This is a genomic window from Stenotrophomonas sp. Iso1 (assembly GCF_027497995.1).
In the GTDB taxonomy this organism is placed as follows: Bacteria; Pseudomonadota; Gammaproteobacteria; order Xanthomonadales; family Xanthomonadaceae; genus Stenotrophomonas.
In genome coordinates this window covers 343,498-458,840 of record NZ_JAODBT010000003.1, presented here as the reverse complement: position 1 = coordinate 458,840, position 115,343 = coordinate 343,498, and the positions used below count along the sequence as shown (strand labels likewise).

The following is a 115,343-nucleotide window of genomic DNA, read 5'->3' as shown; positions in this document are numbered from 1 at the left end:
GAATGTTGGAAGGAAGAATCAAGGCGCATCCTCCACGTTCCACAGTGTCAGTCCGTCCAGCGCTTCAACATGACCGGGTGTGGCCAGCAATGGATTGACTTCCAGAGACTGCAATTGCGGACCCAGTGCCAAAGCGGCGTTGCCGATGCGGGTGATGACTTCGGCCACCTCGTTGCGGTCCACCCGGATGCCGCCGCGATAGCCGTCCAGCAAACGCGATGCGCGCAGTTCACTCAGCATCGTTAGCACGTCATCAGGTGTTACCGGCAGCAAACGCAGGCTGGTGTCTTTGAGCAGTTCCACCCAGATGCCACCCAGGCCGACCGCAAGTACCAACCCCCATTGCGGGTCGCGGACGATGCCGACCAGCAGCTCGATGCCCTTGTCGCGCATGGGCGAGATGATCACGCCGTCAATGTGCGCGTCGGGGCGCGATGCGGCTACCGCGGCGCGGATCTGCTGATAGGCGTCGGCCGCGTTGGCGGGCGATACATTCAGCTGAACACCGCCGACATCGCTTTTGTGGGCGATGTCAGGCGAGGCGATCTTCAACACCACCGGGCCACCGAGGTCATGGGCGATGGCGTGCGCTTGCGCGGCATCGGTGGCGACGCGTGCGGTAATCACCGGTACGCCGTGGCTGGCGAGATAGTCCAGTGTCTGCCGTTCGGTGGAGGGCCGTGCATCGTTCAGCGCAGCACCGTTGGCGACATGTGGCGCTTGGTGCTCCTTGCGCTTACGCGCCCACCATTGCGCACTGGCAATGGCCGACAGGCCTCGGTCCACGCCCGCAGCGACATAGGCAATGCCGTGGTGCTCGGCAAGCAGGCGACTGTAGTCGACCACCGGACGCGGCGTCACGCTGAGCAGAACGCTTTGTTTGCCGATGGCGGAGAAGCCGACACCCACTTCAGTGATGACCTGTTCGGAATAGCCTTGCAGGGGCCCGGTTGGCATGTCGAACAGGCAAGCCACCAGGTCCACGCCGGGATCGCTGGCCAGGGCGCGGATGCCGGTCGCAAACAGCGAAGGCTCAAGGATCGCTGCGCCGGTTAGATCCAGCGGATTGTGCGGGGTGCCGAAGTCGGGCATCACTTGTTTCAATGCGTCGCAGGTGGGCGGCGACAGTTCAGCCAGCTGCAGGCCAATGACTTCCGCACGATCGGCGGCCACCTCGCAGATGCCACCGGAAATGGCCAGTACTCCAACGCCGCCGCTACGTGGCCGTACTTGCGACAACAGGCCAGCCGTGGCGACAAGATCATCTACCGAATGCACACGGATGATGCCCAGTTGTCTGCACGCTGCATCGAACACGCGGTCGTCGCCAACCAGCGAGCCGGTGTGCGCCTGAGCGGATTTGGCGGTGATCTCACTGGTGCCGATCTTGAGCGCGATGACGGGCTTGCCGGCGCTCAGGGCGCGCTGTGCGGCAGCAGCGAGAGTCTGCGCATCGCGGGAGGTTTCGAGGAACAGGCAGATGACTCGCGTGGCTTCATCGTCAACCATGTAGTCAACGACACGCGCCACATTGAGGTCGGCCTCGTTGCCGGTGGAGACGATGTAACTCAAGCCCACGCCTTGGCGACCAGCGAACTCAGCGATGTAGCTGGCCGTGGCGCCACTCTGTGACACCAAAGCCACATTGCCGGCGAGCCGGGTGGGAAGGTTGATCGTCCAGATCGGCACGCGGTCAATGAAGTTGATGAAGCCCAGGCAATTCGGTCCCAGCAGATGAATGCCTTTCGCGCGAGCAGCGGTGGCCAGTGACGCCTGACGTCCCGCACCATCACCACCCATTTCGGCGAACCCGGAGGTGAGGATCACCGCATTGCCAATGCCGGCTTCGTGCAGATCCTGCAAGACTCCTTCGATCGCGCGCATGGGCACCATGAGCAGGGCGGCATCCACGTGCTCGCCGAGTGCACGGCAGGAGGGAGCCGCGTTGATGCCATGGACGCGGCCACCGTTCGGGTTGACGACGTGGATGCTGCCTTCGTAGCCGAGCCGGCCGAAGTTGGCGAAAGCTCCGTTGGACCATGCCGAGCGCTCGGTCGCGCCAACCAGCGCTATGGAACGCGCGCGCAGTAAGCCATCAAGACCGGCGTGTGCGCCAACCTGCGTCTTCAATTGTGCATTCATCAGGACGTGCTCTCTTGCTGTCGTTTGCCGCTGATGGCCTGCGCGCCTGTTGTGGCGTCGCCGAGGTGGGCAAGCATTTCCTTGGGGGTCATGCGCAAGTACTACAGTGGCCACTGCGGGGTTGTTCCGGTTGCACCCTTGTTTCTCGGTGCGTGGGTTCGGTTACGTCGGGTACTTGCTGCATGTGTATGCCAGCAACCGCCTGGGACGTGCATCCTGCGTCTGCTTGAACCTGTTCACGCCCAAAGGTTTACGCCGCATCCGGCCCGTTGTTCGGAATTCTGCGTAGGGTTGGGGCGTGAACAGGTTCAAGGCGACGCGATCAGTGGAATCCACTATCGGAATCGATGCCTGCGGCGTCCAATACGAAATTGACGGTAATCAATAACAATCACGTCTGGATGACGCGCTGCTTTCAGCGTGCCGTTATCGGATTGTTTGTCGCGCCCGCGCCCAGTGCGATTTGCCAGCACAGCTCGACCGCGGGTTGCTGTGGGCTGCGGCGACGCACCAGGCGCAGCGCAATGTCGTCGGCATCGGCGAACGGACGCATGCACAAGCGCTCACGCAGTTGTGAAGGTGGCTTGCGAATGAAATTCAGGCCGACCACGTCGCCACCAAGAATGCGTTGCAGCCAGAGGTCGCTCATCATTTCGTGATCCACCTGCAGCACCGCGCCGGCTCGCTGCGCGGCGCCGAACAGCTGCTCATGCATCGCCGGATTCAATCCGCGCTCGAAGGACAGGATCGTCCTGCCGTGGAGGTCGGCGCTGTGCACGACCTTGAGCGCAGCCAGGGGATCGTCACTACGGCAACACAGGTGACATGGCGCAAGGCTGATGAGGTGATAGTCGAGTAGGGGGTCGATGACCTCGCCCACGGTGAACGCCATGTCCAAAGTGCCGGTCGCCACACGCTCAACCAATTCCGGGCTCCAGCCGAGCACGATTTCAATCTGGATTTTTGGCTGCAGCTGAGCGAAGCGTTCCAGCAGGGCCACTCTTTTGGCGAACAGATGCGAGTAGGGAGGCAATCCGATGCGCAACAGCGGGCGGTCCTCTCGGATGCGCAGCATGCTGGCGCAGGCGCTGAATTCCTCCAGCGACTGCATCACCGCATGGGCTGGGCCACGCAACGCTTTACCTTGTTCGCTCAATGCCACGCGACGGCTATCGCGGATGAACAGATCGAACCCAAGCTGTGCTTCCAGTTTTCGGATCTGTGAAGACAGCCACGGCTGTGCGACATGCAGTGTCTCAGCCCCTCGAGTGAAGGACAGGGTGTCCGCGACGGCAACGAACATTTGGACAAGACGGGAATCGGTACGCATGACGCACGCTCACACGAAGGGGAGGTTGCAACGCTGGCCAGAATGGCGGGACCAGTATGGCGATACTTTTTCCGCCGATAGCGATGAGCGATGCAATCAATGCGTTCTGTTCAAGTGCATGCCGTTGCGTCTTTCAGGCGGGCATCTGGGACGCAAGCAGGTGCGCGCAAGCGGGGAATGCCCGCCGTTGGTGGCGCGCGACGGGTAGCCTTCGTGAAGGCGAGCGGACGAAGTGTTTCTCAATGAAACACTCGGCGAGCCCGCAGCTTCTGTTGGGGCAGATGTGACAGTCGGCTTGCGTCGCCCGGGCAAGTGAATGCGCCCCGGGGTTCCGCGCGAACGGATGCCAAGACTTTCAATGCGAATGTAGGGCGCAGCCACGCTGCGCGGAGGATACGGGTTGCCGGGTCTGGCTCGGCGCTACCGCGAAACCGTGAATGGGTTAACGCTGTGCCCATTGCACGATGCTGTTGGCCGGCATGACACCGGACTGGCGCGCGATCTCGCGCCCATCCCGAATCAATACCATGGTGGGAATGCTGCGGATGCCGAAGCGCGAAGCCAGGGCGGGTTCGGCCTCGGTGTCCACTTTGCCCAACCGCATCTGTGGTTCCAGTTGCGCGGCAGCCTTGGTGAACTCTGGTGCCATCTGTCGGCAGGGGCCACACCAAGCCGCCCAGAAATCGACCAGCAACGGAATCTGCGAGCGACTGGCATGCGTGTCGAAGTTGGCCGTGGTCAGCGACATCGGCGTCGCGGTGAACAAGGCATTGTGGCAGCGACCGCACGACGGCGATTGGGTCAGGCGTGCGGCGGGTACGCGGTTGATGGCGTTGCAATGCGGGCAGGCGATCTGCAGGGGATCGTTGTTGGCAGTGTTCATGTCTTGGCCATGCGCGGGCAGTCAGCGAGGGCGTGAGTATGGCGCCGACGGAGTGAACCACGGGTGGCGATGGCGGCTGGCGCGAATCAATGTGCCGCGCACAGCCCCAGTGCCCCCAGTTCCGATTTCTGTGTATCGGAGAGCGCCGCCATAACGGTGAGGCGCTGCGGATATCGCTCAGGGTGTCGCCCTGCCCGAGGCGGCACCCTGAGCGAGGCGGATCACTCGATGTTCAAGCTACGCAGCACAACCAGATTGTTGGCGGTGAGCATCGTCAACAACAGATTGTCGCTGGGGGTGATGCCACTCCATTGCTGGTTGTTACTCTTGCGGCAGCTATAGGTGATCGGCCTGCCGCGCCCGTTGGCCAGGAAGCCGCCGGACATATCCATACAGCGTCGCTGCACGACTGATCGCCGGTAACGCGGAGACGTCGAACACCTGCGTATCCAGTGCGCGATCGCATTTGGCCACGCTGACACCGGCCGAGTTGCGGTCGGACGAAGACAGGTGACCCTGATACAGGGCGACGATGGCAGCTGGAAGGGGGACGTACGGTTGTCGGGCCCGGCAACCGTACGTCGTGGCGCCGCTGTCTGTTGCCTGTGAAACTGTCGCATCGCACAAAAAACCGTGTTATCAATGCTCCCCATGAACGCAGCCCGCGCCAGCTTTTACTTTTGGTATTACTTTCCGAAGCCGCTGGCGGAGGAAGGACTGCGCTCACCCTGAAGAAACTTTCAGATGCATTCCCGAAAAGCCGCCAGCACACCTGGCGGCTTTTTTTATGCCGCCACTGCTGGGGCAAAACCTTCACGTTTTGAACTGGAGTCCCTGCAATGCCCCCCCACACCGATGACCTTCGTATCCGCAAACTTGAACCGTTGACCCCACCGGCGCAGCTGCTGTCCCTGCTGCCCTGTGACGATGAAACCTCGCAAACCGTGGCCGACGCCCGTGCGTCCTTGCACCGCATCCTGCACGGTCAGGATGACCGCCTTGCCGTCGTGGTCGGGCCGTGCTCCATCCACGACCCGGTCGCGGCGATGGAATACGCACAGCGCCTGCGCCCGCTGCGTGATGCACTCGGCGGTGAACTGGAAATCGTCATGCGTGTGTACTTCGAGAAGCCGCGCACCACGGTGGGCTGGAAGGGCCTGATCAACGACCCGGACCTGGACGGCAGCTTCAACATCAACAAGGGACTGCGCGTGGCGCGTGGCCTGTTGCGTGACATCAACCGCCTGGGTCTGCCGGCCGGCGTGGAGTTCCTGGACGTGATCTCGCCCCAGTACATCGCCGACCTGGTGGCCTGGGGCGCCATCGGCGCGCGCACCACCGAGAGCCAGGTGCACCGCGAGCTGGCCTCGGGGCTGTCATGCCCGGTGGGCTTCAAGAACGGCACCACCGGCGATGTGAAGATAGCCACCGACGCCGTCGGTGCAGCCTCGCATCCGCATCACTTCCTGTCGGTGACCAAGGAGGGCGGCACCGCCATCGTCGCTACCCAGGGCAACCCGGATTGCCACGTGATCCTGCGCGGCGGCAAGACCCCCAACTTCGACGCCGCCAGCGTGCAGGCCGCCAGTGAAGTACTGGCCAAGTCGCACCTGCCAGCACGGCTGATGATCGACGCCAGCCACGCCAACAGCAGCAAGAATCCGGAAAACCAGCCCAAGGTGATTGATGACATTGCCGCCCAGCTGCGCGGCGGTGAGCGGCGTGTGGTTGGGGTAATGATCGAAAGCCATTTGGTCGCCGGCCGTCAGGAACTGGTGGAAGGCCAGCCGCTGGTATACGGGCAGAGCATCACCGATGGCTGCATCGACTGGGACAGCACCGTGCAGGTGCTGCAGCGTTTGGCCGAGGCCGTGCGCGAGCGACGCCGTACCCAGCTGGAAGTGGCCGCCTGAGCCAATGCGTGACAGTTCCACTGGCGTGGAGCGGCCTGTCCAAGTAATTTACGCGGCGGGGGCAAGCAGCCCCCGCCTGCTGTGGCGACAGGGGAATGCGTCTCACCCGGCAGGAAGCCAATAAAAATCACCGTACCAGGGAGAAGGAAGTGATGCGTACCCGTATTTGCACCATGGCGTTGGCACTGATGCTGGCCCCGTCGATGGCAGTTGCCGCCAAAAAGCCGGTTGTGGATTCGGGCAGCGGCTGCCTGCAGAACCTTTCGGTGGCCGGCGGCTTCACCACCGGCAAGCAGTTCCTGGCCTCCACCGACCACGAAGGCATCAGCTACGCCGATGCATTCGCCAAGACGGTGGCTGCGATCGAGGCAGAAGGGATGGTCGGGGTCTACCCGAACGAGCAGACCGGCTACATCGCCGCAGAAAACCCGGTGCGAGGCGGCGGCGGTTCGACCGTGCCGCTGCGTACCACTGTGCGCCGCCAGGGCGATGGCACCGTCCGTGTCGAAGTGCGTTTCAGCATCAAGGGCGGGCAGTTGACCTCCAACAAGGCCGTGGGCGAGGGCCTGTGCAAGATCGCCGACGCCGCCAGCCTGTAATGGGTCACCCGGAGCCTGCATGACCGCCGCTGGCTGGTTCCTGTATCTGCTCGAATGCAGTGATGGCAGTTACTACGCGGGCATCAGTACCGACGTGGAAGCACGGTTCCGGGTTCACCTCAGTGGCAAGGGTGCGCGCTACACACGGGCGCACCCACCGTTGCGCATTCTGGGCCAGCGGGCCTATGCCGACCGTTCCGCCGCCTCGCGGGCCGAGTGGGAGCTGAAACGGCTCCCGCGCGACCGCAAATTGGCGTGGCTGGGGCGGCAGGAAGATTAAGGTAAAGTCCGACGGGCGGCCGCAGCAGATTGCGGCCTCATCCGTCCGGGTATCCGGGCTCACAGCCTTGCATGCGGTTGTGCTATCAGCGTGACCGCATGCCGGCATCATCCTCAGAAGGGGAATCGTGATGGCGGGTTGGTACGAGTTGGACAAGAGCAGTGACGGTCAGTTTTACTTCGTGCTCAAGGCAGGCAATGCCGAGGTGATTCTCACCAGTGAGCGCTACACCGCACGACCTGCCGCAGAAAACGGCATTGCCTCGGTACAGAAAAACAGCCCGGATGAAGCGCGTTACGAGCGCAAGACCAGCAGCGACGGACGCCATCATTTCAATCTCAAGGCAGCCAATCATCAGGTGATCGGCAGCAGCCAGTTGTACGCCTCACAAGCGGGACGCGAAGCCGGTATCACCAGCGTCAAGGCCAACGGCCCCAGCACCACCATCAAAGATAAAACCGGCGATTGAGCGGGGCTGCATTGCTCCGCTTGAGCCCCTCTCCCGCAAGCGGTAGAGGGGTTGAGGTGAGGGCAGGTCGAAGCCGGGTTGCTGGGAGCAGGCATCAACGTTTCCAAAGCCCGCTGTAAATCACAGCACGCGCTCACACGCCCTCATCCGCCCCTACGGGGCACCTCGCTCCGCGCCCCAGCCACGCACAGCGTGCGTAGCGTTCAGTCATGCACGAGCCAGTGGCTCGTAAGCCGCATGCCTTCACCCCGTAAACGGGAGAAGGGATGGGGTCAGTCATTCTTCCTGCAATTGGTGCGTAGCCCCGTAGCCCGGGTAAGCGCAGCGCATCCTCAGCGGAGGCAGCACGTCGACAGGCGTGGCATTGATCAACAGATCGTGGCTCTGAATGACTGTTCCCGGGTGCGCCGCATACCCGGACTACGAATCTATCGTCGAGTTTGCTGCGGCTCACACGTCAACGTATCGAGCCACCCAAACCCATCAATCACTCGCAGCGCACGGCGGTAATCACATTGGCCGCATCCAGGAACACGCGTAAACGATCCTGGCGGATGTCACGCGAAACGATGGTGCCCGGGCCAATCGGATTCAGCAGCCCAGCGCCGCTTTCACTCTTGAGGCGGCGGATGTTCGCTTCGTTGCCGGGTTGACCCACGGCCCATTGCGATTGCGTGTCATCGCAGCGGCCGTCGCCGGCAACGGTGGGGCCAGGCGTCGTCAGGCAGCCGCTCAGACTCGCGGCGACTACGACAGCAGCGGCAGGAAGACAGAACTTGCGGAGGTTGACGAAAGAGAGATTCATGCGAAGGGACAGGGTCTGCGGCCGGATTTGGCTGGCCCGAGCATAGCAGTCGCCCGATGCTCACCCTGTGTGAAAGTGCTGTCTGAAATCCACTGACTGCAGAACAGGACAGCGCAATGACGCCCAGTCTTCGTATGATTCTGCTGCTTTCACTGTTGATCGGTATGGCGATGAAACTACGTGAAACTGCACCGGCTTACTACCTCGGGGCAACGCAGCACGTTCCCGGATGCGGTCGCATGCGCACTGTGATGGCATGAAGAAGGTCCGCCACCGTGCGGGTCTTTTGCGGCCCACTAACGGTTGCTCTCGGTTGATTGCAGGGCGTGATGTAGTCCATATCTGCTTTTCATTGCTGCATGACAATGCACTGGCTAGTTTCAATCTGTTTGGTAGTTCCGCGCGGGTCAATCCAAAAGGAGCTTTACCCATGAAAGCAGTTCAGCGATCCATCGTGGCCGCATGTGCCACCGTTTTGTTCGGGGCATTGACCTTTCCGCAGAGCGCGGATGCCTGCACGCGTTTCGTTTATCACGGTGCGGGCAATGACGTTTTTACCGGCCGCTCGATGGATTACAAGATCGATACCGGCAGCCATCTGTGGATGTTTCCGCGCGGCCTTCAACGCAATGGCGAAGCCGGTGCGAATTCGCTGACATGGACCTCGCGGTACGGCAGCGTGGTCACCGCTGCCTATGACTTCGCGACCACCGACGGCATGAACGAGGCCGGCCTTGTTGCCAACCTGCTGTGGCTGGCCGAATCGGAGTACCCCGAGCGCAACAGCGACAAGCCGGGCCTGAGCATTTCGGCATGGACGCAATACATGCTCGACAACTTCGCCACCGTTGAAGAAGCGGTGAAAGCCCTCGCCGACGAACCGTTCACCCTGATCACGGATTCAGCGCCGGGTGAGCAGCGCCTGGCCACGTTGCATCTGTCCTTGTCCGATGCCAGCGGTGACAGCGCCATCATCGAATACATCAAGGGCAAGCAGGTCATTCATCACAGCCGCGAGTACACGGTGATGACCAACTCGCCGATCTTCGAAGAGCAACTGGCACTGGAAAGCTACTGGCGCCAGATTGGTGGCACGGTGATGCTGCCGGGCACCAACCGAGCGTCCGATCGCTTTGCGCGCGCTGCGTTTTATGTCGACGCCATTCCCAAGTCCACCGATCCGGTGGAGTCCACGGCCAGCGTGTTCGGTGTGATCCGCAACGTGTCGGTGCCGTATGGCATCACCACGCCGGACGAACCGAACATCTCGTCCACCCGTTGGCGCACGGTGTCCGATCATTCCCGCAAGCGCTATTACTTCGAGTCGGCGCTCAGCACCAATGTATTCTGGGTGGACCTTCAAAAGACCGACTTCAGCGAACGCACCGGCAAAGTGAAGCGGCTGGATCTGGGCCCGCAGCAGCGCACCATCTATTCGGGCGAAGCCAATGCGCAGTTCAAGGACGCCAAGGCGTTCCGCTTCCTGGGCGTTTAAGTACGCAATCCGCGAGCCCGGCAGAGCGGGCACGCGTCATCCGGAGGTCCAATGGATACCCGATTCAGATCAAAGCGCCGGCGCGCGCCGCTGCTGATGGTGTTGCTGGCAATGGGCGGGATTCCGCTCGCTCAGGCGCAGGCTGTCGACAGCAGCGATGCCGACAGGTGGCGCTTCCAGGCCACGCCTTACGTGTGGATGAGCGGCATGGAAGGCCGGGTGCGTCCGTTCCGTCACGCGCCGATGGCTGACGTGCATAAATCCTTCTCCGAGTTGATGGACAGCCTGGATGCTGCGGCCTTCGTCACCGGCACCGCGCGCCGTGGCAACGTCGTGTTGCAGGCCGATGTCACCCATGCCTCCACCTCGGATTCGACCCCCTTGCCCATTGGCATCGCGGCCAACACGAAGGTGCGGCAGAGCTCGGCCACGGTCACCGCTGGGTATGCGTGGATGACGACCGAGCGCACCGGCATCGATCTGATGGCTGGCCTGCGTTATTGGGATATCAGCGCAGCGGTGAACGTGCCGGGGGTGGTGTCGGCACGTTCGGAGTCATCGTTTGTTGATCCGATTGCTGCAGCGCGTTGGCGGCAGGCGATCGCACCACGCTGGAGCAGCGTGGCCTATGTGGATGTGGGCGGCTTTGGTGTGGGCTCAGATGCCACCTGGCAGGTACTGGCATTGGCCAACTATCAGGCCAATGACACTCTTTTCCTGTCGATGGGCTATCGCCATTTGAGCGTGGATTACCGCGATAGCGGCAAGCGCCTGGACGTGTCGCTGTCCGGTCCGATGCTGGGGGTGACCTATCGGTTTGGGCCTGGGCGGAGTGCGGGGCCGCTCTAACGGTTTGCAGAGCTGAAAGCCTGAAAAGCCTCCCTCCCTTTGGCCGCAGGCCAAGGGCAGGGGTGCAGTTGGCTCCTTCCTCACGCAACACGTACCGCGATAAGGAAGAGATAGAGCGCAGGCCCTATCTACAGATCACCTCATTCCACCTCGTCCGGGTGCGCCTTCCAGTAACCCGTGGAGCGGATCCAGTCCTTCGGCACGTGCAGGTGGCCTTCGATGAACTTGCGCATCATCCGCGCACGGCGTGACTCGGTGGCAATCCAGTAGTGCGTGTCGCCATCGGGCTGCTCGAAATCCACCAGCGCATCTTCCAGCAGGGTGCTGCTGGCTGCGTCGAAGCCATTGCGCTCAAACCACGACACCGTCACCTGCGCCGGGCTTTCCAGCGGCTGGCGGTCGCCTTCTTCGGGGATCTCGATGAAAACTTCCGCTGTCGCATGCGCCGGCAGTTCGGCCAGACGACGTGCAATGGCCGGCAGCGCGGTTTCATCGCCGATCAGTACATAGGTGTCGAAATCATTCGCGACCACATGCGAGCCACGCGGGCCTGCCACCACCAGTTCATCGCCGACTTCGGCGTTGGCGGCCCAGGTGGTGGCCGGGCCGTCACCATGCAGCACGAAGTCCAGCACCAGCGTGTTGGCAGCGGCATCGTAGTGACGCGGGGTGTAGTCGCGGGCGGGCGAGGGCTGCAGGCCTTCCGGGTAGCGCGGGCCCTGCTCGGTCAGCTCCGGCAGCACGAACGCACCTTCGTTATTGGGGAAAAACAGCTTGACGTGGTCGTCCGGCGAGCGGCTGTCAAAGCCTTCCAGCGCTGCGCCGCCCACCACGATGCGCTGCATGTTCGGGGTCAGCCGCTCGCTGTGCAGTACCTGCAGTTGGCGGAAGCGGGGCGTGAGGCGGATCAATTGGGTTTCGTGCAGTGACATGGCATTACCTGTGTGGTCAATGACGGCGTGTGCCGGGGTGACCTGGCTGGATCGCTCTGGCTTGGTCGTGGGGGTCAACGTTTGAATTCAATCCTGCGGAACGTCCTGCACCAGCGCGGTGGCCTGTTCCAACAGAGCGGTGATGCGTTCGATGTCGGCGTTCTGCCAACGGCCGTGGCGAGCCATCACTGAATGCGTGAATTCGTGCATGGCATCGCGCAGTGCCGGCGGCATGTTGGCGCGGGTGATGACGCGCGCGCTGTGGCGGGCACGCAGCAATGCGTCCTCTACCTCGGTGGCACGCTGCTTCAACTGCGCCTGGCCCAGGCTGGTGATGTGGTAACGCTTGCGGCCGCCGTCTTCTTCAGCGCGCACCCAGCGTTGGTTCTCAAAATCGGCCAGCAGCGGATACACCGAGCCGGCGCTGGGCGTGTACACGCGCACGAACATCTCGCTGATCTGCTGGATCAACTCATAGCCGTGGTGTGGGCCTTGGCCGATCCGCGACAACAGCAGCAGCCGTAGATCGCCACGGCCCAGGGCGCGGGGGGAATTGCGACGGCGGGGTTCGGTAGCGGTCATGGCATCTTTCGATATATCGAATTGGCAGAAACGATATATCGAAAACTCACCGACAGCAATCGCCGCAAGTTGCTGAACGGCAGACAGAGCGTTCTGCCAGCCATCTGCTGCCTGTTGGCTGATGGATGCTGCAATGCAGCATGACTCCACTGTCACTGCCCTGACCCGACCGGGTGGCAGCGTCAGCGCCTGTATCCAGCAACAAGCGCGATGCAGGGCTGTCCCGGGGTGTCCGAGTTCATAGCGCAAGGCTGTCGCGAGCTGTCTTGCGGACACTGGCTTTTGGACTGCCATACGCATCCGTAGCCAGCTTGGCAAGGGGCCGGGTGCGCTACACTTTGCAGCTCAAAATAACGAACAAGCGCGCGCGTGCGCGCAGTAACTGGGAGCTCTAATGAACTGGTTGAACGAGATGCTTAACAACGACACGAACCCCCTGGAAACCCAGGAGTGGATCGAGTCGTTGAAGGCCGTTATCGATGTCGAGGGCCCCGAGCGCGCGCATCAGTTGTTGGAAGGCATGGTTGAGCTGACCCGTCGTTCGGGTGCGTTCCTGCCGTTCTCTCCCACCACCGAATACGTCAACACCATCGCGCCGAGCCTGGAAGCCAAGAGCCCGGGCAACGCCGAGCTGGAATGGCGCATCCGCTCCATCATCCGCTGGAACGCGATGGCCACCGTGGTGCGTGCCAACCGCAAGCCGGGCGACCTGGGCGGCCACATTGCTTCCTTCGCTTCCGGCGCAACGCTGTATGACGTGGGCTTCAACCACTTCTGGCGTGCCCCGAGCGATACCCACCCGGGCGACCTGCTCTTCATCCAGGGCCACAGCGCACCGGGCATCTACGCCCGCGCGTTCCTGGAAGGCCGCATCAACGAACAGCAGCTGGACAAGTTCCGCATGGAAGTGGATGGCGGCGGTCTGTCGTCGTATCCGCACCCGTGGCTGATGCCGGACTTCTGGCAGACCCCGACCGTGTCGATGGGCCTGGGCCCGCTGGCCGCGATCTACCAGGCACAGTTCATGAAGTACCTGGAAAACCGTGGCCTGATCGAGAAGTCCGACCGCAAGGTGTGGTGCTTCATCGGCGACGGTGAATCCGACGAGCCGGAAACCCTCGGCGCTATCGCCCTGGCCGGCCGCGAAGGCCTGGACAACCTGATCTTCGTGGTCAACTGCAACCTGCAGCGCCTCGACGGCCCGGTGCGTGGCAACGGCAAGATCATCCAGGAACTGGAAGGCGTGTTCCGTGGCGGCGGCTGGAATGTCATCAAGCTGCTGTGGGGCGGTTACTGGGATGCCCTGCTGGCCAAGGACACCAACGGCGTCCTGAAGAAGCTGATGATGGAAACCGTCGACGGCGAATACCAGAACTGCAAGGCCTTTGGCGGCGCGTACACGCGCGAGCATTTCTTCGGCAAGTACCCGGAAACCGCCGCGATGGTCGCCGGCCTGTCCGACGACGACATCTGGCGTTTGAACCGTGGTGGCCACGATCCGCACAAGGTGTACGCCGCCTACAACCAGGCCGTGAACACCAAGGGCATGCCGACCGTCATCCTGGCCAAGACGGTCAAGGGTTACGGCATGGGCAGCGCCGGTGAGTCGCTCAACCCGACCCACCAGACCAAGAAGCTGGATGACGAATCGGTCAAGCATTTCCGCGACCGCTTCAACATTCCGGTCACCGACGAGCAGCTCAAGGACGGCCAGGTGCCGTTCTATCACCCGGGCCCGGATTCGCCGGAAGTGAAGTACCTGCAGGAGCGCCGCGCTTCGCTGGGCGGCTACCTGCCGCAGCGTCGCCAGAAGGCCGACAAGTCCTTCATCGCACCGAAGCTGGAAACCTACGAGCGCCTGCTCAAGGAATCGGGCGAGCGTTCGTATTCCACCACCATGGCGTTCGTGCAGACGCTGAACATCAGCCTGCGTGACAAGGAACTGGGCCCGCGCCTGGTGCCGATCGTCGCCGACGAAGCGCGCACCTTTGGTATGGAAGGCCTGTTCCGCCAGATCGGTATCTACGCGCCGTACGGCCAGAAGTACAAGCCGGTCGATGCCGACCAGCTCATGTACTACCGCGAAGACCAGAGCGGCCAGGTGTTGCAGCAGGGCATCAGCGAGCCGGGCGCGATTGCGTCGTGGATGGCCGCCGGTACCAGCTATTCGGTGAGCAACGTGCCGATGCTGCCGTTCTACATCTACTACTCGATGTTCGGCTTCCAGCGCGTGGGCGACCTTGCCTGGCAGGCAGCGGACATGCGTACCCGTGGCTTCCTGCTTGGCGGCACCGCCGGCCGCACCACGCTCAACGGCGAAGGCCTGCAGCACGAAGATGGCTTCAGCCACATCGTCGCTGGCGGCATCCCGAACGTGCGCAGCTACGACCCGACCTTCGGTTACGAAGTGACGGTGATCCTCCAGCACGGCACCAAGGCCATGATGGAAGACCAGATCGACGAGTACTACTACATCACCTTGATGAACGAAAACTACGCCCACCCGGCCATGCCGGCAGGCGCAGCCGACGGCATCATCAAGGGCATGTACCTGCTCACCGACGCCGGCAAGCCGAAGAAGGGCGAACTGCGCGTGCAGCTGATGGGCAGCGGCACCATCCTGCGCGAAGCCATTGCAGCGGCCGAACTGCTGGACAAGGATTTCGGTGTCACTGCCGACATCTGGAGCTGCCCGAGCTTCAACGAACTGCGTCGTGATGGTTTCGACGCCGAGCGCTGGAACCGCCTGCACCCGGAAGCCGAACCGCGCAAGCCGTACGTCACCGAGCTGCTGGAAGGCCGCCTGGGCCCGGTCATCGCCGCAACGGATTACGTGCGTGCCTATGCCGACCAGGTGCGTGCATTCGTACCGGCGACTTACTCGGTACTGGGCACCGACGGCTTCGGCCGTTCGGACACCCGCGCCAACCTGCGTCGCTTCTTCGAGGTTGACCGTTACTACATCGCGCATGCGGCAATTGCCGCGCTGGCGAAGGACGGGAAGATGACGGCGAAAGATGTTGCACGGGCGATCAAGCAGTATGGGATTGATCCGGAGAAAGCTAATCCTGTTGGGGTTTGATCTAGCAGTTTGTTAGGTAAGGAGAGCGGCCCAAGGGTCGCTCTTTTTTTTTAAGATATTGGCTGGTATATATAATTCCCTATTTTTGCAAGGGAATGATGATGATTGGAGAGACGTTGGTCGTCGCAGTTGCAAAACCTGCAGCTGTTGCGGCGGCAAAGGGGGCAACGAATCTATTGGTGAAGTCTTTTATGGAGAAGGTGGTGATCCCATATTTCTCTGGAAAGAAATCCAAGGCGCAACTTGTAAAATCAGCAAGAACCTACTATCGAAACATGGAGGCGCGGACCAAGTATGTGCCTAGCATAGCGATCCAAGGCGGAAAATTCGTCTTGGAAAGCGTGTATGAGCCCTTGGAGCTCATTTCAGATCAGTCGGAATCGTCCATCCGAATCTCAGGGTATCCATACCAGCTATTTGACGCGGGTCGCTGCATTCTTGTCGTTGATTATGCTGGGATGGGAAAGTCGACGATTACTAAATATATATTCAGGTGCGCACTTAAGGAGCTTCAAAAGATACCCATTTTAATTGAGCTCAGGCGTGTCAAGGATGATGAGTCACTTCTGGACTTGATCTGTTTTGACTTTGTTGGGGATGTGAGGGGGAGTGTAAGGGATGAGTTGATATTGGCCATGGAGGAGGGTAATTTCGTTATCTTTCTCGATGGGTATGATGAGCTTTCACCGTCAGTTCGCCAAAGGGTAAGCGAAGAAATATCTAGGCTTTCGGCTGAGTTTCAGTACTGCAATTTTGTTTTGACTTCTCGGCCAGATCCTGCTTTAACAAGTTTTGCCGGATATCTGCGATATGACATCGCTGATCTGAGCAGGGATGAGGCATTTTCTTTACTTAGGCGGTATGACGATGGTCGTGGTGTCGCTGAAAATTTGATATCGAAAATCTCAAGCATGCCTGCAGTTGATGAATTCCTAAGAATTCCACTGCTGGTCACGCTTCTGTACAAAGCTTTTGATTATAAGGCCGTAGTTCCGATTAAGAAGAATATTTTTTATCGGCAGGTTTTTGATGCTCTGTACCAGGATCACGATCTGAGTAAAGAAGGAGCATTTGAACGCAGAAAGCGTTCAAATCTGGATATTGAAGAGTTCCATAGGTTTATGAGAAGCCTCGGATTCATGTCCTTCAGGAAGGGGGTGATCCAGTATTCGCAAGAAGAGTTTTCACTCTTGGTTGATTTGGCCTTAAAGCAGACGGGGCTCAAGACAGATGCGGCGGGACTTCGCTCTGATCTTGTGTCGGCGGTTCCATTGTTCGTGCGTGAATCAAACGAATATAGATGGTCGCACAAGTCATTTCAGGATTATTTTTCCGCGCAATTCATATATTTTGATTCAGGCTCTGATCGCGACGAGTTAATAAAGAGAATGTTCTTTGGTCAGAATGTTCAAAGATACTCAAGTTTGCTTTCCTTGCTATTTGAGATCGATCACGGACTCGTTTCGGACATGTGCATTCTTCCGTTCGTCGAAAAGTGTTGTGGTGAAGCGGGTGATGGCTTCTTTGAAGATCCGGAGATGGATATGCAATTTGGTTTTATCTCTGGAATGAGTGACGTCTTTGCTGTTCAGTCTGACGGGAAGCATCCAGTCATGGACGAGGGCTATTTTGATCGGATAGATGAGTTGGTCGGTCCGGTTAAGGATGTTTCTGAAAGGAAGTGGCGTCGCTTCTCGCGACTTGGTAATCGAGCCCCCACTTTGATTGCGACATCGGATGATGGAATTCAACGTGCTGAGTTAATAGGCGACATTGTTGGATACAGGAGAAGTAATAAGCGCGTTAAGAATTATGCGGAAAGTATTGATGGTTTGGGTGCATTTGATGGTGTTTTGGACTTGGTGTCTGTAGTGAAAGAAGCACCCAAGTCGGATTTGGCTATCTCTGCTTTTAACTTAATGCAAGTTGCGGTTAACACCTGGATTCCAACTCTTGTTATATTGGATGAGTTGAAGCGGGGGGCGGACGCTCGGCGGAGTATAAAGAGCTCCTTCTCTATATTCGATGGAATCTGCTGATGAAAACAGCGAAAATAGCGAAAACAGGGGTCGGAGTCGAGTTTCTAGGTATCTGACTTCGGAAAACAGGGATCACGGAAAACAGGGGTCAGAGTCGAGTTTCTATGTCTCTGACTTCTGTTTTCTCGGTCGGCCCCTTTTCCTGGTGTGAGCCTGCGACCGGCCTGCGCTTCGATAGCCGCTCGAAATCGCTCATTTCCCATCGGATGTTGATGTCGCAAGTGATCGCTGAAGCGCGCTGCATCTTCGTCGCACGCTTGTGGAACCAGCTCGCGATAAGCCTGCAGTCGCTCCCTTTCCATATTTTCCAACCTGCTGTAACAGACGTGCGAATGAACAAGCGGATCAGCCAGGCCATCGCATTGCGGCCATAGCTCGACCATCGGTAATCGGCCGCATGCGCCACCATCCCTGCGCGGACGGGATTGAGTTCGATATAGCGATAGCAGCGCAGCAGGTGTTCGTCGTTGGCGACCAGATGCGATTTATACCGGCCTTCCCACAACGTGCCGGTTCGTCCGTAGCTGTCATTGATGTAGCGCACATAGCGCCGCCCCAGCGATTGCATCAGCCGGCTGATCGCGCCTGTCTGGGTGGGCGTGATCAACAGATGCACATGATTGGTCATCAATACATACGCATGCACGTTGCAGGTGCCTGCCAGGGAGTGTTTACACAGATCCTGCAGGTACCGAATGCGGTCGATGTCGCGAAGAAGCAGGGTTGCTGGTCATTTCCACGTTGCATGACGTGTTGCGCTACACCGGGTAGATCGTTTCTTGGTTGTCTGGCCAAGTCGGCCTCATTGCGTGTGTGCAGACGAGGCTGAAGTGTTCGGCCAGTAGCGACGATCCGTGGAGCCAGCGGGTTGATGTGGGAACCCGAATCTGACCCGGGTTACTGCTCTTGATCGTAAGAGTTATGGGGCATTCGATAGTTGAAAGCTGCAGTGCCGGTCGGACGGCGTGATTGGGTAGGATACGCGTCTCGTAATATTCCCCGCCGCTCGCCTGGGCGCCTGCCGTACGCCATTGCTTCAACTTGGTCGGCAGTGGCCCGGCTGTCCCTGCATCCGCTCTGTCCCCAACGTCGAACACCCGATGATCGCCACCCTTCTCGTAGGCATGTTGTGTGTCTACCTGCTGAGCTTCACCGTGATGTTCCTGCTCATCAGCCGGCGCCTGCACGGCGAGAAGATGGGCATGGATGCATTTGCGGTGGGTAACCTCACGCTTGGCATGGCGTATGTGCTGCAGCTGCTGGAAGGGCCGGCGGGGTGGAGCTGGATGAGCGTGATCAATCATTCGCTTACGCTCTGCTCGTTGCTGGCGTACTGCGTGGGTGGGGCTCGCTTCTTCGGTCGCTCGACGCCGCTGCTCTGGCCGTTGATCGGCTTGGCAGTGGGGTATGCCGCCGCGCAGGTTCTGGTGGATTGGGCGTGGGGCTCGGTGGCGCGTTATTCCATGCTCGCGGCGATGTGCGCGTTGTGCTTCGTCGGCATGGTGGGGGTGCTGTTATATGGCGCGCGAACGTTTGCGCGAGACTTGCGCGGCGAAGTACTGCTGTTCGCGTTGTTGATCAGCGGCATCTGCGTGTTGAACATCATCAAGCTCAGCAAGCTGCTGAGTGGCGGGCTGGCGGCGCTGAGCATGGATGGCCAGTTCCAGATGGTCTTCTATGTCTACATGTGTTCGCTGGCGACCATTCTTCCGCCGTCCATCGTGTGGCTGGTCCTGCGTCGCTTGACGGACGCGCTTCGCAACATGGCCGCACGTGATCCGCTGACGCAACTGCTCAACCGTCGAGGTTTGACTGAGGCGTTGGATGCTTGCTTCCAGCGGCCGAGCGCCCGGGCGCGTTTGCTGTTGATCGATGTTGATCATTTCAAGCGCATCAATGACAACTACGGTCACCACGTAGGTGATGTTGTGCTGTGCGGTGTTGCCGAAGCCCTGCGAGGCGCCGTTCGCAAAGATGATCTGGTCTGCCGGCTGGGTGGCGAGGAGTTTGCTGCGATCTGCATGGGCGCTGATGACGCTGCCGCGTTGCGTGTAGCGGAGCGCGTGCGCAGCACCATCGAGCAGAAGGTCATGCTGCAAGGCGCGCGTTATGAAGGGCTGCGTTGCACGGTAACCGTGGCTATTTCCGATTGCTTTGGCGACGAGAAGTCGCTGGATCGGGCCATGCAGACTGCGGATGCAGCGCTCTATCGCGGCAAGAAGGCCGGGCGCAACCGGGTGGAGTGGGCACTGCCGGCAACGGATCGCCTTCTTGCGAATGGCCGACCGAAGGCGGATGCGGAAGCTGCGCTTTCCTGAGGCGTGATCGCATCACGCCTTGGTTCGCGTGAAGCCTTGCCAGCCCCGATGCAGCGGTATGGAGACTGACAAGGCACACACATGACCATGGCGCTGGACTTAGGCGGCTGGTGAAACCTGACTCCGGCCCCGGCTTTCTTCGTTCTTCCACGCCCGCAACCCCATCGCCGCCAGCCCCACGAAGACGAGATACAACCCCGCTGTCGCATGCAGCGACTTCACGGCATACATGCCCACGTAAACCACATCGACCACGATCCACAGCCACCACGCGGCGCTATGCCGGCGTGCCTGCCACCACTGTGCGACCAGGCTGAGCGCAGCGAGCATGGCGTCGAGCCAGGGCAGGGCGGCATCGGTGTAGGTGTGCATGGCGGCGCCCAGTGCGATGCCGAAGGCGATGCCGATGCTCAGGTCTCGCGTCCACTGGCGTGATGCCAGTGGCGCGATGATGATCTGTCCTTCGGCCTGCGCTTGCTTGCGCCAGTTGAGCCAGCCGTACAGCAGGAACAAACCGAATGCGCCCTGCAGCAGTGTGTCCGAATACAGCTTGGCTTCGGCGAACACCAGCGCATACAGCCCCACCGAAATCAGCCCGACCGGCCAGGCCAGCATCCGCCGCTGCGCCATCAGCCAGACGCCGAGGATGCTGAAGCCAACGGCGGACCATTCGAGAATCGCGGGGTTCATAGCGCGACGGTCACCGACAGGCGCGCCTGACGCGGGGCGCCGGGGAACAGGTAATAGTCACCGGAGCTGCTGCCGGTATCGCGCCAGTAGAAGCGGTTGAAGACGTTGTCGACCGACAGGTTCCAGTTCACCGCGTGCTCGCGCAGCTGGTGCTGGAAGCGCAGGCCTACATCGGCAACGTTGTAGCTCGGCGCGCGCACGCGTCCATCGGCGGTGGCGACGTTCGACGACGCATAACGCCAGCCGCCGGTGATGCCAAGGCCGGGTGCGAATGGCAGCTGATAATCCGCGTGCAGCGTTGCGCGTGTGGTCGGTACGTTGATCAGCGGGTGACCTTCGTAGGCCGGCGTGCCAGTGTTGCGTGCACGCGCGCGCAACGCGCTGGCACTGGCGGTCAGCTGCAGGCGCTCGGTGATGCGGCCCTGCGCGCTCAGTTCCAGGCCGATGTGGTTCTGTTGGCCTTCCTGCACGAAGGTGTAGCCGTAATCACTGTCGTTGGGCTTGGCGTACTGGAACGGCTGGCTGATGCGGAACAGCGCAGCGCCCAGCGTCAGTGCGTCCGACGGTGTGTACTTGGCACCCATTTCCAGCTGACGTGAGCGCACGGCCGGCAGGAAGGTACCTTCATTGGTGGTCCAGAACGGCGCTTCCTGGCCGAGCGAGATGCCCTGCGCGTAGCTGGCGTAGAGATTGAGTTCGTCGGTCGCGCTCCAGATCAACGCGGTCTGCGGCAGGAAGCGTGACAGCCGGCTCGCGCGCTCGGGATTGCCGCGCTTGTCAAAGGTGCGTTCGTCCAGACGCACGAAGCGGCCACCGGCCAGCCACTGCCAATCATCGGCAAAACGGATGCGGTCCAGCACGAACAGCGACTTCTGCTCGCTGTCCAAGCGGCGCACCGAGGGGCCGGGTTGCAGCGGCGACGGCACGAATTGCGGCACGTCCTTGTCGTGGATGTTGGCGGTGCCGACGTATTCGTTGACGTTGCGGCGCTTGTCCACGGTGCGGTCGAAGTAGTCCGCGCCAAACGTGAGCTGATGTTCGACATTGCCGGTGTTGAAACGGCCGCGCAGTTCGGCGCGCAGCTGTTGGTTGCGACGCGTGTCGTCCGGGCTGCGGTAGTCGTAGATGTCGTAGTCGCCGTTGGGCGCGAAGTAATTGCCCGGCACGCTGCCATCGGCGCATTCGGCGGCGTAGTAGCAGCCATAGGCGAAGGCGACGTTGTCGTCGATGACCGAGCGGCTGTAGCTGGCCGACACGCGCGACTGCCACGTCGGGCTGAAATCGAAGGTGTGCAGCGCGCTGATGTTGGTGCTGTCGATGCCCACCGGCTGCTGCCAGGCCTGGTAGCCGAGCATGTGCTTGCGGTCCACGTTGCGCGGCAGGACGGTGGCACCGAGCAGCTGGTAGCCCGATGCCGAGCGCTGCGCGCTGGTCTGGTAGTTGGCATCCACTTCCAGCTTGCCGCGTTCGCCGATCAACCAATCGGTGGCCAGCGAATAGAAGTTGCGGCGGCCATCGGCGTGATCGATATACGAAGCGCTGTCGTCCCACGCGGCGTTGAAGCGCACGCCGATGCGCGGCGTCACCCAGTGGCCCACGTCCACAGTGGCGTAGCGCGTGCCTTCCGAATCGGTGGCGAAAGTGACGGTGCGGACTTCGGCCGGGCGCTTGCCCACGTAGTTGATGACGCCGCCCGGCGCGATGACGCCCGCCGCGAGGCCGGCTTCGCCCTTGAGGATTTCCACCTGCTGTACGTTCTCCAGCGCCAGGCGCTGCTCACCGGCAATGGTCAGGCCGTTGAAGCGGTAGCCGGTGGCGGTATCCAGCGCGAAGCCGCGGATGGCGATGTTCTGGTAATAGCCGACCGGCGCGTAGCTGTCGCCCAGTGAGGCATCGTTCTGCGCCAGCTCGGACAGCGTGCGGACGTGGCGGCTGTCGAGCAGGCTGCGGTCGAGCACGGTGATCGAGGCCGGGGTGTTTTTCCAGTCACCGGCGCCGAAGCTGTTGGATTGGGAGTCCTTCGTGCCAGGCTGTTTGGCCTGCACGCGCACGGCGGCCAGCTCGGTGGTGGAGCGGTCGGAAGCGTCGGTTTCAGGAGTGCTGGCGTGCAGCGGCAGCGCCGCGCTCAGCGCAGCAGTCAACAACGAGATTCGGTAGCAGCGGTTCATTCGGTTCGTCATCAGCCGGAGGGGGAGACGAAGCGAAGGCGCGCACGCGCAACCAACCCTGAAGGTGGTGTGCCTGCTGCTCAAAGCTCCCTACGCCGGTGCAAACCGGATCAGGTTCCAAGGGACTCTCTCAGCCTGCAACAACCAGGCACCCCCGCTTCAGGGGCGTATTGGACCACAAACGGTACGGGTTTGCCCCTCGCCGGTATTCAGGCGGCCGCGTGCAGCGCGGCAAGCAGTGCCTGGCCGTCGCGGTTTCGGAACCATTGCGCGTGGCCGAGCAGGAAGATGTGATACGCCACGTCAGCGTCGGCGGTTGAACCGGTAGCGCCCTGGAAGTACTCGACTTCCGACAGCGCGAAATCGAAATGCACCACCGGCAGCAGGTCGGCCAGCAGATGCACCTGCGTGGCTGACAAGGGCCGCACCTGTCGGTAGCCGTCGAGCAGAGCGAGTGCGGTATCCACATGCACGGCCTGCGCGCCGCGCTCCAGTTCCAGCCACGCCACGGCGTTGCGTTCGATAGCCGTGGCCAGATCAAACAGCGCGCTGGTGGGTGACGCCAAGCCAAAGTCGAGCACGCTTGCCACGACCGTGGCATCGCCCTCGCGACGCCAGAGCAGGTTGGAGACATGCCAATCGTTGTGCGCCCACAACTGTGGCTCATCCTGCAGTCGCTCGGCCAACCCCGCGTGCCAGGGCAGCACGGTGTGTTCGAGGTCGTGCTGCCAGGCTTTGTGCGACAGGTAGTCGGCCAGCGCCGGGCGTTCGACGAAATCGCGTTCCAGCATCGCGACGGGGTTGGCCGTGCGGAGCAGATCATCGCGCGTCACCAGCACGTGGGTGCTGCGTTGCGGGGCGACGTAGCTTGCCGACGCCTGATGCAGCGCGGCGAGCATTCTGCCGGCCTCCCGCGCCTGATCCAGCTTGGTCAGCGGCGTCCAGGAAGGCGCGTCGCGATACAGATCCACGCCTTCAGCGACGGCATGCACTTCGTAGGTCCAACCGTCGTGTTCAACCGCTGTCGCGCCGTCACGGTCCTTCAGTACATGAACCACCGGCACGCCCGCATCGGCAAGGTGCGCGATGAAGCGATGTTCCTCGGTCAAGCTCGCTGCATCGCGAACGCTGTGGTGATGACGCTTGATGAAAGCTCGCCACGCCGCGCTCTCGACAATCCCAGCCGCTGACATGGGACGAGGGCTATGCCACAGCACCGGGCCAGCACCTTCAAGTTGCGGGAAGCGCTCGCGCAGCCAAGCGACCTCGTGGTCGCTGATCGCCGGCCAGTCGGGTGATACCTCGTCGTTGTTGAGGCCTTGGACGCGGTGGTTGTTGGTGGTCATGGGGGTGATTGCGGCGTGCGGGGTGGTGCTGGAAGGCGAATAGGGTAGCGCGTGCCCTGCGCTGGCTATGCTGAAAGGGGAGTGTTTGTTAAAGAAGATTGGATGCGACGGAATGCCCTTGCCTCTTTATTAGTCGGCCTCCCCCGGTTCTGCATGATGGGACTATCGCCAGCCAGCCAGCCAGCCAGCCAGCCAGCCAGTAAGTAATCCCTTGAAATGCGTATCGATCTCAAAGGCGCCTATTCGGATTTGCTTTCGTCGAACTAGAAAATACTGTCGGTACGGTATCGATAGCTGATGGCCTCCAAGTGCTCTTTCTCTATTTTCCAGGGAATTCTTGCTTCGAGCTTGCCGTCTGTCGCTCGTGGCCCAGCTTCGCTTCTGGATAGTTGGATGCTATGCACGACAATCAATCCATTGTTCGGATGTTGGTGCAGATGATGGTTCACCTCGTTCTTGGTCAGCACAACGTCGCCAATTGCTCCTGTGGTTCCTTTGACCTCAATGTAGAGGACTTCTTCTAGGCGGGTGGCCTTGAAGTCATAGGGATGCTTGGCACTCGTGTCTTCCACTTTGTAGCCGAGTTGGCCCAAATACATAGCGGCAAGTCGCATGGCTTGTTGTTCCACCGCGCGGCGTTCCGGTTGCGTGAGTCCAAAGCCTTGAGTAGCACTACGCTCCCGGCTCTCGGTGGAATCTTCTACCTTGCTCAACGCGGCGATTACATCTAAAGAGGTTTCTCCGGTGCGCCTTTGAAGATCTTCATTTTCGTAAATGGAACTAAGCATCCTTGCCATCTCCCGTAAGTCAGAGCGAATGTGCTCTTCCGGCGGAATGGCATTGCGGGGATAGAAGTATGCCGTGGCCGATGTAAGTTCATAGGCTTTAGCTAGTTTCCCGTTTCCAAGCGAAATAGGGTGCTGAAGCCGAGGGTCGCTATGCATATGGGCTGCCAAGATCGCACGAGCCCATACCATCATGCGTCGCACATCCTGCAACGAGCGATTCTGAAGATTTCCTTCGTTGTTCTCGGTTGACGCGTGTGCGAGTGTCATATAGATCCCGCTGCCGTCCTCGCGGAACAACAGCACGACATACCAGCCTAGGGTGGCACTAGGAGAGCGTTTAGCAGAAGCAAAGCGGACCCAGGGAACCTTCGACTTTCTTCCTATGCCGTCTTTACCTTCGACAAGGAGGTCAGTGCTTTTGATGCTCAATGCTGACGTCAATGCGGTCGACTCGGAGCGCACAAATTCTGCTGCGCTCTCTCTCACTAATCGCCCTCTTCGAGTCATGGCATCCGTAGTTTCGGGGCTGTAGGCGAGCTGCAGCCGCAGGATCTCTTCTAGGGTTTCCCTGATTGTCAAGCAATGCCCCCCGTGTTCAAGCGAGGGCAAAGTTAACGCGAAATCTCAGATTAAGTCGAATTTCAATGGCAATTTGCCAGGGAAGGTCCACTTGGGGCAATTTTGATCTGGGGCGGATGCGGGAAGCCCGAGCAGAGAGTTTTGCGGTCCTTGGCGGCGTATACCTTGATTAGAACTAGCTATAAGCTTCTGTCCCAGGAGCATCTCCGAGCGCAGCGATTGCGTTTCTGGGGCGAGGATTTGAGGCCTTGATCCCCTAAATATCCATTTTCGAAACGGAAGTCGAACAGATGAAAATCCGTTTTTTGGTTGCAGCTTTGACGGGCTTTGCTTGTGCAGGTGCCTGGGCAGTAGCAGACGACAGCCCGCAAGAACCCACCGCCACCATCGAGCGCCCCGCGCGCATCCGCTTGTTCGGCCAGAACGGTGTCGGTTTGACCATGTACACCAATGCGCGCTGTGAGGATGAGTACGACGAGGAGATCGAGGCCTCCGGCGCGCTATCACACAACTTCAAGGCGCTGGTTGGAAAGAAGCGCCCGAATGAATCCATCGGTATTCCCGAGACCGAAAGCACGCGGAATCTGGATTCACGCGACAAGCTGTGGGCCAGCCCGTACTACGCCGAGTACCCGCTGGTGCCGGGGCAGCCTGTGTCGTTGCAGGCGAACATCGCCAGTGGCTCGGGGTGGAGTTGCAACCGAGGTCGCGGAATACATATCGCTTTCATCCCTGAGCCGGGAGTGGATTACGAGGGCGACATGATCCGTGATTTCGGCGGTGGCAGCTGCGGGATAGCAATCCGTCGCGTTGCTGAGGATGGCAGCGTGAGCGCGGTCCGAGCTGAGCCGGTTGCGGCCAAGTGCGCGGTGGATTCTGCCAAGGCGCCGGAGTTGATGGTGATGCTGCTGGAAGCAGACCGTCTGCAGTATCGGCTTGCGGAGGAGGGCGCTGGCGTCGACGAGCTGGATAACGATGACGACAGCATTGAGGATCTGCAGGAAATGTTGGCCGAGGCGCCGATCGCGCCGGGCATGCCGGTATGTATCGTCGCCACTGATGACACCCGCACCAGCGAGTTCGGTAAGAAGCTACCCGGTCTGCTTGAATCGCGCGGCGTGCAGGGACAGGTGATTCATGGCGATGCCAAGGCACTGGCGGCCGAATGGCATCTCACGGACCAACGACCGCTCACTTTTGCCCTCGCCGAGCACTACTGTCGCTCCGTCACCCGGCAGCATTGACCGGGGCTGGCGCCGGGGCGATGGGATGACGCCCCGGCTTGTGTGCATCATTGGCTTATGAACCTCACCCTCGACCACCTGCGCCGCTACGCCGTCGCCCGCTCGCTGTTCAAGCCGACCACCCTGATGCGGGCGATCGGCAAGTTGGGCTTTGTCCAGGCGGACCCCATCCGGGCGCCTGCGCGGGCGCAGGATCTGACCTTGCGTCACCGGGTTACTGGCTACCGTGCAGGCGAGTTGGAACAACGCTATCCGCGATTGGCATTGGAGGAAGACTTCTTCGTCAACTACGGCTTTCTGCCGCGCGAACACCATGCGCTGATGCACCCGCGCGAGGCGCGCGTGGTATGGACCCCGACGCGCTGGAAACAGGCGCATGCGGTACGCGAGTTCGTTGCCGAACGCGGCCCGGTACATCCCCGTGAAGTGGATGCGCACTTCGCCCATGGCAAGACCACCAATTGGTTTGGTGGCTCGTCCAATGCCAGTACGCAGTTGCTCGATGGCATGCATTACCGGGGCATGTTGCGCGTTGCCCGTCGCGATGGAGGAACGCGCGTCTATGCGTTGCGCGAGGCGGATACGACACCAGTGGACGAGGTGGTCGCTCACGAACGTCTGGATGCGTTGCTCGATATCGTCATACGCAAGTACGCACCGCTGCCAGCAGCCAGCTTGGGCCAGTTGTTGGGGTATCTGCGCAGCGGTGTACCGCAGTGGCAGGGTTTGCGAGCGGCAGCACTCAAACGTGCGCGTGAGCGCCTGGGCACTGCTCGCATTGATGGGGTGGAATGGTATTGGCCCGCCGATGAAAATCCGCGCGCGGTGCGCTGGAAACCCGACGATGCGGTACGGCTGCTGACGCCCTTTGATCCGGTGGTGTGGGACCGGCGCCGCTTCGAGCTGTTCTGGGGCTGGGCATATCGCTTTGAGGCTTACACGCCCGCACCCAAGCGCAAACTGGGCTATTACGCATTGCCGCTGCTGTGGCACGACCGGGTGATTGGCTGGGCCAACCTGAGTGTCGCCGGCGGTGAGCTGCAGTCGCAGTTCGGCTTTGTGGATGGCCGAGCGCCGCGTGATGCTGCGTTCCGAAGGGCTTGCGAGGCGGAGCTGGAGCGCATGCGTGCCTTTCTGGGGCTGTTGGAATGAGCCTATCCTGGGCATGGGTCGCGGATTTGGTAGCCCGCTCTTTCACCGATCAGGCAGGCAATCAATGAAGCAAACACAGCAAGCCATCAAAAGCACCGCACTACACATGGCCGTTGCCTTCATCGCCATGGGCGGTTGGGCAACCTTTGCCAATGTGGCTCATCCCATGCCGCAACCGTTGATTGCCGGACTGGTGCAGGGCACCTTGTCGGCGTTGATCACGCTGTTCCTCAAGCGAATGATCGAGGCGTTATCTGCACGGTTGCCGGGAAGTGTCGGTTGGTGGTTGCCACCGCTGGCGGCGTTGGCTGCATCGCTCACACTGCTGACCAGCATCCACTGGCTGGCGGGCACGCCGGAAATCGCCCGGACCATCATCGTGCCGCTGTCGGTCACCGGGGTTTATGGGACCCTCTACAACCTCACGCTGCGGCGAAGTGCGGCGGCCAACAATCAATCCGGCGCCTGATCCGAGCTGAAATCCCATCAAGCGGCGGTCGTCAGGCCCGCTTTGGCAGGAGCAATCGCTCAGAACCTGCCAACGCTACTGACAGAAGCGATGCCGGTTTACTTGATCCTGCGGGTGGGCCTGCGCATGGTGCGTGTCAGTCAGATGAATCGGTTGGTGGTGTGATGGGGGGAATGCGGGCAATAACGTTGCGCTACCGTGCGCGTCTGCTAGGCGTGCTGGCAATGTCGGTCATGGCGCCGGTGGCTGCAGGCGAGTGGCAAGTGGCACAGGCTGCCGAGGGCGCACCCAACATCATTGTGGTGCTGCTTGACGACGTCGGCTTCAGTGACCCGGCCGGTTATGGCGGCGTGGCGCAGATGCCAGCCTTCGACAATGTGGCGCAGGGCGGGTTGCGCTTCACCAACTTCAATACCACCGGCATGTGCTCGCCGACGCGGGCATCGCTGCTGTCCGGCCGCAACCATCATGCCGTCGGTTTTGGGCGCGTGGCGGACTGGGCCACGGGTACGCCCGGCTATGACGCAGTGTGGAAGCCGGATGCGGCGCCAATCGCGCGCGTGCTGGCACGCAGCGGCTACAGCACTGCTGCCATCGGCAAGTGGCACAACACGCCTGAGTGGGAAGTGTCGCCGGCTGGCCCGTTTGACCGTTGGCCGACCGGACTGGGTTTCGACTATTTCTACGGCATCATGAACCACGGTGGTGACAACCACTGGGAGCCGGCCAGCCTCTATCGCAACACCACGCCCGTCGAGCCGGTGCAGCGCCCGGGGCAGGCTTACCACCTCACCTCGGATTTCGTGGATGAGGCGATTGGCTGGGTGCGCACGCAGCGTTCAGTGGCACCGCAGAAGCCGTACTTCCTGTATCTGGCCACGGGTGCGGTGCATGCGCCCCATCATGTGCCGCAGGAATGGATTCAGAAGTACCGCGGCAAGTTCGACCAGGGCTGGGATGTCCTGCGTGAGCAGATCTTTGCCCGGCAAAAAACGCTGGGCATCGTACCGGCAGATGCGGTGCTGACCGACCGTCCGGCAGAGATTCCGGCATGGCAATCGCTTAGTACGGAGCAGCGGCAGGTATTCGCCCGGCAGATGGAAGTGTTCTCTGCGTATCTGGCCCATACCGACCATGAGGTTGGTCGCTTGCTGGAACAGGTCAAGGCCGACGACCCGGCCAGCAATACGCTGGTGTTCTATGTGGCCGGCGACAACGGTGCCAGCGGCATGGAAGGTATTCACGGTTATATGGATGCTGCCGCAGGCCACGCGCCGCAGCTGGCGCATCTGGATGAACTCGGTGGGCCGAAGCATTTCAATGACTATTCCTCCGCCTGGGCGTGGGTAGGTAGTACCCCGTTCCAGTGGATGAAGCAGGTTGCTTCGCATTTTGGTGGCCTGCGTGTGGCGATGGCGGTGTCCTGGCCGGGGAAGATCGGACAGCCCGGTGCGACGGTGCAGCAGTTTGCGCATGCCAATGACGTGGCGGCGACCATCCTGGAGGTTGCAGGTGCGCCCATGCCGAAAGTGCTCGATGGCGTGGTGCAGCGGCCGCTCGACGGCGTGAGCTTTTCGGCCAGCTTCAACGATGCTGCATTCGTTGCCCCGGCCCGCGTGCAGTACTTCGAGATGCTCGGGAACCGCGCACTTTACGAGGATGGCTGGATTGCCAGCGCTCGTCATATGACGCCTTGGGTGAAGCCCTATCGGGAAGGATTCGAGGCGGACCGCTGGGAGTTGTACAACCTCAACCAGGACTTCAGCCAGGCCAAGGATCTGGCCTCGGAATACCCGGAAAGGCTGGCGGCAATGAAGCGCCGTTTCGATGAGCAGGCGCGCGACAACCACGTTTATCCGTTGTCCAACTATGTGGAAGGGCGCGATTACGGCGCGCCCACTGTGGCTGGCTCGCGTCAGTTGTTCGAATTTGTGCCACCGCTGCAGCGCCTGCCCAGCAAGTCATTGCCACGCTTGGCACGTACCAGCTTCAGTGTGCAGACGGAGGTCGAGATTCCGGAGGGTGGCGGGCAGGGCATGTTGATGGCCTATGGCAGTCGCCTCGGTGGTTTTGCCTGGTATCTGCGCGAGGGGCATGTGGTGTTTGCCAACAACGTCAACGGGCGCGACAGGGCGCAGGTGGTGTCGTCCGATGCCGTGTCAACGGGGCCGGCTACGTTGCGTATGTCGTTCGCTCGCGATGCACAAGGCAACGCGGGCACGGTCACGCTGTACGTCAACGGAAAAACGGTGGCCCAACGCCGTGTTGAACGGCTGGGCTCGCCGGTGCTGGGGTCGCTGGGTATCGGACGTGCCTACACGTCGCCGGTAAGTGCGGACTATGCGTTGCCGTTCACCTTCAACGGAACGATCAAACAGCTGCGGGTCACGCTCGATCCGTGATCTGAAAGGCCTTTGGTCATGCTTGTTTAGTGGCGCCACGTGATGGCGCCGCAGATGACCCTGGCGAATTGCCCGGTTACCGAGGCGCTGGCATTTTCTGCGGCCGGTGCTTGCCGTGTTTGAGCAATGCGTTGTTCAACAAGCGCCGGAAAACAGGACATTGCAGGTGATCGGTCTGCTTGCAACGGGCGGCGTGACGCAAGCCATCGCGCAGCGCCTGCAGGCGCTGGATATGCCGATCCAGATCGTTGGCCTTGCGCAGTAATTGCGGGCGGTCCACCGCAAAGCGGCCCTGTTCATCGAACATGCCGGCGATTTCATCGAGCGAAAAACCCGTCGCGCGCCCGAGTGCGATCAATGCCAGCCGTTGCATGACGTCGGCATCGTAGACGCGGCGCAGGCCATTGCGACCCACCGGGCAGATAAGCCCGCGTTCTTCGTAGTAGCGCAGGGTGGAGGCGGGCAGGCCGGATTGGCGGCTGACCTGGCCGATATCGAGTTCCTGCATGCTTGACCTCAAGTGGACTTCAACTTGCAGACTGGATGAGAACAGGATTCCAGCGAGGTGGAAAGGCCAATGGCGATGTGGGAGTGGGTCTTGCACGTGGTGTTTGTCGGCGTCGTCGCCACAGGGGTGATGGATATCTGGTCGATGGTGCTGCGCCGTTTGGGCGTGCCGACGTTGGGCTACGCCCTGGTGGGCCGTTGGCTCGCACACGCGTTGCAAGGGCGCTGGTGGCACCGGCCAATTCAGGGAAGCACGGCGATAGCGCACGAACGGCTGTTCGGCTGGGTGGCGCATTACGCGCTCGGCGTTGTCTTCGCTTTCATGTTGTGTGGCGTTGCAGGCGTGCACTGGCTGCGGCAACCCACACTGGCTCCGGCATTGGTGTTCGGCGTGGCGAGCGTCATCGTGCCGTGGTGTGTGATGCAGCCGGCCATGGGTGCAGGGTTTGCCGCTGCACACACACCTCAGCCGTGGCGGGCGCGGTGGCAAAGCGTTGCAACGCATGCGGTGTTCGGCATGGGCTTGTTCATGGGGGCGTGGATCGCGGCATAAGGTGCATGTGCTGGGTCATGTTTGTGTTGAGCAGCACCACGAAAAAGCCACAAGGCGATAACTGCACTGCGCGCACGCTGTTCCTGCGGCGAATCAGCCGTGAAGTGGAGGCTGTACATGGGCAGTAAGCAGGGGCATCAGAACCCGCATCAGAATATGGACCAGAACCGTCCGGGGCGCCCGGGCGTTGACGATATGCAGAAGGCCAATCCCTCGCGCCAGGCATCGCGCACCGAACCCAGTCATCAGAAAGACGTACAGGATGGGAAGGCGTCGCAGAAGGACCGGATGAACCCCAAGCACTAGGTGTTTGTTCAGCAGCAAGGCCCCGAATGGGGCCTTGCTTGAGTCCGAGCGGTTGGCAGGGTGGCGGATTCAGCATCCGCGTCATCTGTTCCCTGCAACGTTGCTAATCCGACACGATCAACGACCAGACGCCAAAGCGTTCGCGGAACTGATACCGGTAACCGCTTTTATCGGTTTGCTCAGCGATGTTGCCATCGCCATCGACCAAGGTGCGGCGTGTTGCCTCGGCTGCAGCCTGCGAGTGGCTGTCCATCTGCGCGTCCAACGTGGTGACCGCAATGGTTTCGCGGCCCGGACCTTCGAGAAATAAGTGGAGCGTATCCATTGGGGTATGCCTTTTTTGGGGCTGGGTACGCATACCCCTGACACACGAGTGCCAGGGGTATGGGCGGCGAACAACGCCGATCAGTGGCCGTTGCTGCTATGGCCCACCGTAATGCCGGAGCTGTCCACGCGCTTCACGCCTTCAATGCCGCGCGCTACTGCCACTGCACGGTCTGCTTCGGCCTGGGTGCCAACATGGCCGCTCAATGACACAACGCCATTGACAGTTTCTACTTTCAACTCCATCCCAGGGACGTCTTTCGTGGCGAGTAGATCCGCTTTTACCTTGGTGGTGATCCAAGTGTCGCTACCCGGTTGCTCGGATTGATTGTGAGCCGATTTTTCGTAGCCGCTTTCCTGCGCACGTGAATCGCCTGTGCTCGCCAACGCCACTGGCGCGCAGGCCGGCAGCAATGCAGCAACGAAGAACAGATTCCGAATGTGTAGGTGCTTCATGGTTGATCCTCCATCGGCGGATGCTTGGGTTGTTTGCCAACCCGTCGCCACCGTAGGAAACCGGGTGTTAAGGCGACGCAGGCACGACGTTAGAAATTGGAAATGGATAGCCGTCCCATTCAAGTTGCGTAACGCAGCATGAAGCTGTGTCAGGAATGCACGAAGCGCAGCACGTGAATGAAGCAGAGGAGCTAAATTTCCACACGTCTGTTACGCGAGAACGCTTAGTGTTTTGCGTGTTCCCCCGGGAGAGTCGAGATGACACGCGGTGACAAGAGTGCTTATACGGACAAACAGAAACGGCAGGCCGAACACATCGCCCATAGCGAGCGTGACCAAGGGCGTTCCAAGAATGATGCGGCGCGCATCGCTTGGGCAACGGTCAACAAACGCGATGGCGGTGGCAAGAAGTCGGGATCTGGGCGAGCACACGCCAGGCATCATTGATGTGGTTGATGCAGTTGCCCCTTTCCCGCAGGCGGGAGAGGGGTTCAGGAGCCGCTGTGGTGGCATGTTGCAGCGAAGCAGGGGCGTCAAACTACAAACGCTTTCCGTTCACGCTCAACCTGCATGCGATGCGTCCCTGCAATGGCAAGCCCACGGGTTTTGATGTCCTGCATGAATACCCATTCGCCGGTAACACGGTGCGGGGTGATCTCGATCATCGCGTAGCCACGTTGGGCGGTATCGCACCAGCTGATTTCCTGGTTGGTTGCCATGAAGGCAGCGGCGACATTGCGTGGGTCCGTGGCCATGCTGCCTTCGATGCCGCCGGACGTGACGGCGTGGACCGCGAATTCCACACCGGCCGGTTGGCTATCTTCCGATAGCGAGTACGCCCAGGCGTTGTGGCTGTCCCCGGACAACATCACCAGGTTGGCGTCTGCCTGCTGCGCGGCATGCAATAGCCGCGAGCGCGCAGCGGGATAGCCATCCCAGCGGTCCATCCACATCGGTAGGCCCAGGCGTGCGGCACGCACGTTGTCCTTGAAGGCCTGGCGGGAGCGTTCACTTGCTTCCGGGCGCAGCCAGCCCACGGTTTCCTTCGGCATCACGGTACGGCCCAGGATGGTGCCCATGCCTACCAGTTGCCAGTGGCTGCTGCGCGCGTTGGTTTTCAGCGCGTGATACAGCCAATTCTCCTGCTCCAGCCCCAGCATCGTCGCCGAGCTGTCCCGCCACGGCCCATCACGGAAGGCCTCCAACGCCGCATCGGTGCCTGCGGCGAATGCACGCTTGATATCGGCCGTTTGGGTTCTGCCGATCAACCGCGACTCGGTGCGATACAGCGTGGCCAGGCTGCCGAGTGGATAGGCCTTCCACGGTTCGTCAGACACCGGCATCCATTCGCGGTAAGCCTGTACCGCTGCAGCCTTGCGGATGCTCCAGTCACCTTCCTTGTCGGGTTGATGGTTTTGTGCGCCGCCTTCCCAGCTGTCATTGGTGATCTCGTGGTCATCCCATAGCGCCACCATCGGTGCCATCTGGTGCAGTTTCTGCAGGTCGTTGTCTGCGCGGTAACAGGCCAGACGCATGCGGTAGTCGAGCAGCGACACCATCTCATGATCGTGTGCGGGCAAGACGTTGCGTTCGGCGATCCGGTCCTGTGGTTTGTACGAAGCGATGCCGTACTCGTAGATGTAGTCGCCGACGTGCAGCCATAGATCCATGTCCTCACGCTCGGCGGCGTGTGCGTAGGCATTGAACCAACCGATGGGCAGGTTGGCGCAGGAGAACAGGCCGAGTTTGAAGCTGGCCACATCGCCCACCGGCAACGTGCGCGTGCGTCCCACCGGCGAGAGGCTGCCATCAGGGGCGATGAAGCGGTACCAATAGCGAGTGCCCGGTTGCAGGCCGGTGATGGTGAGCTTGGCGGTCCAGTCGCGGTAGGTGCCGGTGCGGACCGTGGCGCCGCCGACGATACGGGTGAACCCGGAATCCAGCGCCATTTCTGCCTGCAAATGCACTTCGTCGGCAATGCCGGGGGGAACGTAGCGCGTCCACAACAGCATGGAATCAGCGCCGGGTTCGCCGCTGGCCACGTTGTGGGTGAAGCCTTTGGCATTGAGTACCTCGGCGGCAAGCAGTTTGCCGACGGGCAGCAGCAGGGCGCCCAGGCCGAGGCTTGCGCCGATGATCAGGCGACGGCGGTCGATGTTGGTGGTCATGGAGGTTTCCTGGCACACGTTAACGAGCGTGGGATGTGTGTGGCGAAGCGCTGCCCTCACCCCAACCCCTCTCCCGCTTGCGGGAGAGGGGCGTCGGATTGCGGAAGGTTTCGGGGATCAGAAGCGACCGCGGATGCCGAAATTCCACATCGAGCCGTACACGGTGTACATCTGCACGCGGCTGGGGATGTTGGAATAGATGACTTCCGGTGCGTTGAAGATGTTGCGGCCGGACAGCATCACGTCGATGTTGTCGGTGAGCTTGTAGCTGGCACTGATGTTCCAAAGCTCGCGCGAGTCGCGGTAGAGAATGCCGTTGTTGGCGGTTGTCGGCGTGTTGCTCAGTGCACTGATGCGGTGGCTGGACTGGTAGTTGCCGTTGACCTGGAAATCAAAGCGCCCGTAGTTGTAACGGATGCCCCAGTTGGCCGCTTCCTTGGGAATGTTCTGACGCGGGCCGTCCGGGTTCACGTGGGTCAATGAGCCGTACAGGCTCAGGCCCTTGAATGCACCGGGCAGGAAGGTGAGCTGCTGGTTGTACTCCAGCACCATGCCTTCGTTGGTGCTGGTACCGGGCAGGTTCTGCGCACTGCGGAAGGTGTAGCCCTCGTAGTCACCGGGATTGAAGCCCACGCTTTCCGGGTCGACGCTGACGCCAGTGACCTGCATGTCCTGCATGTCGAGTTTGTAGTACGACAGGCCCAGCATGCCCGACGGCTCCAGGTAGTACTGCAGGCTGGCGTAGTACTTGGTGGAATGCTCGGGCTTGAGCTGGGCATTGGGCACGGTGACGATCATGGTGTCTTCGTTCACCGACACCACGCCGCCGAGGTTGCCGTAGTCCGGGCGCAGGATGGATTCACTGAAAGACAACTGGCCGACCAGCTTGTCGGTGAAGTCATATTTCATGCCGCCGCTGAGGAAGAAATCGTCGTAGTCGCCACGCCGGGTGACATAGCGTCCGTTGTTGTACTGGAACATCAGGCCTTCGACGGTGTTCGGGTCCAATCCGGCAGCGGTGACTTCACTGAGCGGGCGCACGTCGGCCATACGCGCGGCGGTCTTTGTTTTTTCGTAACGCAGGCCGAGGTCGAAGCGGGCATCGCCGATACGCGTTTCTGCTTCGATATACGCCGCATCCACGTCTTCCTGGATGCGCTTGTTGTTGTCCAACCGGCGCTTGAGGTTGCCCACCACATCGGGCTGGAAGTACTCCGGGTGGTCCTTGAAGAGGTCGTACGTGGCGTAGTTGCTGTCCGCGCGCCAGCCTTGCTCGTTCATGTTGCCCGCGCCAGTGCCGATGATTTCAAAGTCGTAGTTCTCGGTCCACGGAATGGTGGACGACGGATCGGTCTGGCTGCCATTGGGGCCGACGTACTTGTACTGCTGCCAGGAGCCTTCGTTGGTGCGCCAATCGTTGCGGCGCATGCCCAGGCCGCCCATCAGGGTGAGCGGGTTGTCCAGCCACGTCAGGTGTTTTTTCAAATCCAGGTTGACGCCGGATTGGTCGTTGATCGCATCCGACTCGGACGTGCGCACGTTGTAGCCGATGGCTGCGTCACGATTGAAGTTGGTCGGATCGCTCCACGGGCGGCCACTGGTCTGTGCCAGGTTCCATTCGTGAGAGCTTTCCGAGGGCCTATCCAGCGTGAAGCCGATGTCGGTCAGCCAGCTGTCGGTGCGCTGAAAAAAGCCCTTGCTGGTGTCGCGGAAGTTGAACTCGGCACCGGAGTAGCTGCCGCGCAGCACGGCCTCCCAACTCTCGCCCTTGTATTCGAGCTTGGGCGCGATGAGGTACGCCGGCGTGCCCGCATAGCGGTGCGAGTACTGCGTGTGCAGTCGCGTATTGGTGCCGTTGGGGTTGACCACGATGTGGTTGGGCGTGGAGCCCGGTGCCGCCTCGGATTTCGATGTGGTGCCGAAGATCAGGTAGGTGTATTGGTTGAAGTACTCCACGTCGTACATGGAGTAGGTACTGCGCAGCGACGCGACCAGATTGTCGGTGATCTGATAATCCAGACTCAGGTTGGCGGCGGTGCGGCTGGTCATCTTCGGGCCCGGGCGCCACATCACCCGGTAGGGCATCGCGCTGCCGTCGGGCTTGTAGGCGTAGTCGGTCTGGATGCGATCCTGCTGCACATAGTTGGCGTTGTAGCTGGCGTTGAATTCCACGCCGAACCGCCCATCCATGAACACGTCACCAAAGCCAAACTGCCCTGACGGATAGATCGTCGAATGCTTTTTGTCGTCCGGGAAATACTTGCCTGACCACGTGGAGTCCGACGTGCCCACCGCGCCCAGCTGGAACACCAGGTCACGCTTGGTACGCTGGAAGGCGTACTTGCTGCGTAGGTTGATGTTGCCGCCTGGCGCGTCGGCTTCCATTGCAGCGGTGAGCGTGTGGTTCAGCTCGATTGACTCAATGCCGGTGATCGACATCTGCTCGAACGAGTTCTGGCGACCGGAGTTGTTGTTCGACGTCGCCGTGGCCATGCGCGCGCCATCGGTGGTGAAGGTTGAATACTTGGGGTCCAGGCCGCCGATGCGCACGGCGGTGGCATCTACTTCGGTGTAATCCAGCGACAGGCCCGGCATGGATTTCATGAATTCGCCCACGTCGCCCATGGTCAGCGCGCCGTAGTTGTCGGCAGCCACCACGTTCTTGGCGTTCATCGCTGCGCGGCGCTCCATGATCGCGCTGGCCTGGCCGTCACGTGATGCGGTGACCTTGATCATGTCCAGGTCGGTGGCTTCACCGCCTCCGGCCACGAAAGAGGGCGCTTTCAGCGTGACATCCAACGTGCCGGTCTTGCCGGACTCGATGCTCACGGTGGAACGCGATTCCTGCAGGCCGGTGTATTTCACCAGTACCGTCACCTCGCCCGCAGGAATGCCGGTGAGCTGGAAGTGGCCGCCTTCCTGCGTGTAGGTGACGTTGCGGCTGCCTTCGACACGGACCTCTGCATTGCGAACGTAGTCGCCGGTGGCGGTATTGAGCACGCGGCCGCGCAGGTTGCCGCTGCCGATGTTCTGCACGGTGGCGGTGTCCGTTGCCTGGGCGAACACGTCGGGTGAAACGCAGAGCGCAGCAACGATGGCGCTGACCAGCGCCGATTTCTTCAGTTCAAGCATGGAATTGTTCCGGAGGAGTGTGGGTGTACCGCACACAGCTGAGGTTCCGCCGTGCAAGCGGCGCAACGATACGTCCGGACAATTACAGAAACTTTACGTTTTGGTTCTGCATCCAGTGACTTGTGAAGCTGCTTTCGCTTTGGTGTTGTTTTGCGCGTCGCGTTTCGATCGACATACGCATGCGTGTTGTTGCGATGTGGCTCAACGCGATGCTTGATCCTGCGCCGTTGCCGCAACGAACGGCTGCTGCGCATCACCTGTCCAGCGCATGAGCTGCAGTGTCGCGCTCTGCTTTCCCTCTTTCTTGAAATTTTCGACGAGGTAAAACAACCCATCGCCGACTGGCTGCAGGCCCACATCCGCCTTCTGGTTCCAGCCGCGAATGCCGGTGCTCGCATCCTTCAGCCCAGCATCGGCAAGCGGCAGCAGCGAGCCCTGTTCCCACTGACCGGAACCCTGCACGTGGACGCCAACCAGATCGCCGCGCATCGGCGCTGCATGCGCATCCACCGCAAACATCAGATAGTTCGGGAAGCTGGTTTTCTCGCCTTGGTACACGCCCATGAACCAGCGTTGCTGTGCCGCATCGTAAGCCAAGTTCTGCACGCCATAGCTGGTATTGCCGGTGCGCACGAAGTATTTGCCATGCACCGCATCGGGCCCGCTGCGATGCGGTTCGCTTTCGACCAACGGCCGGGCGAGGCGATTCCAATCAGTGGTGTCGTACTGCAGTAGCACCTGATGGTCGTTGTCGCTGCGCGCGGTGTTGCCATAAATGCCGTAGGCAACGGTGAGCAACGGCGGACCATCGGTACTGCCGAACTGCGGGCCAAACGAAACGCCGTCGATGCCCGAGCAGCCGTAGCGATGGTCCGGCGAGGCCGTCACGTTGTTGTGGTACTTGCCATCGTCGCCGTCGAAGACGCCATCACCGTTCACATCGGCGGTGTAGTCGGCCGCCACCTCCGGCAGGTAGACCGTGCGCAGAATGTCCGCATCCTTTGCGCTGATGCCCACGCGATCAATCCGTTCGACATCAATCACCGCGATGTAGAACGCCTCATCCTTCTTGTATTCCAGCGAGCCGTAGACCTTGCCGTCAGCGGCATTGAAATCCAGGTCGCCGAGGTGGCCGGTCCACCCCGTCAACGTGCCGACCAAGGTGCCTTTGAAATCGTATTTGGCGAGCAGATTGGTGAAGGAGTAGTAGATGTAGCCGCCATGTCGATCCACTGCGATGCCCTGCACGTGGCCGGATTCCCAGCTGCCACCGTGCTGCATGAGCGGTAGCGGGCGACGTTCGTTGGCCGATGCCGGGGAGATGGAGGAGGCAAAAACGCCGACGAGGAGAAGCAGAGAAAGGCGGGATTTCATGCGCAGGGCCGTGGCGACAGGTACGACCGCGCAGCGTTGCGGCAGGGAATGACGGGGTGATGACAATCGGCGGGTCGGTGGCGGCTACGCGCGCGCGGGACCTGATCGGAAAGCCGCTTGATGCATGGCGCGCATGCCCTGAAGCGGCGCTGCCGCGCGATCGGAACGCCGCTGGTATACAAGGCAGCCGGCATTGCACCGACTGCCCGGGGACTGCGGAAGGGGCTCAGGCCTCTTCTTCTTCCTCGTCTTCCTCTTCCTCTTCCTCCTCGTCGCCTTCTTCTTCGTCCTCGCCTTCATCCTCTTCTTCCTCGTCCTCTTCCTCGAACGCTTCCAGCGCTTCAATGCGTACGAAGTTGGGCAGGGTGTCGGCGAGGCTGATCACTTTGCCGTTGGCGAGCATCGGGCGCACCGCGCGTTTGCCGGCTTCTTCCACGACGGCGAAGCACACCAGCGTCTGCGCGCTCTCTTCACCGTTCTCTTCAAATACTGCAACCCAGCCGTCGGCGGGGATGATCTGGATGATGTTGTCTTGCATGGCTGGACTGTTGGCGGAAGGAGCGCAGAGCTTGCGTGAAGCCGGTGGCGCTGTGCAATAGCCGCAGGCTGCCTGGAACGGGCCCATCCCCGGCAAGGCAGGCTGTGCCTTTACGCGGTCGCCGGATGGATGGAGGATGCCGGCTGGTTTATTGCTTGAGGTGTGCCCCATGCTGCATTGCCGGACCATTGTCGAAGCAGGATCGGGCGGTAGGTCCGCCTTGTGGGTGGATTTATGCTTGCCAACGCCGGAGGAATTGGCGCAGGCATCGCAGCAGGTCAGGTTTCCGATCCCAGACCGGGCCGGCATCAGCGAGATCGAGTTCAGCAGCCGGGTGCGTCGGGAAGGCGAGGCCTTGGTGCTCAACCTGCCGCGTTTCCAGTACGAAACAGCACATGTGGTGGCACCGCTCGGGTTCGTGGTTGCGCCACATGCGTTGGTGGTGCAGCGCGAGCATCCCGTGGATGCGTTCGCCACACTCGAGGCCGACCTGGACAAGTACCCCTGCGTTGGCCCCGTGGATCTGTTCCTGCGCATGATCGAGCGCATCGTTGATTACCTGGCCGACCTGCTCGAGACGCTGGAAAGCAACATGAGCGAGGTCTCGCGGCAGGCCTTCAACAAACCCAAGGGCAAGCGCGCACCGCGTCGGCTGGAGCGCATGCTGCACGAAGTAGGGATGATGGGGCGTCATATCGGTGCACTGCACAACACCTTGCACGGCCTGCTGCGGATGATGAATTTCCTCGACGAATCGGCGCCGGAGTGGTTCGGTGCGGATGCACACAAGCGCATCAAGCTGGTGCTCAAGGACATCACTTCGCTCAGCGAGTTTGAACAGCAACTGGGTGAGCGCAATGAGTTTCTGCTCGACAGCGTGCTGGGCTTGATCAACATGGACCAGAACGAAGTGATGAAGGTGATGGCGGTGGCTTCGGTCGTGGGCATTCCGCCGACTGTGCTGGTGGGTATCTGGGGCATGAATTTCGCCACGATGCCGGAACTGCATTGGCATTTTGGCTATGGGATAGCGCTGGTGGTGATCGTGGCGAGCATCGTGGTGCCGCTGCTGTGGTTCAAACGGCGTGGGTGGCTTTGAGACAGGCGTGAGGGGAGGGGCTCTGGCTCCGGTCAATTCCGCCCTTACCGCACCTGCAGCCTTCGCCTAGAATCGCCGGTCCCCATCTACCCACCGGAATCGCGATGCCTGCCAAACCCATGTCCCCCACCGGGAAGCTGTTCGCCACTGCTGCAATGATCGAAGGCGTGACCTGGGCTGGGCTGTTGATTGGCATGTTGCTTAAGCGCGGGCTGGAAATCACGGACCTGGGCGTTCGCATCTTTGGGCCGCTGCATGGCATGGCGTTTCTGTTCTATGTGGTGGTGTGCCTGTACGCCTGGATCAAGCTGCGCTGGCCACTGTGGGCAATGTTGGTGGCACTGGTTGCGGCGGTGCCGCCGCTGGTGACGGTGCCGCTGGAAATGTGGTTCCGTCGGCTGGGCCTGTTGTCCCAGCGCACGCCCTGAGGCGCCAGAGCACGACATCGCTGGTCACCTGTGCCGCGCCAGAGAGGCGCGGCGTCACGGTTTTTTGCCGGTGAAGCCCGGTTTCGCCGCATGCGTCAGGCAATGCGGTTTAGCCAGCGTTATGCATGGCTGAACGCCCTTCAGATGCCCCGCGCAGCCGCACATTCTGCTGAAATGCTGAGATCAGGCCACACCTGGCCCTTGCATTCGCACCGCAGCGGAAGGACCGGTAATGTGAGTCCCGCTGGCGGGGAGGCTTCCCCATTGTGGATAATCTGCCGCTTCGCAAGGGCGGCAGGCCGTTGTGGCGTTGCCCATGAGGTGCTGGGTGGTGCGGTTGAGGGGGCTCCCGCGGTGCTTGAGGCAAGGCACATCAACAAGGTGGCATCAGCGCGTTTGCCGCAGGTTTAGGTTTGATCTTCTAGTTTTTCCGCACGTCACGTTCTCCCTTCAAGGAATTCCGGTGCAACACGCAAGCAGTGAATGGCACGGTGCAACGCGCCTTTCCGCACGAGGCAATGGTCCCGCGGTGCCGCAGCACCGGAGTCATCGATGAGCGGCGCGACTACCGCGATCCCTTCCGCCAGCACCCACGCCCCCATCGAAATGGGGCCGGATGCCGGCATGGCCGTGCTGCCGGCCGAGCATCCGTTGCAGATGCCGGAGCAGTCGCTGCGTGAGGGCAAGCTCAAGGTTCGCCGGCAGGAGACCGCACCGCCCAACATCGGCCTGCGTCGACTCTACGTGTTCGGCACCACCGCACTGATGACTGTTGCCGCCACGGGCATGATGGCCCGCGTGCTGGCCAATGGCGGTATCAACGTGCTGGAAGGCTGTCTGCTGGTGCTGTTCGTGGCGTTGTTCGCATGGATCGCATTGTCCTTTGTCGGCAGTCTGGCCGGCTTGCAAGCGCTGCTGCGTGGCCGCCGCAAGCTGGGCATCTACCCGGATACGCCGCTGCCGGTGCTGGAAACGCGCACCGCTTTGTTGATGCCTACCTACAACGAAGACCCGCGCCGGATGATGGCCGGTTTGCAGGCCATCTACGAATCGGTCGCGGCCACGGGCCAGCTGGACCGTTTTGATTTCTTCGTGCTCAGCGACACCACCCGCGACGACATCGGCCGGGCGGAGGAGCAGGTGTTCCTCCGCTTGGTCGAGGAGACCGGCGGCGCTGAGCGGTTGTTCTACCGCCGCCGGGCCAGCAACGTTGGCCGCAAGGCCGGCAACATTGCCGACTGGGTGCGCCGTTTTGGCAGCGCCTATCCGCAGATGCTGATCCTGGACGCGGACAGCCTGATGACCGGCGATGTGATCGTGCGCCTGACCTCGGCCATGGAAAAACACCCCAGCGTTGGTCTGATCCAGTCGCTGCCAGCAGTGGTCAACGGCCGCACCGCGTTCGCCCGCATGCAGCAGTTTGGTGGCCGCGTGTACGGGCCGGTGATGGCCTATGGCGTGGCTTGGTGGCACGGTGCCGAGAGTAATTACTGGGGCCATAACGCAGTGATCCGCACCCAGGCCTTTGCCGAGCAGGCCGGCTTGCCGGAACTGCCGGGGCGCAAGCCATTCGGTGGTCATGTGCTGAGCCATGATTTTGTCGAGGCGGCGTTGATGCGTCGTGGCGGCTGGGCCGCGCACATGGTGCCGTACCTGCAGGGCAGCTACGAAGAAGGCCCGCCGACGTTGACCGACATGCTCATTCGCGACCGCCGTTGGTGCCAGGGCAACCTGCAGCATTCCAAGGTAGTGGCGACGCCGGGCCTGCATTGGATCAGCCGCGTGCACATGATGATCGGCATCGGCCATTACTTCACCGCGCCGATGTGGGCGATGTTGATGCTGATCGGTATCGCCATTCCGCTGATTCACGGCGGTATCGATCTGGTCGAAGAACTGCATTTGAAGGTGTCGCCTGCGCAGTACTGGCGTGGTCTGGATCAGCAAGGCGTGGTCTGGGTTTTTGCCGTGACCATGGCCGTGCTGCTGGCGCCCAAGGTGATGGGCTACATGGCCATGCTCACCGCGCGCAGCGAGCGCATAGGGTGCGGCGGTGCATTCCGCGCGCTGGTGTCGGTGCTGCTGGAAACCGTGCTGGCCGCGTTGATGGCACCGGTGGTGATGTACGTGCAGTCGCGCGGGGTGTCTGAAGTGCTGGCCGGCAAGGATTCGGGCTGGGACGCGCAGCAGCGCGACGACGGCAGTGTTTCGTTTGGCACCTTGCTGCGCAGCTACGGCGGGCTGAGTGTGTTCGGTCTGGTGATGGGCGCGATGGCTTACGCCGTATCACCGCCGCTGGCGGCGTGGATGGCGCCGGTGGTGATCGGCATGGCATTGGCCGTGCCGGTGGTGGCGTGGACATCGTCGCGTCGTGCCGGTGACTGGTTGCGCCGACACCAGCTATTGGCCATTCCGGAAGAAAGCCACCCGCCGCGTGTGCTGGTGCGTGCCGCCGAGCTGCGTGCCGCCGCACTGCGTGAGCCGGCGCAGGAGTAACGCTCCTGCGCGGCAGGCAGTGGCGTGTTCGTCGCCGGGGCAAGCGCAATGCTTCCCCGGTTTGAGCGACAACCTGCCGGCGTGTTGTTCCTGAAGTGCGCGCAGATCGCCCGCGCAATACCGCATTGCCGCTCCTTGTTCCCCATCCCCAGCCTCCTAACGCGGCATAATCCCCGGCTGTCTTAGGGAGTCGTGAACATGCTGGAAACGGTGGAACAGGAAACTGGCGCATCGCCGCAATGGTCGATCATCTGGCTGCATGGGCTGGGTGCCGACGGTCATGACTTCGCGCCCATCGTGCCCGAGCTGGTGCGCCCGCAGTGGCCGGCAATCCGTTTTGTGTTTCCGCATGCGCCCAAGCGCGCGGTGACCATCAACAACGGCATGCCAATGCGTGCGTGGTACGACATCGTCAGCATGGATTTCCGCAGTCGCGCCGACGCCGCTGGCGTAGCTGAATCGGTGGCGCAGGTCGAAGCCCTCATCAAGCGCGAACAGGAGCGCGGCATTCCGCTGGACCACATTGTGTTGATCGGCTTCTCGCAGGGCGGTGCCATCACCCTGGCGACCGGCCTGCAGCGACGTGAAAAGCTGGCGGGGCTGGTGGCCCTGTCCACCTATCTGCCTGAGGTTGACGCTGCCGCCGCTCAACTGGTGGACGGCGCCAACACCCAGCCGGTGTTCATGGCCCACGGCACGGGCGACCCGGTGATCCCGGTGCAGGTGGCCGAGCACAGCATGCAGGTGCTCAAGCAACTGGGTTTTGGCGTGGAGTGGCATCGCTACCCAATGGCGCACCAGGTGTGCGGTGAAGAGATCCACGCGCTCGGCGATTGGCTGCAGGCCCGTTTCGACGCGTGAAGGCCGGGTTGTGAGGGACTGCGCAGTTCCGCATCCGACCACGCCGGTTTCGCGCTGGTGCGGCTACCATGGCCGCACCAGCGCTGCGTGACGGGGAGGAACGGGTGAAGGTGGTGATTGCCGACGACGAGCCTTTGGCACGCGAGCGCCTGCGTTCGCTGCTGGCCGAGCATGCCGGAACAATCGTGGTGGCTGAGGCGGCCAATGGCGCCGACGCGCTGCATGCCTGCGCACAGACACAGCCGGACCTGGTGCTGCTGGATATCGCCATGCCCGGCATCGACGGTTTGGAAGTGGCCCGTCATCTCGCGCATTTCGAGCCCCGCCCGGCCGTGGTGTTCTGCACGGCTTACGATGCCCACGCGCTGTCCGCGTTTGAAGCGGCTGCGGTGGATTACCTGATGAAGCCGATCCGCGCCGAGCGCCTCGCCGCTGCGCTGGCACGTGCTCGCACGGTCATCGCCGGGCGCTCCATTGCAGCGCCCGCGCACGCCACGCAGCCACGCCGGGTGCTGTGCGCACGTTTGCGCGGCAGCCTGCGGCTGGTGCCAGTGGAGGACATCGTCTACTTGCAGGCCGAGGAAAAATACGTGGTGGTCCACCACAAGCGCGGGCAGGATCTCATCGAAGAATCGCTGCGCTCGCTGGAAGATGAATTCGGTGAGCGTTTCATCCGCATCCACCGCAATTGTCTGGTCGCCCGCGACCAACTGCAGGAAGTGCGACGCACACCGGCCGGGCAGGTGCAGGCCGTGTTGCGCGACATGCCCGTGTTGCTGGAAGTCAGCCGCCGCTGCGTGGCCAACCTGAAGACCGAACTGATCCGGCTGTGACCGCCGCGTCGCAACGGCGATAATGCGCGCATGACCATCCTGCGTATCGCTACCCGAAAGAGCCCGCTTGCCCTGTGGCAGAGCGAACACGTCGCCGACCGCCTGCGTCAGGCCCACTCCGGGCTGACCGTGGAGCTGGTGCCGATGAGCACACGCGGCGACGAAGTACTGGACCGTTCGCTGGCCGCCATCGGCGGCAAGGGCCTGTTCCTGAAGGAGCTGGAGCTGGCGATGATGCGCGGCGAAGCGGATTGCGCCGTGCATTCGCTCAAGGACGTGCCGATGGAACTGGAAGCACCGTTCGCGCTGCCAGCCATTCTGGTCCGTGCCGACCCGGCCGATGCTTTTGTGTCCAACCGTTACGCCTCGCTTGACGCATTGCCGCAGGGCGCCTGCGTCGGCACGTCGTCATTGCGCCGGCAGGCCCAGCTGCGCGCATTGCGCCCGGATCTGCAGGCGCGGGACCTGCGTGGCAACGTCAATACGCGCTTGGGCAAGCTTGATGCCGGTGATTACGACGCCATCATCCTGGCCTGCGCTGGCCTGGAGCGGCTGGCATTGGGTGACCGCATCCGCGACCGCCTGCGTGCACCGCAATGGCTGCCGGCACCGGCACAGGCAGCGGTGGCCATCGAATGTCGCCAGGACGACGCGGCGGTGATTGCGCTGGTGTCCGCATTGGATGACGCACCCACACGTACCTGCGTCGAAGCCGAGCGCGCGATGAACCGTGCACTGGACGGCAGCTGCCACGTACCCGTGGCGGGCCTGGCGCAATGGCAGGGCCAGGACTTGTGGTTGCAGGGCTTGGTCGGCGGTGTGGCCGATGGCCGTATCGTGCGCGCCGAAGCACTCGGCCCGGCGACCGACCCGGAAGCGCTGGGTCGCACTGTCGCCCGCCAGCTGCTTGCCGCAGGCGCAGGTGAACTACTGGGCAACCCGGCCTGAAGCCAGGCAGCTGGTGTCCAGTCCTGCTCGGCAGCCGGCTGTCCGGGCTAAGCCAGGCGGAGCAAGGCTGCGCTTTGCCGATGCAGCGGAACGGAATCCCAGCCGCTGTGGCGGACGGTCCGCCCACCACCGACAGAGCCGCGACATGAAAAGGGGAATGGTCCGCGTCGCAGAGCACCCGCTCGCAACGCACAACCATTCCCCTTTTCCCATTCCCGGGGCGGACCCCGCTTCTAGATCACTTGAAGCTGTAAACCACGTTCATCGTGGTCAGGGTGTCGGTCTTGCGCCTGTCTTCGGCCACGTCGCTGTTGTGGCGGGCCTGCCAGCCGGCTTTCAGCGCGAAATGCTTGTTCATGCTCACCGAGACACCGAAGTCGTTCTGCGCGAAGGTGTTGTATGAGCCCGATTCAACCAGCAGCGTGTTGACCAGCTCGGTGTTTTCGGTCATCGCGAACTTCAGGTCGAACAGGCCGCGGCCAATCAGGCCAGTGCGGTTTTCATCGGTATCGGCATTGTGCGAACGGCGCACACCCGGGCCGATCTGCGTGTCCATGGTCAGCCGTTCACCATCGATCAGGCGCGTGCCATAACCCAGACCGAAGCTGCTCTGGCGGTCATAGGTGGCGAAATCATCACGTTCATGACGCACCGTGGCGGTCAACTGGCGGTGCTCACCCAACTGCAACACGCTGCCGGCGCCAGCGGTGTAGCGGTTGGCGGTGGTCTGGCGCCTGCGGCTGGTAGTGCCGTCGTCGGCAGTTTCGGTGTATTCAGCACTGGAACGCAGGCCGAACAGATCCATGCTGTGCACCCAATCGTCGTCGGTGTAGCGCAGCTTGAGGCGGCCGTTGAAGCTCTCAGTGCTGCTGTTGCCGTGCGCGGAGGCGAAACCGAGCTCGCCACCACTACCGCTCCACGGTGAAGTCATGGCAGCCAGGTCGGAGGCATCGTCTGCCCAGGCGGCCATCGGGGCACACAACAGCAGCGGCAGGAACAGGGAAACACGCAGTGACATCAGTCAATCTCCGGAAGCAAATCGGGGTAAGAAAGCGTTTTCATGATACCGGAAGGCTTGCGGTGGCTTGGTTCCGGGGTGATTGGCGCTTCAGATGGCGTTTGGCGGGGAGGCTGTCGCCCGCCCGCCCCATTGCGGCCCGGAGTCGGACATAATCGGGCCCATGGATCGCTACGAACGCATAAACGCGCTGCATCGCCTGCTTAAATCCGCCCGTTATCCGGTCACGGTGGCTCGCCTGCAGGAAGAACTGGGATGTTCCAGGGCAACGGTCTATCGCGACCTGGCCTTTCTGCGCGATGCGCTGATGGCGCCGGTGGAGGGCGATGGCGAGGCCGGTTTCCGCTACCTGAGTGGCGAAAGCGACCGCTTTGAGCTGCCCGGCCTATGGCTGAGTTCGGAAGAACTGCATGCCCTGCTGGCTTCTCAGCACCTGCTGTCGCGGACCGGAGGCGGGGTGTTGTCCTCGGTGCTGGCGCCGTTGCAGCAGCGGATTGAAAGCCTGCTGGCCGCGCAGGCCGGTGCAACGTCCTGGCCGGTGGAGCGTGTGCGGGTGATCCCTCACCGCGGCCGCAAGCTCGACGAGGCCAGCTTCCGTACCGTCGCTTCGGGTGTGCTGGAGCGCAAGCAGCTGTCCTTTGAATACCGCGCGCGTTCCACCGACGAAGCCACCCGCCGCATGGTGTCACCGCAGCGCATCACCCATTACCGCGACAACTGGTACATGGACGCATGGGATCACTCGCGCGATGCGGTACGCAGTTTTGCGGTGGACCGCATTCATCAGGCGCGCCTGCTCGACCAGCCGGCCCGTGACGTGCCAGATGCGGAATTGGATGAACAGCTGGCTGCCAGCTATGGCATTTTCTCCGGCGCGCCCAAGGGCTGGGCGACCATCGTGTTCAGCGCCAAGGCCGCGCGCTGGGTCGCCGACGAACATTGGCATTCCAAACAGCAGGGCAGATTCCTGTCGGATGGCCGCTACGAACTGAAACTGCCGTACAGCGTCTCGCGCGAACTGCTGATGGACGTGCTGCACTACGGCTCGGACGCGGAAATCATCGAACCCCAGTCCCTGCGCGAGCAGGCCAAGGCCCTGCTGTCGCTGGCGCTGAGCAATTACGACTGAGCGCGCTGAAAGGGTAGGAGCGAGTGCGGGGGAGTGAGTAGGCGCAACGCGCGTCTGCTTGCTCTTTCAATGCCCGCTAGATCCATTCGATTTCTGTAGCCCGGGTAAGCGCAACGCGCCCGGGGCATGCTGTTGAACGTATGCAATGCAGCTGATCGCTGTGCGATCGATCCGAGTGCGCGGCGCTTGTCCGGGCTAAGCCATTGCAGAAAATGCGGTGGAAGCGAATGGGGAGGGAGCAAGCGGACGCGCGTTGCGCTTACTCACTCCACACTCCGGCTCGCTCACTTCTTGTTGGGCACTTCAAAGCCCAGCCGTCCCACCTGCTCCGGGTGCTGCGGCACGCGCTTGAGCTTGTCGGTGTTGACGTCGTATTTGTCACGCAGGCGCAGGGCCAGGTGGCGATACAGGGTGTTGTCCATGTCCGGCTCGCGGGCAAATATCCAGGCCATCTCGCGGCCCGGGTAGCCGATCAGTGCCCAGGAATAATCCGGCGCGACCTCCAGGATCCGCGAATGCGTGGGCACCACCCGGTAGAACCAGGTGCGCCAGCGGCGATTGCCGCTGTCTTCGTCCACCTTGGCGCGGATGTTGAGCGCTTCGGTGGGCTCACCGAAGCCTTCGCGGAATTGGTAGTTGATAGCGACCTTGTCGTCTTCGCGCAACGCATAGGTGTTGACGCTGGCCACATGCCCGCGTTCGACGAAGTTGGGCACCCGGCCGATCACATACCAGCGGCCCATGAAGCGCTGCAGGTCCACCGGGCCTTCGGAATCGCCTTCCACGATGGGTGTCGCGGCAGGGGCTTCCTGTGCGTGGGCAGGCACCAGTGGCAGGGTCAGGCTCAACAGCAGGGCGGACAGAAACGCTGGAATTGGTCGCATTACGAGTTAGAGCGCCATGGGTAGGTGACGGCAGCATGTTCCACGGGTGGCGATAGGCGCGTCAATGGCAGGTCGCAGTCTGTGAGATGAGGGGCGTTGAGGATGCACTCCAACACACCCATGTTGCCGGAGAACGTCATGCCCAAGCTGTCCGCACCGTCATACCGCAGTAAGCAGGAATCGAATCCCGATCCGCGCGTGTTGCGCTGCGTCAGGCAAGTTGCACTGGCAGGTATGGCCTTGGTGCTGGTGTGGCCGACCGCGCGTGGGTACAGCGTCTGGATGGGGTGGTTGCCGCTGTGGCTGGTAGGCATGCCGCTGGCGTCGTGGTGGGCGCTGTACGGGTTCCGCTTGCCGGCGGCATGGCGCAACCGCAAGACCGGCGTGCAGCGCCGCCGGGGCCCTCAGGCCCGGCGCGCGCGTCGTTCACTGCGCTGGCGTGGCTCGCAGGCGGCCTGACCTTCGACACGGGAGCGCCGTCGGTTGCCTGTGCTAGCGTTCGGCGCTTATGACCGCGTGGAGCCAAAATGTCTCGAATCACCTCTGCCTGCCTCGTTGCAGGGCTGCTTTCCTCCGGCTTGGCCGGCGCTGCCATGGCTGCTGACCAGCCCCAGGATCAGTACGCCTGGCTGGAAGACGTTACGGGTGACAAGCCGCTGACCTGGGTGAAGGAGCAGAACGCCCAATCCGAGGGCCGGCTGGCACAGAGCCCGCAGTTCAAGCAGATGGAGGCCGGCATCCGCGAGGTGCTGGATTCGGATGCCAAGATCCCGGGCGTCGAGAAGATTGGCGACTATTACTACAACTTCTGGAAGGACAAGCAGCATGAGCGCGGCATCTGGCGCCGCACCACGCTGGTGGAATACCGCAAGGCCGAGCCGCTGTGGGAAACCGTGTTGGACCTGGATGCGCTGAACAAGGCCGAGGGCGAGAACTGGGTGTGGCACGGCGCCAACTGCCTGCGCCCGGAATACACCCGCTGCCTGATCGCGCTGTCGCGCGGTGGCGCGGATGCCGACGTCACCCGTGAGTTCGATCTGTCCAACAAGCAGTGGATCCAGGACGGCTTCTTCCGTCCGGAAGCCAAGGGCGGGCTGGGTTGGATCGACCAGAACAACGTGTTCGTCTACACCGATTTCGGCGACGGCACGATGACCACCTCCGGTTACCCGCGCGTGGTCAAGCGCTGGCAGCGTGGTACGCCGATCACGGCTGCCACCCCGGTGTACGAAGGCAAGCCCGAAGACATGTACATCGCGGCCATGCACGACGATACGCCCGGGTTTGAACGCAACTTCGTCAGCCGCACCATCGCCTTCTACAACAACGAGCTGTTCGTGCTCGGTGCAGACGGCAAGCTGACCAAGGTGGATGCACCGAACTCGGCAGAGAAGGGCGTGCGCCGCGAATGGCTCACCCTGGAGCTGCGCGAGCCGTGGACCGTGGGTGGCAAGACCTACACCGCAGGTTCACTGCTGGTGACCAAGTTCGACGACTTCATGGCGGGCAAGCGCGACTTCGACGTGCTGTTCGCCCCGACCGACACCACCTCGCTGGCGGGTATGTCCTGGACCAAGTCGCACGTGGTGTTGAACGTGCTGGACGACGTCAAAAACCGCCTGCAGGTGATGACCCACGGCAAGGACGGCTGGGTTGCCAGTGAGTTCACCGGTGCGCCGACGTTCGGCACCATTGGTATTGGCGCGGTGGATGCTGACGAAAGCGACGCGGTGTGGATGACCGTCACCGACTACCTGACGCCGACCACGCTGGCCTTGGCGGAAATCGGCCAGCAGCCGGAAGTGCTCAAGACCATGCCGGCGTTCTTCGACGCCAGCGGCAAAGTGATTGAGCAGCATTTCGCCAACAGCAAGGACGGCACCCGCGTGCCGTACTTTGTGGTGCACGACAAAGCGATGAAGCTGGACGGCTCCAATCCGACGCTGCTGTACGGCTACGGTGGTTTTGAAATTTCGCTGACCCCGAATTATTCCGGCGGCATGGGCCGTGCGTGGTTGGACAAGGGCGGCGTGTACGTGGTGGCCAACATCCGTGGTGGTGGCGAGTACGGCCCGCGCTGGCACCAGGCAGCGCTGAAGCAGAACCGGCACAAGGCCTATGAAGACATGGCAGCGGTGGCGCAGGACCTGGTCACCCGCAACATCACTTCGGCCAAGCACCTGGGCGTGCAGGGCGGCAGCAACGGTGGTCTGTTGACCGGCAACATGCTCACGCAGTACCCGGAGTTGTTCGGTGCGGTAGTGGTGCAGGTTCCGCTGCTGGACATGAAGCGTTACAGCCACCTGCTGGCCGGTGCTTCGTGGATGGCGGAGTACGGCAACCCGGATACGGCGGATTGGGACTTCATCAAGACCTTCTCGCCGTACCACCTGTTCGACCCGGCCAAGAGCTACCCGCCGGTGCTGTTCACCACCTCGACCCGCGATGACCGCGTCCACCCGGGCCACGCCCGCAAGATGGCGGCCAAGATGATTGACGCCGGCAAGGACGTGACCTACTACGAGAACATCGAAGGCGGCCACGGCGGCGCAGCCAACAATGCACAGGCCGCGCATATGTCGGCACTGGCGTACAGCTTCCTGTGGGAGCAGCTGAGCAAGAAGTAATGCTCGGTTGGAACTGATGCAAAACAAACGCCACCGAAAGGTGGCGTTTGTTTTTGCTTGCTTTGAGCCCTTTTCCCGCTTTTGACCAAAGCCCCTCTCCGGCGTGCGGGGTGAGAGAGGCAGTTTGCGAACCACCGGTTCGCTTCCCATCGAACGCCCTTGCGTCAGCACAAGGACCGGGGCGCGGAGCGGGGGTTGGGGTGAGAAGTTTTGATGGTGAATTGAGACAGAAGATCTCGAAGCCAAGAGCTCCCCCATCCACCCTCCGGGCACCTGTATTCGGCACATCGCTGTGCCTCACCCTTCGGGCGGCTTCGCCATGCCACTCGGTAATCCTGTTGAGTTGTCGCCCCGCAGGCGGGAGATGGGAACAGCCTGCCTCAGCCTCAGTAGCTCATTTCCCCGCCCAGCTTTCCAATCCACGCCCAATCCGCATCACTGCTTCCTGCAGTCTTGCTACCTCCTGGGTATAGGCAATGCGGACATGCTGGTTGGCGCGGTAGTGGCCAAAATCCAGGCCCGGCGTAAACGCGACGTGCTCGGTTTCCAGGAAATGCGCACAGAACGCCTGCGCGTCATCGGTGAATGCGCTCACATCGCAGTACAGATAGAACGCGCCCTGCGGTTCCACATCAATGCGGAAACCGAGTTCGCGTAGCGCGGGCAGCAGGTAATCGCGGCGCTGGCGGAACTGTTCGCGACGATGTTCAAAAATGGCAATCGTCTCCGGCTCGAAACACGCCAGTGCTGCGTGCTGTGCCATCGATGGCGCGCTGATGTAGAGGTTCTGCGCGAGCTTCTCCAGTTCCGGCACGGCTTGTGGCGGTGCCACCAGCCAGCCCAGGCGCCAGCCGGTCATGCCGAAGTACTTGGAGAAGCTGTTCAGTACGAACGCTTCATCGTCCACTTGCAGCACGCTGGGTGCATCAAAACCATAGGTCAGGCCGTGGTAGATCTCATCCACCACCAGATGCCCGCCGCGTGCCTTCAAGGACGCCGACAATGCGGCCAACTCACCGACATCCAGTGTGGTCCCGGTCGGGTTGGCAGGCGAGGCGACCAGCGCGCCGACGCTGTCGTTGTTCCAGCAGTGTTCGATCAACTGCGGCGTAAGTTGGTAGTTGTTCTCAGGGCCGACCGGCACCAGTTGCGCGGCACCTTCCACCAGCCGCAGGAAATGGCGGTTGCACGGATAACCCGGATCGGCCAGCAGCCAATGCTTGCCGGGATCAACCAACAGGCTTGAAGCCAGCAGCAAGGCACCCGATCCACCTGGCGTGACGAGAATGCGTTCGGGGTCGATAGCCAGGTGATAACGGTCGCGATAGAAGCCGGCGATGGCTTCGCGCAGCGCGGGCAGGCCGCGTGCGGCCGTGTAGCGGGTGTGGCCGGCCCCCAGCGCTGCCTGGCCGGCGCGCACGACCGGTTCGGCGGTGGTGAAATCCGGTTCGCCGATTTCCAGATGGATCACGTCGTGGCCGGCCTGCTCCAGCGCGTTGGCGCGCGCGAGCAGGGACATGACGTGGAAGGGGGCGATCTCATGGCTGCGGCGGCTGTAGCCGGACGGCGTGGGGGCGGGCGGGTTCATCGCCGCATCATAGGACGACCCGACCACCATGGCATTGCGACCAACGGCGCATGGCGGCCATTGCGTTGAGGCTGTCCATGCCTCGAAAGGCCCCGCCTGCGCATGGCACACTGTCGTCTTGCGCGGGGGCGTCGCTCCTGCCGATGGGAGCCCTCTCCGTGAAACCTGTCCTTTGCCTGTTGGTAGCCAGTCTGATGATGAACACCGCCGTCGCCGCAACGCCCACCCCGCCTGATGTCGCCAAGCGCACGCATACGGTCAAGGCGCCGTTTGGTGCCGAACGCCAGGACGAGTACTACTGGCTGCGCGATGACAAACGCGAAAATCCGGACATGCTGGCCTACCTCAACGCCGAGAACGCGTATACCGACGCGTTGATGGCGCCGCTCAAGCCACTGCAGGAAAAGCTCTACAGCGAGATCGTCGGCCGCATCAAGCAGGATGACGCCAGCGTGCCGTACCGCGAGCGCGACTACTGGTATTACACCCGCTACGAAGCCGGCAAGGACTACCCGATCCATGCGCGCCGCAAGGGCGACATGCAGGCGCCGGAACAGGTGCTGCTGGATCTGAACGTCATGGCCGAAGGCAAGGGCTACTTCGGTGTCGATGACATGGAAGTGAGCCAGGACAACCGTCTGCTGGCTTGGGCCGAAGACGATGTCGGCCGCCGCCAGTACACCATTCGCTTCAAGGACCTGGAAACCGGCAAGCCGCTGCCGGACGTGATCACCGGCGTCTCGGCCAACGTGGTCTGGGCCGACGACAACCGCACCGTTTTCTACGTCGAGAACGACCCGGAAACCCTGCTCACCGTGCGTGTGAAGAAGCATGTGCTGGGCACGCCGGTCAGCGCCGATACGCTGGTCTACGAGGAAGAAGACGACAGCTTCTACATGGGCATCGGCCGCACCCGCGATGACCGCTTCATCACCATCGGCGTGGACAGCACGGTCGCTTCCGAGCTGCGCTACACCTCCGCCGCCAACCCCGGCACCTTCTCCGTACTGGCGCCGCGCGAGCGCGACGTGGAATACGACGCCGACCATTTCGACGGCCGCTGGGTGATCCGCACCAATGCCGACGGCGCGACGAACTTCAAGTTGGTCACCGCTCCGGACGATGCCACCCGCCGCACCCAATGGAAGGATTGGGTGGCGCACGATCCGCAGGTGCTGGTCGAAGGCTTCGAGTTGTTCAACGGCTATACGGCCATCGCCGAGCGCGCCGACGCGCTGGAGCGCGTGCGTCTGTTGTTCGCCGATGGCCACAGTGAGTTCGTCAAGGCCGACGAGCCGGCGTACTCGATGGGCCTGTCGGTCAACGCCGAGCCAGATACCGAATGGCTGCGTTACACCTACACCTCGCTGACCACACCGGCCACCACCTACGAACTCAACGTCAAGACCGGCGAACGCCGCCAGCTCAAGCAGCAGCCGGTGATCGGTTATGACCCGTCGCTTTACCAGACCGAACGTGTCTGGGTGACCGCGCGCGACGGCGCCAAGGTGCCGGTGTCGGTGGTCTACAAGAAGGGATTCAAGAAAGACGGCAGCGCCGCGTTGTACCAGTACGCCTACGGCAGCTACGGCATGTCGATGGACCCGGGCTTCAACCAGAGCGTGGTGAGCCTGCTGGATCGCGGCATGGTCTACGCCATCGCGCATATCCGGGGTGGTGAGGAAATGGGCCGCAACTGGTATGAGGACGGCAAGCTGCTGCACAAGCAGAACACGTTCAACGATTTTGTCGATGTCACCCGCGCGCTGGTCGCACAGGGCTATGCCGCCAAGGATCGTGTCGCCGCATCCGGTGGCAGCGCCGGTGGCCTGCTGATGGGGGCGGTCGCCAACCAGGCGCCTCAGGATTACCGCGTCATGGTGGCGCAGGTGCCGTTCGTGGATGTGGTCACCACCATGCTCGACGCCAGCATCCCGTTGACCACCAATGAGTACGACGAATGGGGCAACCCGGAGCAGAAGCAGTACTACGACTACATGCTCAGCTACTCGCCGTACGACAACGTGCGCGCGCAGGCCTATCCGTCGCTGTTCGTCGGCACCGGCCTGTGGGATTCGCAGGTGCAGTACTGGGAGCCGGCGAAGTGGGTGGCACGTCTGCGCGACGTCAACACCGGCAACCTGCCGATCGTGTTCCGCACCAACATGGAGGCCGGTCACGGCGGCAAGTCGGGCCGTTTCCAGCGTTACAAGGAACAGGCCGAGTCGTTTGCCTTCGTGCTGTCACAACTGGGCGTGGCGAACTAACTGCACTGCGCACGCATGTCAGGGCCCCCGCAATCGCCAGAACCCCGCCCGGTGCGCATGCGCTGGGCGTGGTGGCTGCTGGCCTACGTAAGCCTGGGCGTTGGCATCGTTGGCATCTTTGTGCCGGGCTTGCCGACCACGGTGTTCGTGTTGATCTCGGCCTGGGCGGCCTCGCGCGGCTCCAAGCGCCTGCATCACTGGCTGGTGACGCACCCGCGCTTCGGCCCCGCGATCAGTGACTGGCAGGCGCACGGCGCGGTGAGCCGCAAGGGCAAGTGGATGGCCAGCCTCACCATGCTGGTCTGCGCCCTGATCACCCTGTGGTGCGTGCCGCTGGCGTGGGTGAAGTGGACCTCGATCAGCATCATGGCGTGCGTCTGCCTGTGGCTGTGGTTGCGGCCGTTGCCACCCAAAGGTAGCTGAACAGCGTGTGCCGCATCCGGACTTCATGGTCCAGTGGCTATACTTCCGCCATGAACACGACGTCTCGTTTCCTGATGCTCATTCCGGTGGCCTGTGCGCTGCTGGCCCTCTCCGCCTGCGGCAACAAGGGGCCGCTGGTCATGCCCCAGAAGCCGGTGCCGATCGAGGAGCAGGAGGTCGTCCCGGACGATGCAACGCCTGCGCAGAGCACCCCGGCAACGCCGGTCGAGACCAAGGACGATGCCGAAACCAAGCCAGCCCAAAGCGATGCCAAGGGCAATGAGTAAGTCGGCTTCGGGGCACCTGCGTTTCACCAAGATGCACGGTGCCGGCAATGATTTTGTGGTGTTGGACCTGCGTGACGGCACACCGCCGCCGGACGCGGCAATGGCCGCCAAGCTCGCCGACCGCCATCGCGGCGTGGGTTGCGACCAGATCCTGACCATCGAGGCGCCGCGTACAGAAGGCGCGGTGGCTTCGTATCGTATCTGGAACTCCGATGGTTCCACCTCGCAGCAATGCGGCAACGGCGCGCGCTGCGTGGCTGCATGGCTGGTACGCGACGGCGTCGCACAAGGCGACGAATTTGTGATCGACAGCCCGTTGCGCACGCATGCCGTGCAGCGACTGGCCGACGACCGTTACGCGGTGACCATGGGCAAGCCGGATTTCGAGCCGACGCAGATTCCGCTGGTCGGTTTCCCGCGTGCACGCGAGGAGTACGCGATGTCGCTGCAGGGCGAGAACGTGCGCTTCGGTGCGGTGTCGATGGGCAACCCACACGCGGTGCTGGAAGTGGGCCTGATTGATGCGGCGCCGGTAGAGCGGGTTGGATCGCTGCTGCAGCAACATGCCTCATTCCCGGAATCGGTGAATGTCGGCTTCGTCCAGGTGTTGGACAACGGACACGCCAAGCTGCGTGTATTCGAGCGTGGTGTCGGCGAAACCCTGGCCTGTGGCAGCGGTGCTTGCGCCGCCGCTGTGGTACTGATGCAGCGCGGACGTTTGCAGCGCGATGCACTGATCTCACTGCCGGGTGGCGATCTGCGCATCCAGTGGCCGGATGATCAGGCCGCCATTGTGATGTCTGGGCCTGCAGCATTCGTTTTCGACGGAGAGTGGATGGGATGAACGAGACCGCGGAAAAAATCGGAGCCCACGAAGTAGCCGCATGGCTGCGCCGTCACCCGGGCTTCCTCAAGCAGTTTCCCGACCTGGCGCTCACTCTGGTGGTGCCACGCGATGACGGCCCGACCGCATCGCTGGCCAGCTACCAGCTGGAAGTGCTGCGCGACAAGAACCGCGAGTTGTCGCGGCGGCTGGCCGACCTCGGCAGCAATGCGCAGATCAACGAGCGCCTTGCGGTGCGCACGCACCAGCTGACGTTGGCGCTGATGCGGCAGACCAATGCTGCCGACACGCTGCGGGCGATGGCGGCCTCGCTGGAAGAGGATTTTGCCGGCGACCTGGTGCGTATTGTGTCCTTCGACGCGGTGCCGGAGCTGGAACAGGCGCCGTGGTTGCAGGTGATCAGCCGGGACGACGCACGCTTGGCCGCCTTCCATGACTGCCTGCAGGACGGTGAGCCGATCTGCGGCCGTCTGCAGCCGGAAAAGAACGACCTGCTGTACGGCGAGCGCGTGGGCGAGGTGTCGTCCACCGCTTTGCTGCCGTTGCCGGGCGTGGGTTTGATCGCCGTAGGCAGCCACGATTCCAACCGTTTCTACCCGGGCATGGGCACGCTGTTCTTGCGCATGATGGGCGAGTCGCTGGTGGCGGGTTTGCAGCGTTTTCGCAGCGTTTGATCGGGTGATGCGGCGATGAGCGCCGTCCGGAAATTCCTGTCCTACCTGCAGGTGGAGCGGCGCATGTCCGCGCATACGCTCGATGCCTACCAGCGTGACCTGGCCGCGTTGTCGCAGTGGTGTGACGGCAACAAGGTCGCTGACCCGCAAGCGGTGGCCGGCGACCAGCTGCGTGATTTCATCGCCGGCGAGCACCGACGTGGGCTGGCGCCAAAAAGTCTGCAGCGTCGGCTCTCAGCCTGCCGCAGCTTTTATGCGTGGCTGCTGAAGAATGGTGTGATCGACAACAGTCCCGCTGCCGGGCTGCGCGCGCCCAAGGCGCCGCGCAAACTGCCTCAGGTGCTCGATGCCGACGAAGCGGTGCAACTGGTCGAACTGCCGACCGACGCGCCGTTGGGGTTGCGCGACCGCGCGCTGCTGGAGCTGTTCTACTCCTCCGGGCTGCGTTTGAGCGAGTTATGCGCGTTGCGGTGGCGTGATCTGGACCTGCTCAGCGGCATGGTGCTGGTGCATGGAAAAGGCAACCGCGAGCGCAGTGTTCCGGTGGGTTCGCATGCATTGAGTGCGCTGCAGGCATGGCGCAAAGACAGCGTCGGCGTTAACGAAAAGCCGGTATTCCCAGGGCGGGGCGGTGGGCCCATCACCCAGCGGGCGGTGCAGATCCGCATCAAGCAGTTGGCACAGCGGCAAGGGCTGTTCAAGAACGTACACCCGCACATGCTGCGGCATAGTTTTGCCAGTCACATTCTTGAATCTTCTGGTGACCTGCGCGGCGTGCAGGAACTGCTCGGTCACGCTGACATCGCCACCACGCAGATTTACACCCACCTGGATTTCCAGCATCTGGCCAAGGTTTACGACGCGACACACCCACGGGCGAAGCGGAAATCCTGATTCGCTCAGCGCGGTGGTTCGGTGACTCGCACCGTCGGGTTTGATGTCTGATCACGGCGAGCGACGCATTGCGTGGCTGGTCAGACTGCGTGCTCTGAACAAGGGAGCACGCAATGTCATCTTTCATCCTGCGGGGCTTGAGCGCCGATACCTTCGCGCCGCTGTTTCATCTAGACGATGCAGCGCTTGCCGCACGGCACATAAAACGCGTAGTGGCAGATGACGCCAAGCGCTTCCCGTGTCGTGTGAGTCTGGTGGATGCGGCGGTCGGTGAAGCGCTGTTGCTTCTGCCCTACCAACATCAACCGGCAGATTCGCCGTATCGCGCGAGTGGTCCGATCTTCGTGCGGCGCGATGCGGTGGCCGCCGATCTTGCAGTCGATGAAGTTCCGGCGGCAATGATTCGCCGTTTGATATCGCTGCGCGCCTATGACGCCGCGCACCGGATCATCGATGCCGAAGTATGTGATGGCACCGCCGTGGCGGCGTGGTTGCAGCGTGCTTTCGATGACGCGGCGGTCGCCTACGTGCATCTTCATCACGCCCGCTACGGTTGCTACGCGTGTCGGGCGGATCGGGCCCCTGCAGGGAAGCTGACCTGCCTGGCCCACGACAGCGCGCAGTCCGCCGAGCAGCAGAGGCGTGAATGCGCTGCAATTGATTTCCATCAGGGCGCGGGTGTTGCTGGGGGCGCATCGTTGGTCCCAACCGGAGGTACTGAAAAAATGGCCAAGCCATTCCCCCTCAAACCCAAGCACCCCGAGCGCATCTGTTGGGGTTGTGACCGCTATTGCGCCACCGAAGCGTTGGCCTGTGGCAATGGTTCCGGGCGTACCCAGCATCCCATCGAAACGCAGGGCGAAGACTGGTATGTGGCGTGGGGCATCGAGCCGGAGCCGGACCGCCCGAGTCACGCCAAGCTCAAATCCTGAGTTGGAGCGATGTCCGGCACGACCCGTTCGGCGGGGCAGCGGGTCATTACAGCGGATGCCTGCGGTGCGCTGCGGGGTATTGCCTGAATGTCCTTGCCGAGCGCGGCTCCGCGCTATCGCACGGGTTTTTTCTGAACGCTGGCTGTGGCAGGCGGGAGCGGGGCAGGCTTGATCGAGGCGCCTACTGTCCCCATTACCGTTGAACAGTATCCCGGAGGCCGTATGGACCCCAGTCAGAACCCGAATGTTTTTCACGCCACCACTATCTGCTGCGTTCGTCGCGGCGAGCATGTGGCGATTGCCGGCGACGGCCAGGTCACGCTGGGCCACACCGTGATGAAGGGCAACGCACGCAAAGTGCGACGGCTTGGCCGCGATGGTCAGGTCCTGGCCGGCTTTGCCGGGGCTGCTGCAGACGCCTTCACGTTGTTCGAATTGTTTGAAGCAAAGCTCGAAAAACATGGCCAGCTGACCCGCGCGGCGGTGGAGCTGGCCAAGGATTGGCGCACCGAGCGCCGTCTTGGCAAGCTCGAAGCCCTGCTCGCCGTGGCCGACAGGGAAACCTCGCTGATCATCAGCGGCACCGGTGATGTGATCGAGCCGGAGGACGGCATCATCGCTATCGGTTCGGGCGGCTCCTATGCATTGAGCGCCGCGCGCGCGTTGCTGGCGCACACCGAACTGGATGCCAAGACGGTGGCGACCGAGGCAATCAACATTGCCGGCGGTATCTGCATCTACACCAACAAGAATGTCGTGGTCGAAGAGCTGTAAGGCGAAAGCGGGAATCCTCCGATCCCCGTTCCCAGCTTCCCGTCCCCATTCCCACTTCCTGGTTGCTCTATCCCATGACTCTCAAGATCGAAACTTCTTCCGCCAGCATGACGCCGCGCGAAATCGTGCAGGAGTTGGACCGCCACATCGTTGGCCAGCATGACGCCAAGCGTGCCGTCGCCATCGCGTTGCGTAACCGCTGGCGCCGCATGCAGCTGCCCGGTGATCTGCGCAATGAAGTAATGCCCAAGAACATTTTGATGATCGGCCCGACCGGCGTCGGCAAGACGGAGATCGCGCGTCGCCTGGCCACATTGGCCAATGCACCGTTCGTGAAAGTGGAAGCCACGCGTTTCACCGAGGTTGGCTACGTCGGCAAGGATGTGGAGCAGATCATCCGCGACCTTGCCGATACGGCGGTCAAGTTGTACCGCGAGCAGGCCAAGGTGCGCGTGCGCACGCAGGCTGAAGAGAAGGCTGAAGACCGCATCCTCGATGCACTGCTGCCGCGCCGCAGTGCTGGCATCGGCTTTGATGCCGAGGCGGCACGCAACGAACCGTCGGCTGGCGACAATGAAACCCGTATCAAGTTCCGCCGCATGCTGCGTGCCGGTGAACTGGACGAGCGCGAGATCGAGCTGGATGTTGCTGCCAATGTGAGCATGGACATCATGACCCCGCCGGGCATGGAAGAAATGGGCCAGCAGTTGAAGTCCATGTTTGCCAACCTGGGTAGCGCCAAGTCCAACAAGCGCACGCTGACCATCAAGGCGGCACATCCGCTGCTGGTTGAAGAAGAAGCGGCCAAGCTGGTCAACGAGGATGACGTCCGCGCGGCAGCGATTGAAGCCTGCGAGCAGCATGGCATCGTCTTCATTGATGAGATCGACAAGGTTGCCAAGCGTGGTGACAACGTGGGCGGTGGCGATGTTTCGCGCGAAGGCGTGCAGCGCGATCTGCTGCCGCTGGTGGAAGGCTCCAACGTTTCCACCAAGTACGGCACGGTGAAGACCGACCATATTCTGTTCATCGCTTCGGGTGCGTTCCACCTGGCCAAGCCGAGTGACCTGATCCCGGAGCTGCAGGGCCGCTTCCCTATCCGCGTGGAACTGGGCGCGCTGAGCAAGGCCGATTTCGTGCGCATCCTCACCGAGCCGAAGGCTGCGCTGACCAAACAGTACGAAGCGCTGTTGGCCACTGAAGGCGTCAAGGTCAGCTTCACTGCCGATGCGGTGGACCGCCTGGCCGAGATCGCCTTCCAGGTGAACGAGCGCCAGGAGAACATTGGTGCCCGCCGTCTGCACACCGTGCTGGAGCGTCTATTGGATTCGCTCAGCTATGAGGCGCCGGACCGCGATGGTGAAACCATCAGCATTGACCATGCCTATGTGGACAAGCACCTGGGTGAGCTGGTGAAGGACCCGGATTTGAGTCGTTACATTCTGTAACTGACCGGTTTTCCTGTGAACAAGAACGGCAGCACGTTTGTGCTGCCGTTTTTTTTGGCGACTTCCTGCGCGAACGCACCGAACTCAATCGACTTCGTCAGGATCCGGCAGCGGCGAGGGCGGATCGCCCGGGGTAAACACACCCGGCTTCACGTAGTAAAAGAGCAGCGCGTCCATCGTTTCAAGATTGTCGCGCTCCAGGTCAAAACGTTCCGGTTCCATCATCGCGCTGTACAGCACGCCAGTGAGACCGGCGTACAGAATACGCGCGACGGTCGCTGCGTCGACGTTGTCACGCAGTTGCCCCAGCTCCTGTGCGCGCTCAAGCGTGCGGCAAAAGATTGCCAGTTCTTCGTCGAGACTGTCGTGCTGCAACTTCTGCATGGCCTGGCTTTCGGCAGACAGATCGTTGCGCAGCATGATCTCCATCATGTTACGCAGCCGCGGCTCGTTGGCCAGCTCACTCACCGACACCAGCATCGCCGAGCGCAGATCCAGCACGGGTGTGACGCGGTGGGGAGAGTAGGTGCGGTGCAGGCGTTTGATGAACGGGATGCGCTCGCGGAGGATGATGGCCTCAAGCACTTCGGTCTTGTTCTTGAAGTGCCAATAGACAGCACCGCGCGAATACCCGGCGCGCTCGCCGATGGCCGCCAGCGACGTGCTCGCCACCCCGTTTTCATGGAAGCACGCCAAAGCCGCATCGAGGATGCCTTCACGGGTGGCTTGCGCCTCTTCTTTGGTTTTTCTGGCCATTGCGTTGTGCAACTGCTGGATGAACCGGCCTGAAGTGTAGCCGTTTACAAACATCCATGCATGTATGTATATTTCCGAAGCTTGCTTTGCAGGATGCTTCGGCTGTGTTCGTGGTGGCGGCCCCAAGGCTGTACCCGTAACGTATGTGCACAGTCCTTGCCCGCTGGTGGTGATGGCCAGCCACGTTCTGCGAGCGTCATTTTCCTTTTCGAGCCTTCTCATGTCCCGAATCAGCAACTGCCGTGTTCTCGTGCTCTCTCTTGCCCTGGCCGTCGCGCTTGCAGCGTGTAAAGGCGGAGGCGAAGCACCGCCGCAGGGTGGTCCTGGCCATGTCACGGTGGTCACTTTGAAGGCCGAGCCGGTCACGTTGAAGCGTGAACTGGCTGGCCGCGCCAACAGCTACCAGGTGGCTGAAGTTCGCCCGCAGGTAAGTGGCATTGTTGCCAAGCGTTTGTTCACCGAAGGCAGCCTGGTGAAGGAAGGCCAGCCGCTGTATCAGCTGGATGACGCCGCCTACCGCGCCCAGGCCAACAGCGCACGCGCGCAGCTGGCCCGTGCCGAAGCCAGTGCCAATGCCGCACGTTTGGCCGCGCGGCGCAGCAGTGAGCTGGTCAAGTCCCGGGTCATCAGCGTGCAGGACGACGAGAACGCACAGGCCTCCTGGAAGCAGGCCGAGGCGGATGTGCTCGCCGCCCGCGCTTCGCTGGATGCGGCCAACGTGACGCTGGGCTACGCCCGCATCACCGCGCCCATCAGCGGCCAGATCGGCAAGTCCTCGGTGACCCAGGGTGCGCTGGTCAGTGCCGGTCAGGCGGCCGCGCTGGCAACGATCAACCAGCTCGATCCGATCTATATCGATGTCACCCAGTCCTCGGCCGAGCTGCTGCAGCTGCGCCGCGAACTGGCTGACGGGCGCCTGGAAGGCGCTTCCGAATTGCCGGTGGACATCGTGCTGGAAGACGGCACGCCGTTCGCCCACAAGGGCAAGCTGGAGTTCTCCGAAGTGAGTGTGGATCCTTCCACGGGCAGCTACGGCCTGCGTGTACGCGTTGAAAACCCCGATCAGGTGCTGATGCCTGGTATGTTCGTGCGCGCCGTGCTCGGCAGTGGCGTGCGTCCGAATGCGTTGCTGGTGCCGATGCAGGGCATTGCGCGTGACCCCAAGGGCAGTACCACCGCGATGGTGGTTGATGCCGAAGGCAAGGTCGAGCAGCGCCCGGTTGTCGTCAGCCGCACCATCGGAGACAAGTGGCTGGTCGAAAGCGGCCTGAAGGCTGGCGACAAGGTCATCGTCGAAGGCCTGCAGAAGATTGGCCCGGGCATGCCGGTAGAAGCCACCGAAAAGGGTGCCGAATCCGCCAAGCCAGCTGCTGCCGCGCCCGCCGCGGCGGCACCGGCTGACACGCAGTAAGCGGAGAAATACATGGCTCGCTTCTTTATCGACAGGCCCATCTTTGCGTGGGTCATCGCCATCATCATCATGCTGGCCGGCGCGCTGGCTATGCTCAAGCTGCCGATCTCGATGTACCCGGAAGTGGCACCGCCTGCGGTGTCCATTTCGGCGAACTATCCGGGCGCTTCGGCCAAAGTGGTCGAGGACTCGGTGACGCAGATCATCGAGCAGAACATGAAAGGCCTCGATGGCCTGATGTACTTCTCGTCCAACAGCTCCTCCAACGGCCAGGCCAGCATCACGCTGACCTTTGAGAGCGGCACGGATTCGGACATCGCGCAGGTGCAGGTGCAGAACAAACTGCAGCTGGCCATGCCGCTGCTGCCGCAGGAAGTGCAGCGCCAGGGCATCAACGTTGCCAAGTCCAGCTCCGGCTTCCTCAACGTCATCGGCTTTGTGTCCGAAGACGGCAGCATGGATGAGAACGACATCTCCGACTATGTCGGTTCCAACGTGGTTGATCCGCTCAGCCGCGTGCCGGGCGTGGGCAGCATCCAGGTGTTTGGTGGCAAATACGCCATGCGCATCTGGCTGGACCCGAACAAGCTGCAGACCTACAAGGTCTCCGTTGACGAGGTGACTGCCTCGGTGCGGGCGCAGAACGCGCAGGTTGCCGTGGGCCAGTTGGGCGGTGCGCCGGCGGTGAAGGGCCAGCAGCTCAACGCCACCATCAATGCGCAGGACCGCCTGCAGACGCCGGAGCAGTTCCGCAACATTGTGCTGCGTACCGAAACCGACGGTTCCACGCTGAAGCTGGGCGATGTGGCCCGGGTTGAACTGGGCGCGGAAACCTACGACTTCGTCACCCGCTACAACGGTAAGCCGGCCTCCGGCCTGGCCGTCACTTTGGCTACGGGCGCCAACGCGCTGGAAACCGCCGAGGGTGTGAGCAAGACCCTGGAAGAGCTGAAGGCGAACTTCCCGCGCGGCATGAACGCCGTGATTCCGTACGACACCACACCGTTTGTGAAAGTGTCGATCAAGGGCGTGGTCAAGACGCTGCTGGAAGCCATCGTGCTGGTGTTCGTGGTGATGTATCTGTTCCTGCAGAACTTCCGCGCCACCCTGATCCCGACCATCGCCGTGCCGGTGGTGTTGCTGGGTACGTTCGGCATCCTGGCGGTGCTGGGCTTCTCGATCAACATGCTGACCATGTTCGCGATGGTGCTGGCGATCGGCCTGTTGGTGGATGACGCCATCGTGGTGGTGGAAAACGTCGAGCGCATCATGTCCGAGGAAGGACTGTCGCCGCTGGAAGCCACCCGTAAATCCATGAGCCAGATCACTGGCGCGCTGGTCGGCATCGGCCTGGTGTTGTCGGCGGTATTCGTGCCCATGGCCTTCATGAGTGGCTCGACCGGCGTGATCTATCGGCAGTTCTCGGCGACCATCGTGTCGGCGATGGCGTTGTCCGTACTGGTCGCCATCGTGCTGACCCCCGCGCTGTGCGCCACGATGCTCAAGCCGCTGAAGAAGGGCGAGCATCACGTTGCGCACAAGGGGTTGTCGGGCCGTTTCTTCAACGCCTTCAACAACGGCTTTGACCGCACCAGTGGCACCTACCAGCGCGGCGTGCGCGGCATTCTTGCCCGTCCGGGTCGCTTCATGACGGTGTTCCTGGCGCTGGCGGTGGTGATGGGCGTGCTGTTCGCGCGCCTGCCCAGTTCGTTCCTGCCCAACGAGGACCAGGGCATCTTGATGGCGCTGGTGCAGGCACCGGTCGGTGCTACCCAGGAGCGCACGCTGGAGTCCATCTACAAGCTGGAAGATCACTTCCTGAAGAACGAGAAGGACGCCGTGGAATCGGTGTTCTCGGTGCAGGGCTTCAGCTTCTCCGGCATGGGCCAGAACTCGGGCATGGCCTTCGTCAAGCTCAAGGACTGGAGCGAGCGCACGGCGGACCAGGGCGTGGGCCCGATCACCGGGCGTGCAATGGCAGCGCTGGGCCAGATCAAGGACGCCTTCATCTTCGCGTTCCCGCCGCCGGCAATGCCGGAGCTGGGCATCGCGTCGGGTTACTCGTTCTTCCTGAAGGACAACGCCGGGCAAGGCCACGATGCGTTGGTCGCAGCGCGTAATCAGCTGCTGGGTTTGGCGGGCAAGAACAGCATGCTGGCCAATGTTCGACCGAATGGTCTGGATGACACCCCGCAGCTGCGTCTGGATATCGACGTGGCCAAGGCCGGTGCGCATGGTCTGTCGCTGGATGCGATCAACAGCACGCTGGCGACGGCGTGGGGGTCGAGCTACATCGATGACTTCATCGACCGTGGCCGCGTGAAGCGCGTTTACGTACAGGCCGATGACGGCTTCCGCATGAATCCGGAAGACTTCACGCTGTGGACGGTGAAGAACAACGTCGGCGAGATGGTGCCGTTCTCGGCCTTCGCCAGCCAGCGTTGGGACTACGGCTCACCGCGTCTGGAGCGCTACAACGGCGTGTCGGCACTGGAAATCCAGGGTGAAGCCGCACCGGGCGTGGCCTCGGGTGACGCGATGCTGGAGGTGGAAAAGCTGGCCAAAGAGTTGCCGGCAGGCTTCAGCATCGAGTGGACCGCCGTGTCTTACCAGGAGCGCGAGGCCGGTTCGCAGACACCGTTGCTGTACACGCTGTCGCTGCTGATCGTGTTCCTGTGTTTGGCCGCACTGTACGAAAGCTGGTCCGTGCCGACCTCGGTACTGATGGTGGCGCCGTTGGGCATCCTCGGTGCGGTGCTGGCCAACACCATGCGCGGCATGGAGCGCGACGTGTACTTCCAGGTGGCGATGTTGACCACGGTGGGCCTGACCTCGAAGAACGCGATCCTGATCGTGGAGTTCGCCAAGGAGCATCTGGAGAAGGGCGCGGGCGTGATTGAAGCGACGATGCATGCCGTGCGTGACCGTCTGCGTCCGATCATCATGACGTCGCTGGCGTTCGGCCTGGGCGTGCTGCCGCTGGCCATCGCCTCCGGTGCGGGTTCCGGTGCGCAGCGTGCCATCGGTACCGGCGTGCTGGGCGGCATGGTGGTTGGCACCTTGCTGGGCCTGTTCTTCATCCCACTGTTCTTCGTGGTGGTGCAGCGCTTGTTCAACCGCAAGCAGCTGGCCAAGAACGGCGACCTGCCGCAATAACACGCAGCGTCATGAATAAAGAAAACGCCGGGCATTGCCCGGCGTTTTTTTTGCGGTACCTGTAGATACTCGGCCTTGTTTCGCGGGGTGACGAGCCTTGCCGCGTTTGGTGCGGCACGACGGACACCGCCGGGATAACAGACGTGTAGCCTTCAACAAAAAACGCCGGGGCAGGCCCCGGCGTTTTCATGGGTGTTACGGGTGGCGCGTTCATGGGTCCATATCTGCTGTTTCCAGCAGCTGTGCCTTTTCAACGGCACCCAGGCGCTGGGCAAACACGGCCAGGCGGTTGCACAGTTCGGCCTGATGTTCGGGGAACGCGCTCACCAACTCGCGTTGCACCTGTTGGTAAGCATCCCAGAACGGCGCGGAGCTGCGATAACGGTCGTAGTGCCGCCGCAAGCGGTGGCTGGCTTCCTGCAGTGACCGCCGACTGCGGTTCTGGATAGGCATGACTTGCATAGCTTCACCTCCATGGCAGAGCCCCTGTCCGCCGAGCATAGCCCGACTCTCTTACGATTTCGCTGCAGATGTCTCATTTTGGAATGAAACCGGTCAGAGCCCAGTCATGTTGTCACTCGCCAATGTCCTCATTCCAGATGTCGGGGTTCTCCGCGATGTAGCGCCCCATCATCTCGATGCAGCCCGCGTCGTTCAGGTCGATGACGTTGACCCCGGCCTCGCGTAGCCAGTCGATGCCGCCGCCGAAGCTGACGGATTCGCCCACCACCACCGTGCCGATGTTGAACTGGCGCACCAATCCGCTGCAGTACCAGCACGGGGCCAGGGTGGTGACCATGATGGTGTTGCGGTAGCCACGCTGGCGCCCGGCTTTGCGGAAGGCGTCTGTTTCGCCGTGGATGGAGGGGTCGCCCTCCTGGACGCGCCGGTTGTGGCCGCAGCCGAGCAGCCGGCCATCGTTGTGGTACAGCGCCGCACCGATCGGGATACCGCCCTCGGCCAGGCCCTGGCGGGCTTCGGCGACGGCGGTTTCAAGCAAGGCGCGGTAGTCGGGGGTGGTGATCATGCGGAGTCCTCAAGGCGCTGGGCGCGCCGGCAATGGACCATGATAGCTGCGGCGTTTGGTCGCACCGACGACGTTGCGCGCCGTCGGTGCGATAATTGCGGGCATGAGCGAATCCCCCTACAAGAGCGGCACCACCCACTTCGGCTTCCGCGATGTACCGGCCAAGGACAAGCAGAAGCTTGTCGGCCAGGTGTTCACCTCCGTGGCCGACAACTACGACCTGATGAACGACCTGATGAGCCTTGGCATTCATCGGTTGTGGAAGCGTTACTTCGTCGCCACCGCGCAGGTGAAGCCCGGCGACCGTGCGTTGGACCTGGCTGGCGGCACCGGTGATATCGCGGTGCTGCTGAAGGAGCGCCTGGGCGATGAGGGCAGCGTGGTGCTGGGCGACATCAACGCCGGCATGCTGTCGGTGGGCCGTGATCGCCTGATCAACCGTGGTCACGTGTCCGGCTTTGACTGGGTGCAGTGCAACGCCGAGGCGCTGCCGTTCCCGGACCAGAGTTTTGATCTGGTGACCATTTCCTTCGGCCTGCGCAACGTCACCGACAAGGACGCTGCATTGCGCGAGATGTACCGCGTGCTCAAGGTCGGCGGCCAGGCACGCGTGCTGGAGTTCTCGGAAGTGACGCTGGATTGGTTCAAGCCGATCTACGACTTCCATTCGTTCAAGGTGCTGCCGAAGCTGGGCAAATTGTTTGCCCGTGGCGACGCCGACAGCTACCAGTACCTGGCTGAAAGCATCCGCAAGCACCCGCCGCAGGAAGCATTGAAGGCGATGATGACCGAGGCCGGCTTTGGCCGTTGCCATTACAAGAATCTCAGCGCCGGCATCGTTTCGATCCATTCCGGCTACAAGCTCTGACGGTTTTGGTGGAACGCATGAATGCGGGCAGGGAGCGGCGAAAGCCGCTCCTTTCGTTTCCGCGCCGTGCGATTCGCCGCAGTGCGGCATCGGTGATGGCCAATCGGGTTTAAAATCAGCGGTTGTTCCCTGAACCGGTTCTACATCAATGCGTTCTCCGTTCCTGATGCTGCCTCTGGCCGTGGCGCTTGTCGCCGGTTGTGCCAAAGAACCCGCTGCGCCCACTGTCGATCCCGTCGCCCAGAAACCCGCCGCCGCCGTGAATACCGTCAGCCGCAGCCATGATGAAAGCTCCTATGCCGAGCCGGACAAGGTCGTCATCAAGGATCTGGCGCTGGACCTGAAGGTCGATTTCGACGCCAAGCAGATTGGTGGCACCGCCACCTACACGCTGGAGTGGAAGGATAAGGCGGCCAAGCAGCTGCTGCTCGACACGCGTGAATTGACGGTCGAGAAGGTCGAAGCCGTTGCCGCTGATGGCGCCGCTTCGCCGCTGCAGTTCGCACTGGCCCCGGCCGACAAGGTCTTTGGCAGCAAGCTGAGCATTGAAACCCCGCAGCAGCCGGCCAGCGTGCGCATCACGTATCACACCGCGCCGACCGCCTCCGGCCTGCAGTGGCTGGATCCGTCGATGACCGAAGGCAAGAAGCTGCCTTTCATGTTCAGCCAGTCGCAGGCCATCCACGCGCGTTCGTGGGTGCCGTTGCAGGACACCCCGAGCGTTCGCTTCACCTACAGCGCGCACGTGGCCAGCCGCCCGGACGTGATGGTGCTGATGAGCGCCGACAACGATCCCCAGGCCGCACGTGATGGCGATTACGCCTTCAAGATGCCGCAGCCGATTCCGTCCTACCTGCTGGCCATTGCCGCCGGTGACGTGGTGTTCCAGCCGATCTCGGCGCGTTCCGGCGTGTGGGCCGAGCCGACCATGGTGGGCAAGGCTGCCAAGGAATTCGAAGACACCGAGAAGATGATCGGTGCCGCCGAGAATCTGTACGGCGAATACCGCTGGGGCCGTTACGACATGCTGGTGCTGCCGCCGTCGTTCCCGTTCGGTGGCATGGAAAACCCGCGCCTGACCTTCGCCACCCCGACCGTGATCGTGGGTGACAAGTCACTGGTGTCGTTGGTTGCACACGAACTGGCACACAGCTGGTCCGGCAACCTGGTGACCAACGCCAGCTGGAAAGACATCTGGCTCAACGAAGGCTTCACCACCTACGTGCAGGGCCGCATCACCGAGGCGCTGTACGGCACGGAGATGGCGGAGATGGAGCGCGAGATCGACCAGACCGATCTGCTCAACGAAGTGAAGGACATGAGCCCGGCCGACCAGGCGCTGGCACTGCCGCCGCTCAACGAGCGTGACCCGGACGAAGCGCTGAGCAACGTTGCTTACGTCAAGGGCGCGTGGTTCCTGCAGTTCCTGGAGCAGCGTTTTGGTCGCGACGTGTTTGATCCGTTCCTGCGTGGCTGGTTCAACGACCATGCATTCCAGAGCGCCAACACCGACCAGTTTGTCGCGTACATGCAGAAGAACCTGCTGCCGAAGAATCCCACTGCTGTGACCGAGGCCGAGCTGAAAGCATGGCTGGAAGAGCCGGGTATTCCGGCCTTCGCAACCAAGGCACGTTCGCGCAACTTCGCCGTGGTCGACACCGCACGCATTGCCTTCCTGGGCAGCGAAAACGTGCCGAACGCACAGGTCACCAACGAGTGGGGCACGCAGGAATGGGTGCGCTTCATCGATGGGCTGGGTGACAAGCTGTCGGTCGAAAAACTGGCGCAGCTGGACAAGGCTTATCACTTCACCGGTACGCCGAATGGTGAGATCGCCATGCGCTGGTATCCGCTGGCTATCCGCAGCGGTTACAGCGAGGCGCAGGCTGCCGCTGGCGAGTTCATCCAGAAGGTGGGCCGCCGCAAGCTGATCCTGCCGATCTACGCAGAGCTGCTGAAGACGCCGGAAGGTCTGGCTTTCGCCAAGGATGTGTTTGCCAAGGCCAAGCCGGGTTACCACCCGATCACCACCGGTTCGGTGGAAGACATGATCACCAAGGCCGAAGCCGCGCCGAAGCAGGATGCTGCTGCCACGCAGTAATCCGGCTGCAACAAGATTCAACACAAACGGCGAGCTTCGGCTCGCCGTTTGTGGTTTCAACGCTGATGAAAGTGGCCGCGGAAGTAGCTCGGGCAAGCGCCACACACTGATGAAACTTGAGGATGCGAGGGATGCTTCGATTGCGATCGTTGTGATCCAACGCGTGGCGCGCTAGGAGAGCGTGCGCGCGCTGTTGCTTTTGATCGTCACCCTGATGAAGGCGAGATTTTCAGCCGGCGGATGTCGGTCCACCGTTCTTGCTTGGGCTTGCGCGATTGTCACAGCGCAGTCGTGCAAAGCGGGCGCAGGCGTGATGTGCGGCTTGCAGATGCTGCACTATCCGATGTGCTGGGGGTTTCGCGGCATATGCCGAGACTGAGAATGCGGCCGATGAGATGGTTACACGGACGCGCTGCGCTTACCCGGGCTGATGCTCTGTCGTTTGGCTGAGCGGTGATGCAAGCGGCCTTTCGGCAGCGTTGCATCGGCTGCGCTCACTTGTTGCCGGTACTGCTGGCGTTGGCCGGTTTCGTGGATGCTGCCGCAGGCAAGCTTTTCAGCACCGCCTTGTCGATCTTTGCTGCGACGCCGACGCTACGGCCGGCGAGGTTGGCGACGTGGTACTGCACCGCTACACCCAGCACCTGGGTCGCCTCGGAGAGGTTCAGTCCATAGGCTTGGCGCAGCCATTGCAGCATTCCGGAGGTCGCGATGCGCAGTGCGTCGTCGCTTGAACCGGCTTGCCCCAGGGTCATGATCTGGGTGGGGGATTCCACACGTGGGGTGGCGATTGAATGCCGCTTGATCAGTTCAACCTGCACAACCACGTCCAGCGATGTCTCAAGTGCCCATTGCGTGGTTTCACCATCGCCTTGCAATGCGTGTCCGTCGCCCAGGTACAACAATGCTCCGGGCTGCTGCACCGGCAGATAGACAGTGTTGCCTTCGACAACGGCGTTGAAATCCATATTGCCGCCAAAGTCACTGGTGTCGCCGGTGGAAAATGGTGGATAGCCAAAGCCCGGTGCGACTGCCAGACCACCGAGCATGGGCTTCACCGGCACTTCAAAGTTCTTCAATGCACCGTTTGCCGCGTGCGGACGTGCAACGCCGCGCGCGCGATCCAACTGCCAGCGAACCGGCTCGCCCAGTGCGGTGGTTTCGGCGGCGATGCGCGGTGTCTTCAGTCTTCCCACCACGCCATCGAGACTGTCGGCATAGTCGCGGTTGAGTTTGAGCGAAGTGAGTGTGATCGCCAGCGTGTCGCCGGGCTCGGCACCGACGACAAAGAACGGCCCGACCTGCGGATTGCCAAACAACGCGCGGGTGATGCCCTTCTCATCGACGCCACCCGAGTCCAGGGTTTTGGTCTGCACCGAATCGCCTGGCCATATCACCAGTACCGGCGCGCGGTCCGCACTGAAGGTGTTGGAGTAATCGGTCGGCGTAAAGGTATGCAGTTGCGGCGTGGCCGCAGCACGCGAGGGCACTTGCCAAGCGCGGAATGCATGTGTGGCACGCGCGCTGTGATTGTTGGTGTCGGGCTGGTCGCTGTGGCCCTGCATGCGAGCGTCATCGATGCGGCCATCGAAGTGATAGACCTGCCCATCGCTTTCCGTTGCGGTGAACTGCAGTTGCCTGCCGGTCAATGCACCGGTGACGGGAGCGCTGTCCAAGATGCCTGCGACGCGCTTGCCCTGTATATCCAGCGTCAACGTTTGGTAGTTGGTATTGCCCCAGAGATCGGTCGCAACGATCCATTGATCGGCGCCAAGGGCATTCAGTGGTAGCGCAGCCAGCAGCAGTGAAGACAACTTCCAGGAACTAGGCACGTGGGGTATCTGCGATAGAGCCCCAAGGGCATTGGCGGAGTGTAGGGAGGGGCTCATGACCGCCGCAGTGTCAAAGGTAACGCGGTCAGATGGGGCCGCCCGGCGATGTCGTTGTCAGCGCTGTGACATGGCACCGGCTGCGGTGAGTTCATCGAGGCGAAGTCGTTGTCGTGCGGTGCGGGTGAAACGACGGGTAGGCTCGTCTTTCCGTATACCTGCGCGCTCAGGGCTTGAGTGCGCGCACGGCCAGGAACATGTCCACGCAGTCGTGCATCACCTGTTGCTGCGCGGCGTCGCCCAATGGCGGTTGGCCCATCGCGATCTGCGGCCAGAATGCGAATGCCTTGACCATGCCCTGCAGCTGATGGGCGGCATCGGCCGGTGCGATGTCGTTGCGCAGGCGGCCGTCGGCTTGTGCCGCGCGGATCCAGCTGGTGAGGCCTTCTTCCTTCTCGGCGAGCTTGTCCATCATGGCGCGGGCGCGTTCGGGGGCATGCACCAACTCGGCCATGGCCACGCGCGAAAGGTCGATGAAGCTGGGGTCACTGAGCAGGCGCAGCTTCTGTTCAACGAAGGCGAGCAGTTGCTCGCGCAGCAGTCGGGCGGGATCGTAGGCCACGCTTTCGAGTGCGCGGCTGGCTTCCCAGAGCTGCCACAGGATGGCGGCGAACAGCTCGTCCTTGCTGCTGAAATGGTTGTAGACCGTGCGCTTGGAAACCTCAGCCGTGGCGGCGATGCGGTCCATGCTGGTACCGGCGAAGCCGAATTCGCGGAACTCGGCCACGGCAGCCCGCAGGATTGCCTCGCGCTTGCGGTCGGTCAGGCGGGTAGGGCGGGGAAGAGAGGTCATGCGGCGATTTTACACCGTTCAGTTTACTTTTCGGAAAAGGCAAGTAGACTCGCCGGTGTACTTTTCAGGGCAAGCCCCGATGAAGCGTCGCCTGCGTCGGTTTCTCCTCCTTCTTACGGTGTTGATCGCCATGTCCATTGGCCTGCTGACCTGCGGCGCGCATCCCGCCGCTTCCTATGACCAGTCGCCGCAGTTTGGCGATGGCCGTTTCCACAATCCGGTGGCAAAGACCTCGCTGGGCTTCGTGCGTACCGTCGAAGTGCTGTGGCGTTTTGTGTTCGACAAGCCGGCCGACGCCAGTCCGCAGGCGCCGATCCCGGTGCAGACGCTGACCCGGCAGGCTGTGCTGGACGCGCCGGATGACAGCCTGTGGCGGCTCGGGCATTCGACCATGCTGCTCAAACTGGACGGCCATTTCTGGCTGACCGACCCCGTCTTCTCCGAGCGCGCCTCGCCGATGTCGTTCATGGGGCCGAAGCGTTTTCATGCGCCGCCGTTGTCCATTGACGAATTACCGCCGATCACCGGGGTGATCATTTCCCACGACCACTACGATCATCTCGACCACGCTGCGGTCATGGCGCTGGCGCCGAAGGTCCAACATTTCGTGACCGCGCTGGGTGTGGGTGATCGCTTGATTGGCTGGGGTGTGCCGGCGGGAAAGGTGACGCAGCTGGATTGGTGGCAGGAAACACGGGTGGAAGGGCTGAAGATCGTCGCCACTCCGGCGCAGCATTTCTCCGGCCGCGGCTTGTCCGATGGCAACCGCACGTTGTGGGCATCGTGGGTGATCGACACCGGTCAAACCCGTGTTTTCTTCAGCGGCGACACCGGTTACTTCGATGGCTTCACGCGGATTGGTGAACGCTACGGCCCGTTCGACCTGACCATGATCGAGACCGGTGCCTACGACGCCGATTGGCCCGATGTGCACATGCAGCCCGAGCAGAGCCTGCAGGCGCATCTGGACGTGCGCGGCAAGGTGTTGATGCCGATTCATAACGGTACGTTTGATCTGGCTTTGCATCCGTGGACCGAGCCGTTCGAGCGGATCACTGCACTGGCTGCCATGCGGGGTGCTGCGTTGACTGCACCGCAGATGGGCGAGCGTTTGGATATCCGAAAGCCGGCGCCGTCGGCGCATTGGTGGCGCGAAGGGCGGTTGATGGAGGACTGAGAAAGGCGAGGGGTACGAGGTTTTTCGTTTGTTGTGTTTTTGCCTTTCCCGTGCCTTTGCCTCGTCCCTCCGTTTTTTTGCTTTTACCCGTCACTCCCGCCTGCGCGGGAATGACGGCATCCAGGGCAGGAACCCGGCAACCAAAGTCATAAACAGCAGCAATCAAACAATCGAACAATCCAAACCCTGATCACCGGTACCGGCCCTCCGAGCACAAGCAATCCAGCGCATGGATGTTTAAAGTGGACGCCGTCGCGCGGCCAGGCGTCGCGCCCGTTTCCATGGAGCAGCCTGATGAAACCTTTGATCCTTGGCGCCTTGTGCGTCGTCGCCTTGGTCGCGTGCAGCAACCCGGAGGCCGAGCGCCAGCAGCAGGAAGCCGCAGCGGCGCAAGAGCGGGCCAAGCGTGAGGCAGATGCCGAAGGCATCGGCAAGCTGTACGACGCGGCAGTGACCGCGGCCGACTGGGAAAAGGCACGCATCCACGGCGCAGCTTTGTTGGATCAGTACCCGGACTCGGAAACCGTCAAGCGCATCGAGCCGGGCTTTGCCGAAGTGAAAGAGAAGGCCGAGGCCGCGCGCGAACTGCGCCGCATGCAGGCGCTTTGGAACTACAACCAGGTGCCGGTGAAGGGCGGCACGCAGCGTTCGGCTGCGATTTACAGCAAGGACCGCGTCGATGTGGATGGCAGCGCCGCCAAACCGGTGAATCTGGTGTTCCGTGACCACCCGGAGTGGAAGCGCCATGCCTATCTGGTGCTGCAGAGCAGTGATTTCGCCAAGGACTGTTATCGCAGCTGCCAGGTCAAGGTGAGCGTGGATGGCGGTGCTGCGCGGCCCATGGCCGCCAATCGCCCGGACACCGACGAAGCCATTGCCATGTTCATCGTCGACAACCGGGGGCTTTGGCGTCAGGCGCGCCGGGCGAAGGTCATTGAGATCGAGTTCCCGGTGAAGGCTGGCGGCACCCGCAAGGCGGTGTTCGAGGTCGGTGGACTCGACGACAGCCAGATGCCGAACTGGGATTGAGCCGGATGCGCAACGATGCGGACGGCGCCGTCGCCATGCACGCCGTGGGCAACAGCCGCCACTGGGTCTTCGACATGGACGGCACGTTGACCGAGCCGGTGCATGACTTTGAATGGATCCGCCGCGAACTGGGCGTACCGGCTGACGCCGACATCCTGCAGCACCTGGCCACGTTGCCTGCGCAGCAGGCGGCCCAGAGTCACGCGTGGTTGATGGAGCACGAACATGCGCTTGCGCTGGCAGCAGTGCCGGCGCCAGGCGCGGTGGCGCTGATACGCGCGCTGCAAGCCGCCGGTTGCCGGCTCGGCATCCTCACCCGCAATGCGCGCGAGTTGGCGCAGGTGACGCTGGCGGCCATTGGTCTGGAGGATTGCTTCGCGACGGAGGAAATTGTCGGCCGCTGGGAAGTTGCGCCCAAGCCCTCACCGGCCGGGCTGCAGTTCTTCGCTAAGCGCTGGAATGTGGCGCCGGCGGCGATGCGCATGGTCGGCGATCATTACTACGACCTGGCGACCGCGCAGGCGGCGGGTGTGCCCGGCGTGCTGGTGAATCAGCCGGATGATTTGTGGCCGGGCATGGCGCGCTGGCAACTGCACGATTGCTCCGAGCTATTGGAATGCTGGCGGAGCGAGGTCGCCGGGGTCGCACCATAGAAACCACATTGTTCGCGCGTTCCTTCGCCTCGTTCGCGGGCAGGTTCCAAGAAGGGCGGATGGGCATGGTTTGTTCTTCTACGACATCAGCCAGCGATAAAAAAACGACGCCTCGGCGTCGTTCTTTTTTTGCTTCACTTCGGTGGTGCTTAGAGCGAATAACCGAACTGCTGCTTGAACTGGTCGTTGAACTCGGCGAAGTCAAAGCGCTGGTTCTGGGTGCCGGGGTGCTCAACCTTCAGGGCGCCCATCAGGTTGCCCATGCGGCCGATGGTCAGCCAGTCGTAGCCCTTTTCGATGCCATAGATCAGGCCAGCGCGGAAGGCGTCGCCGCAACCGGTCGGGTCAACCACGCGGCGCTCATGCGCCGGCGGGATGTCGTAGCTTTTTTCCGGGGTGTGGATGATCGCGCCACGCGGGCCCTGGGTGGTGATGTAGGCCTTGGTCCGGGCGACGATGTCGGTTTCGCCCCAGCCGGTGCGTTCTTGCAGCAGGTTGGACTCGTAATCGTTGACCACCACGTAGTCGGCCTGCTCGATGAACTGGCGCAGTTCCGGCCCATTGAACAGCGGCAGCGCCTGGCCCGGGTCGAAGATGAAGGGAATGCCGCACTCCAGGAACTCCGCAGCGTTCTGGATCATGCCGTCACGGCCGTCCGGAGCAACGATGCCGAAGGTGACGCCCGGCACGTCCTTCACGTGGTTGTCGTGCGAACGCATCATCGCGCCCGGGTGGAAGGCGGTGATCTGGTTGTTGTCGTGGTCGGTGGTAATGAAGCACTGCGGGGTGAACATATCCTCCAGCACACGCACTTGGCTCAGGTCAATGCCCATCCGTTCGAAGTGTTCCCGGTACGGGCCGAAATCCTGGCCCACGGTACCCATCGGAATCGGGCTGCCGCCCAGCAGCTTCAGGTTGTAGGCGATGTTGCCGGCGCAGCCGCCCAGTTCGCGACGCATGCGCGGCACCAGGAACGACACATTCAGGATGTGCACCTTGTCCGGCAGGATGTGGTTCTTGAACTGGTCCGGGAACACCATGATGGTGTCGAAGGCAAGGGAACCACAGATCAAAGCGGACATCGCGAACAGGCCTATGCGAAAAAGGGGAAGTCGCCGCCGTGCACGCGCAGGCGGTGCGGCGCGATTCGCGCCAAAGCGCATAAGGTTACCGGCTGCAACGGCGCACGGCCAGAACTGAATCTGTACGTTGGCTGCGGGAAAGGGTGTGAGGGCCCGAATTTACAAGGATTCTCCTTGCTCGGGCCATGGTGGGTTGATAGGCTAACCGCCCTCAATTTCTGCCCATTTTTTCGCCAACCGGCGTGGGCACGACACCCCTCAGGATCACCTCCCAGATGTTCAAGAAGCTGCGTGGCATGTTCTCCAATGACCTGTCCATCGACCTGGGCACGGCCAACACCCTCATCTATGTGCGCGGGCAGGGAATCGTTCTGAACGAGCCGTCGGTCGTGGCCGTGCGCCAGGACCGCGCCATCGGTGGTACCCGCTCTGTGGCTGCCGTCGGCGCCGAGGCAAAGCAGATGCTGGGCCGTACCCCTGGCCATATCACCACCATCCGCCCGATGAAGGACGGCGTCATCGCCGATTTCACCTACACCGAGGCAATGCTCAAGCACTTCATAAAGAAAGTGCACAAGTCGCGCTTCCTGCGCCCGAGCCCGCGCGTGCTGGTCTGCGTGCCGGCCGGTTCCACCCAGGTCGAGCGCCGCGCCATCAAGGAATCGGCTGAAGAGGCCGGTGCACGTGATGTGTTCCTGATCGAAGAGCCGATGGCTGCTGCGATCGGCGCCGGCATGCCGGTGACCGAGGCGCGCGGTTCGATGGTCATCGACATCGGTGGCGGCACCACCGAAGTGGCGGTGATCTCACTGAACGGCATCGTGTATTCGGCTTCCGTGCGCATTGGTGGTGACCGTTTCGATGAGTCGATCACCAACTACGTGCGCCGCAACCACGGCATGCTGATCGGTGAGGCCACTGCCGAGCGCATCAAGGTGGAGCTGGGCTGCGCTTACCCGCAGGCGGAAGTGATCGAGATGGAAATCTCCGGCCGTAACCTCGCCGAGGGCGTGCCGAAGATGATCAAAATCAGCTCCAACGAAGTGCTGGAAGCCCTGCACGAGCCGCTGTCGGGAATCGTCTCGGCGGTCAAGCTGGCACTGGAGCAGACTCCGCCGGAACTGTGCGCCGACGTCGCTGAGCGCGGTATCGTGCTGACCGGTGGTGGCGCACTCCTGCGTGACCTGGACCGCTTGATCTCCGAGGAAACCGGCCTGCACGTGCAGGTGGCCGATGATCCGTTGACCTGTGTGGCCCGCGGTGGCGGTCGTGCGTTGGAGCTGGTGGACATGCACGGCAACGAGTTCTTTGCGCCGGAGTGATACGGGGAGCAGGGGACGGGGAGTTGGGAATGAGCGCACGCGGGTTACCGGGTGCCGGCTCATGCTCCACGCCCCGCCATGTCTCGCCGAAGAAGTCGGGTGCGCACGCTGAAATCCGGGTGTTTTTCCAGCCTCCATTCCTTTTTTTCTCTTCCCAGTTCCCAGCGCTTATTTCGTGCCCCCTTACGCCGGTCCTCCCGTAGCCTCCCGACAGGGTGACGCCAGCAGCACTTTGCGCCTGCTGGCGTACTTGGCGTTGGCCATCACCTTGATCGTGCTCGATAACCAGGGCGGCTGGCTGTCGCGCTTGCGTGCGCAGGCCAGCCTGGTGGTACAGCCGATCTGGACACTGGCTGGGCTGCCCGGACGTTTGGGTGCCACCGTCAGGGACAACGCGGCCAGCCATGGCCAACTGGTCACCGAAAACCGCGAGCTGCGCAATCAGCTGCTGGTCGCCAATGCGCGCCTGACGCGGCTGCAGACCGCTGCGCTGGACAATGCCCAGCTGCGCGAGCTGTTGAATGTGTCCGAGCGTGCCGGCCTGGATGTGCAGCTGGCGCCGATTCTGGATATCGACCTGGACCCGGTGAAGCAGCGGCTGGTGCTGGATTCGGGCAGCCGCGACGGCGTCCGCGTCGGTCAGGCGGTGATCGATGCGGGTGGCCTGATGGGGCAGGTGATCGTGGTGTCATCGGGTCATTCGACTGTGCTGTTGTTGACCGACCCGGACCACGCGGTTCCGGTGACGGTGGCACGCAACGGCGTGCGGCTGATTGCCTATGGTCGCGGCGACCGTCTGGAGCTACGTGACATTCCGCTCAGTGCTGGCGTGGAAGTGGGCGATGAAATCGTGACCTCTGGTCTCGGCGGACGCTTCCCGGCCGGCTTCCCGGTCGGCAAGATCCTCAAGCTGCGCCCGGACGACACTCATGCCTTCTTGGTCGGCGAGCTGGAACCGGCCGCCAAGCTCGACCGCGGCCGCAATGTACTGCTGTTGCGCTCGGTGGCCAGCGTGCCGCAACTGCCTGTAACGACCGGACTGGAGCCGCCGCCGCTGTCTCCGGCGACAACGGACACAGCCACGGTGCCTGCAGCAGGTGCTGGCCTGACGCCGTCGCACCGGCCAACCCCTGACGCCACGCAACCTCCGGCCGTGCAGAGCACCTCGCCCCGCCAAGTGCCTGTCACGACTCAGCCCGCATCAGGCAACACCGCCGCACCGACCCGCGCCGCACCCGCGCCGTCTTCGACTGCGCCGACACAGGCAGCGCCTGCCGCTTCGCCGGAGGTGCGCCCATGAGCCGCCTTCGCGCCAAAACCTGGGTATTGCCGGTCAGCGTGGCCCTGGCGTTGTTGATGGGATTGGTGCCGCTGCCTGAACTGCTGCAGCCGTTGCGCCCGTACTGGTTGGCGCTGGTGCTGGCCTTCTGGGTGATCGAAACGCCTGACCGGGTGGGCCTGGGCTTTGCGTTCTGCGTCGGTCTGCTGGCCGATGTGATGTTCGGCGGCATTCTCGGCGAGCAAGCGCTGCGGTTGGTGGTGATGGCTTTCATCCTGCAGCGCTTCCGCGCGCGCTTGCGCTTCTTTCCGTTGTCGCAGCAGGCACTGGCCATCGGCGGCCTGTTGTTCAACGACCGCGTCATCGACGCCGCCATCCACCTGATGGCCGATGAGCCGGCGCTGCCCTGGAGTTATTGGTGGGCGCCGCTGCTGGGCATGGCGTTGTGGCTGCCCCTGTATGCGCTGCTGGATGCGCTGCGGCTGGGCAAGCGCGGTCGCTGACGATGTACAACCGGCGCCAGGCCAAGAACACGCACGCTGAATCCGAGCAGTTCCGGCGCCGCGCGGCGCTGGGATTCCTTGGGGTGTTGCTGACGCTGGGGCTGTTGGGCGGCTGGTACTTCAAGCTGCAGGTGCTGGACCACGATATCTATGCCACGCGCTCGGAAGCCAACCGCATCAAGGCGCGGCCGGTGGTGCCGGGGCGCGGCCTGATCTACGACCGCAACGGTCGGCTGCTGGCCGAAAACGTGCCGGCATTCCGTCTGGACGTCACCCCCGACAAAGTCGAGAACATGGCCGCCACGCTGGACGGCCTGCAGAAAATCTTCGCGTTGAGCGAAGAGGACATCGAGCGCTTCAACCTGTCGCGTAAGGCACGCCGCGCTTTCATGCCGGTGACCCTGAAGCTGCGGGTCAGCGATGAGGAAATGGCGCGTTTTGCGGTGGACCGCTGGCGTTTTCCTGGCGTGGAACTGGAGCCCTACCTGACCCGGCGTTATCCCTACGGCGACCTGCTGGGGCACGTGATTGGCTACGTTGGCCGGGTGGATGACAAGGATCTGGAAGAGCTGGGCGAAGGCAATGCCGCGCTCACCCATATCGGCAAGTCCGGGCTGGAGCGGTTCTACGAAGAACAGCTGCGCGGCAGGATCGGTTACGAACAGGTTGAAACCAATGTGCAGGGGCGGGCCATCCGCACCATCGGCCGGGTGCCGGCACAGTCGGGCACGGACCTGCGCCTGTCCATCGACGCTGACCTGCAGCGCGCGATGGTGTCCGCGTTTGGCGAGCAGGAAGGCGCTGCGGTGGCGATCGATCCGCGTACCGGCGAGATCCTGGCCATGGTCAGCCTGCCGTCGTACGACCCCAATCTGTTCGTCAACGGCATCTCGCACGCCGACTTCAAGCAGCTCAACGAGAACCCCTCGCGGCCGCAGTTCAACCGGCTGGTGCTCGGCGGCGTGGCGCCGGGTTCCACGATCAAGCCATTCATCGGTCTGGCGGGCCTGGACAGTGGCGTGCGCCGCCCGGAAGACAAGATTCTCTCGCGCGGCATGTTCTACCTGCCCGGCGTCAGCCGTGGCTGGGGTGATGCCAACCGTGGCGGTCATGGCTGGACCGACCTGCGCAAATCCATCTCGCAGTCGGTAAACACCTACTACTACCAGCTCGCCATGGACATGGGCATCGACCGTTTCGATCAGTACATGAGCGGTTACGGCTTTGGTCACGCGACAGGCATTGATCTGGCTGGCGAGATCGGCGGCATCCTGCCGTCGCCTGCCTCCAAGGCCAAGGCGCGCAATGAACGCTGGTATCCGGGCGATACCGTCAACGCCAGCATCGGCCAAGGCTTGTGGAAGGTGACGCCGTTGCAACTGGTGCGAGGCGTGGGCGGGCTTGCTTCCGGGCAGCTGCGCACGCCGCATCTGGTGATTGAACGACGGGCCGGGTTCGACCACGACTGGGCGCCGACAACGCACCCGGCAGGCAGGCCGATCAGTCCCAATGCCGGGAATCTGCAGGCGGTACGCGAAGGCATGATGGGCACCATGCAGCCCGGCGGCAGTGGCTGGCGCGTGGCGGCGGGCGCGGCGTATCGCATGGCTGGCAAGACCGGCACGGCGCAGGTGATCAGCCGCAAGGGCACGGCGGCAATCAACCCGAAGAGCCTGCCGATGCATCTGCGCCATCGCGCGCTGTTTGTTGGCTTTGCACCTGCGGAGGATCCCGTCATCGCCATCGCCATCGCGGTGGAGGGTGGTGGCTACGGTGGTTCGGCCGCGGCACCCATCGCACGCAAGGTGTTTGATGCGTGGTTGCTCGGCGTGATGCCTGATGGCTTGCAGCCACTGGATGCCGAGCGCGGCACAGTTGCCGTGGGCGTGACCACATTCGACACCGAAGATCCGACTTGGCGCGCCCGTGGCGAACAGGCAGCGCTGATGTTGGCCGACGCGTTGCCGGTAATGGTGGGTTCGCCAGCCCCGCAGCCCGTGCCCGGCGAACCCGTCCCGTCTGCCGTTGCTCCCGCCACGCCGACGCGGCCGACCACGTCGACACCGGCTGCTGGGGAGGCCAACCGATGAAGGATTTCCTGCGCTGGGCGCTGGAGATGGCGCAGCGCCTCACTCGTGGCTTGGACTGGCCACTGCTGATGGCGTTGAGTGCATTGATGCTGATTGGCCTGTCGGTGTTGGACAGCGCCGGTGGCAGCGGCCTGGTGATGGCACAGGGCGCGCGTTTCGCGGTCGGCCTGGTAGCGATGTGGGGCGTCTCGCGCATGTCCATCCTGCGCATCCGCGCGTGGACACCCATGATCTATGCCGTCTCAATGCTGCCGCTGCTGGCGGTATTCGTGCTGGGCACCGGCAAATACGGTCGGCAGTGGTTGAACCTGGGCCTGTTTTATCTGCAGCCGGCCGAGTTGCTCAAGGTCAGCCTGCCGATGATGGTGGCCTGGTATCTCAATCGCATGCCGTTGCCGCCGAGGATTCCGGTGGTGCTGGTGGCGGGCGTGATCATCGGCGTACCGACCGCGTTGGTGATGCTGCAGCCGGACTTTGGTACCGGCGTGCTGATCGCTGCCAGCGGCGCCTTCGTGTTGCTGCTGGCCGGGTTGCCGTGGTGGTGGGTGGGCGTGGGCGTCGCCGGCGTTGCCGCAGCCGCGCCGGTGGCCTGGTTCTGGTTGCTGATGCCGTATCAGAAAGACCGGATTCTGATGTTCCTGGATCCGGAGAGCGATGCGCTGGGCGCGGGCTGGAACATCATCCAGTCCAAGATCGCCATTGGTTCGGGGGGGCTCACCGGCAAGGGCTGGGGCCTGGGCTCGCAGTCGCACCTGAACTTCATTCCAGAGCAGACCACCGACTTTGCATTCTCCGTACTCAGCGAAGAGTTTGGCTGGGTCGGCGTCGCGGTGGTGCTGGCGTTGTATCTGTTCGTGATCGGCCGTTGCCTGTGGATCGCGGTGGAAGCGCGCGATGGGTATTCCCGGCTGCTTGCAGGCTCCACAGGTCTGGCGTTCTTCGTCTACATCCTGGTCAACGGCGGCATGATCTCCGGCCTGCTGCCGGTGGTGGGCGTGCCGATGCCGCTGATCAGCTACGGCGGCACCTCGGCAGTGTCACTGCTGGCTGGATTTGGCCTTGTAATGGCGGTACGCGAGCATCGGCCTGTCCACGGCGGCTGACTGCGTGCTCAAGGGTTGATCCAGATCAAACACTTTCTTTGACAAATTCTTCACAATTGCGCCCGTCACTTATTGCGCTTGCGCTGTGACAGCCAGATTGACCATTGGCGGGTTGGCGTGGGGAGATGCCGCCCGGTTCCCCCAAGGGTCAATCAGAACGCCGGTCATCTCTGTGGGATGGGGAGATGGCCGGCGTTCTTTTTTCAACTGAGGCATTGCGAGGCACGTTGGATACGCGAGTGCTTGCTTTAGTGCCGAGCCATGCTCGGCAGATGCATCACGGGTAAAACCACAGCGGTACATGGCTCCCTATCTGTCGACGCAATCGCGTCGTACCAGCCAGCGCCTTCGCGTATTCATGCTGAGCAGCGGTCGAACTGACACGATGCCATCGCTACGCTGCTGCAAATTTGCACCTCAATCCTGTTGTGATTCATGGCCTTATTGATGGAAATTCATCTTTGACCTGCTAATCTCGGCCGATGATTCGACGCGCACTTATTTGCTGTATCACCTTCGGCCTGGTTGCCTGTGCAACCCAGCCGCATGCCCCCGTCACCCCGCCTTCGAGCGCAGGTACGCCGGTCAAACCGGCCGCTGGCCCTGCAGAAGCGGTCCCGGAAAAGAAGCAGGATCTGCCGCCGGTTGATCTGACTCCGGTGCCGTTTGAGACGGCCCGCGCCAATTTCGTGCGTGACACCGCGGCCCGCTACGGCATCGACCCCGCTTACATCGAAGCCACCCTGGCACAGGCGCAGATTCGCGAGCCGATCATCGCGGCGATGTCGCGCCCGGCCGAGCGGGTCAAGCCGTGGAATGAATACCGGCCGATGTTCATCACTCAGGCCCGTATCGATGGCGGCAAGAAATTCTTCGCCGAGCACCGCGACGAACTGCTGCGCGTGCAGGAGCGCACGGGCGTCCCGGCCGAAGTGATTGTCTCGATCATCGGTGTGGAAACCAGCTACGGCAAAAATGCCGGCAACCACCGTGTGATCGACGCGTTGTACACGTTGGCATTCAAATATCCGCGCACCGGTGACCCGGCCAAGCTGGAGCGCGAGGTGCGTCGTGAGCTGTTCTTCCGCGACGAGTTGGCCAAGCTGTTCGAGCTGGCCAAGCTGGAGCAGCTGGACATCAACACGCTCAAGGGCAGCTATGCCGGCGCGATGGGTATGGGCCAGTTCATGCCATCGAGCTATCTGGATTTCGCGGTTGACGGCAATGGCGATGGCCGCCGTGACCTGTTCAACAGCTACGACGACGTGTTCTCGTCGATCGCCAATTATTTCGTCAAGAAGGGCGGTTGGGTGCGCGGTGGCACCGTCGCCGTGCCGGCAACGCTGGCAGCCGGCCGCGAAGAGTTCAATCCCGTTGACTGGACCCCCAATCACACCCTGGCTGATCTGGCAGCACGCGGTTACCAGCCGGTGGTACCGGTGCGTGCCGTGGGCGCCACCGCCACGCCGATTACGCTGGAAGGCAGCGACGGCAAGCAGTACTGGCTGGGCTTCCAGAACTACTACGCGATCACCCGTTACAACATCTCCAAAATGTACGCGATGGCCGTGTTCCAGCTATCCCAGGCCATCGCCGGCAAGGAGCTTCCCCCGGCATGAACATCAAGTGGCTGGTCCCTGCGTTGATCGTGCTCGGGCTAGCTGCCTGTAGCAGCGCCCCGAAGAAGCCTGGCAAAACCGCGGCTGGAACCGGCAGCACCCAGGCGGGTGCGCTGGTGCATGGCAGAGGCAATGCCAGCAATGGCTGCCCGGAAGGTTCGCCTTACGCGCGGGCGCAGGAAGACCTGAACACACGTGGCAACTACACCGCTGGCGGGCTGTATCGACCCGGCGTCAAGGACACCACGCCGGATTACGTGCCCAATGTGGGCTGTATTCCCGAACCGGTGGTGACCAGCGAGGCACGTTCGCCGGTTGGCAACAAATCGCCCTACGTGGTGCTGGGTAAGCAGTATCAAGTGATGGACCGTGTGGATGGTTACGTCGAGCAGGGCACTGCTTCGTACTATGGTCAGAAGTTTCATGGCCGGCTCACTTCCAATCGCGAGGTGTACGACATGTACACCTTCAGCGCGGCACACAAAACGCTGCCTTTGCCGAGCTTTGCCCGCGTCACCAATCTGGACAATGGCGAGTCGGTGGTGGTGCGCGTGAATGACCGCGGCCCGTTCCACGACGGCCGGGTGATCGACCTCAGTTACGCTGCTGCCGTGCGTCTGGGCATCACCCAGCGCGGCACCGGTCGAGTGGAAGTGCGTGCCCTGACGCCGGGCAGCGACAACTTGCAGGCTTCCAACGACAGCCGTCGCACGCGTCGTGAACGTGCCGCCGCCGCTGCAGTGCCGGCAACGACGCATGCGGTTGCTGCCGCCGCACCCAGTCACATGGACCAACTGGTGGAAAAGCTGCCGGCCGCACCGGTGGCTATTCAAACCAACGCCCACGGTGCACGTCCTGCCACCACACTTGCCGCAGGCCGCGCGCCTGAGGCGGTGACGGTGCAGGCTCTGGCACCCGTCGCCCCGATGCCGGCGACGGCGAGCAGGCAAGACCCGGCCACGCGCGCGCTGGGTGCGATCCTGCTGCAGGTCGCCAGTTTTTCCAGTCGCGACAATGCCGCCCGTGCGATGGGGCAACTGTCGTCTGCCGGCATTGTCGGTGCCTCCCTCAGTGACATCGTCAGCGGCGGCCGCACCTTGTGGCGGCTGCGCGTACCGGCAAGCGACCAAGCCACGGCAGCGGAACTTGCTGGGCGTATCGCGGGTCTGGGCTTTGGCAGCCCACAGATCGTCCGCGACTGAACGCAGTCACTCCGTGCTCCCGCTGGATAGGCGTTGGAGTCCTACAATGACCGCCCGTTTTTTCCTTCCTCGTCCATCAGGAACTGCTTTCCGATGAAATTCCGTTTTGCCGCCGCCGCTCTGGCCACGACCTTCGCCATTGGCCTGGCTTCTGCCCAGACGCCGACCCCCACACCGGTTCCGACACCGGCTGCCGCGGCCGCACCTGCCCAGGTGGCAACGCCGCCGGCACCGGTTCCGAGCAGGTCCACCGCTTGGGTGTTGATGGATTACGCCACCGGCCAGGTGCTGGCAGGCGAGAACATCCACACCCCGCTGCCGCCGGCCAGTATCACCAAGGTGATGACGTCCTACGTGCTCGCCGCCGAAATGAAGACCGGCAAGATCAAGCCTGATGACCAGGTGATGATGAGCGAGCGCGCTTGGCGCGAAGGCGGCGCAGGTACCGACGGCAGTTACAGCGGTTTCCCGGTCAACCAGACCGCGCGTCTGGTCGACATGGAAAAAGGCATGGCGATCCAGTCCGGCAACGATGCGGCTATTGCCTTGGCCGAACACGCTGCCGGCAGCCAAGAAGCATTTGCGGCGCTGATGAACAGCTATGCCGCCAAGATCGGCATGAAGGATTCGAACTTCGTCAACGCGCATGGTCTGAATGCTGAAGGGCACCAGTCCAGCGCCTATGACCTGGCGCTGCTGGGCCGCGCATTCGTGCGCGATTACCCGGAAACCTACGCCTACAACAAGATCAAGGAATTCACGGTAGGCAAGATCACCCAGCCCAACCGCAACCTGTTGTTGTGGCGCGACCAGAGCGTGGACGGCATCAAGACCGGCCATACCTCGGCTGCCGGTTACTGCCTGCTGAGCTCGGCCCAGCGCGGTGACCAGCGTCTGGTTGCTGTGCTGATGGGCGGCGCTTCGGAGAAGCAGCGCGCGGATGACAGCTTGGCGCTGTTGAATTGGGGTTTCCGTTTCTTCGAGACCCACCGTCTGTATGAGCCGGGCAAGGCCGTGACCACGCAGAAAGTGTGGAAGGGCGCCGCCGACGTCGTGCAGCTGGGTGTTGCGCAGCCGATGCTGGTGAGCGTGCCGCGTGGTCGCTACAACGACTTGAAGCCAAGCATGGATGTGCCGAAGCAGTTGGTGGCACCGATCGCGGCGGGCCAGCAGATTGGTACGGTCAAGGTATCGCTGGACGGCAAGGTCGTTGCCGAGGCGCCGCTGGTAGCGGTGCAGGCAGTTGAAGAAGGTGGTTTCTTCAAGCGCTTGTGGGATGCCTTCATGATGTGGTGGAAGTCCGAATAACGGCTTCCACAGGCCTGACGGCCAGGCGGCGTTGCCGCGCTTTGTCGACCGATGTTCGGGTTGATGGGGCGTAGCAACGCCGCTTTTGTTTTTGGGGTTTGTTGAGGAGGCAGGGTTACAGCTGCCTTTGATAGTCGCCGATGGCGCTGGGTATTGCTGTTGCTGTTGCTCTTGCTCTTGCTGCAGTTGCAGTTGCAGTTGCAGTTGCTTCTGCTTTGGCTTTTATCCCCTCTCCCGCTTGCGGGAGAGGGGTAGGGGTAGGGGTAGGGGTGAGGGCGCTCTTGCTTCTGCTGTTGTGGTTGTTTCGATTCTTGCTTCTGAACTGCCAGTTTCATTGGTAGATGAAGAAGCTCAGAGCAAGGGCTGCCCTCACCCTAGCCCTCTCCCGCAGGCGGGAGAGGGGACAGCAGCAACAGCTAGAGCAACAGATAAAGCAACAGATAAAGCAACAGCTAGAGCAACAGCTAGAGCAACAGCTAGAGCAACAGCCAGAGCAACAGCCAGAGCAACAGCCAGAGCAACAGCCAAGGCCTCACAGTCAAACGATCAAAGTGTCCGGCTGATGGTGAAGCTTCCAAACACGGGCGTTTCCTTTTGCCCATCAAACTCGCGCGTGCGGTGATACCGGGCAAGTGCGAACTTCCATCTGCCGCGCATCACCGCCACGCCGTAACCGATATCACCCACGAACGGGCGCTTGTCCACGCTGTGACTGGTGCGGAACGTATTGCCGTCCAGCGTGATGTCGCGTACTACCCAGCGCGCATCACTGGTGATGAAGAAATGACTCGACCACCCCTGCACGCGGCCGTAACGCGTGGGCGCCGTGTTCTCGCCGGCGGGCCGCATCGGCGAGCTGCCAAAGTCATCCGGCAGCCTCCAGCCAAAGCGTACTTCGCCACCGGCATTGGCATAGGTGGCCAGGTTGCCGATGGCGCCACCCCAGTGGCTGATCGCATCCCAACCCCAGCCTGCGGCATTGCCATTGGCCGGCCAGCGTTGCATCCGTTCATGCAGCAATTTGAACACCGGCTCGTCGTGCAGCTGGTTGTCCCAGCCCCTGAAGTCTTCATCGCCGAGCACGCTATGCACCGCATCCTGCACCTGCTTGCCTTGGGCCGATGGACCCACCATTCCCAGTGCCAGTTGCGTGGTGCGCAGGTGATTGTCACTGCGCGCGTTGTAGCCGAAGTTGACCAGCAGCACGCCGACATAGGGCCGGTCGTCTTCGATCAGATCGGTGCGGGTGTTGTCGGTGGGTGTGTATAGCCCCTGGCCGAAGCTGAAGATCATGTTCTGTTGCTTGAACTCGCCGGGATGCAGGCGCTCCAGATGACTGTTCATCCAACGCGCGAGGCGTGGCAGGCACGGATCGTTGGTGTAGTCCTGCAGGTTTGGCGAGACCAGCGTGAACATCGCCCCGTTGCTGTAGCCCTGGTCCTGCTGGGCACCACCGAGCAGATCGTTGTCGACGCGGAAATTGATCGCTGGCGGATGATCGTGCAGTGCGCTCTGTGCGCATTGCTCAGCTGCGTGTGCAGGGGAAATGAAATGGGGGCTGACGGCGAGCGTCAGGGCCAAGGGTAGCCATGTGCGAGTAAGCATCATGTCCAGTACGGATCAAAAAATGATGCCCAGCTTAGCGATGGGGAAGTGATGGCAGCAGCCATTTGGGATGGATCACATCGTTGCAGTACCGGCCGCCCGTTCGGGAAATCCGGGTCCCGGGCGGGCTCTTACGTTTCCCTTTTATGATTGTTAGTCATTAATATTCGTGAAGAAGGCGTGAGGCCGCGAAATGCGGGCGACGTTTTAGTTGGTCGGACGTTTTATATCCGCAACTTCGCAGGGAGTGCGGCAACAGGGGGAAAACATGAAGAACACCATCCATCGGCCTGCCGTTCTGGCAGCCGGTTTCATCGCATTTGTGTCGGCGTCGGCAAGCTTTCCAAGCCACGCTTTCTTGGGCATGTCTTCGGGGAAGTGCGATTCCGCACAGGGCAGCTTGCGTATTGTCGAGCCGGATGACGGTATGGGGATCTGGGCGACCTACGGCCTGCCTGCACCGACGCGCATGTTGCGAGTGCTGGTCAACGACTCCAAGTGCTTCACCGTGCTTGATCGTGGTGCCGGTTTCACAGCGGCACAGGCCGAGCGGGAACTGGCCATGGGCGGGCATCTGCAGGAGGACCAGAACATCGGCGGTGGTCAGATGCGTGGTGCGGACTTCGTGCTGGTGCCGGATATCGTGTCGCAAAATGCCAATGCTGGCGGCATGAACATTGGCGGCGGGGCATCCAACGGCGGGAACAAGCGTGGCTTGATGGGGGCGATGTTCAATGTCGCCACCTTGGGTGTTGCTGGCAAGCTGACGACGAAAAAACAGACTGCCGAAGTGGTGTTGACTCTGGTGGATGTGCGCACATCCGAGCAGCTCATCAGTGTGACCGGCGAAGCCAAGATCACCGACAAGGCCTGGGCGGCCGCGGTATCGGCCTCCAACCTGCAGGGCAGTGCCGGGGTGAACGTCGGCAGTTGGGACAACACCGAGATCGGTAAGGTCATCAAGGAGGCCTACGAAGAGGCCTATGAGCGGATGGTCGACGAGATCGGCAAGAAGCGAGGTGCGCTGGCAAACCGTCGTGTTCCGCAGGCGACGCGGGCAGTAACGCCGGTGCCACCGCCGGATGCGTATCAGACGTTGGCCGCATCGCAGGCAAGGCTGGCCAATGCGGCCGCAGTGAGGTTGCAGGCAGGATCCGCAGCGCCGATGGCTGCGCACGGGATGGCGATGGACGGTATGTCGCAGCAGAGCGGCATGGTGGGTCAGGCCATGCAGCACGTTGCAGATCAGGGTGTTGGCGCTGGTATGGCGCAGGCCGCCATGGGGGCGATGGCAGGGCCGGGTGGCATGGTCGGCGCAGCGGGCCAGGTAGTACAGCAGGTTGCGGGCCAAGGCGTTGGTGCCGGTGTGGCGCAGGTTGCAATGGGCGCGATGGCTCAGCAAGGCGGCATGGTTGGCGCCGCTGGCCAGGTGGCACAGCAGGTGGCAGGTCAGGGCATCGGTGCTGGCGTCGCGCAGGCTGCGATGGGCGTGATGGCTCAGCAGGGCGGCATGGTCGGTGCTGCAGGCCAGATGGCGCAGCAGGTTGCAGGCCAGAGCGTGGCTGCGGGTGGGCAGATGGCCGCGACCGCAGGCACCATGATCCTGCATCGCATGGCGCGCCTGCTTTCCCATCCGGACAGCCAGGCGGCCGTCGTGGCTGAGCTCAAGCCGGGCATGCTCGCTTACCCCACGGGTGGGCGTAACGGCGGGATGATCGAAGTCGACGATGAAATGGGCAATCGCGGTTGGCTGCCGTCGGCCGTGCTTGGCGCCAAGCAGTAATCCGTCACGACTTGGCCGGGCCATTCGGCCCGCATCCTGGATCCGCGCCAGACGCGGATTCAGGTTGGCGTGCCTGGTTTGGCTGGCATCCTGTCGTCCTCGACAGGGCTTGGCTCCCAGACCAGGCCCTGTGGATGGTTGCTGGAAACCGTAAAGTTCGTGTTGTAGGATCGCTCGCGACCGGCCCGCGCTTGCCTGATCGGTATCACCAAGGACCAGGATCTTGCCGCAAGGTCTCTAAGCCAAAGGAACGCACCTCGAATGGTGCAGGTAACGGGGATAGTTAAGTGATGCGTAATGTATTTTCGCCGCTCGTCGCAGCGGCTTTGACTGTGGGTATTGGTGCGGTGCTGGTCAGCCAGCCGGCCGAGGCGGCGTTCAAAAACCGTGGCACCCAGGCACAGGAGCAGCGCAAGGAAGCTGCCGCGCAGATTCCGGTGTGCCAGCGTCCCATCGGTACGCTCTCGGTGATCGAGCCGGAAGACTCCACGCATTGGTGGACCGGCCAGCAGTTGCCGGCGCCGTCGCGCCTGATCAAGGCCTTCGTCAACCGTTCGCGTTGCTTCACTCTCGTTGACCGTGGCGCCGGCATGGCCGCTGGCCAGTTCGAGCGTGAGCTGGCAGCCAGCGGTGACCTGCGTGGCCGTTCCAACGTCGGCAAGGGCCAGATTCGGGCTGCCGATTACGTGATGATTCCCGACCTGATCTCGCAGAACAGCAACGCCGGCGGCAATGCCCTGGGCGGTCTGCTGGGTGGCCTGATCGGTGGTCGCGCCGGTGCGGTGGTGGGTGGCCTGAACTTCACCAGCAAGACCGCAGACGTGGTGCTGACCGTGACCGACGTGCGTTCGTCCGAGCAGGTGGCCATCTCTGAAGGCTCGGCTCGCAAGAGCGACATGGGCTTCGGTGCCGGCGGCGGCCTGTTCGGCGGCAGTGGCTTGGGCGCCGCAGGCGTTGGCGGTTATGCCAACACCGAAATCGGCCAGGTGATCACCATGGCTTACCTGCAGGCTTACACCGACATCATTGCCCAGCTGGGTGGTTTGCCGGACAACGCGTCCGCCGCCAATGCGCAGCAGGCCGTGACCGTGACCCGTGCCGGCCGTCTGCTGGCCAATGCACGCGGTACCGGCGCCCCGGTGCGCACCCTTGACCCGGGCATGATGCTTTACCCGACCGGCACCAAGGAAGGCGCGATGTGGGAAGTCGAGGATGAGTTGGGTAACCGTGGCTGGGTGTCGTCCACGCTGCTGCAGCTCTCCAAGTAACCCTGGGTTTAACCGTGAAGGGCCGCGCAAGCGGCCCTTCACTTATTGGAGCCCGGCCATGCTCCCGTCGGGCATTGAGCGCTGAGCCTTGGCCGGCGTCGTGCGGGCTGCAGGGTGGCTATTCCCGCAAGCAGCCTTTGCCGGGGATGCTTGGTGCTGCGAGGTTTTTCGTTCATGGAAGGCTGTGGGCCGGCCATGGTCTTGGGTTTGCCTGCTTTCGGCCCGATAATGTCGGGCATGGAAATCAAGTCCGACAACCCTGAACACGGCTACCAGTTTCCCGGCACCTTCGAGGTGAGCGCCATGGGCGCCGCCAACATCGGGCTGGAGCGGGAGCTGCCGCAGCTGCTGCAGAACGCGGGTATTGAAGTGCTGGAAGAACGCATCACCTGGAAGCACTCTTCCAATGAGAAGTACGTTTCCGTGCGTATTGCCTTCACGGCGGAGAGTCGCGAGCAGTACGACGCCGCGCATGAAGCCCTGCGCAATCATCCGGAAGTGAAGTGGACGCTGTAACCAGCTGCGCGGTTACCCCGGTGTTGCCCACCCGGCCACGCACAGCGGTGCAGCGCGAGCTGGGCCGGCAGGCCTATGAGCCGGTCTGGCACGCAATGCAGCGCTTCACCGATACGCGCGGTGACGCCACTGCCGATGAGTTGTGGGTGGTCGAGCACGATCCGGTGTTCACCCTGGGCCAAGCCGGTAAGGCCGAGCATGTGCTGGCGGCCGGTGATATCCCGGTGCTGCATGTGGACCGTGGCGGCCAGGTGACCTATCACGGCCCCGGCCAGATCGTGGTCTATCCACTGCTGGACCTGCGCCGGCTGGGCATTGGCGTGCGGGATTACGTATGCCGCATCGAACAGGCCATCATCGATACGCTTGATGAGTGGAATATCGGCGCTGAACGGCTCGACGGCGCGCCCGGTGTGTATGTCGGTGGTGCCAAGATTGCCGCACTCGGCATCCGCGTGCGTCGCGGCTGCAGCTTCCACGGATTAGCTCTGAACGCCGCGTTGGATCTGGAACCTTTCCACCGCATCAACCCCTGCGGCTACGCCGGGATGCAGGTGACCTCGGTGCTAGACTTGGGCGGTCCCTCGGGCATCGAGGCGATCAAGCCGGTGCTGTTGTCCCATCTGGCACAGCAGTTCGGTCTTGAACTGCATGCGACCCCCGAATTGCCCGACCTCACTATGCGGCTCTGAGGCCGCCGATAACGCCATGACTGAAACCACCACGCGCTCCATTCCCCTGCAGGTCGTGCAGGCCGATGCTCCGTCCGCGCCGCTGCAAACCGGTGTCAAGCAGATCGGCGGCGACAAGATCGGCCGTTCGCCGGTGCAGTTCGCCGATGTGCCGGTGCTGCGCAAGCCATCGTGGATCCGCGTGCGTATTCCTTCGGGCAATGCCGTGGCCAACCTCAAGGCCAAGCTGCGCGAGAACCGCCTGGTGACGGTGTGCGAGGAGGCCAGCTGCCCGAACATTCACGAATGTTTCGGCCATGGCACCGCCACTTTCATGATTCTGGGCGAGGTCTGCACCCGCCGCTGCTCGTTCTGCGATGTGGCCCACGGCCGCCCCAAGCCGCCCGATGCCAATGAGCCGGCCAGCCTCGGTCAGACCGTGGCCGACATGGGCCTGAAGTACGTGGTGGTAACCAGCGTGGATCGCGATGATCTGCGCGACGGCGGTGCCCAGCACTTTGTTGATTGCATCAGCGCCATCCGCGAGAAATCGCCGGGTACCCGCATCGAAGTGCTGACCCCGGACTTCCGTGGCAAGGGCCGCATGGAGCGCGCGCTGGAAATCCTCGCGCAGAACCCGCCGGATGTGTTCAACCACAACATCGAAACCGTGCCGGACCTGTACCGCAACGTGCGTCCGGGTGCGGATTACCAGTGGTCGCTGACCCTGCTGAAGAACTTCAAGGCCCAGCACCCGAACGTGCCGACCAAGTCCGGCATCATGCTCGGCCTGGGCGAGACCCTGGAGCAGGTGCAGGCCACCCTGCGCGATCTACGTGCGCATGACGTGGAAATGATCACCATCGGCCAATACCTGCAGCCCACCGCGCACCATCACCCGGTGCTGCGTTACTGGACGCCGGAGGAATACAAGGCGTTCGAGGACTATGGCTATGCGCTGGGCTTCACGCACGTGGCTTCGGGCCCGATGGTGCGTTCGTCCTACCACGCCGACCAGCAGGCCGCAGGCGCTGGCGTCGCCGTCTGAGCACGCCCCGGCTTGCCCGCGTCTACCGGCTACCGCCTGCACGTGAGTGCGGGCGGTCAGGCGCCGGTCATGTCGATTCACATTCTGCTACGACGCAGCGGCTAGGCTGCTGATGGACAACGTGACAAGTGCTGAAACTTTCGGCACTGTCAGGCTGTCTGATCCGTCTGCAATCTCCCCCTATCGTCCGGTGCCACGAGTACTTTGATGAACTACCGAGTTCCCGCTTTCCTGCTGGCATTGGCGCTGACCGTACCCGCCGCATTGTCGGCACGTGCCGATACCAGCGTGCCGACGTCGTCGGCCCCCACGCTTGACCAGACCACGACGTCGCGACTGGTGTACGGCCTGCTTTCGGACAGCCGTTACGCCTATCGTCCACGTCCGCTGGACGCGGCGACTTCGCAGGACGTGTTCAAGCGTTACCTGGAATCGCTGGACAGCGGCAAGCAATTCTTCACCAAGGAAGACGTGGATCGTTTCGCGCCCTTGGCCGCGCAGACCGGGGATGCGATACGCACCGGCCAGCTGGATCCGGCGTTTCAGGTGTTTGCGGTGTACCGCGAGCGTGTGGGCGAGCGCGTTGCCTACGCCCGCCGCCTGCTTCGGCAGGAGCCGGATTTCACCATCGACGAGCGCTTCAACTACGACCGCAAGGACGTGCCGTGGGCGACCAGCACCGAGCTGGATGACCTGTGGCGCAAGTCGGTCAAGAACGACTGGTTGCGCTTGAAGCTGGCCGGCAAAGCGGCCTCGGACATCCGCAAGACGCTGGACAAGCGTTACGAAACGATGGGTAAGACCATCAGCGAGCTGAAGAACGAGGATGTGTTCTCGTTCTACATGAACGCCTACACGAGCGCGGTTGACCCACATACCGATTACTTCACCCCGCGCACGGCGGAGAACTTCAATCAGGCCATGTCGCTGTCGCTGGAAGGCATTGGCGCCCAGCTGCAGCGCCAGGACGACGTGGTGGTGATCCGTGAAGTAGTGCCGGGTGGCCCGGTGGCGATGGACGGCACGCTCAAAGCCGGCGATCGCATTGTGGGTGTCGGCCAGGGCCGTTCCGGTCCGGTGGAAGACGTCATCGGCTGGCGGATTGACGACGTGGTCTCCAAGATTCGTGGCGCCAAGGACACCCAGGTACGGCTGGAATACATTCCCGCTGCCGACGGCGTGGATGGCAAGCACCGTATGTTGACCCTGACCCGGCAGAAGATCCGCCTGTCCGAGCAGGCCGCCAAGGGCGAGACGATGAGCATCCCCGGCGCGCCCGGTGAAGCCGAGCGTCGCGTCGGCATCGTCAAGCTGCCCACCTTCTATCAGGATTTCGAGGGCCGCCGCCGCAACGCTGCTGACTACGCTTCCGCTACCCGCGACGTGGCCAAGCTGCTGGCCGGCTTCAAGGCCGACAAGGTCGACGGCGTGGTGCTGGACCTGCGCAACAACGGTGGTGGTTCGCTGGATGAAGCCATTGAACTGACCGGTCTTTTCATCGAGCAGGGCCCGGTGGTGCAGGTGCGTGAATCCGGTGGCCGCGTCACCGTCAACAGCGACCGCAATCCGGCCGTGGCGTGGGATGGCCCGCTGGCGGTGCTGATCAACCGTGGCTCGGCTTCAGCGTCGGAAATCTTTGCGGGTGCTATCCAGGATTACGGCCGTGGCCTGGTCATTGGTGAGACCACCTTCGGTAAGGGCACCGTGCAGAACGTGGTGCCGCTGGACCGTTGGCCGGCCAGTGAGAAGGAACGCTTTGGCCAGGTGAAGCTGACCATCGCCCAGTTCTTCCGCGTCAGCGGCTCCAGCACCCAGCACAAGGGTGTGGTGCCGGACCTGGCATTCCCGGCCAGCGTCGACGCCAGCGAGTTCGGCGAGAGCACCTACGACAACGCATTGCCGTGGACCCGCATCGCTGAAGTACCGCACACCCGCTACGGCAACTTCGCACCAATCCTGCCGCGTCTGGAATCGCGTCACGCCGAGCGCATCCAGAGCGACCGCGAGTTCAAGTGGTGGGAAGAGGACGTACAGCAGTTCCGCACCGAAGCCGCCAAGAAGTACGTGTCGCTCAACGAAGCCGAGCGCCGCACCGAGCGTGACAAACAGGAAGCGCAGCGCAAGCAGCGCCAGCAGATCCGCAAGGATCTTGGCCTGCCGCTGGATCCGCTGGCCGAGGACAGCAGTGACGACGGCCTGACCGGCAACGAGCGCGACATCGTCAAGGATGCCGCCCGCGAAAAGGCCGCCGAGAAGCGTCCGGACCCGCTGTTGAAGGAGTCGGCCTCGATTTTGGCCGATGCCTTGAATCTGCTGGAAAAGGACGTTCCGCTATCGGCACAGGTACTGCCACAGTCGACCGGTCCCGGGCGCTGGGCCGACTGAGTCGGGCTCGCTGAGTCCTGGCCCAACGCCAGGTCCGATGTGAATGACGCCGTCAACGTCCGTGTACGTTGGCGGCGTTATGCTTTGTGACTTCGATAAACGTGGAGAGCCCATGCGCACGCATCCACTTCAAACATTCATCATGTTGTTGCCATTGGTACTTGCCGGTTGTGCCAGCAAGGCCGCCAACAGCACCTTGCTGCGTGAATCCTTCGATTCCGGTGACACCTACGCGCGCAACCTCGATGTTGCGCCGGCTCAGGCCTGCGAAGCGGCACGCCGGGTACTGCTGGGGCAGGGCTACGCCATCGCCCGCGCCGATACGGCCAATGTCGAAGGCAACAAGAATTTCCAGCCCAAAGACGAGGTGCATGAGCAGCTGGTGCTACGGATATCGTGCGCGGCCCGTGGTGACGGCAAGGCGCAGGTGTTCGTCAGTGCGGTACAGGACCGCTATGCGCTGAAGAAGTCGCCAACTTCAGCCAGTGTCGGCGTCGGTGCCTTGGGCTCGGTATCGCTGCCGTTTGGCAGTAACGATGATTCGCTGGTGCGGGTGGCCAGCAGCACGGTGCAGGACGCGCTGTTCTACCGCAATTTCTTCGAGCGCCTGCAGCAGTACGTTGATGAAATGTCACCTGCGCCGACGAGCGGGGCGCCCATCCAGTGAGGTATCGCGTGCGTGCGGTGGGTCGAATCGCAGGCCGCGCGTTGTGGATGGTTGCATTGTGTGGGGTGTACGCACCGAGCGTAGTTGCAGGCAATGTGTGTGGCATGTCGCTGTTGCGCGAACTCGGCTGGCAGGTCACCGACGCCGCTATCGCGCAACCGCTGATCGCAGGCGGCACGCCATGTCAGCGTGCTTCCTTGGACGACGCGCACGCACACCGCGATTTGCAGTTACAGGTTCCGCAGCATTTCGATCCGGTACAACGCGAGCAGTTGGCAGTTGATGTGCTGCAACAGCAGGCCAGCGTCTGTGCATACCTGTTCAAGCTGGGCGATGCGACGCGCGCGGCTACCACGCGGCTGCAGGAGAACCGAGGCTATCGGTTCTCGGCCGTGCAGATGGGTTGGATAGGCTTTGGTCTGGGTGGCGCCAAGGCGCAGGGTTGGCAGCGCTTTCGCAGTTTTGGTCGCGGCTATGCGCCGGTGGCCACGAACTCAAGTGCGGTGGATGCGTTTTACCGTGGAAATGTGCGCTCGGAATGTGGGGTTGGGCGGCAGATCGCGCAGCTGGCCACGCAGCGCGAGATGTATGGCGATGCATTGTTCGACCGTGAGTTCGCGCCCGGTGAATTGTCGATTGGCACTTTCCTCACCCTGCACAAAACGCAGAGCATCCTGCTGGGCAGCAGCGCTGGTGAGTTCTTCGCCGATGGCAAGGCGGTGCGCACCTCGGCCATGGGACGGCAGGCCTTCATGGGTGCGCCGGGTTTCATCGCGCATGTGTTTGATAAAAAGTACCTGGATGACATCAACAACCAGGCCGAGAATTTCGTCATCACCGATCTCAGCGATGCCGCTGCGCAAGCGCTGGCCAGGCACGGCGGCTTTGCGCACTACGATGCGGTGAACCGGCAGATATGGGAGCTGTCGCAGCAGATGCCGGGCAGTGGCTGGCGTCGCTTTGAGCGCTTGCTGTACGAACGCGACACCGCACTGCGCGCAGCCCTGCCGCCGGAACACCAGCAGGTGCTTGCACGCATCGACACGCTGCTGGCCGACCCGGTCTATCGCGAGTTGATGCTCTACGTGCACCCCAAGGGCGTGCGTCCGCTCGGTTATCACATCGCACGTCTACTCGACCGCAATCCGCGTACGCCTTTCAGTATCGACCTTGCGTTGCACAATCTGCACACCACGCTTTACCGGCGCTGGGTGGACGCGCGCTTGCGCGCCTGCGGCAACACAATGAGCGGCACAACCAACGGAGACGAAACATGGAACTGGGCATGATCGGGCTGGGGCGCATGGGCGCCAACATGGCACAGCGGCTGCAGCGCGGCGGCATCACCGTCACCGGCTTTGATCCGGGTGACGAAGCACGCGCGCGGGTGCAGGAGAACGGCATTGCTGCGGTGGAATCGCTGCAGGCTTTGGTGCAGGCGCTGCCGGCGCCGCGCGTAGTGTGGCTGATGGTGCCGTCCAAGGTGGTGGATGCCACGCTCGATGCACTGCTGCCACTGTTGTCGCCGCAGGACGTGGTGATTGATGGCGGCAACTCCTGGTATCGCGATTCGCTGCAGCATGCCTCACGTTGTGCCGAGCATCATGTGGGCTTTGTCGATTGCGGCACCAGCGGTGGCGTGTGGGGGCTGCAGGAAGGCTACTGCCTGATGATCGGCGGTGATGCGGCAGTGGTGGCGGAACTGTCGCCGCTATTCAAGGTATTGGCGCCCGCGGCAGACCGGGGCTGGGCGCATGTCGGGCCGGTCGGTGCTGGCCACTTCAGCAAGATGGTCCACAACGGCATCGAATACGGAATGATGCAGGCCTATGCCGAAGGCTTCGCGTTGATGCAGAAGAAGGTCGACTTCAACCTCGACCTGGCCCAGGTGGCCGACGTCTGGCGGCATGGCAGCGTGGTGCGCTCGTGGCTGCTGGACCTCAGCGCCGACGCACTGAAGAGCAACCCGAGCCTGGCCGGCATTGCGCCTTACGTGGAGGATTCGGGTGAAGGGCGCTGGACGGTCAGCGAGGCCATCGAACTGGATGTACCGGCGCCGGTGATTACGCTGTCATTGCTGGAGCGGCTGCGTTCGCGGGAAGACAATTCGTTCACCGACCGCATGCTCGCTGCCATGCGCAATGAGTTCGGCGGGCATGCGATCAAGCCCAGCGGAGACGGTCCGTAAATCCGGCCATGTAAACGTTTGCAGGAACGCGGTCACAGAGGGGCATCACAAGGCGTTCACACCTTCGGGGTTTCGTGCAATCCTGTGGCGGCAGGTCAGCTCTATTGCCGTTTCGACGGCGATTGTGCTGACCACCTGTTACCACCGTTGATGACATGCCGGCCTGCAGTCGCTGTGGGCCCGCCCGTGAAAAGGGGAAGGGATGGCGCTGCGATTGACCGATGAAGACTGGGGCCGCTGGCGCCTGATCGGGCTCGCGCTGGCCGCTTTGCTCATCATCATTGTGCCGGCCCTGACCCTGCAGCGCCTGTCCCACGAAAGCATCAACGCGGCCAATTGGCTGGCCCATACCCAGGCCGTTGGGTCACGCTTGTACAACCTGCACGCGGCTATCCGTGACACCGAGTTCGCAGCGCTGACTCTGTCGTTGGGCGTGGAGTCGCCGACACTGCAGCAGCGCCTTCTGCGGGGTGACGGCGTTACCCATGATCTGAACGAGCTGGTGCGGCTGCTCAACGACAGCCCGGATCAGTTGGTGCGACTGGGCAGGATTGAATCGCTGCTCGATCACCGCATGGACCTGGCACGGCAGATAGCGCGCAGTACCGATTCGCCGGAGCGGAAGGCGTTGATCGAGGAAATGACCTTCCAGTACCCGATCCGGCCGTTGGTGGAAGAACTACAGCTGCGCGAGAACCAGCTGCTGGCCGAGCGCACGCTCAAGGCCAAACGCCAGCAGCATCTATCCTCAGTGGTGACTTGGTCTGCGTTGGTAGTACAGCTGCTGTTGCTGGCCCTGGTGTTGTGGTTGCTCAAACGCCAGATTGGCAGCCGCGCGATGGCCGAGCAGCGCCTGAGCCGGGCCAGTGCGCGGGCCAATGCGGTACTGCAGACGGTGCGTGAGCCCATCGTTCTTCTTGATGCACAACTGCGCGTGGTGTTGCACAACCCTGCGTTCGCTGAGTTGTATGGCGTGGATGACACCAAGGTCGGCCATCGCCCGCTGCAGGACATCGGTGAGGGTGCATGGGACGACGCAATCATTCGCCAGCGTTTGGCCGATGTACTGTTGCGCGGCCGCGAGTTGTGGGATTTCGAGCACGAGCAGCGTGGCGTTGATGGCATGGCGCGCACCATGCTGATCAACGCGCGGCGTATGCACCTGCCGGACGCGGATGACGAAGTGGTACTGATGACGATCAGCGACATCACCCTGCAACGCGCGGTGCAGGTGCGGGTAGAGGAGCTGAACCGTCAGCTGGAAGGCAAGGTCGAGCAGATGGCCGACGTCAACCGCGAGCTGGAGGCCTTCAGCTATTCGGTGTCGCATGACCTGCGCGCGCCGTTGCGGCATGTGGCGGGTTTCTCCGACAAGCTTGGCAAGCACCTGGGTGAGGGTGCCGATGAAAGAACCCATCATTACCTGCAGGTGATCCGCGATTCGGCGCAGCGCATGGCCGAGTTGATCGACGACCTGCTGGTGTATTCCCGACTGGGGCGCGGCGCAATGCGGATGCAGCCTGTGGACATGCAATCGCTGGTGGCTGATACGCGCGCGCTGCTGGATTCCAACCTGAAGGCGGAGGCCAGCGCGGACGGCACCTACCGGCACGTGGAATGGAACATCGGCCCGCTGCCGGTGCTGGTGGCCGACGAAAACATGATGCGGCAGGTGTGGTTGAACCTGCTTGGCAATGCGGTGAAATACACCGCAGGTTGCGATAAGGCGGTGATTGAGGTCTCCGCAAAAAACCTGCCCGATGGCAGTCAGCAGTTCTCGGTGAGTGACAATGGCGCCGGCTTCGACATGCAGTACGCCTCCAAATTGTTTGGTGTTTTCCAGCGATTGCACAAGGCGTCGGAATACGCCGGCACCGGTATTGGCCTGGCCAGCGTACGTCGTGTAGTGACCCGCCATGGCGGCCGGGTCTGGGCCGAGGCACAAGTGGGCAAGGGGGCCACTTTCAGCTTCATCGTTCCCCCCGTTTCCGAACTCACTTACAAGGATGCTTCGATATGAGTCCCCTGCGTACGATCCTGATTGCAGAAGACAGCCCCGCCGATGCCGAGATGGCGATGGATGCGTTGCGTGAGGCCAACCTCGCCAATCCCATCGTCCATGTCGAAGACGGCGTGGAAGCGCTGGACTTCCTGCTGCGCAGAGGTAACTTCGCCGACCGTGAGGAAGGACTGCCGGCAGTGCTGCTGCTGGACATCAAAATGCCGCGGATGGACGGACTGGAAGTGCTGCAACGCATCCGTGCTGAAGAAGAACTCAAGCGGCTGCCGGTGGTGATCCTGTCGTCGTCGCGCGAAGAAAGTGACCTGGCATGCAGCTGGGATCTTGGCGTGAATGCGTACGTGGTCAAGCCGGTGGATATCGAACAGTTCTTCAAGGCGGTCAAGGCGATCGGCGTGTTCTGGGCGGTCATCAATCAATCTCCGGAAACCGAGTAAATCCCCATGCCGAACCGGGACGCAGCGCTGGGGCCCTTGCGGATTCTCTTGGTGGAGGATTCGCCCGAAGACGCGGAGCTGATCGCTGATCAGCTGCTCGAATCTGGGCTGCAGGCCAGCTTTGAATGTGTGGATAACGAAGCGTGCCTGTACCGTGCGCTTTCCGGGCAGATGCCGGATATTGTGTTGTCGGACCTGAGCATGCCGGGGTTTTCCGGCTATCAGGCGCTGCGCATTCTGCGTGAAATGTACCCGCGCGTTCCCTTCATTTTCGTCTCCGGCACCATGGGTGAAGAGACTGCCGTAAATGCGCTGCAGGAAGGCGCCAACGATTACATCATCAAGCACCTGCCGGCGCGTCTGCCTTCTGCGGTGGTGCGAGCCATCCGTGAAGCACGCAGCGAGATCGAGCGGCTGCGCGTGGAAGATGAATTGATGCGCGCGCAGCGGTTGGAAAGCCTGGCGTTGTTGGCCGCCGGGTTGGGCCACGACCTGCGCAATATTCTGCAGCCGCTGTTGATCGTGCCTGACCTGATCCGCGACCGCAGCACCGACCCCAAGATCACACGCCTGGCCGACGTGATTGCCGAATGCGGCCGCCGTGGTCACGAGATGGTGGATTCGATGCTGTCGTTCGTGCGTGGTTCCAGCCAGCGCAGCGAACGCGTCGTGCTGCAGCGTCTGTTTCAAGCGGTGGGCATGTTGCTCAAGAGCAGCTTGCCGCGCGACGTGGAGCTGGAGTTTGAGGTGGCTGATGACCGGATGACGGTGGATGCCAATTACACCGAGTTGCAGCAGGTGCTGTTGAACCTGGCACTCAACGCCATTCAGGCCATGCCCGACGGTGGCAAGTTGAGTCTGGTGGCCGAGCCCTGTCGGGACATAAATGGCAATGAGCAGGTGCGTATACGGGTGAGCGATGAGGGTATCGGCATGGACGAGGCCACGTTGCAGCGCTTGTTCAGCCCGTTCTTCACCACCAAGCCCAAGGGCACGGGCCTGGGCTTGGTGTCCTGCCATCGCATTGTCGAAAGCATTGGCGGCCGCATTGAAGTAAGCAGCGTGCTGGATAGCGGCACCACCTTCGATTTGCTGTTGCCGCTGCAGGCGGCGGTCTCCGTCGAGGAAGCGGCGCTGGTGCCGAGCCCCATCCGGCCAGGGCGCGGCGAGCGTTTGCTGGTAGTGGACGACGAAGCCACGCGGCTGTCGCTGCTGGGCAATGCATTGTCGAGCCAGGGTTACCGCATGCGCCTGGCCAGCGATGGTGCAGTGGCGATGCGGCTGATGCAGGACGCGGGCCTGCCGGACGTGGTGCTGGTGGACAGCGGTATCCCGTTGCTGTCTGCCGAACAGTTGCTGATGGAAATGCAGGCCATGGGATATCGCGGCCCGGCCATCGTGCTGGAAGACGCACAGATGCCCGCGTTTGCCGATGGCCAGGCACCGGCGGGTATCAGCGTGCATGTGCTGCCCAAGCCGCTGGAGATGCAGCGGGTGTTCCGGGCGGTTGCCGACGCGTTGGGCGCAGAGTGAGGCCGGACACGCGCGTGGATGTCGGCCTGCGCGGTTGCTGCCCTATCATGTGCGTCCCCACCCCGATGCGGGGCCATCGCTCGCCCCGTCAGGTGTGAGCCGGCCCGTAGGCAATCCACTCCATGACCACCGTGCTCCTTAGTCTGGGCAGCAATCTCCAACCGCAGCATTACCTGCAACGGGCTGTGGCCGTGTTGCGCGAACGCTTCGGCGATATCCACGTTTCACCGGCTTACCGCACGCCAGCGGTGGGCTTTGATGGGCCGGATTTTCTCAATAACGCGGTGATGCTGGATACCGAGCTGCCGCTGATCGAATTGGACGCTTGGTTGCATGCGGTGGAAGACGCCCACGGCCGTGATCGTTCCGGCCCGCGCTTCAGCGACCGTACCCTGGATATCGACGTGGTGTATTACGGCGATCTGGTGGTGGAAGGCCCCAAGAACCTGCGTATCCCCCGGCCGGAGTTGAAGCATGCCTTCGTGCTCAAGCCGCTGGCTGATATCGCCCCAGGATTCGTCGACCCGGTGCGCAAGCTGACGCTGGCGCAGATGTGGCGTGAGCATCCGCAATACGGGCAGGCGTTCGATACGGTGGAGCTTGAAGGGCAGGAGTGAGTGAACAGCAGTGAGGAGTGAAAGCTGCTCGTTTAGGTTCCCAGTGACGCGGTTCGCTCGGGTGCACTGGTTTCAAGCTCCCCCCGCTGCCGCAGGCAAGGGGAGGAGTGGCAAGGGAGAATGCGTAACTCCCTGCACAACACTCAGGTCAGCGTGCGCCCACCATCCAGCCGCAAGGTCTGCCCGGTGATGTAGCCGGCGTCATCCAGCAGCCAACGCACCGCCGAGGCGATTTCATGCGGCGTGCCGATGCGCGCCATTGGCGTGCGCTCCATCAGTTTCTGCTTGGCCTGCTCACTCTTGCCCTGTTCTGGCCAAAGAATGGCCCCGGGCGCGACCGCGTTGACTCGTACATGCGGGGCCAGCTCCAGCGCCAGGGAACGCGTGACCATCTCCAGCGCGGCCTTGGCCGTGCTGTACGCCGGATGCTCGCGCAGCGGCTGGGTAGCGTGCAGGTCGGTCAGGTTGACGATGGCGCCGCGCTGCTTGATCAGGTGCGGCGCTGCGGCCTGCGCCAGGAAGAACGGCGCGCGTGCGTTGACTGCCAGCAGCTCATCCCACTGTTCCACTTCCACCTGCCCAAACGGGGTGGGGAAGAAATTGGAAGCATTGTTGACCAGCGCATCGAGCCTGCCGAAATGGCTGACCACCTGTTCCACCATGTCCGGCAGCGTGGCTGGATCACGCAGGTCTGCTTCCACGGTCAACACACTGCCGGGGCGTTCACTTTCCAGGTCAAAGGCCAGTGACTGCATTTCCTCACAGGACAGGTGGGCATGCAGGGCCACTCGGTAGCCGTGGGCATGCAGATGCCGGGCGATGGTGGCGCCGATGCGGCGGGCACTGCCGGTGACCAGGGCCACCCGTTGGGATTCTGTCATCTGCGCTTTCCTCACTCGGCTATCCTGTGCATTGTCCTCGCAAACCGCATCGCCATGCATTCTGACCTGCCCACACCCGACCCTGACGCGCTTGCGCACAGCGACCAGCTGGCGACGCACCTGCGTGAGGACATCCTCGCCCAAGGCGGTGCGGTGCCGTTCTCACGCTTCATGGAGCTGGCGCTGTACGCGCCGGGCTGGGGCTACTACAGCGCCGGTGCCAGCAAGTTCGGTGCTGCCGGTGACTTCGTTACCTCACCGGAGTTGGGACCGTTGTTTGCCGCCACCACGGCCAACGTGGTGGCACCGGTGCTGCAGCAGTTGGGGCCGCAGGCGCGCATGCTGGAACTGGGCGGTGGCAGCGGGGCCTTCGCCGAAATCATGCTCAAGCGCCTGCTGGAGCTGGACGCGCTGCCCGCGCGCTACGCCATCCTTGAACCCAGTGCCGACCTGCGCGAGCGTCAGCGCGAACGCCTTGAAAAGGCACTGATCCCGCCGGTATTCGCGCTGGTGGAGTGGCTGGACCGTCCGTTTGAAGACGATTGGGACGGTTTGCTGTTTGCCAATGAAGTGATCGACGCCTTGCCGACCCCTCGCTTCCTGGTCAACGAAGGCGAGGTTTACGAAGAAACGGTGGAGCTTGATGGCGAAGGCCGCTTCATGCGCGGTGCCCAGCCGGCAGATGCGCTGACATCGGCTGCGGTACGGCACATCGAGCGTTACCTGGAGCGGCCGTTTGCACAGGACTACCGTTCCGAAGTATTGCCGCAGCTGCCGTATTGGATACAGGCCGTGGCCGGTGGCATGAAGCGTGGCGCGATGCTGTTCGTTGATTACGGCTATACGCGCGCCGAGTTCTACCAGGACGATCGCACCGACGGTACGTTGCGTGCGTTCTACCGCCACCGCGTGCACAACGATGTTTACCTGTGGCCGGGCCTGCAGGACATCACCGCCTCGGTGGATTTCACCGCGCTGGCTGAGGCAGGTACCAATGCCGGTTTTGATCTCGCCGGTTACTGCAGCCAAACCAACTTCCTGCTTGGCAACGGCATCACTCAGTTGCTGGAGCAAGCCGAAGAACGCAGCGATGAATTGGGGCGTATGCGCCTGCGCGGGCAGCTCAAGCGGCTGACCTTGCCGACCGAGATGGGCGAACGCTTCCAAGTGATGGCATTCAGTCGCGATGTGGATATGTCCATGTCGTTCCTGCTCGGCGATATGACCTGGCGCCTGTGAACACGCTCAAGCCGTTGCGGCGGCAGAAATTCTGGCTGCTGCTGTGGTGCACGGCGGTGGTGGCGGTGATCGTGGTATGCCTGATCCCGCCGCCGCCCTTGGCGTTGCCGCAGAACAGCGACAAGGTCGAGCACTTCCTCGCCTACTTTCTGCTGGCCGGCAGTGCGGTGCAGCTGTTCGCCACACGTCGCGCGCTGTGCGTGGTGGCACTGGGCCTGGTGGCGATGGGCGTTGGCGTGGAGTGGATGCAGGGTGCACTGACCGAAACGCGCATGGCCGATCCGATGGATGCACTGGCCAACAGTATTGGCGTGTTGGCCGGGATACTGACGGCATTCACACCGCTGCGGGATCTGCTGCTGCGTTTGCAGCCACGTGGCTGAACGTTACTCGCAGGCTGGATTGCAGCGCAGCTCCAACGCCCGCCACAGGAAAGTGCACCACGGTAGTGCCGAGCTCACGCTCGGCAGGGCCTTCCCGATAAAACCCCAGCGCAGCAGGGCTGCGCGCTACCGTGGTTTGCATCACATGACGGCGATCATTTGCGCGGCTGAAGTGTGATCTCGTCCAGCACCCACATCTGTGGCCGGGTATCACCACTGAACGTGATGCACAGGTCGGTGACTTGTTCCGGGCCCGCACGCAGCGGTGCTTGCAGTTCGATGAAACCGTCCTTGCCCGGCTTCTCCGGCAATGGCGCCGTGGCCAGTACGCGACCGTGGCAACCGGCGCGCACTTCGAATTCGCCGTGCCTTGCCACCGGCTTGCGATAGCCGCGCTTGGCTTCCTCCGGCTTCAATAGGCCGAAATTGTAGGGAATGCGCCCGGCGCGTACCTTGATTGACGCGATGTCCTGCAATTGCGCGTCCTCCCACAACCAACACGGATTGAAGATGGTCACGTCGAACGAATCGCGTGGACCTTCAAGCGGATTGTCGTCTTCCAGGCGCAACTGCAGACGGCCACCTTCCGGGCAGGTCGCCAACGTCTTGTCGGTGCGACGCAACAGCGAGGCGCCATCGAACACCCAACGATTGGGCGCGTCCGTTAACGGTTTGCCATTGAAGAAGGTCTGCGCTGTCAGTGTGGTCGGCACCGGCAGGGTCAATGCCGCGCCGTAGCTGGCCGAATGCGCGGTAGGCGTGCTGCCATCGGTGGTGTAACGGATGTCGCGATAGCTGAGCGGGTTGGAGAGTTCCACCGTCACCTTGTCAGCGGCACGATCGTCCTGGCGCTTCATTGCCACCGACAACGCGGTCTGGCCATAGCCAATGCCCAGCGCCTTGTAACGCTGCAGCTGCGCCGGCAGGCGTGCAAGGAAGTCGTCGTAGCTCTTGCGCTCAAGTGGCGTCCAGGCGATTTCGGCCAACGCTGCCATGCGCGGGAACACATTGTGCTGCAGTCGGGCAAAGGTGCGCGTGTGTTCGGTCCACATGTTGGCCTGCACACCGATCACGTGTTTGCGCTGTGCAGCCGTCAGTTGCTCAGGCACCGGATCGTAGGCGTAGATGCGCTGCATTGAGGTGAACTTGGGACGGCCCGGCGGTTCGTCCGGCAGATTGGTCTGCAGGAAATCCAGGTACAACGTGTTGCCGGGTGTCATCACCACATCGTGGCCGTGCGTGGCGGCTTCGATACCGCCTTCGATGCCACGCCAGGACATCACGGTGGCTTCCGGCGGCAGACCGCCTTCGATGATTTCATCCCAGCCGATCAGCTTGCGATCGTGCGCTTCCAGGTATTTTTCCAGACGCTTGAGCATGTGCGACTGCAATGCTTCTTCATCCTTCAGACCCAGCTCGCGGATGTAGGCCTGCACCTGTGGCGAATCCTGCCACTGGTACTTCACTGCTTCATCGCCGCCGATATGGATGTACTTGCCGGGAAACATCTGCATGACTTCGGCCAGGATGTTTTCCAGGAACTGCAGCGTTTCATCGCGCGGATTGAACAGGTACGGATTCACACCCCAATTGGCAGAAGGCTGCGTCGGGCCATCGACCACGCCATGCTCCGGATACGCGGCCACCGCAGCCTGGGCATGGCCGGGGACGTCGATTTCCGGTACTACGGTGATGTGACGTGCGGCGGCATAGGCAACCACATCGCGAATCTGCTCCTGCGTGTAGAAGCCGCAATACAGGTGCGCAGTACCGTCGGCGTTGACACCTGCTTCGCCGGCGGGGGATCGGCAACTGCCCACTTCGGTGAGCTTCGGGTAACGCTTGATCTCCATGCGCCAACCCTGATCATCGGTGAGGTGCCAATGAAATACGTTGAGCTTGTGCAGCGCCATGGCGTCGAGCAGCAGCTTGATGTCGTCAACGCTCTGGAAATGTCGTGCCGAATCGAGCATGAAGCCACGCCAGGAAAAACGCGGCGCATCGGTGATGCTGACCGCAGGTACGGCAACGTCGCTGCCGGTGGCGGGAGTGAGCATCTGCAGCAGCGTCATTGCGCCATGGAACAAGCCTGCGGTGCTGGCGGCACGGATACGGATGCCTTGGGCGGCAACGTCCAGTTGATAGCTGCCCTCCGTGGCATCAGCCAGGGCAGGGTCGAGCTGGAAGTGGATGCCGGTGGCCGCATTGGTCTTGCCTTCGGCCAGGTTGAGCTGCAATGGCGATGTCTTGCCCAACAGTTGGCTGAACTGGGCGGCGACGGTGCGCGCGGCCTCGTCGCTGCCGCTGAGAACCGTGCGGCTGTTGACGGTATAGCTGGCTGCACTGGGCAACACCTGTTGCGGCGCCGGAATGACGGGCAGAGCGAGCGAGGGTGGCGCTTGTGTGGTGGCCGAAACGGTGAAGCTGCTGCCCAGAATCAGGCAGCTGGCCAACAGGCTGCGGACGGGATTACGCGTGTGCAGTCGGGTCATATGTGCTCCGTATAAGCGTGCTGTTATCTCAAAAAAAAGCGGGCCTGAAAAACCCAGGCCCGCTGGAGGAGAAAAAACAGCGGATGAAACGTTTGATTCAGTGGTGGCTGGCTTAGAAGGCGAAGCGCAGCGAAGCGTTGTAACGACGGCCACTCAGGTAAGCACCGCGCAACAGCTGCTCGGTACCGGAGTAGCTGTGGTACTTCTCATCAAGCAGGTTCATGCCTTCCAGCGCCACGGTCAGGTTGTCCGTGATCCTGTACGACAGCGATGCATCCACCGAGGTGTAGTCCATGGTCCACAGATCGCGACCGCCGCTGACGTTGGTGAAGTACTTGTCGCGCCAGTTGTAGGTCACGCGTGCTGCGAACTTGTCGTTCTCGAAGAACGGAGCGATGTTGAACTGGTTCTTGGAGTTGTACGGCAACGGGCGCCCGTTGGTGGCTTCACCATCGGAGTAGGTGTAGTTGGCGACGATGCCGAAGCCCATGCCGAAGTTCTGCTGCCACGCTAGCGAAACGCCCTTGATCTTGGCATCGCCTGCGTTCTGCGGACGGTCCACCAGGTAGGTGTCTTCACGGCTCTGGTTGATGTTCCAATGCGTTTCCTTACGCGAGGCCATCAGGATGTAGTCGGAAATGTCACGGTAGAAGATCGAGCCGGCCAGGATGGCGTCCTTCGAGAAGTACCACTCGGCCGAGAAATCCAGGTTGGTCGACAGATACGGCTTCAGATCTGGATTGCCGCCACCGCCGGTCAGCTGCTGGTCGGACAACCACATGTAGCTGGAGAGGTCCGCATAGCTTGGGCGTGCCATGGTCTTGGCGGCAGAGAAACGCAGCACCAAGTCTTCGCTGGCGTCGAAGGCCAGGTTCAAGTTTGGCAGGGCGTTGTTGTACTTGCTCGGCTTGACCTTCCACTCGTACTTGTCTTCCGGGCACGCCGGGACATTGACTGTGCACGCATAGGCGCCGCTGCCGACATCGGTCTGCACATAACGCAGGCCGATGTTGCCGCGCAGACGGTCGAGGCTGAAATCAGCCTGCACATAGGCAGCCTTGATGTCTTCCTCGATGGTCCAGGTGTTGCGGGCGAACTCTCCGTTGCCCAGCGTGGTGGGAACCGGCGCGTCCTGCCACGGTGCCAGCCACTTGTTGCTCTTGACGTAATCGGCCAACGCCCAGCCGTCGATCGTGAAACGGTTGGCCAGATCACCATAGCCGCCAAAGCCACTCAGATAGTTGCCCGGCAGCGGACGTGGATTGAACATGTCCGCAGTGGCGTCGCCATAGCCCTGGATCGAAGCCAGCACGACGCCGCGCTGGATCTGCCCGGTTTCATGCGAACGCTGCTTGTAGCCGGCGCGGATCATGTACACCGGTGAATCCAGCTTCAGGCCGAAATCGACCTGCCCGTAGGTTTCCTTGTCCAGCGTCGGCTTCTCAACCAAGTTGCCGCCCCAGCCCGAGGCCCAGTTGCCTTCTGCCGGCGGGTTGGTGTGCCACGGGTTGGCGTAGCCGCCGTCCATCTTGAACTGTTCCGGGTTGGTGAACGGATTGTCGCCGTGGAAGGTCAGGCTGCCCGGATTCTTCGGGCCGCCAGCGATTGACCACGTGTAGTCCGCGCTGCCCAGGAAACTGCCGTAGACCTGTTCCGGGCCGCCTTCGGCCTTGGTGTGGCCGATATGGGTGGAGAGGAACCAGCGCTCGTCGTTCCACGTTGCCTTGATGTCGTAGGTTTCAGATTCCACCTTGGCGCGACGGTTCTGCAGATCGAACGCCATGCGGCCACCCTTGTTGGTGCCGCTGGTCATCAAACCGTTTTCGATGGTGACGTCGGTCAAGGTCATCAGGCCGCCATAGGCATTGCCCGGCCAGGCGAACATCGACTGCGCCATGTGATCGAAGTTGGCATCAATCTTCAACGCATTCAGTTCGATATCCAGTTGTTCGACCGGCTTGAACTGAAGCGACGCGGAGAAGGTGTCGCGCTCGCGTTTCTGTTCAAAGAAGTGTGCGCTCATCGAGCCGGGACCCACGGCCTCCGGGTTTGCTTTCAGTGCTTCAGCACAGGCGCCCTGGCAGGTGCCCGGCAGGTTCGGCTGGCTGCCGTCCGGGTTGGCCGGAACCGACCAGTCGGTGTTGGTGTTGTTGACCGAACCCCAGGAGCCGTTGCCATTGAGGTAGTCCTTGGCCTTTACGGTGCCGTAGGATTCGATGCCGTCACGGCGGATGCTCTCGCGCGCGGACTGTGCCGAAATGATGAAGCCAAAATTTTCAGCATCATTCTTCCAGCCGAAAGCAGCCGATGCGCTGGGGTCGGTTTTATCGACGCGGTCGTTGCGGCTGAAGCTGACGCGGCCGTTGACGCTGATTTTTTCCGGCATGTCCAGCGGCTTGCGCGTGGAGATGTTGACGGTACCGCCAACCGAGCCTTCATCCAGGCGTGCTTCCGGCGACTTGAACACTTCGACCTTGCCCACCAGCTCCGGTGCCAGCAGCGAGTAGTTGAAGGTACGGGTCGGGAAGTCGGACATGTTCCAGTCGCCCGAGGCGATGGACTGGCCGTTGAGCAGCGTGCGGTTCAGCGCCGGGTCGGTGCCGAGGATGGAGACCTTTTCACCCTGGCCGTAGGCACGGTCGATGGTGACGCCGGGGATGAGGGTCATCGCCTCGGCCACGTTGGTGGCCGGGAACTTGCCGACATCTTCAGCGGTGATCACATCGACGATGGCATCGGCGTTGCGCTTGGTTTCCAGCGACTGCTGCAGGCTGGCGCGGATGCCGGTGACGACAACACGGTCAAGGTCGGTGGCGTCGGGTTGCGCTTCCTGGGCCATGGCCGGGAAGCTCAAACACGTGACGATTGCGGCGGATAGTACGGACTTGCGGTACCTCATGATGTCTCTCCTCATCATTGATGGAGTCCGGCGTGCTGGCCGGCAGCTGCGGGGTTGGGATCCATGCATGGACGGGTTGCCACATGCATCTGCGTTACTGCGGAAGGCGGTGCGCCGGGGTCGGTTTCCCTGCGTCCCAGATACCAACTGGCTGCGCCGATGACGCCCAGTTGCCCGTGCTCTACCAGCTTCACGGGAATGCTTTGCAACGCCTTGGTCATGGGCCCCTTGTTGAGGAAGCGTTCGACGAAGGTGCTGTTCAAAAGGAATTGGCTGATCTTTGGCAGGATGCCGCCAGCCAGATAGATGCCGCCCTGCACGCCATAGAGCAGGGCCATGTCGCCGATGGTGGAGCCGAGGATTCCGCAGAACAGCTGCAGGGTTTCCACGGCTACCGGGTCGCTGCCATCGCAAGCGGCGGCACTGACGGCATCGGGCGTTGCATGCGTGGGCGTGGTGCCGCGCACTGCGCACAGCGCGTTGTAGAGGTTGAGCAAGCCGGGGCCGGACAACGCCTGTTCGATGGAGACATGGCTGCGGTCGCGCAGCATCTGCTGCAACACGGCCATTTCCAGATCGGTGGTGGCTGCCAGCGACGCCTGACCAGCTTCGGTGGCCAACACGACGGAGCGGTTGCCGACCGGAATCCATACCGCCGCACCCAGGCCGGTACCCGGGCCGATCACCAGGGTGGGGCCGCGCGGTGCATCGGCCGGGCCGGTGAGTTGCAGCACCTGGCTCGCACTGATGTGCGCGGCGGCATGGGCGACGGCTTCAAAATCGTTGACCAGATGCACCGCGTCAAAACCCAGGTCCTGGCGGATGCGATTGGACGACAGCGGCCAGGGCAGGTTGGCGGTGATCACTGTGCCATCCGGCAGCGCGTAGCCAGCGGTAGCGATGACGCAGGCGGCAAGCGTCGATCGGTTGACCGGGAAGTCGGCCAGGATCGCGCTGAGACTGGGGTAGTCGGCGCAGCGGTATTGGCGATAGGCCAGCATCGACAGCGGGGCACTGGCGTCCTCGCCCGGCTGCAGCAGGCCGACGCGGACATGGGTACCGCCCACGTCGGCAGCCAGCAAGGCAGCCGATGCGGAGGTGGTCAGCTTGGACATGGTGTTCAACCTGGCAACCACGGACATCCCCTGGGAGTTCGCACGACGCCTGGTGGTGTCGCGGTATCGGGAGTGTCATTGCTATGTGACAACGATGTCAAGCTGCTATGCAAAAAATTTTCAAGACAGTTAGCAAGTTGAATCTATAGGTATCTAAATGATTTGAGAGGGAATTTTTATTTCATATGAAATTGCAATGGCGATGATCGGATGTTTGAGGCAATTCCTATTGCTTGCGTGAAAAAATTTGGCAGGTCAATTGACGTGCTCGGATGACAACCATCGGGGCGTGCCATCCGGGCGACCCAGTGCCTTTGTAGTGGTGCTGCCATGCCCGACAGGGCGTTGCCAGCAACGTCCTCCGCGCAGTGCGGTGGGGCCCTGTCGTGCGCTATGCGGTACCGCGTCACCACCACGGGCCGCAAAAAAGCAGAAGGCCACCGCGAGCGGTGGCCTTCTGCAGGCATCACATGATGGGGATTACTTGGCCGGTTCGAGCTTGATCCAGTCCAGCGTCCACATGTTGGGGCGGGTATCGCCGGTGAAGCGCACGCACAGGTCCCCGCGCGTTGCCGGTGCGGTGATCGTGGCCTCCAACTCCAGGAAACCATCGGCGCCCGGATTGGCCGGCAACGGCACCGAAGCCAACGGCTTGCCTTCGCAATTGGCCAGGATCTCCATCTCGCCGTGCTTGCTGCGTGCCGCCGCAAACTTGCGCGACGGCTCGTCATGGGCCAGCTGGAAGTTGTACGGAATACGGCCCGCACGCACCTTCACCTTGCTGATGCCTGCCAGGTTCACGTCTGACCACAGCCAGCACGGGTTGAAGATGTTGACGTTGAACACCGCGCGCTCGCCTT

General features: G+C 62.3%; 97 protein-coding genes, 1 pseudogene and 1 riboswitch (2 of these 99 only partly in view). Of the genes and pseudogenes, 63 read left to right on the top strand and 35 right to left on the bottom strand.

All coding sequences use genetic code 11. The features are described 5' to 3' along the window. The 5 genes from PAN08_RS14905 to PAN08_RS14885 form a co-directional block, all read right to left on the bottom strand. Positions 1-22, bottom strand: partial view of an acetyl-CoA acetyltransferase gene (locus PAN08_RS14905; protein ID WP_269792284.1) — the start only. 1,484 nt of this gene lie to the left of the window's left edge; only the first 22 of its 1,506 coding nucleotides appear in the window; the start codon lies at positions 20-22; the stop codon falls past the left edge of the window. After that, positions 19-2,142 carry an acetate--CoA ligase family protein gene (locus PAN08_RS14900; RefSeq protein WP_269792283.1) on the bottom strand — a complete coding sequence of 708 codons (2,124 nt, stop codon included), beginning with the start codon at positions 2,140-2,142 and terminating at the stop codon, positions 19-21. Before PAN08_RS14900 ends, PAN08_RS14905 begins: the two co-directional genes overlap by 4 nt. Before the next feature lie 415 nt (positions 2,143-2,557). After that, positions 2,558-3,472, bottom strand: coding sequence for a LysR family transcriptional regulator (locus PAN08_RS14895; RefSeq protein WP_269792282.1), 915 nt, complete (start codon positions 3,470-3,472; stop codon positions 2,558-2,560). Between the two features lie 442 nt (positions 3,473-3,914). Then, positions 3,915-4,355 (bottom strand): thioredoxin TrxC, encoded by a 441-nt coding sequence (trxC, locus tag PAN08_RS14890; RefSeq protein WP_269792281.1) that lies wholly within the window; start codon positions 4,353-4,355, stop codon positions 3,915-3,917. Positions 4,356-4,576: 221 nt separating this feature from the next. Continuing rightward, on the bottom strand, positions 4,577-4,747 hold the full coding sequence (locus PAN08_RS14885; RefSeq protein WP_269792280.1) for a hypothetical protein: 171 nt from the start codon (positions 4,745-4,747) through the stop codon (positions 4,577-4,579). 447 nt (positions 4,748-5,194) lie between these two features. Between PAN08_RS14885 and PAN08_RS14880 the strand changes: the two genes are divergently transcribed. The 4 genes from PAN08_RS14880 (at position 5,195) to PAN08_RS14865 (ending at position 7,616) form a co-directional block, all read left to right on the top strand. Next, positions 5,195-6,268 carry a 3-deoxy-7-phosphoheptulonate synthase gene (locus tag PAN08_RS14880; protein WP_269792279.1) on the top strand — a complete coding sequence of 358 codons (1,074 nt, stop codon included), beginning with the start codon at positions 5,195-5,197 and terminating at the stop codon, positions 6,266-6,268. Positions 6,269-6,420: 152 nt separating this feature from the next. Next, positions 6,421-6,867, top strand: coding sequence for a hypothetical protein (locus PAN08_RS14875; protein WP_269792278.1), 447 nt, complete (start codon positions 6,421-6,423; stop codon positions 6,865-6,867). Positions 6,868-6,886: 19 nt separating this feature from the next. Next, the gene (locus PAN08_RS14870; protein ID WP_269792277.1) at positions 6,887-7,147 is read left to right on the top strand and encodes a GIY-YIG nuclease family protein; all 261 of its coding nucleotides are present in this window, start codon (positions 6,887-6,889) and stop codon (positions 7,145-7,147) included. A 130-nt stretch (positions 7,148-7,277) separates the two neighbouring features. After that, positions 7,278-7,616: a YegP family protein gene (locus PAN08_RS14865; protein ID WP_269792276.1), complete on the top strand. Its 339-nt coding sequence runs from the start codon at positions 7,278-7,280 to the stop codon at positions 7,614-7,616. Positions 7,617-8,103: 487 nt separating this feature from the next. Here the strand turns inward: PAN08_RS14865 and PAN08_RS14860 are convergent, their stop codons facing one another. Continuing rightward, the gene (locus PAN08_RS14860; protein WP_269792275.1) at positions 8,104-8,421 is read right to left on the bottom strand and encodes a hypothetical protein; all 318 of its coding nucleotides are present in this window, start codon (positions 8,419-8,421) and stop codon (positions 8,104-8,106) included. 430 nt (positions 8,422-8,851) lie between these two features. On the opposite strand from PAN08_RS14860, the gene PAN08_RS14855 reads away from it, so the two are divergent. Continuing rightward, the gene (locus tag PAN08_RS14855) at positions 8,852-9,916 is read left to right on the top strand and encodes a linear amide C-N hydrolase (protein WP_269792274.1); all 1,065 of its coding nucleotides are present in this window, start codon (positions 8,852-8,854) and stop codon (positions 9,914-9,916) included. A 51-nt stretch (positions 9,917-9,967) separates the two neighbouring features. Further along, positions 9,968-10,765, top strand: a complete 798-nt coding sequence (locus PAN08_RS14850; RefSeq protein WP_269792273.1) for a hypothetical protein — start codon at positions 9,968-9,970, stop codon at positions 10,763-10,765. A 140-nt stretch (positions 10,766-10,905) separates the two neighbouring features. Here PAN08_RS14850 and PAN08_RS14845 read toward each other — a convergent pair whose 3' ends face one another. Next, a complete protein-coding gene (locus PAN08_RS14845; protein ID WP_269792272.1) occupies positions 10,906-11,697 on the bottom strand; it encodes a siderophore-interacting protein in 792 nt (263 codons plus the stop codon). A gap of 87 nt (positions 11,698-11,784) precedes the next feature. Continuing rightward, positions 11,785-12,279 carry a PadR family transcriptional regulator gene (locus PAN08_RS14840; protein WP_269792271.1) on the bottom strand — a complete coding sequence of 165 codons (495 nt, stop codon included), beginning with the start codon at positions 12,277-12,279 and terminating at the stop codon, positions 11,785-11,787. A 394-nt stretch (positions 12,280-12,673) separates the two neighbouring features. Here PAN08_RS14840 and aceE point away from each other — a divergent pair, with 394 nt between their 5' ends. Together aceE and PAN08_RS14830 are read left to right on the top strand one after the other, a co-directional pair. Next, entirely contained in the window at positions 12,674-15,361 is a 2,688-nt protein-coding gene (gene aceE, locus PAN08_RS14835) for a pyruvate dehydrogenase (acetyl-transferring), homodimeric type (RefSeq protein WP_269792270.1), read from the top strand. Positions 15,362-15,462: 101 nt separating this feature from the next. Further along, positions 15,463-17,400, top strand: coding sequence for an NACHT domain-containing protein (locus PAN08_RS14830; RefSeq protein ID WP_269792269.1), 1,938 nt, complete (start codon positions 15,463-15,465; stop codon positions 17,398-17,400). A gap of 88 nt (positions 17,401-17,488) precedes the next feature. Here PAN08_RS14830 and PAN08_RS14825 read toward each other — a convergent pair whose 3' ends face one another. Beyond that, the gene (locus PAN08_RS14825) at positions 17,489-18,028 is read right to left on the bottom strand and encodes a transposase (protein ID WP_332840108.1); all 540 of its coding nucleotides are present in this window, start codon (positions 18,026-18,028) and stop codon (positions 17,489-17,491) included. 472 nt (positions 18,029-18,500) lie between these two features. On the opposite strand from PAN08_RS14825, the gene PAN08_RS14820 reads away from it, so the two are divergent. Then, entirely contained in the window at positions 18,501-19,718 is a 1,218-nt protein-coding gene (locus PAN08_RS14820; protein ID WP_269792267.1) for a GGDEF domain-containing protein, read from the top strand. Positions 19,719-19,817: 99 nt separating this feature from the next. Here PAN08_RS14820 and pnuC read toward each other — a convergent pair whose 3' ends face one another. The 4 genes from pnuC to PAN08_RS14800 form a co-directional block, all read right to left on the bottom strand. After that, the gene (gene pnuC / locus PAN08_RS14815) at positions 19,818-20,408 is read right to left on the bottom strand and encodes a nicotinamide riboside transporter PnuC (RefSeq protein WP_269792266.1); all 591 of its coding nucleotides are present in this window, start codon (positions 20,406-20,408) and stop codon (positions 19,818-19,820) included. Beyond that, positions 20,405-22,576 carry a TonB-dependent siderophore receptor gene (locus PAN08_RS14810; protein ID WP_269792265.1) on the bottom strand — a complete coding sequence of 724 codons (2,172 nt, stop codon included), beginning with the start codon at positions 22,574-22,576 and terminating at the stop codon, positions 20,405-20,407. The genes pnuC and PAN08_RS14810 overlap by 4 nt, the downstream gene beginning before the upstream one ends. Positions 22,577-22,646: 70 nt before the next feature. Continuing rightward, a riboswitch (TPP riboswitch) is annotated at positions 22,647-22,742 on the bottom strand. A 43-nt stretch (positions 22,743-22,785) separates the two neighbouring features. Further along, on the bottom strand, positions 22,786-23,922 hold the full coding sequence (locus PAN08_RS14805; protein WP_269792264.1) for a phosphotransferase: 1,137 nt from the start codon (positions 23,920-23,922) through the stop codon (positions 22,786-22,788). A 263-nt stretch (positions 23,923-24,185) separates the two neighbouring features. After that, positions 24,186-25,217 (bottom strand): DUF3578 domain-containing protein, encoded by a 1,032-nt coding sequence (locus tag PAN08_RS14800; protein WP_269792342.1) that lies wholly within the window; start codon positions 25,215-25,217, stop codon positions 24,186-24,188. A 362-nt stretch (positions 25,218-25,579) separates the two neighbouring features. Here PAN08_RS14800 and PAN08_RS14795 point away from each other — a divergent pair, with 362 nt between their 5' ends. From PAN08_RS14795 to PAN08_RS14780, 4 genes are all read left to right on the top strand, one after another. Beyond that, positions 25,580-26,533: a hypothetical protein gene (locus PAN08_RS14795; RefSeq protein WP_269792263.1), complete on the top strand. Its 954-nt coding sequence runs from the start codon at positions 25,580-25,582 to the stop codon at positions 26,531-26,533. A gap of 57 nt (positions 26,534-26,590) precedes the next feature. After that, positions 26,591-27,685, top strand: a complete 1,095-nt coding sequence (locus PAN08_RS14790; RefSeq protein WP_269792262.1) for a crosslink repair DNA glycosylase YcaQ family protein — start codon at positions 26,591-26,593, stop codon at positions 27,683-27,685. A gap of 64 nt (positions 27,686-27,749) precedes the next feature. Beyond that, positions 27,750-28,154: a hypothetical protein gene (locus tag PAN08_RS14785; RefSeq protein WP_269792261.1), complete on the top strand. Its 405-nt coding sequence runs from the start codon at positions 27,750-27,752 to the stop codon at positions 28,152-28,154. A 173-nt stretch (positions 28,155-28,327) separates the two neighbouring features. Continuing rightward, a complete protein-coding gene (locus PAN08_RS14780) occupies positions 28,328-30,556 on the top strand; it encodes an arylsulfatase (RefSeq protein WP_269792260.1) in 2,229 nt (742 codons plus the stop codon). A gap of 76 nt (positions 30,557-30,632) precedes the next feature. Here the strand turns inward: PAN08_RS14780 and PAN08_RS14775 are convergent, their stop codons facing one another. Next, on the bottom strand, positions 30,633-31,064 hold the full coding sequence (locus PAN08_RS14775) for a helix-turn-helix domain-containing protein (protein ID WP_269792259.1): 432 nt from the start codon (positions 31,062-31,064) through the stop codon (positions 30,633-30,635). A gap of 69 nt (positions 31,065-31,133) precedes the next feature. Between PAN08_RS14775 and PAN08_RS14770 the strand changes: the two genes are divergently transcribed. Next, on the top strand, positions 31,134-31,616 hold the full coding sequence (locus tag PAN08_RS14770; RefSeq protein WP_269792258.1) for a DUF2938 domain-containing protein: 483 nt from the start codon (positions 31,134-31,136) through the stop codon (positions 31,614-31,616). 409 nt (positions 31,617-32,025) lie between these two features. On the opposite strand, the gene PAN08_RS14765 is transcribed toward PAN08_RS14770, so the two are convergent. Both PAN08_RS14765 and PAN08_RS14760 read right to left on the bottom strand, forming a co-directional pair. Next, positions 32,026-32,247 carry a hypothetical protein gene (locus tag PAN08_RS14765; RefSeq protein ID WP_269792257.1) on the bottom strand — a complete coding sequence of 74 codons (222 nt, stop codon included), beginning with the start codon at positions 32,245-32,247 and terminating at the stop codon, positions 32,026-32,028. Between the two features lie 80 nt (positions 32,248-32,327). Next, positions 32,328-32,702 (bottom strand): BON domain-containing protein, encoded by a 375-nt coding sequence (locus tag PAN08_RS14760; RefSeq protein WP_332840107.1) that lies wholly within the window; start codon positions 32,700-32,702, stop codon positions 32,328-32,330. Positions 32,703-32,960: 258 nt separating this feature from the next. Here PAN08_RS14760 and PAN08_RS14755 point away from each other — a divergent pair. Then, positions 32,961-33,128, top strand: a pseudogene (locus tag PAN08_RS14755) (HupB); the annotation flags it as partial. A 107-nt stretch (positions 33,129-33,235) separates the two neighbouring features. Here the strand turns inward: PAN08_RS14755 and PAN08_RS14750 are convergent. The 4 genes from PAN08_RS14750 to PAN08_RS14735 form a co-directional block, all read right to left on the bottom strand. After that, entirely contained in the window at positions 33,236-34,870 is a 1,635-nt protein-coding gene (locus PAN08_RS14750; protein WP_269792256.1) for an alkaline phosphatase D family protein, read from the bottom strand. A gap of 117 nt (positions 34,871-34,987) precedes the next feature. Next, positions 34,988-38,002 (bottom strand): TonB-dependent receptor, encoded by a 3,015-nt coding sequence (locus PAN08_RS14745; RefSeq protein ID WP_269792255.1) that lies wholly within the window; start codon positions 38,000-38,002, stop codon positions 34,988-34,990. A gap of 201 nt (positions 38,003-38,203) precedes the next feature. Next, positions 38,204-39,376, bottom strand: coding sequence for a hypothetical protein (locus PAN08_RS14740; protein WP_269792254.1), 1,173 nt, complete (start codon positions 39,374-39,376; stop codon positions 38,204-38,206). A gap of 226 nt (positions 39,377-39,602) precedes the next feature. Further along, the gene (locus PAN08_RS14735) at positions 39,603-40,280 is read right to left on the bottom strand and encodes a hypothetical protein (RefSeq protein WP_269792344.1); all 678 of its coding nucleotides are present in this window, start codon (positions 40,278-40,280) and stop codon (positions 39,603-39,605) included. Between PAN08_RS14735 and PAN08_RS14730 the strand changes: the two genes are divergently transcribed. The 6 genes from PAN08_RS14730 (at position 40,171) to hemC (ending at position 46,579) form a co-directional block, all read left to right on the top strand. Beyond that, positions 40,171-41,013, top strand: coding sequence for a CorA family divalent cation transporter (locus tag PAN08_RS14730; protein WP_269792341.1), 843 nt, complete (start codon positions 40,171-40,173; stop codon positions 41,011-41,013). The genes PAN08_RS14735 and PAN08_RS14730 overlap by 110 nt on opposite strands. A 119-nt stretch (positions 41,014-41,132) precedes the next feature. After that, complete coding sequence (locus tag PAN08_RS14725) at positions 41,133-41,441, top strand: DUF3817 domain-containing protein (RefSeq protein ID WP_269792340.1); 309 nt, start codon at positions 41,133-41,135, stop codon at positions 41,439-41,441. A gap of 552 nt (positions 41,442-41,993) precedes the next feature. Further along, a complete protein-coding gene (gene mdoH / locus PAN08_RS14720) occupies positions 41,994-43,937 on the top strand; it encodes a glucans biosynthesis glucosyltransferase MdoH (protein WP_269792253.1) in 1,944 nt (647 codons plus the stop codon). Positions 43,938-44,135: 198 nt separating this feature from the next. Continuing rightward, positions 44,136-44,798, top strand: coding sequence for an alpha/beta hydrolase (locus tag PAN08_RS14715; protein ID WP_269792252.1), 663 nt, complete (start codon positions 44,136-44,138; stop codon positions 44,796-44,798). 68 nt (positions 44,799-44,866) lie between these two features. Then, entirely contained in the window at positions 44,867-45,631 is a 765-nt protein-coding gene (locus tag PAN08_RS14710) for a LytTR family DNA-binding domain-containing protein (protein WP_269792251.1), read from the top strand. A 30-nt stretch (positions 45,632-45,661) separates the two neighbouring features. After that, positions 45,662-46,579, top strand: coding sequence for a hydroxymethylbilane synthase (gene hemC, locus PAN08_RS14705; protein ID WP_269792250.1), 918 nt, complete (start codon positions 45,662-45,664; stop codon positions 46,577-46,579). 238 nt (positions 46,580-46,817) lie between these two features. Here the strand turns inward: hemC and PAN08_RS14700 are convergent, their stop codons facing one another. Beyond that, entirely contained in the window at positions 46,818-47,597 is a 780-nt protein-coding gene (locus PAN08_RS14700) for a DUF481 domain-containing protein (protein WP_269792249.1), read from the bottom strand. Between the two features lie 163 nt (positions 47,598-47,760). Between PAN08_RS14700 and PAN08_RS14695 the strand changes: the two genes are divergently transcribed. Then, positions 47,761-48,726 (top strand): YafY family protein, encoded by a 966-nt coding sequence (locus PAN08_RS14695; RefSeq protein ID WP_269792248.1) that lies wholly within the window; start codon positions 47,761-47,763, stop codon positions 48,724-48,726. A gap of 284 nt (positions 48,727-49,010) precedes the next feature. Here PAN08_RS14695 and PAN08_RS14690 read toward each other — a convergent pair whose 3' ends face one another. Next, a complete protein-coding gene (locus PAN08_RS14690; RefSeq protein ID WP_269792247.1) occupies positions 49,011-49,610 on the bottom strand; it encodes a lipocalin family protein in 600 nt (199 codons plus the stop codon). A gap of 138 nt (positions 49,611-49,748) precedes the next feature. Between PAN08_RS14690 and PAN08_RS14685 the strand changes: the two genes are divergently transcribed. Together PAN08_RS14685 and PAN08_RS14680 are read left to right on the top strand one after the other, a co-directional pair. Then, positions 49,749-50,069 carry a hypothetical protein gene (locus PAN08_RS14685; RefSeq protein WP_269792246.1) on the top strand — a complete coding sequence of 107 codons (321 nt, stop codon included), beginning with the start codon at positions 49,749-49,751 and terminating at the stop codon, positions 50,067-50,069. Positions 50,070-50,137: 68 nt separating this feature from the next. Next, positions 50,138-52,237, top strand: a complete 2,100-nt coding sequence (locus PAN08_RS14680; RefSeq protein ID WP_269792245.1) for a prolyl oligopeptidase family serine peptidase — start codon at positions 50,138-50,140, stop codon at positions 52,235-52,237. A 394-nt stretch (positions 52,238-52,631) separates the two neighbouring features. Here PAN08_RS14680 and PAN08_RS14675 read toward each other — a convergent pair whose 3' ends face one another. Further along, positions 52,632-53,825: a pyridoxal phosphate-dependent aminotransferase gene (locus PAN08_RS14675; RefSeq protein WP_269792244.1), complete on the bottom strand. Its 1,194-nt coding sequence runs from the start codon at positions 53,823-53,825 to the stop codon at positions 52,632-52,634. A gap of 158 nt (positions 53,826-53,983) precedes the next feature. Here PAN08_RS14675 and PAN08_RS14670 point away from each other — a divergent pair, with 158 nt between their 5' ends. From PAN08_RS14670 to hslU, 9 genes are all read left to right on the top strand, one after another. Beyond that, complete coding sequence (locus tag PAN08_RS14670) at positions 53,984-56,092, top strand: S9 family peptidase (protein WP_269792243.1); 2,109 nt, start codon at positions 53,984-53,986, stop codon at positions 56,090-56,092. A 57-nt stretch (positions 56,093-56,149) separates the two neighbouring features. Next, on the top strand, positions 56,150-56,515 hold the full coding sequence (locus PAN08_RS14665; RefSeq protein ID WP_269792339.1) for a YbaN family protein: 366 nt from the start codon (positions 56,150-56,152) through the stop codon (positions 56,513-56,515). Between the two features lie 50 nt (positions 56,516-56,565). Further along, on the top strand, positions 56,566-56,802 hold the full coding sequence (locus PAN08_RS14660; RefSeq protein WP_269792242.1) for a lipoprotein: 237 nt from the start codon (positions 56,566-56,568) through the stop codon (positions 56,800-56,802). Further along, positions 56,795-57,646: a diaminopimelate epimerase gene (gene dapF, locus PAN08_RS14655; RefSeq protein ID WP_269792241.1), complete on the top strand. Its 852-nt coding sequence runs from the start codon at positions 56,795-56,797 to the stop codon at positions 57,644-57,646. The genes PAN08_RS14660 and dapF overlap by 8 nt, the downstream gene beginning before the upstream one ends. After that, on the top strand, positions 57,643-58,320 hold the full coding sequence (locus PAN08_RS14650; protein WP_269792240.1) for a DUF484 family protein: 678 nt from the start codon (positions 57,643-57,645) through the stop codon (positions 58,318-58,320). Before dapF ends, PAN08_RS14650 begins: the two co-directional genes overlap by 4 nt. 15 nt (positions 58,321-58,335) lie before the next feature. Next, entirely contained in the window at positions 58,336-59,214 is an 879-nt protein-coding gene (gene xerC / locus PAN08_RS14645) for a tyrosine recombinase XerC (RefSeq protein WP_269792239.1), read from the top strand. 113 nt (positions 59,215-59,327) lie between these two features. Then, positions 59,328-60,146 (top strand): DUF1203 domain-containing protein, encoded by an 819-nt coding sequence (locus PAN08_RS18070; protein ID WP_269792238.1) that lies wholly within the window; start codon positions 59,328-59,330, stop codon positions 60,144-60,146. A 222-nt stretch (positions 60,147-60,368) separates the two neighbouring features. Continuing rightward, on the top strand, positions 60,369-60,920 hold the full coding sequence (hslV, locus tag PAN08_RS14635) for an ATP-dependent protease subunit HslV (RefSeq protein WP_269792237.1): 552 nt from the start codon (positions 60,369-60,371) through the stop codon (positions 60,918-60,920). Positions 60,921-60,994: 74 nt separating this feature from the next. Beyond that, the gene (gene hslU / locus PAN08_RS14630; RefSeq protein WP_269792236.1) at positions 60,995-62,368 is read left to right on the top strand and encodes an ATP-dependent protease ATPase subunit HslU; all 1,374 of its coding nucleotides are present in this window, start codon (positions 60,995-60,997) and stop codon (positions 62,366-62,368) included. Positions 62,369-62,452: 84 nt separating this feature from the next. On the opposite strand, the gene PAN08_RS14625 is transcribed toward hslU, so the two are convergent. Next, a complete protein-coding gene (locus PAN08_RS14625) occupies positions 62,453-63,178 on the bottom strand; it encodes a TetR family transcriptional regulator (protein ID WP_269792235.1) in 726 nt (241 codons plus the stop codon). 166 nt (positions 63,179-63,344) lie between these two features. Here PAN08_RS14625 and PAN08_RS14620 point away from each other — a divergent pair, with 166 nt between their 5' ends. Next, the gene (locus PAN08_RS14620; protein WP_269792234.1) at positions 63,345-64,535 is read left to right on the top strand and encodes an efflux RND transporter periplasmic adaptor subunit; all 1,191 of its coding nucleotides are present in this window, start codon (positions 63,345-63,347) and stop codon (positions 64,533-64,535) included. 12 nt (positions 64,536-64,547) lie between these two features. Continuing rightward, positions 64,548-67,691 (top strand): multidrug efflux RND transporter permease subunit SmeE, encoded by a 3,144-nt coding sequence (gene smeE, locus PAN08_RS14615; protein WP_269792233.1) that lies wholly within the window; start codon positions 64,548-64,550, stop codon positions 67,689-67,691. Between the two features lie 210 nt (positions 67,692-67,901). On the opposite strand, the gene PAN08_RS14610 is transcribed toward smeE, so the two are convergent. After that, the gene (locus tag PAN08_RS14610; protein ID WP_269792232.1) at positions 67,902-68,153 is read right to left on the bottom strand and encodes a hypothetical protein; all 252 of its coding nucleotides are present in this window, start codon (positions 68,151-68,153) and stop codon (positions 67,902-67,904) included. A gap of 112 nt (positions 68,154-68,265) precedes the next feature. Next, on the bottom strand, positions 68,266-68,718 hold the full coding sequence (locus PAN08_RS14605; protein WP_269792231.1) for a nucleoside deaminase: 453 nt from the start codon (positions 68,716-68,718) through the stop codon (positions 68,266-68,268). Positions 68,719-68,821: 103 nt separating this feature from the next. Between PAN08_RS14605 and ubiE the strand changes: the two genes are divergently transcribed. Both ubiE and PAN08_RS14595 read left to right on the top strand, forming a co-directional pair. Beyond that, positions 68,822-69,586, top strand: a complete 765-nt coding sequence (ubiE, locus tag PAN08_RS14600; RefSeq protein ID WP_057635534.1) for a bifunctional demethylmenaquinone methyltransferase/2-methoxy-6-polyprenyl-1,4-benzoquinol methylase UbiE — start codon at positions 68,822-68,824, stop codon at positions 69,584-69,586. Between the two features lie 148 nt (positions 69,587-69,734). Then, positions 69,735-71,687, top strand: coding sequence for a M1 family metallopeptidase (locus PAN08_RS14595; protein ID WP_269792230.1), 1,953 nt, complete (start codon positions 69,735-69,737; stop codon positions 71,685-71,687). Between the two features lie 494 nt (positions 71,688-72,181). On the opposite strand, the gene PAN08_RS14590 is transcribed toward PAN08_RS14595, so the two are convergent. Beyond that, on the bottom strand, positions 72,182-73,519 hold the full coding sequence (locus PAN08_RS14590) for an acetamidase/formamidase family protein (RefSeq protein ID WP_269792229.1): 1,338 nt from the start codon (positions 73,517-73,519) through the stop codon (positions 72,182-72,184). Between the two features lie 223 nt (positions 73,520-73,742). Then, positions 73,743-74,369, bottom strand: coding sequence for a TetR/AcrR family transcriptional regulator (locus PAN08_RS14585; RefSeq protein ID WP_269792228.1), 627 nt, complete (start codon positions 74,367-74,369; stop codon positions 73,743-73,745). Positions 74,370-74,499: 130 nt separating this feature from the next. On the opposite strand from PAN08_RS14585, the gene PAN08_RS14580 reads away from it, so the two are divergent. The 3 genes from PAN08_RS14580 to PAN08_RS14570 all read left to right on the top strand — a co-directional run bounded on the left by PAN08_RS14580 (position 74,500) and on the right by PAN08_RS14570 (position 77,228). After that, positions 74,500-75,546: an MBL fold metallo-hydrolase gene (locus tag PAN08_RS14580; RefSeq protein ID WP_269792227.1), complete on the top strand. Its 1,047-nt coding sequence runs from the start codon at positions 74,500-74,502 to the stop codon at positions 75,544-75,546. A 294-nt stretch (positions 75,547-75,840) separates the two neighbouring features. Further along, positions 75,841-76,575 carry a hypothetical protein gene (locus tag PAN08_RS14575; protein ID WP_269792226.1) on the top strand — a complete coding sequence of 245 codons (735 nt, stop codon included), beginning with the start codon at positions 75,841-75,843 and terminating at the stop codon, positions 76,573-76,575. 5 nt (positions 76,576-76,580) lie between these two features. Next, entirely contained in the window at positions 76,581-77,228 is a 648-nt protein-coding gene (locus tag PAN08_RS14570) for an HAD family hydrolase (RefSeq protein ID WP_269792225.1), read from the top strand. Between the two features lie 149 nt (positions 77,229-77,377). On the opposite strand, the gene PAN08_RS14565 is transcribed toward PAN08_RS14570, so the two are convergent. Further along, the gene (locus tag PAN08_RS14565) at positions 77,378-78,310 is read right to left on the bottom strand and encodes a carbohydrate kinase family protein (protein ID WP_269792224.1); all 933 of its coding nucleotides are present in this window, start codon (positions 78,308-78,310) and stop codon (positions 77,378-77,380) included. 275 nt (positions 78,311-78,585) lie between these two features. Between PAN08_RS14565 and PAN08_RS14560 the strand changes: the two genes are divergently transcribed. The 8 genes from PAN08_RS14560 to PAN08_RS14525 all read left to right on the top strand — a co-directional run bounded on the left by PAN08_RS14560 (position 78,586) and on the right by PAN08_RS14525 (position 88,736). Further along, on the top strand, positions 78,586-79,632 hold the full coding sequence (locus PAN08_RS14560; RefSeq protein WP_017355500.1) for a rod shape-determining protein: 1,047 nt from the start codon (positions 78,586-78,588) through the stop codon (positions 79,630-79,632). Positions 79,633-79,807: 175 nt separating this feature from the next. Next, positions 79,808-80,932, top strand: a complete 1,125-nt coding sequence (mreC, locus tag PAN08_RS14555; protein ID WP_269792223.1) for a rod shape-determining protein MreC — start codon at positions 79,808-79,810, stop codon at positions 80,930-80,932. After that, positions 80,929-81,414, top strand: a complete 486-nt coding sequence (mreD, locus tag PAN08_RS14550; protein ID WP_269792222.1) for a rod shape-determining protein MreD — start codon at positions 80,929-80,931, stop codon at positions 81,412-81,414. Before mreC ends, mreD begins: the two co-directional genes overlap by 4 nt. Positions 81,415-81,416: 2 nt before the next feature. Next, a complete protein-coding gene (mrdA, locus tag PAN08_RS14545) occupies positions 81,417-83,504 on the top strand; it encodes a penicillin-binding protein 2 (RefSeq protein WP_269792221.1) in 2,088 nt (695 codons plus the stop codon). Continuing rightward, on the top strand, positions 83,501-84,607 hold the full coding sequence (rodA, locus tag PAN08_RS14540) for a rod shape-determining protein RodA (protein ID WP_269792220.1): 1,107 nt from the start codon (positions 83,501-83,503) through the stop codon (positions 84,605-84,607). Before mrdA ends, rodA begins: the two co-directional genes overlap by 4 nt. Positions 84,608-85,089: 482 nt before the next feature. Then, positions 85,090-86,226, top strand: coding sequence for a lytic murein transglycosylase B (gene mltB / locus PAN08_RS14535; protein ID WP_269792219.1), 1,137 nt, complete (start codon positions 85,090-85,092; stop codon positions 86,224-86,226). Beyond that, positions 86,223-87,428 (top strand): septal ring lytic transglycosylase RlpA family protein, encoded by a 1,206-nt coding sequence (locus tag PAN08_RS14530; protein ID WP_269792218.1) that lies wholly within the window; start codon positions 86,223-86,225, stop codon positions 87,426-87,428. The genes mltB and PAN08_RS14530 overlap by 4 nt, the downstream gene beginning before the upstream one ends. A 93-nt stretch (positions 87,429-87,521) precedes the next feature. Next, on the top strand, positions 87,522-88,736 hold the full coding sequence (locus tag PAN08_RS14525; RefSeq protein ID WP_269792217.1) for a D-alanyl-D-alanine carboxypeptidase family protein: 1,215 nt from the start codon (positions 87,522-87,524) through the stop codon (positions 88,734-88,736). Positions 88,737-89,282: 546 nt separating this feature from the next. Here the strand turns inward: PAN08_RS14525 and PAN08_RS14520 are convergent. Continuing rightward, the gene (locus tag PAN08_RS14520; protein WP_269792216.1) at positions 89,283-90,344 is read right to left on the bottom strand and encodes a lipid A deacylase LpxR family protein; all 1,062 of its coding nucleotides are present in this window, start codon (positions 90,342-90,344) and stop codon (positions 89,283-89,285) included. Between the two features lie 361 nt (positions 90,345-90,705). On the opposite strand from PAN08_RS14520, the gene PAN08_RS14515 reads away from it, so the two are divergent. From PAN08_RS14515 to folK, 13 genes are all read left to right on the top strand, one after another. Then, on the top strand, positions 90,706-92,124 hold the full coding sequence (locus PAN08_RS14515; protein ID WP_269792215.1) for a CsgG/HfaB family protein: 1,419 nt from the start codon (positions 90,706-90,708) through the stop codon (positions 92,122-92,124). A 290-nt stretch (positions 92,125-92,414) separates the two neighbouring features. Continuing rightward, positions 92,415-93,392, top strand: a complete 978-nt coding sequence (locus PAN08_RS14510) for a CsgG/HfaB family protein (protein ID WP_269792214.1) — start codon at positions 92,415-92,417, stop codon at positions 93,390-93,392. 237 nt (positions 93,393-93,629) lie between these two features. Next, positions 93,630-93,908 carry a DUF493 family protein gene (locus PAN08_RS14505; protein WP_269792213.1) on the top strand — a complete coding sequence of 93 codons (279 nt, stop codon included), beginning with the start codon at positions 93,630-93,632 and terminating at the stop codon, positions 93,906-93,908. A 20-nt stretch (positions 93,909-93,928) separates the two neighbouring features. Further along, positions 93,929-94,600, top strand: coding sequence for a lipoyl(octanoyl) transferase LipB (gene lipB / locus PAN08_RS14500; protein WP_269792338.1), 672 nt, complete (start codon positions 93,929-93,931; stop codon positions 94,598-94,600). A gap of 16 nt (positions 94,601-94,616) precedes the next feature. Further along, on the top strand, positions 94,617-95,627 hold the full coding sequence (lipA, locus tag PAN08_RS14495) for a lipoyl synthase (RefSeq protein ID WP_269792212.1): 1,011 nt from the start codon (positions 94,617-94,619) through the stop codon (positions 95,625-95,627). A 207-nt stretch (positions 95,628-95,834) separates the two neighbouring features. Then, positions 95,835-98,012: a carboxy terminal-processing peptidase gene (locus tag PAN08_RS14490; RefSeq protein WP_269792211.1), complete on the top strand. Its 2,178-nt coding sequence runs from the start codon at positions 95,835-95,837 to the stop codon at positions 98,010-98,012. 142 nt (positions 98,013-98,154) lie between these two features. Beyond that, positions 98,155-98,679: a DUF2242 domain-containing protein gene (locus PAN08_RS14485; protein ID WP_269792337.1), complete on the top strand. Its 525-nt coding sequence runs from the start codon at positions 98,155-98,157 to the stop codon at positions 98,677-98,679. Positions 98,680-98,726: 47 nt separating this feature from the next. Next, positions 98,727-99,968 carry a hypothetical protein gene (locus PAN08_RS14480; protein WP_269792336.1) on the top strand — a complete coding sequence of 414 codons (1,242 nt, stop codon included), beginning with the start codon at positions 98,727-98,729 and terminating at the stop codon, positions 99,966-99,968. After that, a complete protein-coding gene (gene gnd / locus PAN08_RS14475) occupies positions 99,953-100,867 on the top strand; it encodes a phosphogluconate dehydrogenase (NAD(+)-dependent, decarboxylating) (protein WP_269792210.1) in 915 nt (304 codons plus the stop codon). The genes PAN08_RS14480 and gnd overlap by 16 nt, the downstream gene beginning before the upstream one ends. Before the next feature lie 202 nt (positions 100,868-101,069). After that, a complete protein-coding gene (locus tag PAN08_RS14470) occupies positions 101,070-102,887 on the top strand; it encodes an ATP-binding protein (RefSeq protein WP_269792209.1) in 1,818 nt (605 codons plus the stop codon). Then, positions 102,884-103,324, top strand: a complete 441-nt coding sequence (locus tag PAN08_RS14465) for a response regulator (RefSeq protein WP_269792208.1) — start codon at positions 102,884-102,886, stop codon at positions 103,322-103,324. Before PAN08_RS14470 ends, PAN08_RS14465 begins: the two co-directional genes overlap by 4 nt. Before the next feature lie 6 nt (positions 103,325-103,330). Beyond that, positions 103,331-104,857 carry a response regulator gene (locus tag PAN08_RS14460; RefSeq protein WP_269792207.1) on the top strand — a complete coding sequence of 509 codons (1,527 nt, stop codon included), beginning with the start codon at positions 103,331-103,333 and terminating at the stop codon, positions 104,855-104,857. A 122-nt stretch (positions 104,858-104,979) separates the two neighbouring features. After that, positions 104,980-105,474 carry a 2-amino-4-hydroxy-6-hydroxymethyldihydropteridine diphosphokinase gene (folK, locus tag PAN08_RS14455; RefSeq protein WP_269792206.1) on the top strand — a complete coding sequence of 165 codons (495 nt, stop codon included), beginning with the start codon at positions 104,980-104,982 and terminating at the stop codon, positions 105,472-105,474. 143 nt (positions 105,475-105,617) lie between these two features. Here the strand turns inward: folK and PAN08_RS14450 are convergent, their stop codons facing one another. Further along, complete coding sequence (locus PAN08_RS14450; RefSeq protein WP_269792205.1) at positions 105,618-106,355, bottom strand: pteridine reductase; 738 nt, start codon at positions 106,353-106,355, stop codon at positions 105,618-105,620. Positions 106,356-106,409: 54 nt separating this feature from the next. Between PAN08_RS14450 and PAN08_RS14445 the strand changes: the two genes are divergently transcribed. Together PAN08_RS14445 and PAN08_RS14440 are read left to right on the top strand one after the other, a co-directional pair. Continuing rightward, the gene (locus PAN08_RS14445) at positions 106,410-107,594 is read left to right on the top strand and encodes a class I SAM-dependent methyltransferase (RefSeq protein WP_269792204.1); all 1,185 of its coding nucleotides are present in this window, start codon (positions 106,410-106,412) and stop codon (positions 107,592-107,594) included. After that, complete coding sequence (locus PAN08_RS14440) at positions 107,582-107,977, top strand: VanZ family protein (RefSeq protein ID WP_269792335.1); 396 nt, start codon at positions 107,582-107,584, stop codon at positions 107,975-107,977. Before PAN08_RS14445 ends, PAN08_RS14440 begins: the two co-directional genes overlap by 13 nt. Positions 107,978-108,132: 155 nt before the next feature. Here the strand turns inward: PAN08_RS14440 and PAN08_RS14435 are convergent, their stop codons facing one another. From PAN08_RS14435 to PAN08_RS14420, 4 genes are all read right to left on the bottom strand, one after another. Beyond that, complete coding sequence (locus tag PAN08_RS14435; protein WP_269792203.1) at positions 108,133-110,469, bottom strand: family 20 glycosylhydrolase; 2,337 nt, start codon at positions 110,467-110,469, stop codon at positions 108,133-108,135. 112 nt (positions 110,470-110,581) lie between these two features. Then, entirely contained in the window at positions 110,582-113,368 is a 2,787-nt protein-coding gene (locus tag PAN08_RS14430; protein ID WP_269792202.1) for a TonB-dependent receptor, read from the bottom strand. Between the two features lie 14 nt (positions 113,369-113,382). Next, positions 113,383-114,483 carry a glucokinase family protein gene (locus PAN08_RS14425; RefSeq protein ID WP_269792201.1) on the bottom strand — a complete coding sequence of 367 codons (1,101 nt, stop codon included), beginning with the start codon at positions 114,481-114,483 and terminating at the stop codon, positions 113,383-113,385. Between the two features lie 480 nt (positions 114,484-114,963). Next, positions 114,964-115,343, bottom strand: partial view of a family 20 glycosylhydrolase gene (locus tag PAN08_RS14420; protein WP_269792200.1) — the 3' portion only. 1,927 nt of this gene lie beyond the right edge of the window; the window shows 380 of its 2,307 coding nt (coding positions 1,928-2,307); its start codon lies off the right edge, out of view; the stop codon is at positions 114,964-114,966.

What these genes read in the sequence shown, in the direction of transcription:
- PAN08_RS14900 (WP_269792283.1), bottom strand. Translation starts at nt 2,142, where the DNA reads ATGAATGCACAATTGAAGACGCAGGTTGGCGCACACGCCGGTCTTGAT.
- PAN08_RS14895 (WP_269792282.1), bottom strand. Translation starts at nt 3,472, where the DNA reads ATGCGTACCGATTCCCGTCTTGTCCAAATGTTCGTTGCCGTCGCGGAC.
- trxC (WP_269792281.1), bottom strand. Translation starts at nt 4,355, where the DNA reads ATGAACACTGCCAACAACGATCCCCTGCAGATCGCCTGCCCGCATTGC.
- PAN08_RS14885 (WP_269792280.1), bottom strand. Translation starts at nt 4,747, where the DNA reads ATGGATATGTCCGGCGGCTTCCTGGCCAACGGGCGCGGCAGGCCGATC.
- PAN08_RS14880 (WP_269792279.1), top strand. Translation starts at nt 5,195, where the DNA reads ATGCCCCCCCACACCGATGACCTTCGTATCCGCAAACTTGAACCGTTG.
- PAN08_RS14875 (WP_269792278.1), top strand. Translation starts at nt 6,421, where the DNA reads ATGCGTACCCGTATTTGCACCATGGCGTTGGCACTGATGCTGGCCCCG.
- PAN08_RS14870 (WP_269792277.1), top strand. Translation starts at nt 6,887, where the DNA reads ATGACCGCCGCTGGCTGGTTCCTGTATCTGCTCGAATGCAGTGATGGC.
- PAN08_RS14865 (WP_269792276.1), top strand. Translation starts at nt 7,278, where the DNA reads ATGGCGGGTTGGTACGAGTTGGACAAGAGCAGTGACGGTCAGTTTTAC.
- PAN08_RS14860 (WP_269792275.1), bottom strand. Translation starts at nt 8,421, where the DNA reads ATGAATCTCTCTTTCGTCAACCTCCGCAAGTTCTGTCTTCCTGCCGCT.
- PAN08_RS14855 (WP_269792274.1), top strand. Translation starts at nt 8,852, where the DNA reads ATGAAAGCAGTTCAGCGATCCATCGTGGCCGCATGTGCCACCGTTTTG.
- PAN08_RS14850 (WP_269792273.1), top strand. Translation starts at nt 9,968, where the DNA reads ATGGATACCCGATTCAGATCAAAGCGCCGGCGCGCGCCGCTGCTGATG.
- PAN08_RS14845 (WP_269792272.1), bottom strand. Translation starts at nt 11,697, where the DNA reads ATGTCACTGCACGAAACCCAATTGATCCGCCTCACGCCCCGCTTCCGC.
- PAN08_RS14840 (WP_269792271.1), bottom strand. Translation starts at nt 12,279, where the DNA reads ATGACCGCTACCGAACCCCGCCGTCGCAATTCCCCCCGCGCCCTGGGC.
- aceE (WP_269792270.1), top strand. Translation starts at nt 12,674, where the DNA reads ATGAACTGGTTGAACGAGATGCTTAACAACGACACGAACCCCCTGGAA.
- PAN08_RS14830 (WP_269792269.1), top strand. Translation starts at nt 15,463, where the DNA reads ATGATTGGAGAGACGTTGGTCGTCGCAGTTGCAAAACCTGCAGCTGTT.
- PAN08_RS14825 (WP_332840108.1), bottom strand. Translation starts at nt 18,028, where the DNA reads ATGACCAATCATGTGCATCTGTTGATCACGCCCACCCAGACAGGCGCG.
- PAN08_RS14820 (WP_269792267.1), top strand. Translation starts at nt 18,501, where the DNA reads ATGATCGCCACCCTTCTCGTAGGCATGTTGTGTGTCTACCTGCTGAGC.
- pnuC (WP_269792266.1), bottom strand. Translation starts at nt 20,408, where the DNA reads ATGAACCCCGCGATTCTCGAATGGTCCGCCGTTGGCTTCAGCATCCTC.
- PAN08_RS14810 (WP_269792265.1), bottom strand. Translation starts at nt 22,576, where the DNA reads ATGAACCGCTGCTACCGAATCTCGTTGTTGACTGCTGCGCTGAGCGCG.
- PAN08_RS14805 (WP_269792264.1), bottom strand. Translation starts at nt 23,922, where the DNA reads ATGACCACCAACAACCACCGCGTCCAAGGCCTCAACAACGACGAGGTA.
- PAN08_RS14800 (WP_269792342.1), bottom strand. Translation starts at nt 25,217, where the DNA reads ATGACTCGAAGAGGGCGATTAGTGAGAGAGAGCGCAGCAGAATTTGTG.
- PAN08_RS14795 (WP_269792263.1), top strand. Translation starts at nt 25,580, where the DNA reads ATGAAAATCCGTTTTTTGGTTGCAGCTTTGACGGGCTTTGCTTGTGCA.
- PAN08_RS14790 (WP_269792262.1), top strand. Translation starts at nt 26,591, where the DNA reads ATGAACCTCACCCTCGACCACCTGCGCCGCTACGCCGTCGCCCGCTCG.
- PAN08_RS14785 (WP_269792261.1), top strand. Translation starts at nt 27,750, where the DNA reads ATGAAGCAAACACAGCAAGCCATCAAAAGCACCGCACTACACATGGCC.
- PAN08_RS14780 (WP_269792260.1), top strand. Translation starts at nt 28,328, where the DNA reads ATGCGGGCAATAACGTTGCGCTACCGTGCGCGTCTGCTAGGCGTGCTG.
- PAN08_RS14775 (WP_269792259.1), bottom strand. Translation starts at nt 31,064, where the DNA reads ATGCAGGAACTCGATATCGGCCAGGTCAGCCGCCAATCCGGCCTGCCC.
- PAN08_RS14770 (WP_269792258.1), top strand. Translation starts at nt 31,134, where the DNA reads ATGGCGATGTGGGAGTGGGTCTTGCACGTGGTGTTTGTCGGCGTCGTC.
- PAN08_RS14765 (WP_269792257.1), bottom strand. Translation starts at nt 32,247, where the DNA reads ATGGATACGCTCCACTTATTTCTCGAAGGTCCGGGCCGCGAAACCATT.
- PAN08_RS14760 (WP_332840107.1), bottom strand. Translation starts at nt 32,702, where the DNA reads ATGAAGCACCTACACATTCGGAATCTGTTCTTCGTTGCTGCATTGCTG.
- PAN08_RS14750 (WP_269792256.1), bottom strand. Translation starts at nt 34,870, where the DNA reads ATGACCACCAACATCGACCGCCGTCGCCTGATCATCGGCGCAAGCCTC.
- PAN08_RS14745 (WP_269792255.1), bottom strand. Translation starts at nt 38,002, where the DNA reads ATGCTTGAACTGAAGAAATCGGCGCTGGTCAGCGCCATCGTTGCTGCG.
- PAN08_RS14740 (WP_269792254.1), bottom strand. Translation starts at nt 39,376, where the DNA reads ATGAAATCCCGCCTTTCTCTGCTTCTCCTCGTCGGCGTTTTTGCCTCC.
- PAN08_RS14725 (WP_269792340.1), top strand. Translation starts at nt 41,133, where the DNA reads ATGTCCCCCACCGGGAAGCTGTTCGCCACTGCTGCAATGATCGAAGGC.
- mdoH (WP_269792253.1), top strand. Translation starts at nt 41,994, where the DNA reads ATGAGCGGCGCGACTACCGCGATCCCTTCCGCCAGCACCCACGCCCCC.
- PAN08_RS14715 (WP_269792252.1), top strand. Translation starts at nt 44,136, where the DNA reads ATGCTGGAAACGGTGGAACAGGAAACTGGCGCATCGCCGCAATGGTCG.
- PAN08_RS14710 (WP_269792251.1), top strand. Translation starts at nt 44,867, where the DNA reads ATGGCCGCACCAGCGCTGCGTGACGGGGAGGAACGGGTGAAGGTGGTG.
- hemC (WP_269792250.1), top strand. Translation starts at nt 45,662, where the DNA reads ATGACCATCCTGCGTATCGCTACCCGAAAGAGCCCGCTTGCCCTGTGG.
- PAN08_RS14700 (WP_269792249.1), bottom strand. Translation starts at nt 47,597, where the DNA reads ATGTCACTGCGTGTTTCCCTGTTCCTGCCGCTGCTGTTGTGTGCCCCG.
- PAN08_RS14695 (WP_269792248.1), top strand. Translation starts at nt 47,761, where the DNA reads ATGGATCGCTACGAACGCATAAACGCGCTGCATCGCCTGCTTAAATCC.
- PAN08_RS14690 (WP_269792247.1), bottom strand. Translation starts at nt 49,610, where the DNA reads ATGCGACCAATTCCAGCGTTTCTGTCCGCCCTGCTGTTGAGCCTGACC.
- PAN08_RS14685 (WP_269792246.1), top strand. Translation starts at nt 49,749, where the DNA reads ATGCCCAAGCTGTCCGCACCGTCATACCGCAGTAAGCAGGAATCGAAT.
- PAN08_RS14680 (WP_269792245.1), top strand. Translation starts at nt 50,138, where the DNA reads ATGTCTCGAATCACCTCTGCCTGCCTCGTTGCAGGGCTGCTTTCCTCC.
- PAN08_RS14675 (WP_269792244.1), bottom strand. Translation starts at nt 53,825, where the DNA reads ATGAACCCGCCCGCCCCCACGCCGTCCGGCTACAGCCGCCGCAGCCAT.
- PAN08_RS14665 (WP_269792339.1), top strand. Translation starts at nt 56,150, where the DNA reads ATGCGCTGGGCGTGGTGGCTGCTGGCCTACGTAAGCCTGGGCGTTGGC.
- PAN08_RS14660 (WP_269792242.1), top strand. Translation starts at nt 56,566, where the DNA reads ATGAACACGACGTCTCGTTTCCTGATGCTCATTCCGGTGGCCTGTGCG.
- dapF (WP_269792241.1), top strand. Translation starts at nt 56,795, where the DNA reads ATGAGTAAGTCGGCTTCGGGGCACCTGCGTTTCACCAAGATGCACGGT.
- PAN08_RS14650 (WP_269792240.1), top strand. Translation starts at nt 57,643, where the DNA reads ATGAACGAGACCGCGGAAAAAATCGGAGCCCACGAAGTAGCCGCATGG.
- xerC (WP_269792239.1), top strand. Translation starts at nt 58,336, where the DNA reads ATGAGCGCCGTCCGGAAATTCCTGTCCTACCTGCAGGTGGAGCGGCGC.
- PAN08_RS18070 (WP_269792238.1), top strand. Translation starts at nt 59,328, where the DNA reads ATGTCATCTTTCATCCTGCGGGGCTTGAGCGCCGATACCTTCGCGCCG.
- hslV (WP_269792237.1), top strand. Translation starts at nt 60,369, where the DNA reads ATGGACCCCAGTCAGAACCCGAATGTTTTTCACGCCACCACTATCTGC.
- hslU (WP_269792236.1), top strand. Translation starts at nt 60,995, where the DNA reads ATGACTCTCAAGATCGAAACTTCTTCCGCCAGCATGACGCCGCGCGAA.
- PAN08_RS14625 (WP_269792235.1), bottom strand. Translation starts at nt 63,178, where the DNA reads ATGTTTGTAAACGGCTACACTTCAGGCCGGTTCATCCAGCAGTTGCAC.
- PAN08_RS14620 (WP_269792234.1), top strand. Translation starts at nt 63,345, where the DNA reads ATGTCCCGAATCAGCAACTGCCGTGTTCTCGTGCTCTCTCTTGCCCTG.
- smeE (WP_269792233.1), top strand. Translation starts at nt 64,548, where the DNA reads ATGGCTCGCTTCTTTATCGACAGGCCCATCTTTGCGTGGGTCATCGCC.
- PAN08_RS14610 (WP_269792232.1), bottom strand. Translation starts at nt 68,153, where the DNA reads ATGCAAGTCATGCCTATCCAGAACCGCAGTCGGCGGTCACTGCAGGAA.
- PAN08_RS14605 (WP_269792231.1), bottom strand. Translation starts at nt 68,718, where the DNA reads ATGATCACCACCCCCGACTACCGCGCCTTGCTTGAAACCGCCGTCGCC.
- ubiE (WP_057635534.1), top strand. Translation starts at nt 68,822, where the DNA reads ATGAGCGAATCCCCCTACAAGAGCGGCACCACCCACTTCGGCTTCCGC.
- PAN08_RS14595 (WP_269792230.1), top strand. Translation starts at nt 69,735, where the DNA reads ATGCGTTCTCCGTTCCTGATGCTGCCTCTGGCCGTGGCGCTTGTCGCC.
- PAN08_RS14585 (WP_269792228.1), bottom strand. Translation starts at nt 74,369, where the DNA reads ATGACCTCTCTTCCCCGCCCTACCCGCCTGACCGACCGCAAGCGCGAG.
- PAN08_RS14580 (WP_269792227.1), top strand. Translation starts at nt 74,500, where the DNA reads ATGTCCATTGGCCTGCTGACCTGCGGCGCGCATCCCGCCGCTTCCTAT.
- PAN08_RS14575 (WP_269792226.1), top strand. Translation starts at nt 75,841, where the DNA reads ATGAAACCTTTGATCCTTGGCGCCTTGTGCGTCGTCGCCTTGGTCGCG.
- PAN08_RS14570 (WP_269792225.1), top strand. Translation starts at nt 76,581, where the DNA reads ATGCGCAACGATGCGGACGGCGCCGTCGCCATGCACGCCGTGGGCAAC.
- PAN08_RS14565 (WP_269792224.1), bottom strand. Translation starts at nt 78,310, where the DNA reads ATGTCCGCTTTGATCTGTGGTTCCCTTGCCTTCGACACCATCATGGTG.
- PAN08_RS14560 (WP_017355500.1), top strand. Translation starts at nt 78,586, where the DNA reads ATGTTCAAGAAGCTGCGTGGCATGTTCTCCAATGACCTGTCCATCGAC.
- mreD (WP_269792222.1), top strand. Translation starts at nt 80,929, where the DNA reads ATGAGCCGCCTTCGCGCCAAAACCTGGGTATTGCCGGTCAGCGTGGCC.
- mrdA (WP_269792221.1), top strand. Translation starts at nt 81,417, where the DNA reads ATGTACAACCGGCGCCAGGCCAAGAACACGCACGCTGAATCCGAGCAG.
- rodA (WP_269792220.1), top strand. Translation starts at nt 83,501, where the DNA reads ATGAAGGATTTCCTGCGCTGGGCGCTGGAGATGGCGCAGCGCCTCACT.
- mltB (WP_269792219.1), top strand. Translation starts at nt 85,090, where the DNA reads ATGATTCGACGCGCACTTATTTGCTGTATCACCTTCGGCCTGGTTGCC.
- PAN08_RS14530 (WP_269792218.1), top strand. Translation starts at nt 86,223, where the DNA reads ATGAACATCAAGTGGCTGGTCCCTGCGTTGATCGTGCTCGGGCTAGCT.
- PAN08_RS14525 (WP_269792217.1), top strand. Translation starts at nt 87,522, where the DNA reads ATGAAATTCCGTTTTGCCGCCGCCGCTCTGGCCACGACCTTCGCCATT.
- PAN08_RS14520 (WP_269792216.1), bottom strand. Translation starts at nt 90,344, where the DNA reads ATGATGCTTACTCGCACATGGCTACCCTTGGCCCTGACGCTCGCCGTC.
- PAN08_RS14515 (WP_269792215.1), top strand. Translation starts at nt 90,706, where the DNA reads ATGTCTTCGGGGAAGTGCGATTCCGCACAGGGCAGCTTGCGTATTGTC.
- PAN08_RS14510 (WP_269792214.1), top strand. Translation starts at nt 92,415, where the DNA reads ATGCGTAATGTATTTTCGCCGCTCGTCGCAGCGGCTTTGACTGTGGGT.
- PAN08_RS14505 (WP_269792213.1), top strand. Translation starts at nt 93,630, where the DNA reads ATGGAAATCAAGTCCGACAACCCTGAACACGGCTACCAGTTTCCCGGC.
- lipA (WP_269792212.1), top strand. Translation starts at nt 94,617, where the DNA reads ATGACTGAAACCACCACGCGCTCCATTCCCCTGCAGGTCGTGCAGGCC.
- PAN08_RS14490 (WP_269792211.1), top strand. Translation starts at nt 95,835, where the DNA reads ATGAACTACCGAGTTCCCGCTTTCCTGCTGGCATTGGCGCTGACCGTA.
- PAN08_RS14485 (WP_269792337.1), top strand. Translation starts at nt 98,155, where the DNA reads ATGTTGTTGCCATTGGTACTTGCCGGTTGTGCCAGCAAGGCCGCCAAC.
- PAN08_RS14480 (WP_269792336.1), top strand. Translation starts at nt 98,727, where the DNA reads ATGGTTGCATTGTGTGGGGTGTACGCACCGAGCGTAGTTGCAGGCAAT.
- gnd (WP_269792210.1), top strand. Translation starts at nt 99,953, where the DNA reads ATGGAACTGGGCATGATCGGGCTGGGGCGCATGGGCGCCAACATGGCA.
- PAN08_RS14470 (WP_269792209.1), top strand. Translation starts at nt 101,070, where the DNA reads ATGGCGCTGCGATTGACCGATGAAGACTGGGGCCGCTGGCGCCTGATC.
- PAN08_RS14465 (WP_269792208.1), top strand. Translation starts at nt 102,884, where the DNA reads ATGAGTCCCCTGCGTACGATCCTGATTGCAGAAGACAGCCCCGCCGAT.
- PAN08_RS14460 (WP_269792207.1), top strand. Translation starts at nt 103,331, where the DNA reads ATGCCGAACCGGGACGCAGCGCTGGGGCCCTTGCGGATTCTCTTGGTG.
- folK (WP_269792206.1), top strand. Translation starts at nt 104,980, where the DNA reads ATGACCACCGTGCTCCTTAGTCTGGGCAGCAATCTCCAACCGCAGCAT.
- PAN08_RS14450 (WP_269792205.1), bottom strand. Translation starts at nt 106,355, where the DNA reads ATGACAGAATCCCAACGGGTGGCCCTGGTCACCGGCAGTGCCCGCCGC.
- PAN08_RS14445 (WP_269792204.1), top strand. Translation starts at nt 106,410, where the DNA reads ATGCATTCTGACCTGCCCACACCCGACCCTGACGCGCTTGCGCACAGC.
- PAN08_RS14435 (WP_269792203.1), bottom strand. Translation starts at nt 110,469, where the DNA reads ATGACCCGACTGCACACGCGTAATCCCGTCCGCAGCCTGTTGGCCAGC.
- PAN08_RS14430 (WP_269792202.1), bottom strand. Translation starts at nt 113,368, where the DNA reads ATGAGGTACCGCAAGTCCGTACTATCCGCCGCAATCGTCACGTGTTTG.
- PAN08_RS14425 (WP_269792201.1), bottom strand. Translation starts at nt 114,483, where the DNA reads ATGTCCAAGCTGACCACCTCCGCATCGGCTGCCTTGCTGGCTGCCGAC.